The organism is Pseudomonas sp. NY15354 (genome assembly GCF_048068075.1).
Lineage (GTDB): Bacteria > Pseudomonadota > Gammaproteobacteria > Pseudomonadales > Pseudomonadaceae > Aquipseudomonas > Aquipseudomonas guariconensis_C.
Genome location: NZ_JBLUPV010000008.1, coordinates 1 through 90,000 on the forward strand (window position 1 = coordinate 1; position 90,000 = coordinate 90,000).

The window sequence follows — 90,000 nt, forward strand, 5'->3', positions numbered from 1 at the left end:
GTTGGTGAATCCACTACCGCATTCGCGGGTGAACCCGCTCCCACAGGACTGTGCAGTCTTTGGGTAACTCTGCTCTTGCAGAAGGCTGCGCCGTGCAGCGCCACAAAGCCTGCCCAGCGTTCACGGTGAATTTTTTTACGTTCCGCTGTATCTGATGCCTTAGAACATGCATCTGCGACAGGGACTGGCCATGAAATCACGGAAAAAGACCGTCAAGCCGATCGGCTTGCAGGACATCACCATCGTTGACGACGCCAAGATGCGCAAGGCGATCACCGCCGCGGCGCTGGGCAATGCCATGGAGTGGTTCGACTTCGGGGTCTATGGGTTCGTTGCCTATGCACTGGGCAAGGTGTTCTTTCCCAACGCGAGCCCCGGGGTGCAGATGATCGCGGCGCTGGCCACGTTCTCGGTGCCGTTCCTGATCCGTCCGCTGGGTGGGCTGTTCTTCGGCGCGTTGGGTGATCGCTACGGGCGCCAGAAGGTCCTGGCGGCGACCATCGTGATCATGTCGTTGAGCACGTTCGCCATCGGCCTGATCCCATCCTATGCCTCCATCGGCATCTGGGCGCCGATCCTGTTGCTGCTGGCCAAGATGGCCCAAGGGTTTTCGGTGGGCGGGGAGTACACCGGGGCGTCGATCTTCGTGGCTGAATACGCGCCAGACCGCAAGCGGGGTTTTCTCGGCAGTTGGCTGGACTTCGGCTCGATCGCAGGGTTCGTGCTCGGCGCGGGCCTGGTGGTGCTCATCTCCACGGCCCTGGGCGAGGAAGCATTCCTCGAATGGGGCTGGCGTCTGCCGTTCTTCCTGGCCTTGCCGCTGGGCTTGATCGGCCTCTACCTGCGCCACGCCCTGGAAGAGACCCCGGCGTTCCAGCAGCATGTCGACAAGCTGGAGCAGGGGGATCGCGAGGGCCTGGCTTCAGGCCCGAAGGTGTCGTTCAAGGAGGTCGCCACCCAGCACTGGCGCAGCCTGGTGACCTGCATCGGTGTGGTGATCGCCACCAACGTCACCTACTACATGCTGCTCACCTACATGCCCAGCTACCTGTCCCACAACCTGCACTACAGCGAAGACCATGGGGTGCTGATCATCATCGCGATCATGGTCGGCATGTTGTTCGTGCAGCCGATCATCGGCCTGTTGAGCGACAAGTTCGGGCGTCGGCCCTTCATCATTTGCGGCAGCGTGGGGCTGTTCGTGCTGTCCATCCCGGCCTTCATGCTGATCAACAGCGGCGTGCTCGGCGTGATCTTCGCAGGCTTGCTGATCCTGGCCGTGTTGCTCAACTTCTTCATCGGTGTGATGGCGTCCACCTTGCCGGCGATGTTCCCCACCCACATCCGCTACAGCGCCTTGGCCAGCGCCTTCAACATTTCGGTGCTGATCGCCGGGCTGACCCCGACGATCGCGGCCTGGCTGGTGGAAAGCACGGAGGATCTGTACATGCCGGCCTACTACCTGATGGTGATCGCGCTGGTCGGACTGGCCACGGGCCTGTCGATGAAGGAGACAGCCAACCAACCCCTGCATGGCGCCGCACCCGCAGCCTCGGACATCGAAGAAGCGCGGGAGCTGTTGCAAGAACACCATGACACCCTGGAGCAGAAGATCGAAGACATCGACGCGAAAATTGCCGAGCTGCAAGCCCAGCGCACGCGGCTGGCCCAACAGCATCCCCATATTGATTGAACGCCGTTGAATACCGTTGGGTTATTACAGTGCAACTGCAAACTATTCGCTGGGAGATAAATTTGACGCCATAAAATAATTGACACTTCACCGTTGCCGAGCGCTTGCAAAGTTAATTGTTGGCACCTTTACTTGTTACTGGATGTGAAGGGGCGTTTCATGCGTGAGACTCCGCTTTCATATCAATGGGTTAAGTGATGCGATTGACATTTCGCCTTGATATTCCGGCCTATTAGTCAGATCTATAAAGAATGCTAATACATTCTTGATAGTTTGGCGTTTCTGACAGGCCCTGCTCAATGGGGAGGACTGTTCATGGAAAGTGAGGTATCGGCATTCAGTCAATTGGACTCCCATCATCGTCGGCATTGGACCTTGGCCGCCTATAAATACATCGCGCGAAAACGGCTGGCCCGTCAGGTCGATATCAGTCTGAAAAGCATCGCGGAAAAAAGCTGGGACATCGCCCCCGGTTGCCTGTCGTTTTCCCCGCCGGCCATCGCGCTGCCCGGTCAGCTGGAGCGTGTCACTGGCTGGGAGGAAAAACGTTTCTATCCGTATGAACATCCCGCCCGCACCATGGCGGGGCTGGGCGAAGTGGTACAGGGCCCGACCCGTGGCTATCTGCTCAAGAATGTCTGGTTGATCGATGGCGTGCTGTACAAAGGCCGCGCCAATTTCTGGCTTTCCCAGCGGCCGCGTGCGTTTCCTCGGGTGGTGGTGGAGCATGAGATCGACCGTGGGGCCATCTACTGCTCGGTCAATGGCAACACCTGGTTCGGCAATTGGATGGTCGAAGACTGCGTGACCTATCCGCTGGCCGCCGACGAGGGCGTGCCGGTCACCGTTGGGCCGTCGGCGCGTTTTCCGATCTACACTCAGGCGCCGCCCTACGAAGACTGGCTCGGCATGAAGCCCAGTCGCTTGAGCGGCGCGTTTTTCCATGAGCTGGTGCTGTTCGATGACTTCTGCAACAACCGCAACAAGTACCTGCGTTTTCGTGCCTTGGGCGACAAGCTGCTGTCGCGGGTGAACTACCAGGCGCATCCCGGCGTGTTCCTGCTGCGTGGCGGCGACGGCGACCTGCGCTTGCTGCGTAACGAACTCGAGCTGGCCGAGCACTTGCGGCGGACCCGGGGCTTTCATGTGGTCGACCCGCTCAAAAGCGACGTGCCGTCCATTGTCGCCGCCTGCGCCGGGGCGCAGGTGGTCATCGGGGTCGAGGGCAGCCAGTTGGTGCATGGCGTCAACGTCCTGCAGCCGGGCGGCGCATTGCTCGCCCTGCAGCCGCCCAATCGCTTCGTCAGCTACTACAAGTACCACACCGACCGCGACAGCCAGCACTTCGCCTATGTGGTCGGCACCCCCGAGGGCGATGGTTTCAGGATCGACATCGAGGAAGTGGAGCGCACGTTGGACCTGATTCCACCGCCGTGAGCCGTGACCCAGAGTATGCTCAGGACGTGGCCAGGGCCAGGAGCAGGTTCGCGGCCCGCACCATCTGAATCCACTCCTGCTCGGTCACCAGCCCTTCCTGCCTGAGCAGCTGGGCCTCCAGGATGGCCACGTCGTATTCGGACTCGGTGAATCCCTGCAAATGCACGTGCCTGGACGACCACAAGACGAACTGAGGCGATTGGATGTCGTTCATCGGCATAGACCCTTCCGTGGTTAGATCTTGAAATTCCCTACCAGGCCGTTGAGTTCGATCGCCAGCTGGGACAGCGCCTGGCTGGCGGCGCTGGTCTGGTTCGCACCTGCAGAGGTCTGCATCGACAGGTCGCGGATATTGACCAGGTTGCGATCGACTTCCCGGGCGACCTGAGCCTGTTCTTCGGAGGCGCTGGCAATCACCAGGTTGCGGCCGTTGATGGTGGACATCGACTGGGAAATCACCGTCAGGGCTTGGCCCGCCGCCTGGGCGATCTCCAGCGTGCTGTTGGCACGGCTCTCACTGGCGCGCATGGCATCGACCGCCTGCACGGTGCCGGTGCGGATGCCGCTGATCATCTGCTCGATTTCGCCGGTGGACTGCTGGGTGCGGTGGGCGAGGGCGCGTACTTCGTCGGCCACCACCGCGAAGCCGCGCCCGGCTTCTCCTGCCCGCGCCGCTTCGATGGCGGCGTTCAGGGCCAGCAGGTTGGTCTGCTCGGCGATCTCGCCGATCACCACGAGTACGCGGTTGATCTCGTTGGCGCGGTGCGCCAGTTGGGCGATCTCGGCGGAGGTGGAGCTGACATCGCCCACCAGTTGCTGGAGCGAACCCAATGCCTGCTCGACCTTCTCGCGACCCTGGCGCGTGGTGCTGTCGGCGTCTTCGGACGCTTGGGCGGTGTTGACCGCGTTGTTGGCCACTTCCTCGACGGCCGCGGTCATTTCGTTGACGGCGGTTGCGGCTTGCTCGATTTCGGCGCTCTGCTGGTGCAGCCCGCGGTTGGTGTCTTCGGTCACTGCGTGCAGTTCCTCGGCGGCGGATGCGAGCTGGTCCGAGGATTGGGCAATGTGCTGCAGGGTTTGGCGCAGGCTGTCCTGCATGTGCTTGAGCGTTACCAGCAATTGGCCCGGCTCGTCGCGTTCCTTGACGTGGATGTCCTGGGTCAGGTCGTTGCCGGAAATCCGCTGGGCGACCGCAATGGCATCGGCCAGGGGGCGCACGATGCTGCGGGTCAGCAGGAACGAGCAGACCAGCATCATGAACAGGATGACCACCAAGGCCACGACGATGGTGGAAAATGCCTCGTAGTAGGCGTTCTCACTGGCTTCGGCGGCGCGGTCGGCGTTGTTTGAATTGAACTGCCTCAATGCATTGAGGGCGGCCATCATGCTATCGGCCCGGGGCGACAGCTCATGCTTGATGATGTTCATGGTCGCAGCTTTGTCGCCCTGACCGTCGAGGACTGTATCGAGGACCGACAGGTAGCCTGAGTATTCACGGTGGAAGGTGTTGAAGAGCGTGCGGTCCTCGTCGCTGTGCAGCGTCTTTTCGTAGTTGGCCAAGGCACTGGAAACATCGTGCTTGAGCGTTTCGATCTTGCGCATGTCTTCAGGGTCGCGCTCGATGAAGTTGCGCAGCGTCAGCGAACGGATGCGCCCCAGGTGGTTGCTGATATCACCGGTGGCCATGACCCCGGGTAGCCAGTGTTGGCGAACTTGATCGGTCGAGGCGTTCATGGATCGGGTCTGCAGGATGGCCGTCAGGCCGATCGCCAGCGTCAACAGGGCAATGAGCGAGAAAATAAGCGCGCAGCGGCTTCCGATAGTGAGGGATCGTAAGTTCATGGGGTTGGCTCCACAGCAAGAGGAAGTCGCACTTCGGACACAGGTGCCGCGGATTATCAGGCCATTGTGCAGACGTGGCTTTTGCCCGGCGGTCTACGTCTTTCGCTGGCGGGGAATATTTATCGTCGAGTGTGTGGTCTCGGAATATCAGCGGTTGAAGCGCGCAAAAGTGGCATGCGATAAAACCGGTGCGCAGACCTGCGTGTGTGGGCCTGGGGTTTACCTGAAGCGTTTGCCGTGCCTGTACCCGGCCGGTAGAGGAGGGAGTTTCATAGAGACGCTAAATCTGGCGCCAGACGTCCTCCAAGGGCAACGTATCCTGGTGGTCGATGATGTCGACAATGAACGGATGTTGCTCGCTGACTATTTGCAACAGCAAGGTTGCCGTGTGTATCTGGCACGTAATGGTCAGGATGCGTTCAAGAAGGTTCAGCTGATCAATCCGGACATCGTGCTGATGGATGTCATGATGCCGGTTTGCGATGGCCTGACCTGTTGTCGAATGATGCAAGCCTCGGCATTGACCCGGCAGATCCCCGTGATCTTCCTGACGGGCGCAGGCATGCCTGACCAGCGTGTACAAGGCCTGCTCTGCGGCGCGGTCGACTATATCGTCAAACCGTTCAGGCTGGAGGAGATTCGCCTGCGGCTGGTGATCCACCTACGGCGCAAGCAGGACAGCACCCCCGTGAGCGAGGCTCCGACCACACCGGTGCGCAACCTCGACAACATTCTTTTCCAGACCGCGCGCAACGTGTTGGTGAACGCGTTGAGCACGACCCCAGACCTGCACGAGCTGGCTGCGCAGGTGGGCACCAACAGCAAGCGCCTGAACGAAGCCTTTCGCCAGTGTGCCGGGGTGACGGTGTTCGAGTTCCTGCGGGAAGAGCGCATGAAAGAGGCGTGCCGCCTGTTGTCCAACACCGGCCTTGCCTCCCAGGCCATCGCCCTGGAGGTAGGGTTTACCAGTGGCGCCAGCTTCTCGACGGCGTTCCGCGACCGTTACGGGCTCTCGCCCAATCAGTTTCGCCAGGCGCGTGGCAGCATGGGGCCAGGCGATGACGACTGACGCCCGCAGCGCGTGCACGATCTTTTTCGGCGCCTTGCTGCTATTGCTGGCGTTCGGCTCGGTGGCGGTGTTCGATCAACGCAGCCTCCAGGCGCCTTATCAGGCGCTGACCGGTAACGTCCAGGTGTTCGAAGAGGTACCTGGGCATGCACTCCAGGCACAGCAGGCCTTGCGGGATACACGTTGGCGTCCAGCCAGCAGAGCCCTTCTGAGCGCACCGCGGCGTCATTCCACGCTCTGGCTGAGGGTCAAGGTCCAGGCGCCGGATCAGCAGATGAGCGCGCGCTGGCTGGAAGTTGCGCCCTGGCGAGTCGGAGATATCGATCTCTACCAGCTCGATGCCCGTACCGGCGAGGTGATCGACCATCAGCGCACCGGCCCTTCGCTGCCCATCGACGCGCGCACGATCCGTAGCCAGCGGAATCTGCTGCCCATCACCTTTGTCGGCGGGGCGCCGAGCGATCTGTTGATACGGGTTCAGAGTGAAAACCGGCCCACGCTGTCGCTCAGGTTGTGGGAAGCGGATGCGGTGCAGGCCCAGGACCGGTTCGAGCAGTTGCAGCACGCGGTACTGTTCGGTTGCGTGCTGGCGCTGGTGGCGATCCTGCTGCTGCGGCTGAAGCTGGTTTTCATGACGCTCGCCCTGTGGCTGCTGGCGACCTTCGCGATGCAGGCCGAGCAGGAGGGGTATCTGACCTTCCAGCTGTTCAGTGGGCTGCAGCACATGGGCCTGGCCCTGCGCATGACGTTCTGGCAGATCGCCTTGGTCAGCTTCCTGACCTCGGCGCTGCTGTTGCTTGACCTTCGCCAGCGCCGAGCGTGGCGGTACTTCTATTGGCCGAGCGTGGTGCTCAGCGCTGCCCTCGTCCTGAGCCAGGCGCTGTGGGACGACAATACGTTGCGTATTCTCAGTATCTGCCTGAGCCTGACGGTGTTGCTGGCATGGCCGTTGTCATTATCGCGCACCGCCTTGCGGGGCAACCCCTATCGCCAGGTCTTGTTGGTGCTTTTTCTGTTCAGCTGGCTGGAAAGCCTGTGGTTCACCTTCAACTACACCTTTGTCATCAACTACGACGGGCTGTTCAGTATCCCGGCCATGCTCGTCAGGTTGGGCATCATCGTCGGCATCATCGGCTTGTTCACCCTCGAGCAACAGGTCAAACGCAAGCAGATCGAGCAGGCGCTGCTGCACAGCGAGCGCCAGCAAAAACACCAGCTGGAAAAGGCCGTGGTCCAGCGTACGCGGGCGCTTCAGGCCGCTGTGGCCGAGGCCAATGATGCGAGCCAGGCCAGGATCGAGTTTCTCGGTCGGGTCAGCCACGACCTGCGCTCACCGCTGACCTCGATCATCGGCTACGCGCAGCTTCTGCAGGCCGAAGGGGGCGCGACCACGCGCAAGGCGGGGGTCATCTTCAAGAGCGCCAACCACATGCTGGCGCTGGTCAGCGACCTGATCGACTACGCCAAGGGCACCTCGGGACAAACTTTGCTCGTTGCGCCGGTGTACTTTCATGGCGTGCTGGACTCGGTGGTCATGGAGGCGCAGGTCCTGGCCCAGCGACGCAACAACAAATTCTCGTTCGACATGCTCGGGGCCATCCCGCCCGTGGTGGAGGTCGATGCCAAGCGCCTGCGCCAGGTGTTGATCAACCTGCTGGACAACGCCGCCAAGTTCACGCGTGACGGCATGATCGGCCTGAAAGTGCGTGCCACGGACACACCGGGCAACAGTGACTGCGTGAACCTGCATTTCTGCGTGCACGACACAGGCATTGGGATCGACCGGGAAGACTTGCCGAATCTGTTTGCGCCGTTTTTTCGCTGCCACTCCCACGAGGTGGAGGGCAGTGGCCTCGGCTTGGCCATCGTCGAACATTGGCTAGGGCTGATGGGCGGCAAGATAGAAATCGACAGCGCCGTCGGAGAGGGGACCCGCATCGGGTTTTGCCTGACGTTCAAGGTCGCTTCCGAAAGCCAGATCGCCGAACCCCAATGGCTGGACTTCTCGATTGCCGTGCCGCCGGTATTGGGGGAGGGGCGCACGGTGTGGGTGGTCGAAGACAACGAAGACATCCGCAATTTGTTGGTGGCTGAGCTGCGCAATTGTCAGTTCGATGTCCAGGCGGCCGTGGATGGCGAGGATTGCCTGGCACGGCTCGCTGCGCAAGCAGCGCAGCCGCCGGCATTGGTCCTGACCGACTACCTGATGCCCAAGCTCAACGGTGCCCAGTTGCTACGTGCACTGCGCGAGCGTTGGCCTGCACTGCCTGTCGTGTTGGTTTCCGCAACGCAGCACACCCAGCATTTGCCCAGCCCGCCGCACACCGCGTTCGATGCTTCGCTGATAAAGCCGGTCAACCTGGCGACGCTGCGTCAGACGCTGGCGCAGTTGCTGGGGTTGGGATATCGCGTGGAGGACAGGGTGGATGAAATCCAGTGCGACCACGCGAGGGTGATTCACCAGTTGGGCAGCCTGGAGGATCATCGCCTGCGGGAGTTGAGAGCGATGCTCGAAGCAGGGGCGGTCACGGACCTGTTTGAATGGGTGCAAGGCCTACCGCAGGAGCTCGATGCGCTGGCGGCGCATATGTGTGCCTTGGCCGAAGCCTGTGACCTGGATGCGGTGAGTGCGCTGCTGGACGCTGTGCCTGCGGCAAAGCCGTGAGGCGGTGCACGCTTCGCGGGTAAATCGGAGCGCCGAACCGCCGCACCCACAGGGATTGCGCAAGTATTGAAAGCGGGCGCAATCCCGGTGGGCGGCGGTTCGGCGCTTCCCGCGAAGCGGAAGCCGTTGCTCGGACATCCGCGCCTACCGAGGGGTTACTTCCTCAGTGCCTGGAAGGACTTGACCATGTCCTGCGCCCAGCCATCGAGCACGGCCTTGGCATCTTTGGCCTGCATGACCTGGGAGGAGTTCTCGAGCTCCGTGCCGGCGCCTTTGCGCACCACTTCGGCCACCAGCTGGTTGTTGCTGCCATCGATGAAGGCGGCCTCGGTGGCGATGCTGGTGTCCTGGTCGCGAATGCCGGTGGCGGTGCTGATGCCTGCGGCGATCAGGGCGATCGGGATCACTTCATACGGGCGCAGGCTCTTGGTGGAGGCGCTGACCGCGGTGATCGCCGGACGCACGACCAGCACGCCCGGGCCTGGGCTGGTGGCCAGCGGCAGGACTTTGGAGAACTGCGATTTCAGTGCCTGGTCGTAGTACTGGGTGATGCCTTGGAGGGTGGACTGCGGGACCTTCTCGGTCGGTTGCGGACGTGGGTAGAGCTGGCTGGGCTCGATGTAGACGCTGCGGAAGGCGTTGGCATTGACGCCAGGTTTGATCCAGCGCATCACCGGCGCCCCGGAGGGGGATTTTTCTTCCTTGAGGATGCTGTAGTCCTTCAGAAAGCCAGAATACTGATCGGACTCCACGTACTTGCTCGCGCAACCGGAGAGCAGTAACGAGGACAGGCACACGGTAGTAGCGAACGACTTCAAGTTCATGCAGTTTCTCCTTGGGACATTGGGCATTGCTCCGCGGGCAGGGTGCCGAGGTACGCGTAGTGAACTCCTAGAAGCGCCAGGTCGCGCCCCCTCCAATGATATGTAGCGCACTGTTGTCGAAACTGCCGGACAAAGTGTTGCCCGACCGGGATTTTGTTTGTTCCACGTCCATGTCGCCCAGCCATATCAGGGTGTAGGCCAAGTGCACGTCGAGCCCTTCATCGATCATGTAGTTGACGCCCGTCGCCAGGCGCCAGGTCTCGCCCATGGGGTTGTCCACCGTGCGGTCTTCGTCGTCCACCGCCGAGCTGTCGTAACCCAGCCCCATGCTCCAGCGCAGGTGGGGCGTAGCCTGGTATTGGGCACCGAGCGAGGCGTGCCAGGTGTCCTTGTACTTGCGATCAACCGTGCGGCTGACGCCACCGTTGTTGGCGTCGACCTCCACACCCACATCGCCGAAGTCGCTCCAGTCCTGCCAGCCGAGGCTGCCCAGCAGCGTCCATTGCTCGTCCAGCTCGTGGGCCAGGCTGAAGGTGGCGGTTTGCGGGACGTTCAGGTCCAGCTCCAGGGTATCCACATCAAGCCTGCGCAAACCGGCGTTGAGGATCGGGTTGCTGATGTTGCGCACGTGGGGGCTGTCTTCGAACTCCAGCTTGATCTTGCTGGTGTAGGCAAAGCCGAGCCTGGTGCGTGGGTTGAGCTGGTAGAGCACCCCCAGGTTGACGCCGGTGCCGACGTCGGTGTCCTTGTATTCCAGCTGGCCATCGGGGCGGTCGCGCAGGCCCAGCAGGTTGTTGTTGTTGATGGCCATTTCGGTGCGGTAATAGCCATACATGATGCGCGGGCCGATGCCCACGGAGAGGTCATCGGTGAACTTGTACGCCAGCGTCGGCTGGAAGGAGACGCCGATGATCGCCGCCTCCTGGGTGAAATAGCGCCCGGCCCAATCGTCGTCGTAATCCAGTGCCAGGCCGAAGTTGCCATACATGCCAAATCCGATCGCAGCGCGATCATCGAGCTGGTGGCTGATGAACAGGCTGGCGCCGGGCAGGTATTGCAGGGCGTTGCCGCCTTCGTTGCCGTCGAACGGGTTGTTACTATCGCGGGAAAAGCGCACGTCGCCCAGGATCACCTGGGCATTGGCGCTGACCTGGGTACCCTGCAACTGCGTCAGGCCCGCGGGGTTGCTCATCAGTACGCTGGAGTCCTTGGCCAGCGCCGCGGCGCCGGCATTGGCCAGGCCGTTGCCTTCCTGGCCGGCTTCATAGATCAGGATGCCGCCGGCATTCGCACAGGTGCTGCCCAGCAGCAACGCATAGGTAATCGCAGGAGCGACCAGCGTTGGGAGGCGTATGGCCTTGAAGCACCGTGCTTTGTCGTGTTCTGTCGAAACTCGATGAGTCATCATGTCGCGTCAGTCCGCACGTAGTTGTCATGAAGAGGCGCGATCCAGCGTTTCAATCAACAAACTGCAGATGCGCTCCCAGAAAGATCTGCCAACGCAGTGGGCAGATAAATGCTTTTGCCTAACGGGTAGAACGCAAATGGCTGAAAGGCTGCGACATCGGCGCGCTCAACCGTTTCGAAGAAACAGATCGAGTGTTCAATGGTTGAGCAATCACGTGCATTACAAACTCCTTTTGATGTGACGTAATGAACCATTGCGCACAGGCCAGTCATTTTCTCGTTTGCCTGGATAGCATAGCGACGCGATATCAACTCTCTTGGGGGGGCGGTATTCCTTTTGCGACACCCAAGGTAAATAGAAGCCAGTATTTCCGAGTTCAAAAAACTCTAGGTGATTGTCTTGTTTTTTCCAGCATTCCTTTGGCTCGGATGGGCGCTTGGAACCGTTCTGGTACGGCAGGTCTTGCCCTGTTCAAGGCTTTGCAATGGACCGCCAATGTGCTGCTGTCAGGCTTGCTGTGGTGTGAGGATCCATTTCGATGCAACTGTCGTCAGATGTGAACAGGCACATGAACACGCGTGGTTTCTGCCCGGAGGGTCTTGCCGTTGTTCAATTGCTGGCGATGCTCCAGGGGCGTGCAGCCGTACCAGCGGGCGTGCGCGCGGCAGAACGAGGCCGTGCGCAGGTAGCCCAGCTCCTGGGCAATCTGGGCGACACTGAGCCAGGTGCTTTGCAGCAACTGCCTTGCTTGTTGGCAACGCACCTGCTCGACCAACTGCTCGAACTCGACACCCTCGCTCGCCAAGCGGCGTTGCAAGGTGCGCGGGTGCAGGCCCAGCACCCGCGAGGTCTGCTCTAAGCTGCAGCGGCGCTTGGGCAGCAGCAACAGGATCTGCTGGCGGACGTTGTCCTGCAGGTCGATGTGTTCGGCGCACTGGCCTTCCAGGTACAGCCGCATGATGTCGTGCAGTGTGGGGTCGTATCGAACGCTGGGCTTTTGCAGGTCTTCCGGGTTCAGGGCCAGGGCGTTGTGGTCTTGCCCGAACAGCACGGGGCAGTCGAAGTAGCGCCGGTAGAGCGCCATGCTGGCCTGGGGAGGATGACGAAAGAGCACGGCCTTGGGTGTGAACGCGATGCCGAGCAGTTCGCTGACCAACAGGCTGCCATGCAGGATGGATTTCTCCACGATCTGCGGCATTGGCTGGCTGCTCGGCAGGGTGTTGTCGAAGTACAGCAGGGCCCGGCCTGGGCGGCGCTCCAGACTGAAATGTATCGCCGGGCTGTAGACCCGCATGTAGCGCAGCACGGCCACCAGCGCCTCGCCCACGGTGGGGGCGGAGCGTGCCAGGTGCTGCAGCGGGCCGAGCAGGGTCAGGCCCTGGCGGGTCGCAAGCTCCAGGCCCAGCTGTGGCAGTTGCAAGGCGCGGGCGCTGCCTTCGAAGATTTGCACCAGGCTTTGGTAGGCAAAGCGTTTTTCATAGTTGCCGACCACATCCAGGGTGATGCGGTGGGGCGACAGGTAGTCGCGCATGCAAGCGCCGTGGCTGGCGAGCAGCTCACCGAACTGCAAGAAGGCGGTACCGCGAATGCTGTCCATATCCGGGCCTTGTGTTTAGCGCGTTGACAGTGAGTATGGCCGTAGAAGCTTAGGCTGCCCGCCTGACATGCTAGAATCCGCCGCTTCGAATCAGGAGGTAGACGCGTGCGCAAACTGGCAGTGGTAATGGCAGTGCTGGCCCTGGCGGGCTGTGAGAACGAGGTCGAGGGTGTCCACAAACAGGTGGCCGAGCACCTGCACAACCCCAAGACAGCCAAGTTCGCCAACGTGCGGATCGACACCCAGGGCTCGATCTGCGGCCAGGTGCGTGGCAAGGACGACGCCGGGCAGTACGAGGCGTACCGCAGCTATGTGGCGATCAAGCACGATGGCCAGTACGAAATCCTCGTCGATGACTCGGGCAACAACCTGCGGATCCGTGAGGTTTGCGGTGGCGCCGAACTGCAACGGCGCGCCGATGCCCTGGCTGACCAGCCGGCCCCGGAAGGCTGGGATGTCGAGGTGATCCAGGGCGCCAACATGGGTGCCTTGACCGACATGACCGCGCGCCTGATCGAAAAAGGCATCCCGTCGTCGGTCGAGTACCGCAATGGCAAGCCGGTCGTGCTGATGGGGCCGTTCCCTACCAAGGCCGAGGCCGAGGCGCGCAAGGCCGATGTCATGGCACGCCTGGGAACGGACTCGATCGTTATCCAGCACGGCGCGCAGCGCTGAGGGCCAGGGGCTGCACAGCGGCCCCGGGCAGCCAAAAATGCATGCCCAGGGCGTGGGCGGCTATGCTTGCTGTGAAGCAGGTGGTTGAGAGGGAAGGCCTCATGTCTACGCTGGAACGGGCCATTGCCGTCGCTGCCAGGGCGCATGAAGGGCAATATGACAAGGGTGGGGCAGCCTACATCCTGCACCCGTTGCGGGTGATGATGCGGGTCTGCACGCTGGAGCAGCGGATCGTCGCGGTGCTCCACGACGTGTTGGAAGACACCCCGCTGACCTTGTCGGACCTTGCGCGCGAAGGCTTCCCGCTGAAGATCCTCGCTGCCGTGCAGGCCCTGAGCCGGCGCGATGGTGAGAGCTACGAGGCGTTCGTCGTGCGCCTGGGGGGCGACCCGCTGGCGCGACAGGTCAAACTGGCCGATCTGGCCGACAACAGTGACCTGTCACGCATCCCTTGCCCGGGCCCTGCGGATCTCGCCCGGCTCTGCCGCTACCAGCAGGCCAGCGCCTACCTGCAAACCCTCAACTGATCAGCCACAGGCGTGCAGGTTCACCGGCCCGACGAAGTCGTTGCCGTGCCCCATGACACACGCCACCTGCTGGTTGCGCTGCAACTCCCAGGTTTGCGGCGGGTAGGTCTTGTTCCAGGCTTCGAACAACTGCCGGTCCTGCTTGGACAGGCGCAGGTTGTATTGCTTGCTCATATAGAAGTAGGTGCGCGCGATCATCCCGCGGATCGATGGGCGCGGCATCACCTTCTTGGCCTTGAAGTCCACCTGGGTCAGGCAACTGCCGTACTGGCCTTGCTGCTGGGGCAGCCAGCCAAAGCTGTAGTTGCTGCGATCGCCATTGACCTCGCCGATGCTCGGCACCAGGTTGTGCAGGTCGGCCTCGGCGCGTTTGTACACGTCATCGTGGCGCGAGCAGTTCTTGCGCCCCCCGTTTTGCCAGCATTGGCGCTGGTGGCCGATCTGCCAGGCCGGCACGATGTGTTCCCACTCGATGCGCGAGGCACGTTGGGCATTCTTGCGCGGGGTGTAGCCGCAGGAGGCCAGGTCCACTTTGTTGCCTTTGTATTTGCAGCCACAGTAGAACTCGGTGGATTGCGGTGCATACAGCCGCCAGGCGACTTTCTTGGCTTCCTGGAAGGTGCGCGGGGCATCGGCGTGGGCAGTGACAGCGGTGAACAGCAGGCACAGGCCTGCGAAAAGCGAAACTCTCATGCGCGGTCAGTCTTCCTTGGGCACGGTCCAGAAGATCTGCACGCCGCCATCGTCGCGGTGGGCGAGGGTGACGTTGTCGTTTTCGGCGATCTCCTCGAGCAGGGTTTCCCAGTCGTCAGGCGACTCGTGCTCCAGGCGGAAGATCAATGCCGCGCGGCTGCGCTGGGCGATGGGGCTGTTGATGATCTTCTGGATGCGCAGACCCAGTTGCTCATAGGTGCTAGGCGTTGCTGCGGAGGTACTGGCCACGGGGCTTTTCCTTGTTTTGCTGTATGCGCATACAGTATTTCACTGTAGGCTATTTCGCAACAGCATGTAAGGCGAAAAGCGTTTATGACCGCGCGGATGGAATTGGTTCACTCACCCAGTGAATGCAGACGCGGGTAAACCCGCTCCTCTCTTGGCCTCGCTGGACCTGTAGGAGCGGGTTTACCCGCGAATGGGCCGGCTCAGACACCGCGCCGGCCCGACTTCAGGGCAACGAATCAATATTCCCAGAAGATCCGCTGCAGTTCCTTGCTGTCCTGGGTCTTGGTCATCGCGACCATGGCCAGGATCCGCGCTTTTTGTGGGTTCAGGTCATGGGCCACGACCCAGTCGTTCTTGTCGTCAGGCTGTTCGGCGTTGCGCAGCACGAAACCACCCTGATTGACGTGGGACGAACGAATGATCTGAACACCGTTCTTGCGCAGCTCTTGCAGCGCTGGCACCACCCGCGACGATACCGAACCATTGCCGGTACCCGCATGGATCAAAGCCTTGGCACCATTTTGCGCCAGGGCCTTGTAGGCGGTGTCGGTCACGTTGCCGTAGCCGTAGGCGATGTCCACCTGGGGCAGGGCGCTGATCTGCTTGATGTCGAATTCCGACTGGGTGGTGTGGCGCTTGGCCGGCAGGCGGAACCAGTACGATTTGCCTTCCACCACCATGCCCATCGGGCCCCAGGCGCTCTTGAACGCTTCGGTCTTGATGTTGACCGATTTGCTCACGTCACGGCCGGACTGGATCTCGTCGTTCATGGTCACCAGCACGCCTTTGCCGCGGGATTGCTTGTCGCTGGCCACCGCGACGGCGTTGTACAGGTTGAGCATGCCGTCGGCGGACATGGCGGTGCCTGGGCGCATGGAGCCGACGACCACGATTGGCTTGTCGGTCTTCTCCACCAGGTTGAGGAAGTAGGCGGTTTCTTCGAGGGTGTCGGTACCGTGGGTAATGACGATGCCGTCGACGTCCTTGCTGTCGGCCAGCTCCGCGACGCGTTTGCCAAGCTTGAGCAGGTCGTCGTTGCTGATGCTCTCGGAGGCGATCTGCATCACCTGCTCGCCACGCACGTTGGCCAGGGTGGCCAGTTCCGGCACGCCGGCGATGAGTTTGTCGACGCCCAGCTTGGCGGCCTGGTAGGTAGCGCTATTGGCCGCGCTGGCACCGGCACCGGCGATGGTGCCGCCGGTGGCGAGAATGACTACGTTGGCCAGTTTCTGCTGTTGCTCGGCTTCCTTGGCGCTAAGGCCGGTCGGCAGGATCAGCAACAGGGCGAGGGCGCTTGGGGCGAAGGTTTTCACTGCAGCGTTCATGTTTTTATTTTCTCTCTTCCAAATGAGACGGTTGGCTGTGTCGCGCCGTTGAGCAGGCAGGTTTCGTACCAGCGGGGCATGCAGCTCCCGTCGTGGCGGCGCCAGCCCGTGCCTTGGGGCGCTTGCGACGTTTCCTGTGAGACCGAGAAAGGCTGCAGGGCGGCCTTTATGTTCGGGATCCCGAATGAGAGTAGGAAAAGGTGTTCGGTTTTTCGGAAATTTTCCGGATAATCCCGACATACGCGGCCAGGCAAAAACCGCGTGATGGATTTGACAAAAACACATCTTGTTTCCATAGTTAGGCAACGCAAACGTTTGCGATCCGATAAAAACACAAGATTCGGAGTCAATTCCATGAAACTGCCGTTCTCCGGCCGCTTGCTGGCCCTGGCTGTCTTCTCCACGCTTGCCCTCACGCTCCCCTTGTCCGCCGCCCAGGCCCAGGACAAACCCAAGGTCGCCCTGGTCATGAAGTCCCTGGCCAACGAGTTCTTCCTGACGATGGAAGACGGCGCCAAGACCTATCAAAAAGCCCACACAAATGATTTCGACCTTGTGGCCAATGGCATCAAGGACGAGTCCGATACCGGCAACCAGATCCGCATCGTCGAGCAGATGATCGTCTCCGGCGTCAACGCCCTGGTCATCGCCCCGGCCGACTCCAAGGCCCTGGTACCGGTGATCAAGAAGGCCATGGATGCTGGTATCACCGTGGTCAACATCGACAACCGCCTCGACCCCGAAGTGCTCAAGAGCAAAGGCCTGAGCGTGCCCTTCGTCGGCCCCGACAATCGCAAGGGCGCACGCCTGGTCGGCGACTACCTCGCCCAGCAGAAACTCAAGGCCGGTGATCAGGTCGGCATCATCGAAGGCGTGCCCACCACCACCAACGCCCAGCAGCGCACTGCAGGCTTCAAGGATGCCATGGACGCCGCGCAGATGAAGGTGGTGTCGGTGCAGTCGGGTAACTGGGAAATCGACAAAGGCAATGCCGTCGCCGCTGCCATGCTCAACGAATACCCCGAACTCAAGGCCCTGCTGGCCGGCAACGACAGCATGGCCCAGGGCGCTGTGTCGGCGGTGCGTGCGGCGGGCAAGACCGGCCAGGTGCAGGTGGTTGGCTACGACAATATCCGCGCCATCAAACCCATGCTCAAGGACGGCCGCGTGCTCGCTACCCTCGAGCAGCATGGCGCCGACCAGGCCGTGTTCGGCATCCAGGCCGCCTTGCAGATGCTCAAGGGCGAAAAGCCTGCGGTGGATGCCGACAACGTCATCCAGACCCCGGTCGAACTGGTTACCGAATGATGACTTGGCGCGGCGCCTGTTTCGTGGGTAAACCCGGCCACACTGGTACAGCGGGGTTCTCGAGGCCTGCGCAAGGCCTGTGGAAGCGGGTTCACCCGCGAATGGGCCGGCATAGCCAACGCAAGACCGCTGCGTTCCCTGGGGTGGGGTATCTGCGATGAGAGAAACCAACGAGGTCACCCTCGCCGTCAGTGGCCTGGGCAAGACCTATACCCAGCCAGTGCTCGGCGACGTAACGTTGGAGCTGCGCGCCGGCGAAGTGCTGGCGCTCACTGGCGAGAACGGCGCGGGCAAGAGCACCCTGTCCAAGCTCATCAGTGGCCTGGAGACGCCCACCACCGGCCAGATGCACTACCGCGGTCAGCCCTATGCGCCCGGCAGTCGCAGCGAGGCCGAGCGCCTGGGCGTGCGCATGGTGATGCAGGAACTCAACCTGCTGCCGACCCTGACCGTGGCCGAGAACCTGTTCCTCGACAACCTGCCCAGCCGCGCCGGCTGGATCAGCCAGAAACGCCTGCGCCAACTGGCCACCGCGGCCATGGCCCAGGTCGGCCTGGACGCCATCGACCCAGATACTCCGGTCGGCGAGTTGGGCATCGGCCATCAGCAGATGGTGGAGATCGCCCGCAACCTCATCGGCGATTGCCATGTGCTGATCTTCGATGAGCCCACGGCCATGCTCACCGCTCGCGAGGTGGAGCTGCTGTTCACCCAGATCGAGCGCCTGCGCCAGCGCGGCGTGGCCATCGTCTATATCTCCCATCGCCTGGAAGAGCTGCAGCGCGTGGCCCAGCGCATCGCTGTGCTGCGTGATGGCAAGCTGGTGTGCGTCGAGCCGATCCAGCGCTACAGCAGCGCCGAGCTGGTCAACCTCATGGTCGGTCGCGAACTGGGCGAGCACATCGACCTTGGCCACCGCGAGATCGGCCAGCCGCTACTCAAGGTCCACAAACTCAGCCGTGGCGACAAGGTACGCGAGGTGTCGTTCGAGGTCAGGGCAGGGGAGATCTTCGGCATCTCCGGCCTGATCGGTGCCGGGCGCACCGAGCTGTTGCGCCTGATCTACGGCGCCGACCGCGCCGACAGCGGGCAGGTCGAACTTGGCCAGCCGTTGCGGCCGGTCACCCTCGACTCACCCAAGGCGGCGGTGCGCGCCGGCATTGCCTTGATCACCGAGGACCGCAAAGGTGAAGGCCTGCTGCTGTCCCAGTCGATCAGCGCCAACATCGCCCTGGGCAACCTGGGGGCGGTGTCCCGCGCGGGCATACTCGACGCCGAGGCCGAGCGCGCCCTGGCCGAACGCCAGATCAACGCCATGCGCATCCGCAGCGCCAGCCCGGCCCAGGCCGTGGGCGAGCTCTCCGGCGGCAACCAGCAGAAGGTGGTGATCGGCCGTTGGCTGGAGCGCGACTGCCAGGTGTTGCTGTTCGACGAGCCGACCCGCGGTATCGACGTCGGCGCCAAATTCGATATCTACGGCCTGCTGGCCGAACTGGCGCGCCAGGGCAAGGCCCTGGTGGTGGTGTCCAGCGACTTGCGCGAGCTGATGCTGATCTGCGATCGCATTGCCGTGCTCTCGGCGGGCCGGCTGATCGACACCTTCGAGCGCGACCGCTGGAGCCAGGATCAACTGCTCGCCGCCGCCTTCGCCGGCTATCAGAAACGTGACGCACTGCTGCATGAAGCAGCGCCCAGGATGGACCCATGAAAACCACACCCCTCGACACCCCGGGCCGCGCCCCCGTGCGCCGCTGCGCCAGTTACTTCGGCTTGGGCACTTACCTGGGCCTGGCCGGCGCCTTGCTGGCGATGATCGTGCTGTTCTCGTTCTTGAGCAGCCACTTCTTGTCCTACGCCACCTTCAGCACCCTGGCCAACCAGATCCCGGACCTGATGGTGCTGGCGGTGGGGATGACCTTCGTGCTGATCATCGGCGGCATCGACCTGTCGGTGGGCTCGGTGCTGGCCCTGGCCGCCTCGGCGGTCAGCGTGGCGATCCTGGGCTGGGGCTGGAGCCCGTTGCCTGCCGCGCTGCTGGGCATGGCCGTGGCGGCATTGGCAGGGAGCGTCACTGGCGGCATCACCGTGGCCTGGCGCATCCCGTCGTTCATCGTCTCACTGGGCGTGCTGGAGATGGCCCGGGGGCTGGCGTACCAATTCACCGACTCGCGCACCGCCTACATCGGCGACGCCTTCGCCTGGTTCTCCAACCCCATCGCCTTTGGTATTTCGCCGGCCTTCATCATTGCCTTGCTGGTCATCGTCATCGCCCAACTGGTGCTGACCCGCACGGTGTTCGGCCGTTACCTGATCGGCATCGGCACCAACGAGGAGGCCGTGCGCCTGGCCGGCATCGACCCGCGCCCCTACAAGGTGCTGGTGTTCGCCTTGATGGGCCTGCTCGCCGGCCTGGCCGCGCTGTTCCAGATCTCTCGCCTGGAGGCCGCCGACCCCAATGCCGGCGCAGGCCTCGAGCTGCAGGTGATCGCCGCCGTGGTGATCGGCGGTACCAGCCTGATGGGCGGGCGCGGCTCGGTCATCAGCACGTTCTTCGGCGTGCTGATCATCTCCGTGCTGGCCGCGGGGCTGGCGCAGATCGGCGCTTCTGAACCCACCAAACGCATCATCACCGGGGCGGTCATCGTCATCGCCGTGGTGCTCGACACTTACCGGAGCCGGCGCACAGGCCGGCGGAACTGAACCCATGGCTACCATCAAAGACGTCGCGGCGTTGGCAGGTATTTCCTACACCACCGTGTCCCATGTACTGAACAAGACCCGCCCGGTCAGCGAGCACGTGCGCCTGAAGGTCGAGGCGGCCATCGCCGAACTCGACTACGTGCCCAGCGCCGTGGCCCGTTCGCTCAAGGCCCGCAGCACCGCCACCATCGGCCTGCTGGTGCCCAACAGCGTCAACCCGTATTTCGCTGAACTGGCCCGGGGCATCGAGGATGGCTGCGAGCGCAACGGCTATTGCGTGATCCTCTGCAACTCCGACGACAACCCGCAAAAGCAGCGCAGCTATCTGCGAGTGCTGCTGGAAAAGCGCATCGATGGCCTGATCGTCGCCTCGGTCGGCCAGGACAGCGATCTGTTGGAGAGCCTGGCCAGCGTGCGCACGCCGATGGTCATCGTCGACCGCGCACTGGATGGCATCGACGCCGACCTGGTGCGCATCGACCACGAACAGGGCGGCTACCTCGCCACCCGCCACCTGCTGGACCTCGGCCATCGCGACATCGCCTGCATCGGCGGGCCTGCCGACTCGGGGCCTGCCCAGTTGCGCCTGGCGGGCTACCGTCGTGCCATGGCCGAGCAGGGCGTGGCAGAGGGCGAAAACCGCATTCTGCATTGTGATTTCAGCAGCCCCGGTGGTTATGACGCTGCCGTGCGCCTGCTCGATGGCGCGCGGCCCACGGCGATCTTCGCCGGTAACGACATGATCGGCTTCGGCGTGCTGCGTGCGGCCGCCGAGCGCAACATCCACGTGCCGGGCGAGCTGTCGGTGGTCGGCTTCGATGACATCGAGCTCAGCCGCTATGTGTACCCGCCGCTGACCACCGTTGGCCAGTCGATCCGCGAGCTGGGCGAAAGCGCCGCGCAGTTGCTGCTCTCGCGCATCAGCACGCCCCGCAGCGGCGTGGCCCAGCAGCGCATCGTCGCCCCGCGCATCGTGCTGCGCGAATCCACCGGGCCGCGCCCGGACCTGTTCAATGATTACCGCTAAGGAGTGACCATGAGCGCCAAGGTCGTGGTGGTCGGCAGCCTCAACATGGACCTGGTGGCCCGCACCCAGCGTTTGCCCCACCCCGGCGAGACGCTGGCCGGCGACAGCTTCTTCACCGTGCCCGGCGGCAAGGGCGCCAACCAGGCGGTGGCCGTGGCCCGGCTCGGGGCGAGCGTGGCCATGGTCGGCAACGTGGGCGACGACGCCTATGGCCAACAATTGCGTCAGGCCCTGCAACACGAAGGCATCGATTGCCAGGGTGTGGGCGTGTGCCAGGGTGTTTCCAGCGGTGTGGCGCTGATCCTGGTCGATGCCGCCAGCCAGAACGCCATCGTCATCATCCCTGGCGGCAATGGTGAGCTGACGCCTGCTTCGGTGCAGCGTTTCGACGCCTTGCTGCAAAGCGCCGAGGTGATCATTTGCCAGCTGGAAGTGCCGATGGCCACGGTGGCCTGGACGCTTGCCCGGGGGCGTGAGCTGGGCAAGACCGTGATCCTCAACCCGGCACCCGCCACTGGCCCGCTGCCGTCGGAGTGGTTTGCCCACATCGATTACCTCACGCCCAACGAGAGTGAGGCCCAAGCCCTGACCGGCCAGCCCGTGACCGATATCGACAGTGCGCGCCGAGCGGGTGAGCGCTTGCTGCGGTTGGGCGCGGGCAAGGTGATCGTCACGCTGGGAGCACAGGGCGCATTGTTCGTCAGCCCTGGCGGTAGCCGGCATTTTCCCGCGCCGGTGGTCCAGCCTGTGGACACCACGGCGGCGGGGGATACTTTTATCGGCGGCTTCGCCGCAGGCTTGGTGCGCGGCATGGAGGAGGGGGAGGCCATCGCCTTCGGCCAGCGCGCCGCGGCCTTGTCGGTGACCCGCATGGGCGCCCAGCCCTCGATCCCGTACCTGGCGGAGCTTGCGCCATGAAGAAGACTGGGCTGTTGAACATCGCGTTGTCCCGGGTGATCGCCGGGCTGGGCCATGGCGACATCCTGGTGATCGGCGATGCCGGGCTGCCGGTGCCGCCGGGTGTGGAATTGATCGATCTGGCTGTGACGCCCGGTGTACCGGATTTCGCCAGTGTGTTGCGGGTGGTGCTGGAAGAGATGCAGGTGGAGCGGCATGTGCTGGCCGAGCAAATGCTCGAGGTCGCGCCGCCTGGGCTTGAGCAAGTGATGCAGTCGCAGGGGCAGTTGGGCTCGCGGGAGCTGCTGCCACACCTGGCATTCAAGGAGCTGTGCCGTCAGGCCAAGGCAATTGTGCGCACGGGAGAGTGCAGGCCGTACAGCAACATCGCGCTAGTGGCGGGTGTGACGTTCTGAAATCCAGTCCGGCCCCGCCAGCCCTGCGCCGAACCCTGTGGGTTTACCCGCGAAGGGCCGCAACGCGGCCCCACGACCCAAGGCAACAAGGAGTGCCTCCATGCTCAAACACCTCCTCAAAGGAGCCATCCTCATGTCAGCCGTGGCCACCACCACCCTCCAGGCCGCTCCCCGGGACCTGATCATCGACACCGACCCCGGTGCCGACGATGTCGTCGCGCTGCTGCTCGCCATGGCCTCGCCCGAGGACCTGAACATCCGCGCCATCACCACCGTGGCTGGCAACGTGCGCCTGGACAAGACCTCGCGCAACGCCCGCCTGGCGCGTGAATGGGGTGGGCGCGAAGACATCCCGGTATACGCCGGGGCAGGGCGCCCGTTGGTGCGCAAACCGATCTACGCCGACGATATCCATGGCCAGGAGGGCCTGGAAGGGGTGAAGGTCCATGCGCCCAAACAAGGCCTGGCTCAAGGCAATGCGGTGCAGTATCTGGTCGACACCCTGTCCAGTGCCGAGCCCCATAGCATCACTGTCGCCATGCTCGGCCCACAGACCAACCTGGCCCTGGCGCTGATCCAGAAGCCCGAGATCGTCAAAGGCATCAAGGAAGTGGTGGTGATGGGCGGCGCTCACTTCAATGGCGGCAACATCACCCCGGTGGCCGAGTTCAACCTCTACGCCGACCCTCATGCCGCAGAGGTGGTGCTGGCCAGCGGCGTCAAACTCACCTACGTGCCTTTGGACCTGACCCACAAGGTCATCACCAGCGATGCGCGCTTCAAGCAACTGGCCGCCATCGATAATCAGGCCAGCCGGCGTGTGGTGGACATCCTCGACGCCTACGTCAAGCACGACATGGACCTGTACGGCATGCCCGGCGGCCCGGTGCACGACGCCAGTGTCATTGCCTACCTGATCAAGCCCGAGCTGTTCGGCGGGCGGCGGGTCCATATGGAAGTCGACAGCCGGGAGGGCCCGACTTTCGGCCAGACCATCGTCGACTGGTACGCAGTGCTCAAGCGTCCGGCCAACGTGCTGTGGCTGAACGAGGGCGATGCCCAGGGCTTTTTCGACCTGCTCAGCGAGCGCCTGGCTCGATTGCCATAGCGGTGTGCGGTGCGTAGCGCTCGAACACTTGCTCGATGAAGCTGCGCGCCGCCTCGCTGCCGCGATCGCGTACCAAAAGGTCGATGGCGATCAGTAGCAGTTCTTCGGGAGTGCCGGGGCTGTAGGCGCTTTGGCCCTCGGCCCATTTGACCTTGATGTCGGCGTCGATGCTGTGGCTGCTCATGGAAGGCTCTCGTGGCAAGCCTGGGCTAAGGGTCGAACACCGGACCCTGGCGTTCGAAGGGAGGCGTGCTGCGCTCCGGTTGTTGCAGTAAATCATGCCTTTGCGATCGCCGCACGACCACTTGCGAATAAACCGCCAGACGTACGACGCAAAATCCAGTCACGATTACCTTTCGCCATGAGGGGCCTGTTCAGGCAGACTTGCTCGGTTTTGCAACAAAAGTTGAGCGGAGCTGTCGCATAAGGCAGTTCCCATGATGATTAGGAGGATTCATGTTCCGTACCCGTGCTTACCTGGCGACCTTGCTGGCGGCTGCAGTCCTGGCAGGTTGCAGCACAGGCGGTTCTTCGAGCGGCAGCGACAGCGCCTCGTCGGCCCCGGCCGACAACGGCGGTCGCTGCGAGGCCAGCGGCGCCGACTTCACCATCGGCAAGCAGGCCACCCCGGCGCTGCTGGAGCAAGCGCGCAAGGCCAGCGGTTCGCAACTGGCACGTATCCTCAAGCCTCACGACGTGATCACCCTGGAGTACCGCTCGGAGCGGCTGAACCTGAACGTCGATGAAAAAGGTGTGGTAACCCGCGTCAACTGCGGTTGAGGATTCACCCGCGAATACGGCGGTGCTTTTGCTATCGCATTCGCGGGTAAACCCCACAGGTTCTGCGGTGCGTTCGATGATCTGTAGGGGCAGGCGCTGCGATGATGTCATCACACCGCAGTCTTTGTGGGAGCGGGTTCACCCGCGAATAGGCCGGTGCAGGTATCCCAAGACAGTGGCTCCCCCACTTGCCGAACAGCCCCAGCCCTCAAACGACGCCCACAAAAAACCCGCCACGAAGGCGGGTTTTTTGTATTCGTATCCGAATTACTCCGGACGAACCTGCGCAGCCTGCATGCCCTTCTGACCGCGTTCGGCAACGAAGGAAACGGACTGGCCTTCTTTCAGGCTCTTGAAGCCGTCGGTTTCGATGGCCTTGAAGTGTACGAACAGGTCGTCGCCGCCGCCTGCTGGGGTGATGAAGCCGTAGCCTTTTTCATCATTGAACCATTTGACGGTGCCGTTTTGGCGATTGGACATGGGGTGAATCTCCAGAAACATGGTTTTTTTTTCGAGGTGCGATGTTGCCGAGGCTACGCAGCACCGGCGACATCATAGTCTAATTCTGCGTATCTAGCGCCTGTTACCTTCGCAGGATACTGATCCACGGCAAATAATGCGTGGATTACCTCCGCGAAACGGCTCAGCTCTTCGGTGCGCAGGCCTGGCGTACCACGGTCTGCGCCCGCTGCATCAGCTTGGCGTCGACACCGTCCTTGCTGTCCAGGTCTTCGATTTCTGCCTTGGTGAAGTTCTTCTCGATCGCGTCAGCGCCGCACTTGCAGTGCTGGTCCGCCATTTTCGCATCGACGCCTTGGGCGGACGCCACCTGAACGCACTGTTGCATGTAGGCGCCTTTCTTGCCGGCAGGCCACTCGGCATGTGCCGCCAGGGGCAGCAGCAGGGCGCTGGCGGCGGTCAGGGCCAGAAGAGACTGAAGTCGCATAACCACACACTCCTTGGGTTGGATCTCATCAAGAGTAGGATGCTTCAGAAACTCTGAGGTGGATTTTTCCGAACAAGTTCACCCAAACGGCGTAATTTCCAAATATTTCTGCCTGCCGCCCAAGCCGCGTGCTAGCATGCTCGGCTTACAGCTGCTCCCTTGCGGCTGTTTTCTATTTTCTTTCCAGTCACTCTGGTTCGTCCCTGGTTGGCCGAAAGGCTTCTGCCACTGTGAGGCAGGCTTTCCCGCGGGAAAGGCAGGGCGGATCTTGTACTGGCTCATCCCAACCCATGTGACCTTTGGTAGGGGTCACCACTAGGAGAGGAGGCGCCATGCCCGTAATTACTCTTCCCGATGGCAGTCAACGTACGTTCGACAAGGCCGTCACCGTTGCCGAAGTCGCCGCCTCCATTGGCGCTGGCCTCGCCAAGGCCACCCTGGCCGGCAAGGTCGATGGCAAGCTGGTCGACGCCTGCGACCTGATCGAGAACGACGCCACCCTGCAGATCATCACCCCTAAAGATGAAGAGGGACTGGAGATCATCCGTCACTCGTGCGCCCACTTGGTCGGCCATGCGGTGAAACAGCTGTACCCGACCGCCAAGATGGTGATCGGTCCGGTGATCGACGAAGGTTTCTACTACGACATCGCCTACGAGCGCCCCTTCACCCCAGAAGACATGGCCGCCATCGAACAGCGCATGCAACAGCTGATCGACAAGGACTACGACGTCGTCAAGAAGATGACCCCGCGCGCCGAAGTCATCGACGTGTTCAAGAGCCGTGGCGAAGACTACAAGCTGCGCCTGGTCGAGGACATGCCGGACGAACAGGCCATGGGCCTGTACTACCACGAAGAATACGTCGACATGTGCCGTGGCCCGCACGTGCCGAACACCCGCTTCCTCAAGGCGTTCAAGCTGACCAAGCTCTCCGGCGCCTACTGGCGCGGCGATGCCAAGAACGAGCAGCTGCAGCGCGTGTACGGCACTGCCTGGGCTGACAAGAAGCAGCTGGCAGCCTACATCCAGCGCATCGAAGAAGCCGAAAAGCGCGACCACCGCAAGATCGGCAAACAGTTGGATCTCTTCCACCTGCAGGAAGAAGCCCCGGGCATGGTCTTCTGGCACCCGGCCGGCTGGACCGTCTATCAGGTGCTCGAGCAGTACATGCGTGGCGTCCAGCGCGAAAACGGCTACTTGGAGATCAAGACGCCACAAGTCGTCGACCGCATCCTCTGGGAGCGTTCCGGCCACTGGTCCAACTACGCCGAGAACATGTTCACCACTTCGTCGGAAAGTCGCGATTTCGCGGTAAAACCGATGAACTGCCCGTGCCACGTGCAGGTATTCAACCAGGGCCTGAAGTCCTACCGTGACCTGCCGCTGCGCTTGGCCGAGTTCGGTGCCTGCCACCGTAACGAGCCGTCCGGCGCCCTGCATGGCATCATGCGCGTGCGTGGCTTCACCCAGGACGACGCCCACATCTTCTGCACCGAAGATCAGGTCAAGAAAGAAGCGGCCGACTTCATCAAGCTGACCCTGGACGTCTACAAAGACTTCGGTTTCACCGACATCGCCATGAAGCTCTCGACCCGTCCCGCCAAGCGCGTGGGCTCCGAAGAACTGTGGGATCGCGCCGAAGGCGCCCTGGCCGATGCGCTGAACGAGTCGGGCCTGGAGTGGGAATACCAGCCGGGCGAGGGCGCATTCTACGGTCCGAAGATCGAATTCACCCTGCGCGACTGCCTCGGCCGTAACTGGCAGTGCGGCACCCTGCAGTACGATCCGAACCTGCCGGAGCGTCTGGATGCCAGCTATATCGCCGAAGATAACAACCGTAAGCGCCCGGTCATGCTGCACCGTGCGATCCTCGGTTCCTTCGAGCGCTTCATCGGCATGCTGATCGAACACTACGCGGGCGTGTTCCCGGCGTGGCTGGCCCCGACCCAGGCGGTGATCATGAACATCACCGACAAGCAGGCCGATTTCGCACTCGAAGTGGAAAAATCCCTCAATGGGGCTGGTTTCCGTGCCAAGTCCGACTTGAGAAATGAGAAGATCGGCTTTAAAATCCGCGAGCATACTTTGCTCAAGGTCCCATACCTTCTGGTTATAGGGGACCGCGAAGTCGAAACGCAGACCGTTGCAGTACGTACCCGTGATGGCAAAGACCTGGGCTCCATGCCCGTCTCCCAATTCACCCAACTGCTCGCTGACGCCGTGGCTCAGCGCGGTCGCCTAGAATCGGAGTAATGACTATTAAGCGTGAAATGAGAAACGATAAACGAACTGCACCGAAAGCCCCGATCAACGAGAATATCTCGGCACGCGAGGTTCGGTTAATTGGCGCTGACGGCGAGCAGATTGGCATCGTCTCGATTGATGAAGCGCTGCGTATCGCTGATGAAGCGAAGCTGGATCTGGTGGAGATCTCTGCAGACGCGCAACCGCCTGTCTGCAAGGTCATGGACTACGGCAAGCACCTCTTCGAGAAGAAGAAGCAGGCCAACGAAGCCAAGAAAAACCAGAAGCAGATCCAGATCAAAGAAATCAAGTTTCGTCCAGGGACGGAAGAAGGGGATTACCAGGTAAAACTACGCAACCTGGTACGTTTCCTTAGCGATGGGGACAAGGCCAAGATCTCTCTGAGATTCCGCGGCCGTGAGATGGCCCACCAGGAGCTGGGCATGGAGCTGTTGAAGCGGGTCGAAGCCGACCTCGCCGAATACGGCACCGTTGAGCAGCATCCGAAGATGGAAGGACGCCAGCTTATGATGGTCATCGCCCCCAAAAAGAAGAAGTAATCTCCCGGGCACGGCAGGCCTGATGATTATTGTGTAATTTTATCGAATGCGGAGTTCCAACATGCCAAAGATGAAAACCAAGAGCGGTGCTGCGAAGCGTTTCCTGAAAACCGCTTCCGGCTTCAAGCACAAGCACGCTTTCAAGAGCCACATCCTGACCAAAATGTCGACCAAGCGTAAGCGTCAACTGCGCGGTGCCAGCCTGCTGCACCCGTCTGACGTTGCAAAAGTCGAGCGCATGCTGCGCGTACGTTAATTTCGGTCAAAGATAGAGGAAGTTACTCATGGCTCGTGTAAAGCGTGGCGTCATCGCTCGTAAGCGTCACAAGAAAATTCTGAAACTGGCTAAGGGCTACTACGGTGCACGCTCGCGCGTATTCCGCGTTGCCAAGCAGGCTGTCATCAAGGCTGGTCAATACGCCTACCGTGACCGTCGCCAGAAGAAGCGTCAGTTCCGCGCTCTGTGGATCGCTCGTATCAACGCCGGTGCCCGCACCAACGGTCTGTCCTACAGCCGTCTGATCGCTGGCCTGAAAAAAGCGTCGATCGAAATCGACCGCAAGGTTCTGGCCGACCTGGCAGTGAACGAAAAAGCGGCGTTTGCTGCGATTGTCGAGAAAGCTAAAGCCGTCCTGGCTTAAGTACCCACGACAATCATCCGGCGGCGCCCTGCGCCGTCGGGTGTAAAACGTCATCGATAGGGGAAGAGCCTTCAAAAGCTCTTCCCCTATTTTCGTATCTGGAGTCTGTACATGGAAAACCTGGACGCGCTGGTTGCCCAAGCCCTCGAGGCCGTGGAACGCGCTGAAGACATCACTACCCTGGAACAGATCCGGGTCCAATACCTCGGCAAGAAAGGCGAACTGACCCAGGTGATGAAGACCCTGGGCAACCTGCCAGCCGAAGAGCGCCCGAAAGTCGGCGCGCTGATCAACGACGCCAAAGAGCGCGTCACCGACGTGCTCAACGCACGCAAGGCAGCCTTCGAAGAAGCCGAGCTCAACGCTCGCCTGGCCGCCGAATGCATCGACGTGACCCTGCCAGGCCGTGGCCAGACCACCGGCGGGCTGCACCCGATCACCCGTACCCTCGAGCGCATCGAGCAGTTCTTCACCCACATCGGCTACGGCATCGCCGAAGGCCCTGAGGTCGAAGACGACTACCACAACTTCGAAGCGCTCAACATCCCTGGCCACCACCCGGCCCGCGCGATGCACGACACCTTCTACTTCAATGCCAACATGCTGCTGCGCACCCACACCTCGCCTGTGCAGGTGCGGACCATGGAGTCCAGCCAGCCGCCGATCCGCATTGTCTGCCCGGGGCGCGTCTATCGCTGCGACTCGGACATTACCCACTCGCCGATGTTCCACCAGGTCGAAGGCCTGCTGGTCGATCGCGGCATCAATTTTGCCGACCTCAAGGGCACCATCGAAGAGTTCCTGCGCGTGTTCTTCGAAAAAGAGCTGGCGGTACGCTTCCGTCCGTCGTTCTTCCCCTTCACCGAGCCTTCGGCTGAAGTCGACATCCAGTGCGTGATGTGCTCCGGCAATGGCTGCCGCGTGTGCAAGCAAACCGGCTGGCTCGAAGTCATGGGTTGCGGCATGGTCCACCCGAACGTGCTGCGCATGTCCGGCATCGACCCGGAAGAGTTCCAGGGCTTCGCCTTCGGCATGGGCGCCGAGCGTCTGGCCATGCTGCGCTATGGCGTCAACGATTTGCGTCTGTTCTTCGACAACGACCTGCGGTTCCTCGCCCAATTCCGCTAGGCCCAATCGACGCACTTTCTAGGAGAACAGCATGAAATTCAGTGAACAGTGGCTGCGCGGTTGGGTTAACCCGCAAGTCTCCCGTGACGAACTGGTCGCCCGCCTGTCCATGGCCGGCCTTGAAGTCGACAGCGTGACCCCCGCTGCCGGCCAGTTCAGCGGCATCGTGGTGGGCGAGATCCTTGCCACCGAACAACACCCGGACGCCGACAAGCTGCGTGTGTGCCAGGTGAGCAACGGCCAGGAAACCTTCCAGGTCGTCTGCGGCGCCCCGAACGCGCGCCCCGGCATCAAGATCCCGTTCGCCATGATCGGCGCCGAACTGCCGGGCGACTTCAAGATCAAGAAGGCCAAGCTGCGCGGCGTCGAGTCCTTCGGCATGCTGTGCTCGGCCGCCGAGCTGCAGATCAGCGAAGAGAACGACGGCCTGCTGGAACTGGCGGCTGACGCCCCGGTCGGCGAAGACATTCGCCAGTACCTGAACCTGGACGACGCCAGCATCGAGATCGGCCTGACCCCGAACCGCGGCGACTGCCTGTCCATCGCAGGCTTGGCCCGCGACGTCAGCGCCCTGTACGACGTGCCGGTCACCCGTCCTCAAGTGCCTGCCGTTGCCCCGGCCCACGACGAAGTGCGCCCGGTCGAAGTCTCCGCGCCGGCGGCCTGCCCGCGCTACCTGGGCCGCGTCATCCGCAACGTCGACCTGAGCAAGCCAACCCCGCTGTGGATGGTCGAGCGCCTGCGTCGCAGCGACGTGCGCAGCATCGACGCCGCCGTCGACATCACCAACTACGTGATGCTCGAGCTCGGCCAGCCGATGCACGCCTTCGACCTCGCCGAAATCAACGGCGGCATCCGCGTGCGCATGGCAGAGGAGGGCGAGAAGCTCGTCCTGCTGGACGGCCAGGAAGTCGCCCTGCGTGCCGACACCCTGGTCATCGCCGACCACACCCGCGCCCTGGCCATCGCCGGCGTCATGGGTGGCGAACACAGCGGCGTGAACACCGAGAAGACCCGCGATCTGTTCCTGGAGAGCGCGTTCTTCGAGCCGATTTCCGTCGCCGGCAAAGCCCGTTCCTACGGCCTGCACACCGATGCCTCGCACCGCTACGAGCGCGGTGTCGATTCGCAACTGGCCCGTGAAGCCATGGAGCGCGCCACCGCCCTGGTCCTCGAAATCGTCGGCGGCGAAGCCGGCCCCATCGTCGAGGCCGTGAGCGAGCAGCACCTGCCGAAGGTCGCGCCGGTCACCCTGCGCGCCGATCGCATCAACCAGATGCTTGGCATGGACATGGCTGCCGCCCAGGTCGAGCAACTGCTCAACGCCCTGGAGCTGAAAACCAGCGCTGATGGGCGCTCTGGCAGTGAGGCGCAGTGGACTGTCGAAGTCCCAAGCCACCGCTTCGACATCAGCCTCGAAGTCGACCTGATCGAAGAGCTGGCCCGCCTGTACGGCTACAACAACCTGCCAGTGCGCTACCCGCAAGCCCGCCTGGCCCCGCAGGCCCGCCCGGAAGCCCGTGGCGAGCTGCCGACCCTGCGCCGCCTGCTGGTCGCCCGCGGCTACCAGGAAGCCATTACCTACAGCTTCATCGATCCGAAACTGTTCGAGCTGTTCACCCCTGGCGTCGAGCCGCTGCTGCTGGCCAACCCCATCTCCAGCGACATGGCTGCCATGCGCGCGTCGCTGTGGCCGGGCCTGGTCAAGGCGCTGCAGCACAACCTCAACCGCCAGCAGGACCGCGTACGCCTGTTCGAAAGCGGCCTGCGTTTCGTCGGCCAACTGGGCGACCTCAAGCAGCAGCCGATGATCGCCGGCGTCGCCACGGGCAGCCGCCTGCCGGAAGGCTGGGCGAACGGTCGTGACAGCCTCGACTTCTTCGACGTGAAAGCCGACGTGGAAGCCCTGCTGGGCTACTCGGGCGCCCTGGACGACTTCACGTTCGTCGCCGGCAAGCACCCAGCCCTGCACCCTGGCCAGGCCGCCCGCATCGAGCGCGACGGCAAGGAAGTCGGCTACATCGGCGCCATCCACCCAGAGCTTGCCAAGACCCTGGGCCTGGAGCGTCCGGTGTTCGTCTTCGAGCTGGTACTGGGCGATGTGGTCGAAGGCCGCCTGCCGAAATTCAGCGAACTGTCCAAGTTCCCAGAAACCAGGCGTGACCTGGCTTTGATCGCAGGACGTGATGTTGCTTCTAGCTCCGTGCTTGAAGTAATTCGTGACAATGCGGGCGAATGGCTCACAGACCTCAGGCTGTTTGACGTCTACCAGGGTAAAGGCATTGATCCTGATAGAAAAAGCCTGGCCGTCGGCTTGACCTGGCAGCATCCATCGCGCACTCTTAACGACGATGAGGTGAACACTACCCTGCAAAACATCCTCACCTCGCTCGAACAAAGGTTGAACACCACGTTAAGGAAATAGCGTATGGGTGCTCTGACGAAAGCTGAGATGGCCGAAAGGCTGTACGAGGAGCTGGGGCTCAACAAGCGAGAGGCCAAGGAGCTGGTCGAGCTGTTTTTCGAAGAAATTCGGCACGCACTTGAAGAGAACGAGCAGGTCAAGCTGTCCGGGTTCGGCAACTTCGACCTTCGCGACAAACGCCAGCGGCCGGGCCGCAACCCCAAGACAGGGGAAGAGATCCCGATCACCGCTCGCCGCGTCGTCACCTTTCGTCCAGGGCAGAAACTGAAAGCCCGGGTTGAGGCCTATGCTGGAACCAAGCCATAACGACGAGCTGCCCCCCATTCCGGGCAAGCGCTACTTCACCATCGGTGAGGTCAGTGAGCTCTGTGCGGTAAAGCCACACGTGCTGCGTTATTGGGAACAGGAGTTCCCGCAACTCAACCCGGTCAAGCGCCGCGGCAACCGACGGTATTACCAGCGCCAAGACGTGCTGATGATCCGTCAGATCCGCGCGTTGCTGTACGACCAAGGCTTCACCATCGGCGGGGCGCGACTGCGCCTCTCCAGTGATGAGGCCAAGGATGACACCACCCAGTACAAGCAGCTGATCCGGCAGATGATTGCCGAGTTGGAGGATGTGTTGGTGGTGTTGAAGAAGTGAACCGAACCCGATGAATGGAAAGTTTTTTGAAAAAAAGCTTCCATTATTCAAAAGGTTAGGGTAGATTCTTCACCGTTCTCAGCAGTATCGAGAATGATGTCGGGGCGTAGCGCAGCCCGGTAGCGCACTTGCATGGGGTGCAAGGGGTCGAGTGTTCGAATCACTCCGTCCCGACCAAAAATCCCTAAAAAATCCAGTCACTGTGAGGTGACTGGATTTTTTTTGTCTGGTGGTTTTTGAGTGCCTCGGGAGACTGGGCGGCACGGCGAGTGGTGGTCAGCGCGGATTAGTAGTAATCGCCCGTAGAGAACTTAGTCAGGGGCTTCGGGGGCTTACTGGCATTCTTACTTGCTTCGTAGGAGGCAAATTCGCCACTCAGGTAAAGGAGGGCATCAGCGCTCCAGGAGCCTCTAATTCGAACCTTCTATCGGTTTGAAGGGCGTGTGCCTTATCTCTTTCCGATCTGCCGGGTGGTGGCACAGGAATGCGTTGGATAGCTTGTGTTGGGCCGGGGTAATCTGAACAGATAACGCAACATATTGATTTTCAAGCACTATATCGGTTTAGTTTTTTTGCTGGAATGCCATTTGGAATGCCGATAGGATTTCCTTGGTACCTTGGGGCGTCCTGATGGGTGCTATTGCTATACCGTTCCTTTACCACTTGCCTGGAGATCGGACTGGCTGATACGTGTAATGAGTGGGAAAAGACCAGGTCACTGATTCTCCAGTGTGTTCATCCGTCACAAAACAGACAGGCCGAACGGCTGGCTACAGGACTACGATGATCGCGCTGCGTCTGATGCTGTTCACCTTTGTTCGCACCGTAGAGCTCCGCAAGGCGGAGTGGAGCGAATTCGATCTGGATCGGGCCAAATGGTGAACTCCGGCTGAGCGTATGAAGATACGAGAGCCACACATCGTCCCCCTGTCCAGGCAGGTGGCCGAGTTGCTGCGTGAACTGAGCCCCTATACAGGTGGTCGTCAGCTGCTTTTTCCAAACTATCGCAAGCCAAACGAATGACCGTCACCACACTTAACCGGGCATTTGAGCGTATGAGGATTAATGGCAAACAGAGCATCGGCTTCTCGGCTCATGGATTTCGTGTAACGGCATTTGGCAATGCTGAATGGAATGGAGCGTCGAGCAGATGTTATCGAGCGTCAGTTGGCGCATGCAGAGAGGAATAAAGTGCGAGCAAGCTATAATCAGGCTGAGTATATGCAGGAACGTCGCCAGATGATGAAGGCTTGGGCTAATTATATTGGTGCTAATCTTTCAAGCTCCATGTGGTTATAAATTTGTTCTGCTGTCTAGAATTGTATCCTGTTATTATTGCTAGAGAGTCTTTGAATAATTCAGTTTTTCGAGCATGAGCTACTCTGCAGTACTTGATTTATCAGGGTGGATGGGGTTCTGAATAAAACAGTACCCCCTAGTGTTTTGAGTGATTAATTGACTTGTCTACTGATATTACCTCGTCCCTAATAATATAGGTAGCATTGAGGTTGACGGATTAAATATTCGGTTCTAGGGATGCGATAATTAATTCTGTTGTTTTCACTTGGAATGCTTTGCAAGCCTTGATTTACAAGGGGCGGGCTTTCAGGTTTTCGATTTGATAAGCGGTTCCTTAAGCTTGATGGCTTGATCGCCGATAAAGCATTCGATGCAAACTGATTGATAGCTGATTTAAACCAGTGGGGCTCAAAGATTTTTATTTACAAAATGCCTCAGCGCAGATTCCTTTGAGCATAGATCTACACGTTTATAAATGGTGGCACTCGATCTAGAGCTTTTACTGCAAACTCAAAGGGCTCAAGCGTGTCGCGATGCGCAGTGATACGCTAGGTACGAGCTTTTGTGTCATGATAAATATCGTCTCAGTATTATCAATTTGCGCTGAATCTTAATAGCTATAGTGTTGTTGGCTATCGAGTGGATAAATATATTTTTATTTTTACTGTTTTTTAATTGGTCATTGAAGTTGCTTCATTCTACTGTTGATTGTGATTTATTGGCCTTATCATTTTTTTGTATTTTCTTATGTCTTCGGCGTCAAAGATGGAGTTTGTGCTTAGTGCTATTATTTTTAATTCTTTAAAGCGCTTTTCTAGCTCTTCTTGTGAAGGGTCTGAAAAAAATTCATTGTCGAGATTTAGAGATTCAAGCTGAAGCTGTAACTTGCAAAGCTCCGTGAGGGTTGCGCTAAATTTTGAAGCTAGCAGGCTTGCCGCGTTTCGCTCGGCTTGTAGCCTTTTAATGTATTCTTCATTTTGGGTTTTTGCTTGGGCTTCGTATTGATCATTTATTTCAGATGTGCTCTGAATTAGCCATTCCAAGGTCTCGGTTATGTTGGTTTTTCTTGAGGAGGCCAATGTTTTAAGTTTTCGCTTTGCAGAAACTGAAATTATGAAATTGCTCGCTTTTCGCCCATCTTGACGTTCGCGGAGCTTTTTCTGACGCCAAGCACCGTTCATCTTTTTTAAAAGTTCGCGTGTTTCAGCACTTTCACTCCAGCTCTGGGCTGCCTTAATTATTTCGTAATCCCAAGTGCGTGCTTGGATCGATATTCCTTTATTTAATAAATATCGCATGGCCCATTTCTTCATTTCTGGATTGTTTTTTTCAATCCATGAAAGGTCCTGGTTTGTTTTTTTCAAAGCCGCCTCGCTAATTTTTTTAGTTGGTCTAATTGTCACTAGCTATATTCGTCACGTAGAAGCGTTACTAAGTGACGTTACGTAGTAGCATAGGCGGTAATGATCCCTATTGAAACAGGGTGTATTTTTGCGATTTAATGCCTGCTTTCTTTTTGGCTGTGGAGCGAGGATGCACTGTGTTCTGTTAGGCCTTGAATTGGCTGGTCTCACCCCAGAGGCAAAGTTTGTCCTCGTTCGGCTCCTGCAGCTCTACGGGCTCGGTGGGGCAATCACGATCGGGGTTAAGGAATTAGCTAAGGTTACAGGTGCGACCGATCATGTGGTGTCCAGTGCTCTCTCTGAGTTGATCAAAGAGGATCTTTTGATCTGCACTCCTATCGTCATCGGGCGGGGGCGCCCCAGGAGCGAGTATCAAGCTTCGAGTAAGCTAGCCAAATTGCTGACAAACCGAGAGGCAGCTTTCAATGAAATAAATCGATCGAAAATTGACTATGTACTGCATGCTGCTACCGAAAAGTGTAAGAGCAGCTTAAGTATTTGTAATCGGCTGTTGCTATCCACATTGCTCCTGTACGCCGATCAATTTGGGGTTGTACGAGGAATCGGAGTATCTCAGGTTTCTCGGGTGACAGGTCTGAACCGAGAGCGAATAAAGACGCAGGTGCATAAACTGATTGCTCTGAGGATCATGAGAGGGGTAATCCCTGGGAGAACAACGTCTACTTTGTTAGGCGTTTCAACGTCAGTTTACTTTCTTAATTTTCACCATGATGTGTTTCAAGAGGGCGGCTCGGGCGTAGTCGTACTGACTGTCACCTCAAACACCCATGGAGATTCTGGGGAGATGAGTGAGCTCGGAGCTATTATTGATGCTGTTAAATTTAGCAAGGGGCTTAAGTTTGAGATGCATAAAAGATTTTCCGGTCTGCTGCCGGAAAACGACAAATTTAACGGGCTGGCGGAAGTGTTCTTTCGTTTGGCCAAAGATCAGGGCTCGTTGAGGGGGCTTCAGGTTAAGTTGGAGGAATACGCGTCGGAGCTACTGTCCAAAAATTGGACGGCATTGGAGCTTGGCCTGTTCAGGTCTGATAGCAAGTTGCTCGTGCGTATAAAGGAATATTTCGGCAGGGCAGTGAAACTTGGACGAGGCTTGGGAGGTGATGGAGAGAGAGAGGCACTATTTTTCGAGTTCATGTATGAAGTCGTCGTTCTGATGGCTCACCGTGTGCAGAGTATGGTGCGAAAGGCTAACGACTTTCCATATGAAATTTCTTGCATACAGATCCTGCCTAGTTTTAGCCCCGGAGGCTACTTTGGGTCGTTTTCTGTTGGTCGCTCGTTGTTGATCGTTCCGCGTAATGAGTTTCGAGCAGGTGAGTGCTATGTCATGAGCAAAAATAGTAAAGGCGACCCTGTATGTAAGAAGTTTTCAAGTGAGCGGGATATTCCAGAAACAGATCTATATCGATTTGGTCTCCTTCTTCAGGTGCATACTCCTAAGCGCTATCAGTATCGGAGCTAACACGCTCTGCGGGACGGCGATGAACAGTAACTCTTTACCGGCTTCCCAGATCATCTGTACGAATCTGAGGAGCTGGTCATGCGTATACTTCGGTTGAAAACGGTTGTTGAAATTACAGGTTTGGCACGATCGACGGTGTATAAGTACATTGCTGAAGGGATATTTCCGAAGCCATTTTCGTTAGGCGGGCGCTCTGTTGGTTGGTTGGAATCTGAGGTTCATGGCTGGATTCAGGCTAGGGTAACAGAGCGAAATTAGTCGATGAGCATCATGTCCGGTTAATCACCGGACATGATGCTTTTTTTGCCGGACCTGGCTAATTAGCATTTGGTGCTTAGGTTGTAGTGGGATTGTTTGGGGTTTACTTGGTTTTCTGTTGTTGTGTTTTTCGGTGCGGGTAGTATGCTTTAGGTATTATTCCATTAATGCCCTTTGCTTGTACTTAATTTCCTCTATCTGTCTTTTATGCTGAATATGCTGTCTATCCTGATAGCAGGATGTTAGGAAGGTAATCTCAAGGTGTTGTGATGACTGTCATCTTTAATTCATGTGTGAGTTCGTTGGTGGTTTGGATTAATGGACTGTGCTGTACGTGTAAATAACTACCGGGCTTAGTGAAGATATGAACTTCTCTAGAGTAAGTGGTAATCATGCTTCGTTTATCAATGAACCGTAATCTTCACCTGCATACAGCAGCTACGTTTCAAGACCTGCCGGTCATGGTTGATAAAGGCCCTTTTATACTTGAGTACCTGGAAGCACTGAGTCGCACCATTAACCTTGCCCTTGATCAGTATCCCAGGGTCTTTGCATTCAGGGTGGACCTGCGTCTACCGCGTTTTGTGGGTATTCCGGATGACGCTTTGTCAAATCGTGTGATTAGTCGATTCATTGAGTCGTTCAAGGCAAAAATTGAGCATGACCGTGAGAAAGCACGTGAGCAGAACAAGTACGCCCATGACTCCAGGGTGCGCTATGTCTGGGCGAGAGAAGTGGGCTGGGGAGGGCGACCGCATTACCACCTGGTGATCCTGCTTAACAGAGACGCCTACTACACAGTTGGGCGGTTGCAATCACAGAGGTCTAATATGATCAGCCGCATGCAAGAGGCTTGGGCCAGTGCGTTGGAGTGCGAGGTTGGTCAAGTACGGGGCTTGGTGGAGATCCCGAAGAACGCGGAATACCGAGTAGATCGGAATGTCCGGTCAGGGAATATGGATGAGTTGCCTGAACTGTTTCGACGCGCGAGCTACCTCTGCAAAGCTGCGACAAAGCGTTATGGCGGTGGTTCCCATGGCTTCGGATGCAGCCGAGGATAGGTGAGGACCTGACCGCGTTCTGCGTGATTAGTGTTGTGAGGTTGGTGGCGCGTTGGATTAGCGGATTGAATTGAATTATCTCGGCAGTTGAACACACCGATGCCAAAGAGTTGGCGAAGAGAGTGATTCTCCGATCAAGTCAGCATAGGCCGCCCGACCTGTGCTGAAATGATCCTTCGTTCAGCCAGCCCAAGCAAGCCTTGCCCATGAGTCAGATGAGCTTCTCCGATTTTGAATACGCCGGTAAGCGCAAGCAGACCCGCCGTGAGCGTTTCCTGGCAGAGATGGAGCAGGTCGTGCCGTGGAGCGGATTAGTTGAAGTGATAGAGCCTCACTGTCCAAAGGCCGGCGGCGGTCGTAAGCCTTATCCATTGGAAACGATGCTGCGCATTCACTTGCTGCAGAGCTGGTTTTCGCTGAGCAATCCGGCGATAGAAGAAGCGTTGTACGAGATCACCTCGATGCGCCAGTTTGCACGACTGACGCTCAGCGCGCCGATTCCCGAAGACACGACGATCATGAATTTCCGACACCTCCTGGAGAAGCATCAGCTCGCGGCAGGGATTCTGGAAACCATCAACAACCTGCAAGATAAGGGCCTGTCGGTGCACCAAGGCACCATTGTCGATGCCACGATCATCCATGCGCCCAGGTCGACCAAGAACAAGGAAGGCAAGCGCTATCCAGAGATGCATCAAACAAAGGCAGCCAGTACTTCTTCGGCATGAAAGCGCATATCGGTGCTGATACTGAGTCAGGGCTGGTGCATCACGTTCACGGCACTGCTGCGAACGTGGCCGACGTGACGCAAGTTGCGCATCTGCTGCATGGCGCAGAGAACGTCGTCTGTGCAGATGCGGGCTATACCGGCCTTGAGAAACGACCCGAACATCAGGGGCGGCCAGTCAGTCCCTTCAACTGGACACTCTGATTGCCAAGCATTGTCGTCATTCAGTCTTCGAGCACCTGATTGGCTACATCTACTCAGTGGAGCAGGGGGATCGTAATGACGGGAGGGGCTACCACATTCACGCCGCGTACTTTTTCAATGGCAACGTGGTGTGCAGAGATGTGTGGAAGGCCATTGAGATCGGCGGGCTGTGGGAAGAGCTCACGCGTGGGTATGGCTACGTGCACAGCTGTAACCACGACAAGTAGCGTTATGGTGACAAGTGCGGCATCGGCCTGGCGTAGCTGATGCCTGCTCGGAAGACTTGCACCAGCCCAGGCTGTACTGCCTTGATGATCAGCCGGCTGTCACCAGTCGGGTAGGGCAGTTGGCAGAGGAGGCCATTGGAATATTTGGCCTCGTTGGGGTTTCATCCTCGTGCGCGGGCTTACCAGCGCCAGCCTGCAGAGTGAGCCTTGCATGGGTAGAAAATTATTTTACAGTAAAACTATTTACAGTATTCTTTCTCTCGGGCAGTATCGGATTCGAATCCTGATCAGGCCTAGCGGATGCTCAATCTCAAACACGAAGTCCTTCTCCGTCTGCGCGCCATTGAGCTGATCGCCTTCTGGGAGGGGCGTCTGATCACTACTCAGTTAGTCGAGTGGTTTGGTATTACTCGGCAGCAGGCTTCCTCGGACATCAATCGGTACAACACGGAGTTCAACGAAGGGGCGCTCATTCATAACCCCGCAGTCAAAGGCTATGTCCCAGCTGCAGGCTTTCAGCCAGTGCTTACGGCTGGGCACGTCAATGAATATCTGGAAATGCTCGTGAGTCAGGGCGGACAGCCGATGGCTCAGGTGCTTGAGTCTCATCCTGGGGTTGCCACTGTCCAATTGCCCGACCGCGCAATTCGACCGGAGGTCGTGCGTGAGGTAGTCCGGGCTTGCCGTGCGGGAACCAGCCTCAGAATTCTCTATGCCTCAATGAGCAATCCAGCGCCACACGAACGAGTCATTTCTCCCCACACCCTGGTTTACACGGGCTTTCGTTGGCATGTGCGAGCCTGGTGCCATAAGCGGGAGGACTTCCGTGATTTTCTTCTGTCGCGCATTGACCGCACGCCCAAGCCTTGTGATGAAGAGGCGCCCGAGGCGGAGAGCGACTGTCTTTGGCAAGAGAAGATTTCTCTAACGCTGATCCCCAATCTGCTGCTCAGCGACTCCCAGAAAGCCTTGGTCGAGCGCGATTTCGCTATGCCTGAAGGGCGCTTACAGCTGACCGTACGCAAGGCTCTGGCCCACTACACCCTGCAGCGCTTTCAGGCAGCAATTACCGAGGACAATGCTTCCCGTGTTCGGGAGCATCCGCTGCAACTGTTACCAACGGATCGCAGAAGGCTTGAACCTCTCCTCTTTGGTGGAGGCCAGGGGTGAGCGATCAGACTTTCAGTTATGACTCCGATCTGATCGGCGGTTCGTTGCAAGTTCGAGAGTCTCGCATTGTGGCCGAACTGCTGTTGCAGAACGCCAGCGCCGAGCACTGGTACGAGGTCATCCAGCAAGAGAACCGGCTGCAGAAACGCACTTCAGCTTCGGCCAAGCGCGTTGCTCAGGCCCTGCGCAAGCGCTTGGAGCGGTTGGACGCCGCCTTTTGGCGGGCCATTCGCGATGGCGACGATGAACTCGCCACTCAGGTGGTGTTCTGCTCAGCCCTGGAGCGCAATCTTCTCCTCGTCGAATTCATCGAAACCGTCGTCCGGGATGCTTTTGTTACCCGCGCTGGGGTGCTTGAGCCCTACCACTGGAGCGAATTCCTGGATGAGCGCAGTCATCGAGATCCAGCCATCACGACCTGGACTGAATCCAGTCGCAAGAAGATGGCTCAAGTCGTCTACCGCATGCTGGCTGAAGTCGGTCTGCTGGAAAGTACGCGCAGCATGAGATTGCAAAACCTAAAGATCCGGCCAGAGGCCCGCGCGTTGCTGGACGACAGCTACCGACAACGAATCAAAGCCTGCCTGGAAGTATCCAGCGCCGCTGCGCAGTAGGCGCGGAATCAAGGAGTAAGTGATGAATCAGCAGCTACAGGATCGGCTGAATCAGATCCCGGAAAAAATCCTCACAGAGGAATTTCTCAAAAGCCAGGGCCTCGGCAACGAGATCGGCTTCTGGATCTTCGACTATGACCCCGAGGACGAGCTACAGGTGCGTGAGTACCTGTGCTTTCTAGAAGGGCTCCTGGCCAAGAAGCACAGCCATCTCAAAGTTGCCCATATCAATCTGCTGCAGGCCATGCGCGAATATCTGGATCAGCGCAGCTTCACCGACAAGGCCATCCTGATGCAGCAGACCAAGGGCGACCATGCGTTGCTCAAGGCGCTTTCCGGGCCTCTGCACATGGATAAGTTTGCTCCCTTCCTGATGGAGCACAGCGGCGCTGCCGAGCGCGATGTAGTCCTGATTTCAGGCGTGGGCTCTGTTTGGCCCGTCCTGCGAGCCCACAACCTACTCAACAAGTTGCACGCGTTGCTCGGTCACAAACCTTTGGTGCTGTTCTACCCCGGCCATTACTCAGGGCAGTCGCTGTCTCTGTTCAACCGTATCCCCAGCAACAACTACTACCGTGCGTTCAAGCTGGTGCCCTGATCAATAAGGACGATTGCCGTGAGCATTAAAGACATCTTCTTCAAGGAACTCGACCGCCCTATCAATGGCGTGGTCAAAGCGGACCAGTCTGACGACGCCACCGTGTTCCAAGAGCTCGACGAGTATGTGGTTACCAACGAGCTGGAAAAACACTTCCGCAGCTTCTTTGAGTCCTATGGCACCGACCTGAGCGACCCCTCCATTGCCAACCGCGTAGGCGTCTGGATCAGCGGCTTCTTCGGGTCGGGTAAGTCGCACTTCCTGAAAACCCTGTCCTACCTGCTGGCCAACATTCAGGCTCGGGACCCCCAGGGTAATACCCATAACGCCGTTTCCTTCTTCGATGCCAGCAAGGTGCGCGATGCGATGATTCGCGCAGATATCGACAAGGCCGTCGCCAATAGCGCTGATGTCATCTTGTTCAACATCGATAGCAAGGCGAGCTCCAACGACGCCGGCAACCCGATCCTCAATGTCTTCCTGCGCGTGTTCAACGAACACCAGGGATTCAGCGGCGACCATCCACACATCGCTCACATGGAGCGCCACCTGACCCAGCGTGGCGTTTATGAACGCTTTGTTGAGGCTTTCAACGAATCTACCGGTCTAGTCTGGGCCGAGGAGCGCGACGGCTATCAGTTCTATCAGGACGATATTGAGCAAGCCCTGGCACAGGTATTGGCTCTGTCTGCCGAGGCAGCGCACAAGTGGTTCGAGGAGTCCGAGCAGACTTTCAGTGTCTCAGTCGAGAACTTCTGCCATTGGGTGCGCGAGTACCTCGATGCCAAGCCGGCCAAGCACCGTGTCCTGTTCCTGGTGGACGAAGTCGGCCAGTTCATCGGCAGCGATACCCGCCTGATGCTGACGCTGCAGACTATCACCGAAAACCTCGGCACCATCTGCAAGGGCCGCGCCTGGATCATTGTCACCTCCCAGGCCGACATGGATGCGGTGCTCGGTGAGCTCTCGGCCTCCAAGGCCAACGATTTCTCCAAGATTGCCGGACGCTTCAAAACACGCCTGTCGCTGTCCAGCTCCAACACCGACGAAGTGATCCAGAAGCGTCTGCTGCGCAAAACAGCGGAGGCCGAAACCGAGCTGCGCGCTGTTTGGGGGCAGAAGGGCGACATTCTGCGCAACCAGATCACATTCGACCGCTCCGGTCCGACGCTGCGTAATTACGACGGCCCGGAGAGCTTCATCGCCAACTATCCCTTTGCGCCATACCACTTCCAACTGGTGCAGAAGGTCTTCGAAGAAATCCGCAAGGTCGGCGCCACTGGCGCGCATCTGGCCTACGGTGAGCGCTCCATGCTCGATGCCTTCCAGATGGCCGCCCAGTCGATTGCCAACAAAGACATTGGTGCCTTGGTACCCCTGCACAGCTTCTACCGTGCGGTGGAAGGCTTCCTCGACACAGCCGTCAAGCGCACCATCGACCAGGCCGGCGAAAACGCCGTGCTCGATACCTTCGATGTACAGATCCTGCGCACCCTGTTCATGATTCGCTATGTCGATCTGATCAAGGGCACGCTGGACAATCTTGTCACCCTGTCCATCGAGCAGGTCGACGAAGACAAGCTCGCCCTGCGTCGCCGCATCGAAGAAACCCTGCAGCGCCTGGAGAAAGAGAGCCTGATCACCCGCAACGGCGAAGAGTTTGTCTTCCTCACCAACGAGGAGCGCGATATCACTCGCAAGATCAAGGCCACCGAGATTGCCTCGTCCGATGAGAACAAGGCTCTCGCCGACCTGATCTACAAGGACCTGCTCAAGGACAAGAACAAGTTCCGCTATGGCGTCAACAAGACCGACTACAGCATTGGCCGCTATCTCGATGGCCACAGCTTGGAAGGCCGTTATGAGCATGATCTGCGCGTCGAGGTGATCTCGCCGCTGGATCTAGATTACGCCCTTCACGGTGAAGCTGGCTGCATCAACAAGAGCAACGAAGCGCCCACTGGCATGGCTCTGTTCAAGCTGCCGGACAACAAGGAGTTCTTCACCGAGCTACGCACCTGGCTGAAGACCAACAAGTTCATCCGTCTCAATGACGATGGCAGCCAGCCCGAGTTGAGTAAAATCCTCGCCGACCGTGGCCGGGAGAACCAGGAGCGCAAGAAGCGCCTGCGCCTGATGCTCGAAGAGCTGATCGAGCGTGCCGAAGCGTACGCACTGGGCCAGCACCTCAAACTGTCCGGCAACAACATCCAGAGCAAGTTCGACGAGGCCTGCCAATACCTGCTGGAGAACACCTACACCAAGCTGGGTTACCTGAAGGTGCTGCAGCAGGAGCCCGAGCGCGAGCTCCATGCCATTCTGAACGCCGACGACATTGGTCAACTGAGCCTGACCCTCGACGGCGAAGAAGGTAATCCGCAGGCGATCAAGGAAGTCGAGCAGTTCATCACCCTGCGCGCCTCCGGCAATGACCGCTTGTTGGTGGCGGACATCATCGAGCGCTTCAGCAAGCGGCCCTATGGCTGGCCGGATGGCGAGATCCTGCTGATCCTCGGTCGCCTGGCCGCGACCAGTCGTATCTCCTTTCATTCTGCCGGCCCCAGCCTGCCGCTGCCGGATGCCTTCGACTACTTGAGCAACAGCCGCAAGCGCCGGGAAATCTCGGTGCAGAAAAAGCGCCTGACCGATGAAGTCCTACTCAAGCAGGTGCGCAATCTCAGTCAGGACTTGTTTAACGCCCTCGGCCCTGCCGGCGAAAAGGAGTTGTTCGAGTATTACCGTGGCCATTTCGAGACCTGGCTGGGCAACCTCAAGAGCTACAAGAGCAAGACCGATGTTGGTCGCTTTCCCGGCAAGGAAGTGATCGAGAAGGCTCTGCTCAGTTTGCAGCGCCTCTTGAGCAACACCGACAGCGTCGACTTCTTCAAGTCCATGGTCGACAACAAGGACGACTACCTGGATCTGGAGGAGGACTACCGCGACCTCCATGAGTTCTTCACCAATCAGCTGCATACCTGGCAGCAGCTGCAGCAAGCCCTGCGTCGCTTCGATAAGAACAAGCCCGCCTTGGAAAAGGACGGCAAGGCCCGCACGGCCCTCCTTGAGCTGCAAGCCATCGAGCAGAACGCCGTACCCTACAACCAGCTGCATAAAGTGGCTGGCCTGGTGGAAGCGGTGGAGGCGATTAATGCTGCGATCCTCACCGAGAAGCGCGAGCATGCCCTGGCCCGTGTCGACGAGAAGATTGCCCAGCTGCAGGCTGAAATCGCCAAGAGCGGTATCGAAACTGCAGAGTTGAGCAACCGTCTGCTGCGCCCGCTTCAGTTGGTCAAGGCGGATCTGGAGACCGAAACCAGCATCGCCAATATCTACCTGCTGCAAACCCAGACTGCCGACGAGCGCCTGCACGACGGAGTGTTCGAACTGGAGCGCGCCATCCAGACCGAAGCTGAACGCCAGCAAAAACTCCAACAGGAGCAGGCCAAGGCCGCACAGGTCGCCAATGCGGCCGGCGGCGTCAAGGAAGACAGAGCGCCTTCCCTGACGCCCGCACCTAAACCGGTAGCACCGCCCAAACCGGTGGTCGAGGTGGCCGCCACCAGCGTATTCAACAAGCTCAGCAATGGCCTGTATCTGGAAAGCCAGAGCGATATCGACCGCTTTATCGACGCCCTCAAAGCCGAGCTGGAAAACGCCATCAAGCAAGACAAGCGAATTCGTATCCGCTGACTCGGCGCAGCCTGGAGGGGGAGGCCACCTCCAGGCTGCAGCTCTGCGCCAAGACAGGCTCAAGAAAAATTAGGGAAAGCCAGCATGAACACCAGCAACGTCAAACGCTACGCCCCCAAGGCACGCACCGCCTTTATCGCCGCGATGACCAAGCGCGCTGCGCTGTTTGGCATCCGCGAGTCTAGTATCCCCAGCATGGGTATTGTGCCAGTGGAGCAGAAGGGCGATCTGGCCTTGATTGGCGACCGGCCTTTCCCGGCCAGCATCATCCGCCCGCGTGCGGCCTTGGTGAAAAAAGTCGAGCAAATCGGTTTTGCCCAGGCCATGGAGCAGGCAGCCTACAGTTGGTTCAACCGCCTCTGCGCGCTGCGCTTTATGGAAATCAAAGGCTACCTGGATCATGGTCGCCGCGTGCTCAGTGCCGCCGATGGCGGCGCCGGCATGCCGCAGATCCTCGAAGACTGCCTGGACATCGAACTCGAAGGCCTCGACAAGGCCCGCATCACCGAGCTCAAGCTTGATGGCAACAAGGATGAAGAGCTGTACCGCGAGCTGCTCCTCACCCAGTGCCATGCCCTGCACCAGGCCATACCCTTCCTCTTCGAAGCTGTGGACGATGCCCTCGAACTATTGCTGCCGGACAACCTGACCAAAACCGACTCACTAATTCGCGAGATGGTGGCCGCCATTCCCGAGGAGGACTGGCACAACGTCGAAATCATTGGCTGGCTCTACCAGTTCTACATCAGCGAAAAGAAGGATCAGATCATCGGCAAGGTGGTCAAAAGCGAAGACATCCCCGCTGCCACCCAGCTGTTCACCCCCAACTGGATTGTCCAGTATCTGGTGCAGAACAGTCTTGGCCGTCAGTGGCTGCAGACCTACCCGGACTCGCCGCTGAACAGCAAAGAGAGGATGCCCTACTACGTCGCCCCCGGCGAACAGCCGCCCGAGGTACAGGCACAACTGGCGACTAGCATCCCGGAGAGCATTGACCCGCTGACGCTCAAGGTACTCGACCCGGCCTGCGGCTCCGGCCACATCCTCATTGAGGCCTACAAGCTGCTCAGGGATATCTACACCGAACGCGGCTTCCGCAGTCGCGACATTCCCCAGCTGATTCTGGAGCACAACCTGTTCGGCCTGGATATCGACGACCGTGCCGGCCAGCTCGCCGGCTTCGCCCTAATGATGCTCGCCCGCGAGGACGACCGGCGGATATTCAGCCGCGAGCTCAAGCTCAACGTGCTGGCCCTGCAGGAAAGCCGCCACCTGGATCTCGTCAGCCTCTGGCGGGCGCTGAACCTGACCAGCGACTGGCAGCGCGGTCAGTCACAGGGCCTGTTCGAAAGCGAACAGAGCAACCTTGCCGCCGCCCAGGCCGACAACCGCTACCAGTTGCTAAGGAGCACGCTGCAGCGCTTTACCCAGGCCAAGACTTTCGGATCGCTGATCGAGGTCCCCGAAGAGGACGCAGCCCCCCTCGCCGAGCTGCTGGCACAACTGCGCGAACTGACCAGTGCCGGCGACTCCATGCAAAAGCCGGCCGCCGAAGCGCTGCTGCCCTACGTACAGCAGGCCTGGATACTCGCCCAGCGCTACGATGCGGTGGTCGCCAACCCGCCCTATATGGGCAGCAAGGGCATGAATACCGACCTCAAGGACTTCGCCAAGAAGACCTATCCCAATAGCAAGTCGGACCTCTTTGCGATCTTCATGGAGCGCGCCTTCGCCTTGCTCAAGCCACAGGGCTTCAACGCCCAGATCAACATGCAATCGTGGATGTTCCTATCCAGCTACGAACAACTGCGCGAGTGGCTGCTGAAGCACACCACTATCATCACCATGGCCCACCTGGGCGCGCGGGCCTTCGATAGCATCAGCGGCGAAGTGGTCTCGACGACCGCCTTCGTCATTAAGAATGCTGCCTACCTCAATTATGCCGGCGCCTACATCCGACTGGTGGATGGCAAGTCGGAGGCGGAGAAGAGCAGGATGCTGCTTGAGACCATTCACTGATGGCCACGCTATGGCCCCCGGCCTCGCGTGGCGCATTGCCTATACACAATCAGATACGTCAGCGGATGAAACTCAGTTAGTCAGGGGGACCAAAGATGCCTAGCAAAGAAACCAAGCAGCTCAATACGCTCAAAACTAGAGATGATCATAGGCCTATTGAGTTCACCGTTGACGGTGACAAGTTCAAGCTTCAGGCAGGTATGGAATCCTCCTGGCTGAACACCGAAGATTTTGGCCACAAGGAGCTGCGTAGCCGCATCGAACCCTGGCTGACGTCACTGTTCCAGTCGGAGCACCTTTCGCTGCTGGCCGGCTCGGGCTTGACCCACGCGGTGCATTACATGGCCGCCGAGAAAAGCGCCGCCGGCATGGGCTCCCTGACGCTGAGCAACCATCAGTCCGAAATCGATCAAGCCGCAGGGAACGCTGCGGCATCGGCTGGGCGCAAGAAGGGCAATCTGGAAGATCAGCTACGCGTTGCCAATGAATTGCTACGCGGCCTGGAGATTCTGCAGAAGGACAGCGAGGCCGAAGCCTTACGCGAAGAACTTCAAAGCGGCATGCAGGCCTTCGCGCAGTCAATTCTGAACAGCGAAGCGGGCATTGCCACGGCCGAAGAAGGTAAGCGCGAGCAAGCGTTCAATACCCTGGTCACTTTCCTCATGAGCTTTGCCAGCCGCACTGGGGTGCGCGACCGACTGAACATCTTCACCACCAACTATGACCGGCTGATTGAGGCCGGGGCGGAGCTCGCCGGGCTGCATCTGCTGGATCGATTCTTGGGCAACCTGATGCCGATCTTCCGTTCCTCGCGGCTGGATCTGGACATGCACTACAACCCTCCCGGTATACGTGGCGAACCACGTTACTTGGAGGGAGTGGCGCGCTACACCAAGCTGCATGGTTCGGTGGACTGGGTGCAGACCGGCAAGGACATCCGCCGCATCGGCCTGCCGTTTGGGGCTGAAAGCGTCGAACCCTATTTGAAGGCGCCGGGCCTTGGCGGGTCCACAGCCCATCAGCTGATGATCTACCCCAACGCCGCCAAGGACAGGGAAACCGCCGACTACCCCTACGTGGAGCTGTTTCGCGATCTTGCGGCAGCCGTATGCCGTCCGAACAGCACGCTGGTGACGTACGGCTACAGCTTTGGCGACGAGCATATCAACCGCGTGATCCGCGACATGCTCACTATCCCCTCAACGCATCTGGTCGTGATCTCGTATGACGATCCGCTTGGCCGCATCATGCAGACCTACCGGGAGATGGGCAGACCGTCGCAGATCAGCTTGCTGATTGGTCCCGCATTGGCCGATCTGCCCACACTGACCGAGAATTACCTGCCCAAGGCCGCCATAGACAAGACGACCTTCCGCATGAGTGAACTGCTCAAACAGCGTTGGGGCGCGGGTCAAGCCCCTGCGGATCGCCCTGCCACTGAAGTCGGTATTGTCGACGTGAGCAATCTGGTATGAGCATGTCACCGCTGGCTTATGCCGACTCCCTGCGCATCGGCACTATTGATTTCGTCTCCCCTGACGAAATCAAGGTGCTGATCGACATCGAGGCCCCCGACGGCGTGGCGCTTAATACCGGTACGCCGCGCCCGTTCCCTCGCATTAACGGTTATGTGCTGATTCCCAGTGACGAGGGTCATCTGGTTGCTCAGGTCGAGTGGATCACCATCGAGCGCTCGCAATACCCAAAACGCAAGGGCATGCAGGACTTTGGCCTGGTGGACTTGCCCTATCCCCTGCGCAAGATGAGCCTGAATCCCCTGGGTTGCCTGGTGTATGAAGGAAGCGGTACAGGCGACAAGGAAATCTACCGTTTTCGGCGCGGCGTGGAGAGCTACCCTACCGTCGGCGATGCGGTGCTACTACCCACGCAAAATCAGCTGCGCGCCATCGTGGAGTCGGGAGACAACCGCCGCGTGCTGATCGGCAGCAGCCCCCTGGCCGCCAATGCCAAGGTGATGATTGATCCCGACCGACTTTTTGGTCGCCATTTGGCCGTACTGGGCAACACCGGCAGCGGCAAGTCCTGTTCCGTCGCAGGCCTGATCCGCTGGTCGATGGAGGAAGCTCGCAAAGCCCGCTGCGGAGCAGATCCAAATGCCCGCTTTATTTTGCTCGACCCCAACGGCGAGTATGCCAATACCTTCCGTGACATGAGCAAGGTGCGGGTGTATGCCGTTGAACCCAGCGAAGGCGTCGAACAACTGCAAGTGCCTCTGTGGTTCTGGAACAGCGCGGAGTGGAGTGCGTTCACCCAAGCCAGCGCCAAGGCCCAGAGGCCAACGCTGATACAGGCTCTGAGATCCGTCCGTGACAGCGTTTTCGCCGCAGCTGTCACGCCCTGCCACGAGATGCGCCGCTTTCTGCGCACGCTCGTGTCTGCCATTCAGGTTGAAAGAAATTCAGGCAATCCTTGGAAGGGGGCTGGGCCAGCGAAGGGCTTCCGTGATCGACTGATCAAGTGGAAAGAAGGCTTAGTGGATGACGCCACCTTCAGCCCGACGGAAAGTACGGCAATTGGTGACTTGATCCTGCACATCACTCAGCTTTTAGGGGCACATCAAGGCGATTGGCCCGCAATATTCACCCCGCAAGAAGTCGGTTCACTACTCGGAGAGTTGAGCCAGACGCATTCTGTGTTTGGGGGCAGCGACACCGATATCCTGCCTATCGATGCCGATGTGCCGCGTCAATTCACGGGCGATCAACTGCTGAGAAGCCTCGAAGCCACGGCTGAACTACTCGGGGTTTCCGAGTACGTCGAGACCATGCAGATGCGCATTCGCACCATCCTGTCGGACAATCGCATGAAGGTCGTTTCAGGTGATGCCAAGGACCTGACGCTGGATGATTGGTTGTGTAACTACATTGGCGACAGCCAAGCCTCCAACGGCACCGTCACCGTCATCGACCTCTCGCTGGTGCCTGCCGAAGTCGTGCATATCATCACGGCAGTGATCGCGCGCATGACGCTGGAAGCCCTGCAGCGCTATCGCAAGCTGCACCATGGCAAAACCCTGCCCACCGTGCTGGTGATGGAAGAGGCGCACACCTTTATCAAACGCTACAAAGACGACACGGAAAACCAAAGCTCGGCCGCCATCTGCTGCCAAGTGTTTGAGAAGATCGCCCGCGAAGGGCGCAAGTTCGGGCTGGGCCTGGTGCTGTCCTCGCAGCGCCCTAGTGAGTTGTCGCCCACCGTGCTTTCCCAGTGCAACAGCTACCTGTTGCACCGCATTAGCAACGACCGTGACCAGGAGCTAGTGCACAAGCTAGTACCCGATAACCTGCGTGGCCTGCTGCGGGATTTGCCCTCGCTCCCCTCCCGCCACGCCATCCTGCTCGGCTGGGCATCTGAGCTGCCGGTATTGGTGCAGATGAATGCGCTGCCCGAGCATCACCGACCAAAATCGGACGACCCGGATTTCTGGGCGGTATGGTCAGGAGAAGGCCTGGAAGAAGACATTATCTTTGGCGGTTTGGAGGAAAGAACCGTCGACTGGCAGAAAATCGCTGATGACTGGCAGCAGGTCTCTTCTTTGACAGACAGCGCTGAACACAGTGAGCCGGAGGCAGATCCTGATGGGCTCTAGCTCTAACTACAGCGACAGCTGCATCCGCGCGGCCTACAAGGATCGCTGGAAGCACGACCTGCTGCGCGTCAAGGGCGGTAACCACGACTACTGCATCACCAGCGAGGGCGAGATCGACGTGCAGGCCCTGCGCCAGTTCCAGTCCAGCTATCGCCCGCCGGACAAAGACTTCAAACCCGTTCAGGGCGGGCTCAAACAAGGTATGGCGCACGCGCGCAGAGCATTATCCAAAGGGGAACAGGCATGAGCCAGGAACAGAACAAGGATATGAACCAGTACTTCTACCGGGCTTCGGCGGCGGAATTTATAAAGATTCCGGGCGTAACTATCGCGTACTGGCTAAGCGAGCGCAAACGGAAACTTTTCGAGATGCCAAAAATCTCTTGCTTTGCAAAAGTCGGCGTTGGAATGCAAACAGGAGAGAATGCCAAATACATTCGCTACTGGTTTGAAGTAAGCCTAGATAAAAGCAGCCTGCAGATTGGTAGTGAAAAGCGTGAAAAGTGGATCCCCTGTAACAAGGGCGGCGACTATAGGAAGTGGTTTGGCAACACTATCGATGTAATAAACTGGGAAAGAGATGGATGGGACATAAAAAATCTTGCGGCAGGAGCATATATTAGAAACGAAGAAGAATATTTCAAGCCAGCAGTTACATGGTCACGAATCACAAGTGGCTCACTATCATTTAGAGCTGTGAATGCAAACTGCATTCACAACGACGCCAGTTGCTTTATGACAGGCGAACCTGCACACCTAAACAATCTTATAGAGTATTTAAACTCAAAAATTGCTGCTGCCGTCATTGAGGATATGAATCCCACATTAAACCTATTGCCCGGCCAATTAAATTCAACCCCTTACCTCTCAATTACTAATGGCGGCGGAAAAAGGTGCATTGAAATTGCGAGAGAGGACTGGAATCTTTTTGAGGTCTCATGGGAATTTTCTGATAATTTCTTAGCTAAAGGAAAATCACAAAAAATAGAAGAAACTTGGCTAGCATGGCTAGCACGCTGCTGGCAGGCAACACAAGAACTGCAGGCCCTGGAAGAGAAAAATAATGATTTACTAATTAATACTTTCGGCCTTCAAGATGAACTAACTAAAGACATACCGTTAAGAGAAATCACCCTCACCTGCAACCCCCATTACCGCTATGGCGGCAACCGCAGCGAGGAAGAGCTGGAAACCCTGCTGCAGTGCGACACTCTCCGCGAATTGGTGTCCTACGCCCTCGGCTGCATGATGGGCCGCTACTCGCTTGACAAGCCCGGCCTAATCCTCGCCAGCCAGGGTGAAACCCTGCAGGACTACCTGCGCCAGATACCTACGCCGCGCTTTACTCCGGACGATGACGCCATCCTGCCGCTCACCGACCAGGAGTGGTTCACCGACGACGCCACCAACCGTTTCCGCGAATTTATCCGCTTGGTCTGGGGCGAAGAGCATCTGCAGCAAAATCTCGATTTCGTCGCCGAGAGTCTGTGCCTGCACGCCATCAAGCCCAAGAAGGGTGAGGCCAGCCTTGACACCATCCGACGCTACCTTAGTACCCAGTTCTTCAAAGACCACCTGCGCACCTACAAAAAGCGCCCGATCTACTGGCTGTTCAGCTCCGGCAAGCACAAGGCCTTCGAGTGCCTGGTCTACCTGCACCGCTATAACGAAGGCACCCTGGCGCGGATGCGCACCGAATACGTCATCCCCCTTACCGCCAAGCTCAGCACCTACGCCGCCAAGCTTGAAAAAGACGTCGAGGCTAGTACCAGCACCGCCGAGAAAAAACGCCTGGAAAAAGAACTCACCACCCTGCATCACCAGCAAGCGGAACTCGCCGCCTTCGACGAAACCCTCCGCCACTACGCCGACCAGCGCATCAGTCTCGATCTGGATGAGGGCGTGAAGGTGAACTATGGCAAATTTGGTGATTTGTTGGCTGAAGTGAAGGCGGTAACGGGGGGCGCTGCAGATGATTGAGATCACTCCGGCGCTCAGAGAACAAGTTGGCTGCAAAGGACTCGGTGTCTCGCTTTTTTCTGCGTTTGAACAGCAAGGAGTTGAGCAAGTGCATGGCTACCTGGCCAATGTGCTTGAAGATTGCAGAGTAGAGCCTTGCATTAACTCAACTTCTTCGAGAGTCATTCGGTCTATCAATAACGCACTGAGCTCACTGGTTCGGGGCAATAGTCTGGATGCATGGAGCGATTCCGAGCTAAGAGCAGCCTGCGAAGCTCATCCCGAGCTTATCTTCGGCCATCCAGAGCGAAGCAAAAGGTTGGCAAGCCAAGCCTCGAAGGTCGTTGAAGTTGAAGCCTTTGGCCATTTGGCAAATTCGTTTCACGGATGCTCAGTTACTCACATTCGTGAGCGCGGAGGCCGTGGCGGTAAGACGCCGGATTTTAAGATCGGAAATGATATTTATATTGAGGTTTATTGCCCTGATGAACACAATCCAGAAAGAGATCGAGTAGGAAACGAGCTCGACGCTCAGCACGGATGTGTGAAGATGGTGATCTCTCGCCCGGTGACCGGATCGGCATCTTTGCCGAAGAAATATGCCACTAACCAAACCATTGCTCGCGTTGTTGGTGCTAAGAGGGATAATGACCAGACTGTCCTTGGGTGTAAAAACATTCTTTGGCTTGATGTGAAGCACAAGCTTCAACTCATGACCTGCGACACGGCTCCTATCCAGTCGGTCACCCATGGAGGAAATGCGTACATTGGCTGCTTTGGTCTTTGGCATGCCTTCTATGGAAAGACCGGAGAGAGCATTCTTCCAAAAGAACGCTACAGCCTCAAATATGATGGTTGCCTAGATCAAGACACATACCTACAGAAAGACAAAGACGGACTTTTTAGAGAGCGCCCGTACATGTCTGCTGCCGTCATTTCCTGTGTGGACCGCAACGTCATGTTTTTGAATCCGTGGTGTGAAACTCCCCTTAGTCGAAACGATATCCTCGCATTGCTCCGGCTATACCACTTAAGGCCTGAATACTCTTTCATTTGTCCAGAAACGCTTTTACAAGAAATTTCAGCGCAGGAAGAAAAAATCAAGCTCCTGCTGGATCCTCAGCGAATATGCGCCTCTTATGACACTGCCGACTAGGGATTAATTTGATGGATACGCAACAACTAACCCAAGGCCTGCGGCAGGCTTTTTTCGCGGAAAATCACCGCATCGTCTTCTGGTACGACCCTGAGCAGAGTTTTGTGAGCGAGCTGGGGCAACTCGATCTGCCTGATGTTCAGGTGCTGAATATGCAGGGCGAGTCCACCTTCGGCATCAAGCTCAAGCTGGAGCTTGAGGACGCCACGGGGAAGTACCTACTGTACTTCCCCTGTGCCGAGCCGGATGCCGATGATGACTGGCTGTTGGATATCAAGCTGTACTCGCGCAGCTTTTATGCGGACAAGGTCTCGCTGATCTTCAACGACCTGGGGCTGCAACAACAGAGCTTGCGCGAGCATCTGGCTTCCCGGGAGCGCTTCCTCAGTAACAAGAATCGCCTGGCCAGCCTGAAACGATTGATCCAGCCAAGCGACACTGAACAGGCGCTGGATCTGGCGATGATAGCCGTGGTGTTGGGGGGTAACGCCAGTGACATCATGGCGCTGCTCTGCACCATGGCTGGGGCAGTAGTAAGTGATGACCTGGGCCTGGAACAGAATCCCCCGGTTATCGATGAGCTGTATAAATTCGGCCTGATGCCGGCGTTGCTCTTGGCACTGCGGGATGAAGTTGGCTACCCGGCCAGTGTTGAGGAAATCAATGGCGAAAAGCCGTTCAGCTTCGGACATTTCCTGATTCGTTTGCTGGCCACCGGCTTCTGCGAAAGCATCGGCGACATCCCAAGCTGGGCTTCTGCGATTGCCATCCCGTCTGCCAATGCCCGAGCGACTTCTCGGGCGCTGCTTTCGCGCTGGAGAGATAGCTCGCGTTACTACAAGGCTTACGACGAAATCTCCAGCTGGGTCGCCGAGGCTCTGCATATAGGGCAGAAGATCGGTGAAATTCCGTTAGAAACGCTGGCCAATGTAGCCACCTTCGAGGCCGTCGAGCGGCAGATCATCGTCGATCTGAGTAAGGCCATCCCGGAGTCGGATCCGCGCGACCTCGGCCTATTCTCCAAGATCATTTCCGAGCGCTTGGATAACTACTGGGCCTCGCGTCACAAGGACGACGAGATCCGCCGTAAGTACCGCCTGCTCTACTCCGCACTGTCAGCGGCGATTGATCTGTTCAGCCTGCGTCAGCAGTATGCCGCTGGATTCCACTTTGCCAGTACCGAAGTAATCTACAAGGCCTATGAAAGCGAACTGTATCGTTTTGACAGGGCTTACCGCCACTATTTTGCTGCTTCCCAGCGCGCGCATGTAGAGCTGCTGAAGAAGCTCGATGAAGCCGTCGAGCAATGTTACGCCTACTGGTACCTCGACCAACTGGGCCGAAGCTGGGGCGACAAGGTAGAGGCCGAGCAACGGCTGGAGCACTGGAAGATCGCCGGAGTACCCAACCAGCAGAACTTCTTCGATCATTGGGTGCAGCCACAATTTGGGAAGAACCGCAGTAAGCGCCTGGTGGTGATCATCAGCGACGCCTTCCGCTACGAGGCTGCGGTTGAACTGCGTGACCGCATCAATGAGAAACGCTACAGCGAGGCAAGCCTCGCCAGTCAGCTTGGCGTGCTACCCAGCTACACCACATTGGGCATGGCCTCGCTACTGCCGCACAACACCCTGGAGTATCGGGAAGGTGCTGTCGATACGGTGTTCGCAGATGGGCAATCCACCGCCGGCACAGTGCAGCGCGACAAGATCCTTGCTCAGCACAATGGCATGGCAGTGACAGCCGACCAGGTCAAAGCCTGGTCACGAGATGAAGGCCGAGAAGCACTGAAAGATCAGCAACTGATCTACGTCTATCACAACGTCATCGACGACCGTAGCGACAGTGGCGGCCCGTCCGAGTCGGACACGTTCCACCATGTGGAGGTGGCCATTGAGGAACTGACTGAGCTGACTCGCAAGGTCCTCATGCACTTCAACACCAGCACGGTGCTGATTACCGCCGACCATGGTTTTCTGTTCCAGCAGAGCAAGCTGGAAGTCGCTGACCGCACCTCGCTTGCGGAGAAGCCCGAGAACGCTATCAAGAGCAAGAAACGTTACGTCATCGGGCACACCCTGCCTGCGGCCAAGGATGTATGGCAGGGCTCCACCAGGCAGACAGCAGGTACAATCTCGGATACCCAATTCTGGATTCCAAAGGGCGCTAACCGTTTCCACTTTGTTGGCGGTGCGCGTTTTGTACATGGCGGTGCTATGCCCCAGGAGATTGTTGTGCCGGTGCTGACGGTCAACCAACTGCGCGGCGAGAAGGCCGAGAAGCGCACCAAGCGCAAGGTGGGCGTGATTTCACCGAAGTCAGTGCTGAAGATGGTGACCAATATCCAGCGCTTCGACCTGATCCAGACCGAGTCGGTAAGCGAACAGGTACTGCCAGTCACCGTGGCGGTCGCCATTTTCGAGGGCGAGCAGCCGATATCTAGTGAGGAGGTCGTGACCTTCGATTGCGCCACTGACTCGATGAGCGAACGCATGAAGCAGGTGCGGCTGTCTCTGCTCGGCAGTGACTTCGACCGCAAGAAGGACTACTTCCTGGTCATCCGTGACAAAGACCTCCATACAGAGCTGGAGCGCTACAGGGTCACCATCGATTTGGCCTTCACCGACGACTTTTTTTGAGAGCATGACACGCAATGGACACCTATCAGGACAAAGACCTGGATAAGCTTCTCAATGAACACTTTGCCGGGCGCGTGGTGCGAAAGGACCTGACCAAACTGATCAAGGAGGGCGCTAACGTCCCCGTCTATGTGCTCGAATACCTGCTGGGGATGTACTGCGCATCGGATGATGCTGAGGTCATCGAGCAGGGCCTGAAGAACGTCAAGACTGTGCTGGCCGAAAACTATGTGCGCCCTGACGAGGCCGAGAAGGTTAAATCTCTTGTGCGCGAGCGCGGCACCTACAAGGTGATCGACCGGGTAACCGTGCGGCTCAATGAGCGCAAGGACCGTTACGAGGCCTCTTTCAGCAACTTGGGCATCAAGGATGCTGAGATATCTGCCGGCATCGTCAAGGAATACGAGAAGCTGCTGGTCGGCGGGATCTGGGTAATTGCCACCTTGAGCTACTACCACGAGGAAGGCCAGAACGGCTCTCCCTTCGGAGTGACGCTGCTCAAGCCGATCCAGATGCCGAACATGAACATGCAGGAGCTTTTCTCGGGCCGTGCGGCACTGACTACTGAGCAATGGCGTGAGGCTCTGATTCGCTCCATCGGCATGGAGCCCTCGACTCTGGATGAGTCTGTGCAATGGCACTTGCTGGCCCGTATGGTTCCCTTCGTCGAGAACAACTACAACGTCTGCGAGTTGGGGCCGCGTGGCACCGGCAAGAGTCATATTTACAAGGAGTGCTCACCTAACAGCATGCTGGTGTCCGGTGGCCAGACCACGGTGGCCAACCTATTCTACAACATGAGCAGCCGGCGCATTGGCTTGGTCGGTCTGTGGGATGTTGTTGCCTTCGATGAAGTGGCCGGTATCAACTTCAAGGACAAAGATGGCGTCCAGATCATGAAGGACTTCATGGCCTCAGGATCCTTTGGGCGGGGGCGTGAACAAATGGAAGCTTCGGCCTCGATGGTGTTCGTTGGCAACATCAACCAGAGCGTCGAGTCCCTGGTGAAGACCAGCCACCTGCTGGCTCCCTTCCCAGAGCAGATGATCGACTCGGCCTTCTTCGACCGCTTCCATGCCTACATTCCGGGCTGGGAGATCCCTAAGATGCGTCCCGAGTACTTCACCAACAGGTACGGCCTGATCGTCGACTATCTGGCAGAGTTTTTCCGCGAAATGCGCAAGCGCAGCTTCGCCGATGCCATCGATAAGTACTTCAAGCTTGGCAACAATCTCAACCAGCGCGATGTGATCGCGGTGCGCAAGACCGTTTCCGGGCTGCTCAAGTTGCTGTATCCCCATGACCAGTTCACCAAGGAAGACGTGCAGCTGTGCCTAGAGTATGCCTTGCAGGTGCGTCGCCGGGTCAAAGAGCAGTTGAAGAAAATCGGCGGCATGGAGTTCTACGATGTCCACTTCAGCTACATCGACAATGAAACCCTGGAAGAGCACTTCGTAACGGTGAAGGAGCAGGGGGGCGGGGCGCTGATCCCTGAAGGCCAGAGCAAGCCTGGTTTCATTCACACCATCGGCTTGAGCGGCAAGGGTATGCCTGGGCTGTACCGCCTTGAGCTTCAGGTCACCAAAGGCTCTGGGAAGCTTGCCACCTCTGGCCTCTGGAATTCCAGCATTGCCAAAGAGCAGGTGAAGATTGCCTTTGACTACTTCAAGGCAAACGCCTCGCGCATCAGCGCCTCAGCCAGGGTTCTAGAACATGATTTCCACCTGCATGTTGTGGAATTGCAGAGCACTGGCCCGCTGACGCACATGGCGCTCGCTAGCCTGGTGGCTTTCGCCTCCGGCTTGCTGGGACGCCCTGCCCAGGGGCAGATGGTCGTACTGGGCGATATGAGCCTGGGTGGCAACATTGCTCCCGTGGAAAGCATCGCTGAATGCCTGCAGGTAGCCTTCGACGCAGGCGGTAAGCGGGTAGCGTTGCCTATGAGCAGCGCCGTGGATCTGCCAACCATTCCCCCGGAGCTGTTTACCAAGTTTCAGACGAGTTTTTACGCGGATCCCGTCGATGCGGTGATCAAGGCTTTAGGTGTGGATTGAGCCGATCACAGCAGCTTAAAGGTATGCTGAATAACCCTCGATATAGATACGTACCTGTGGGTGTTACATCAACTCAGTAACCTCATGGAACTGATGGAAACGATCAGAAAGTAGCTGGTTTCAGTTGAAGTAGTGGCTTATGCATAATGATCATAGAGGATGAGGTCAACGGTTATCATCAGACCCCAAACCTGCATGTCAACGCCAACCCAAAACTGACCGGTTGAGGCACTTTGCTAATACGGTCATCCGCTCGCTTATTCGATCATGACAAAAAATAAGCAAAGGAATCGTACCCGAGACCGCCCTGGCATAAGCCAAGGGCAGTCCATCGGATAGGGGTTACAGGTGACCTCGTTCGGCCAACGAGACGCAACCTTCATACCCCACGACAACATGATCCAATATCCGGGTGCCGATCATATTGAGGGCGTCCTTGAGGGTGGTGGTCAGTGTGCGATCAGCGTGGCTGGGCTCTGGATCGCCGGAGGGATGGTTGTGAACCATAATGATGGCCGCTGCGTTGTGCTCCAGGGCGATCTTGACCACTTCCCGTGGGTACACGCTGGCTCCATCCAATGTGCCTCGGAATAGCTCCCTGAAGGCAATCACCCGATGCTTGGTATCAAGCAGCAGCAAAGCAAAGACTTCGTGCTCATGATATTGCAGCAATGTTCGCAGGTGACTGAAGACCTGCTTCGGATCGGTCAATTCCCGGCCTTTGGACAATCGGCTCATCGCCAGTTGTTGGGCCATCTGCAGGATATCGGCCTCGGTGACCGGTGAATCAATGACGTAGGTGCCGGTCGTTTCACCTGCCTTGAGCTTATGATATTTCATACGAGTAGTCCTGTGTGAATACGTGAGAGCGTAGGAAGTCGAGAGGGCGTTACTGGATTGAGGGTCTAGCGCTGTGCCCGATAGCCTGAGCCTCCAGCTTTTGAGCCAGTGAGGACTTTGAAGGCTCTGTCGGTTGGGACTCTGCGTTGCTGGATGAGGCATCAGCAGTGCGAAAGAACTCCTCGACAATGGCGCCGGTGTCCTCCTCACTGTCTTCAAAAGCACCATTGTTAAAACCCTGCCGGGCTGCGTGATCCAAGGCGCTTTGGTCAAAGCCAGAGGCTTGCCGCGTTTCCTCCAGTTGCTTGGCTGCCAATAGGGCGTCTTCTAAACTCAGTTGACTGCGTAATGTGATATCGACGTAGAAGATCGGTGTGCCGTGGCTCTGACGAGTGGATTTACCACGCAGACGCAGCTCCAGTGGCAGGCAGGCCAGGCGATTGCCGGAGATGGCTTGCAGGTAGTGCAGGCGCGCGGCCAGGGTGCGGATGCTGTTGAATCCAGTGGTTCGGAAGACAAAACTGCCCAGTGGGTCGTCATCGCCAATCACTACGTTCAGCCGACCATATGGCTTGCAGGCATTGCCATGGGCCAGGGGGCAGCCATCGGGTGAAGGGCAGGGCAGCGACTGGATGCCGTCCTTGGTAAAACGCTTACACGTTTCACCGTTGCCGACGCACAATGGTCTGCCGGTGGTACGGTCGAACAGGCTGTAGTCCGCGCGAAAGTTGAGGTCCGGTTCGTTGAACAGCAATCGGATCGGAATGCTGCGCAGCTTGCCATCCTGGCCATTGCGCAGTTCCTCATTGAGTGGATGCAGTAACCAGCCGTCACGGCTCTGGACTTGCGAGGTGATGGTGAACTGATCATCTTTCTCGGGCAGACGCTTGCCGTTTTTCTCGACGACCTTACCGATGGAAATGCGCCCGAGTACCGGCGGAGTGATGGCTAAACCTTTGAGCATGGTGGTGCTCCTTGATCTGAAAATAAAAAAGCCACCGGGACGTTAGCGATCCGGGTGGCTAGGGTGAACAGACGGTTTCAACCGATCAGGAAGCGACGGCTGCCTGCTTTGGTCTTGGGGTAGCGAGCTTGCAGGTACGGTTTGTCTTTGAGCATCTGGTCGACATCCAGACCAATACTGTCCTTGGACCTCTTCCAGCTGATGTAACCCTCGGCAAACTCTGCACGGGTGGCTTCCCCCATGGCCTGCTGCAGAACCTGCTTGAGCTGCGCCTCACGCGTTTCCTGCTGAGCAATGCTCTGACGAACAGACTTGAGTTCCAGGAAGGTGCTGGTCAGTTCCGTGTGCTGGCTGAAGTCCAGGGTCTGACCGTTATCCTCGGGGTAGAGGCAGCGCAATGCCGCTTCCGCAGAAGCTGTGCCATCGGCTGGTGGCGGGGTGTCACTGACTACGTAATCCCAGAACAGTCGTTCCAGGTCAATCAGCCGCGCGATCAGCGCCTCGTCGCGTGTGATGCGATGGATTTCCAGATGCTGGCCACCGAGCAGCACGGCTACATCAGCGGCCTGCTTGCCAGTGACCGCGAGCTGGTGCATGACCTGCAATTGCACATATTCGGGCACGCCCTCTTTCCAGAGGCGCACCCCGTTTATGCCGGCAGTTTTGCATTCGAGGATTTGCACCTCTGGAGCACCGATTACCTCGCGGTCGATATTGGCTAGCATCCAGGGCAGCGCCGGATCGGGATGCTGTAGTACAGCGTTGATCCGTCGAACCTTGTGCTGGCTGCGCTTGCTGTAGTGCCAAGCCACGATGGGCTCCAGCACATTGCCCCAGTACAGTGGGCTTTCCTCATCCTGTGGATCGATCTTGGGCATGCCGACATCGCGGCCGGTCTTCTCCAGCCACAGCTCCAGCTGCGACTTGTAGGGGTTCAGACCCACCGCAGCGGCAGCGTCCGAGCTGCCGATGCCTTGCTTACGGATTTGCAACCAGTCCTCGCGGGGAAGCTCCTTCGTGCTAATCAGGCGCAGGGCAGGGCGTTGCTTGCGGGTGCTGCTGTTCAATGACGTTGCTTTCATCGTATTTACCTGCAGTCATAAAAACGCCCGACCAGCACAAGGCTGACCGGGCGCAAGGGTTGATGTGAGTTAGAGTTAGGCGGCGAGTTGCAGAGCGGCATCCAGAGCGCGTTGCTTGATTTGCGCCCCTTGGCCGAACCAGGCTGAGTCCAGGCGGTACTCGTTGCTGCGCGCACGGCGTTCGTGGTCGACATATTCGGTCACGGCGTTGAGCAGACCCCAGGCGGTGCCGCGTGCCGAGTCAATCTGGCTACCCCGGCCACGCCCTTCGTACAGTTCCTGAACCTTGCGCAGGGCACGCTCATTGGGCAGCGCCTCCGGCAGAGCACCGGTCGGAGTGGTTTCACAAAGCACGCCCATAAAGAATCCCAAAGCCTCATGCCACTGCACCTTGCGCTCGGCCAGTGCGCGCATGCGGTACATAAACTCGTCCCAGCCAGAGACGGCGATGCCTAGCTGCTTTTTCACCGTCGCCGGGTCAAAGCGAGTGTTGTGTGGCACCTTGATGGCGCGGCTGCTGCCATCCAAGGCGATGGCCAGGGTGTTGTTGCACACCACCCGCACCGTGGTCGGTGTGACGGTAGTGGCCAGGGTGCCGTCGCAGGAGGTAGCGAGCAGTAGGTAGCCGTTGACCTGATCATCGCCCTTGAGCGCTGCACCTTGTCCGGTACGCGCCAGCGCCCAGAACTTGCGCCCACCCTTGAGCACGCCGGCCGTTTCCAACTCGTAACCGGAGGCCTCGGTGAGGTCGCGATAAAACTCCAGCACTTCACGCGGCTGCACCGTGTGGTAGCGTTGCGAGACCACCGACAGCGGTGCTTTGGTGTCGGAGCGGTAGAGGACTTTCTGTTCGGGGAAGGAGTGAATAGTGCCAAGGTGACCGACAGTATCCGACTTGAAGTGCACCGTACTTTCCTGGATTTGCCAGTCCATGCCGGCTTCACGTTGCCAGACCTCGATAGGCTGTTCACGGGGGAGTTGATTGCCCAGACCATGCCAGGGAGTAGCGCCGGCGTAGGCCATGGTTTCAATGAGATGAGCCATAGGAATGATTCCTTGCGAATGAGTTGGAGTGAGCGTCGATTCAGCAACCGCCGACGCGTGTTAACGACGGCTTAGTGGTTGACGCTGAAGCTGTAACCGCACTCCTGGCACTGGTAGTTGTGAAGCACCTTGTCATCGATCTGCTCACCCAGCGTGGCACCGGCTATCCCGCCTGCGACTCCGCCAAACAGTCCACCGAGAAGAGCCCCAGCAATACCACCAATGGCGATTCCTACCGGCCCACCGACAACACCAAGCACCGCACCGACTTCAGCACCCGATAGGGCGCCAGCGGCTCCACTGGCCGCACCACCTGCGGCACCAATCAAGCCGCCCGCTTGCTTACCGATATTTTTAGTGATGACGCGTCCAGAGTTACAGCTTGGGCAAGGGGTATACATGTGCAGATCCTCTCAAGTGATGAGCGTGCCGAGGTAGAAGCTGGCACGCCAAATCCCCCTGCAGCAGTCAATACTGCGGGGCGTTCATTGAGGTGATATAGGTTTGAAATATTTTTGGATCCAATTTCGATTAATCTAGCGCTGTAGATGTAACCGGATATTGGTCCCTCAGGCTTTGAGGAGGGCGAGTGTTGAAAATGAAATTCTGAAGAAGGGGGACGCTGGAGCTCCTGAGCCAAAACTGATCCAGGTGAACCACAGCAAATGGGGCTGCGGATCAGTTTTGAGCAGGTAAGCATAGGTTGCTTAGCATGGAAATGATGGGCAGGAGGCGCTCCTTGTTTGTGCGTAATCATCCGGTTAACCCGAAAGGTCAGCCTTAGCAGGAGCACGGCTTTGTGCGCTGTGCCCCAATCCCCGCTACTTGCACGGCATAATGGTAAAACGCCACTTTCGCTCTGCTCCACCTATAAAGTAATCCACAATACCGTCGATACGCTTTCGACAAACTCCGTGCGCAAGGCATGTACGGACCCCTGCGCACACTGTGATGAACAACAACGAGACTCTTCCATGTCTTCAAAGGATTACCTGCTCGGCCGTATTCGACCGCATCTGAAGGAAGGCCTCGAGACTGAAGCTCTCCCCGCGCCGCAGCCCGTGCTGCAAGCGGTGGCCGCGCGCTATACATTGGATGACGTGGTGCTGGGCCCCTCTATTCGGCAGCAGTTGAACGAGGCGCTGGCCAAGATCAACTATTTTCAGACCATCTACATGGACTGGGGTTTCGCTGCAGTCGACCCGGCCGGCAAGGGCGTGGTACTGAACTTTTTCGGACCGCCCGGCACCGGCAAGACCCTGACCGCTGAAGCCCTGGCAGGTAGCTTGAGCAAGCCTTTGATGTTCATGAGCATCGCCGACCTTGAAAGCAAGTTCATGGGCGACACCTCGAAGAACATTGCCCAGGTGTTCAAGACGGCCACCGCAGAGGGGGCTGTGCTGTTTTTCGATGAGGCCGACACGTTGCTGGGCAAGCGCCTTTCCTCCGTGACCCAAGGTATCGACAACGAGGTGAACGCCATGCGTTCGACCTTGTTGATCGAGCTGGAGAAGCACGAAGGCGTGGTGATCTTCGCCACCAACTTTGCCAAGAACTATGACTCGGCGTTTGTCAGCCGTATTTCACAGCATATTCAGTTCGCCCTGCCCGGTGCGCTTGAGCGTCATGCGATCTGGTCGCGGATGCTGGTGACGGGCATCCCTATTGCGCAAGACCGCGAGACGCTGTTGTCGACGCTCACCGAGCTGTCGGAGGGGTTCTCTGGACGCGAGATTCGCAGCTGCCTGCGCCTGGCGCTGCCCAAGCCGCTGCTGGAGCCGGGCCAGCCGGTGTTGCTACTGCGGCATCTGGAAGAAGCAATCAGCCAAATGCGAACTACTCACGCTGCCTTGGCTACAGAGCAACGTGCAAACGCAAACAACAATTTGGACGCGGCAAGAAAGCTGCTGGGCGTCAACTAAGGAGCTTGTAATGGGATGGTTCAGTTCGATTGTCAACAAGGTTGTTTCGGTTGCTTCGGCAGTAGTGAAAAAGGGCAAGGAGATCGCTGCCAAGGCGATTGGCTGGCTTGCTGACGAGGCAGAGACTTTTGTAGGCGATGTGCAGAAGGTCTGGCGCACGGTGCAACCATACATCAGCAAGGCTCGAGCGGGGTTGCTGGCGGTGGCGGGTGCCGTGCCGTGGCCGTGGGTCCGGGGTTTGGCCATTGGCCTGGAGCGTGTACTCGCTTTCATTGAGCAATTGGACAAACACCCCATTGCCGAGAATCTGCAGAAGGCGATGGACTGGGTCATCAAGATGGCCCGTGACCTGAAGGCCAAGATGCTCGATGAAGCCGAGATTGCCACTGCTGAAGCTAACGCCAAGCACTTTGCCGAAGCCATGAAACTGGTGCCCGAGGCAGAGAAGGACGCGCTTAAAGTCAGCGAGCTGGTAAACAACTACCTGCTGGTAAAAGCCAAGGTTTCCCGTGCCGTGGCCCAAGACTCGGTGCAGAACTTCGAACACTTCCTACGTATTCGCGCCGCGCAAAAGCTATTGGGCGGCTACCAGCAGATGATGGAAGATCTGAAGTCTATTGAGAACGTTGACCCGGACCTGTTCTTCATCATTGAAGCGGCGAACGGCCTGATTTCCGACAACCCCCAACTCAGTCAGGAACAAACGCAGCGCCTGGATGTGGTGACCGTCAAGTTGTTCGGCAAGCCGCTGGTGCCATTCGTGTTCGAGGAGATGATCATTGCCTGGGCGCTGGATGTGGAAGCAATCGAGCAGCAATGGGCGGTGCTCAACAAGGAGCTGGCCAAGGACAAGGTACTGCGCCGTCGCCTGGAACTGACCAAGGACATCGAGCCGCTGAGCGCCGAAGAACAAGTGCTGTTGAGCAACCTAGTGGTTAGCACTGACCGCGATACCGCGACGTTGCAGGCTTTGGATACCGCTGGCCGCGAGAAGCGCAATTACGTATACGCCTCCGAAGGTTTCCTGCAGTTACTGGAAAAGGACGAGGCCACCCTGATCGAGGAAGACCGCGAATACCTGGCCGAAGAAGGTGGCGAGGTTGGCATGCTGTTGATAGCCTGCGCCCAGCATGGCCGCCCGTGGGCTTCGCTGAGCGCCGATGAGCGCGCGTTAATCACTGACTTCGCGAACATCTTCAAGGCCGACTGCAAGGCTCGCGGCGCTGCGTTCAAGGAAGTCGAGGTGACGGTGTGATCAAGGATATCGTCGAGTTCCTGACGCCTGCTCAGGAACCTATTCAGATCGTGTTCTTCACGGTCATTGCTCTGGGGGTGGTGCTGTCAGTGCTGCTGGTCAGCCTGAGGGCCAATCCCGTGTCCTGGCAGCGCAAGTGGGAGGGCGAGGATTTTGATGCTACTCCCTCCGGGCTCGAAGTCGAGCATGGATCGATCAGCGAGTTGAGTCAGGCGGTGGCAACACCCGCCGAGAAACTGGCCGGCATGATGCCGGGCCTGCTGTTGATCGTCGGCTTGCTTGGTACTTTTCTGGGGCTGGGGCTGGCGCTGGACAAAGCGTCTTCGATTTTGCAAAGCAGTGGTTCATCCGTCGGCGCGATGGATGACTCGATGCAGAACCTTATGGCCATGATGCAGGGCCTTGGCACCAAGTTCAAAACCTCGACCTGGGGCATCATCGCATTCATTCTGTTGAAGGTATGGGAGTCCTGGAGTGGTTTTGAAGAGCGTCGCTTGAAGTGGTGCATCAACAAGATGAAGGGCGAGCTCGGCCAGGCGCGCGAGATGCGCGAGCGGGAAAAACTAGAAAGTGAAGAAAGGCAGCATCAGTCACTGATGGGCTCTTCGCAACTGATTGTCGACGCGCTGGCTGTGCAGACAGACGCGATGAAAGTGGCGATGGAGCAACAGAACCTGCAGGCGCGGCAGATTCACAAGGTCTGGGGGCAAAAGTTTGAGGCCGTTGAGACCGGGTTGGGGGCGTTGCAGGCCGGCAATAAAGTGCTGGTCAGCCAGGCGGTGAAGTTGAATGAAGCTCAGGTCGAGTCGCTGAAGGAACGCTTTGCAGAGCTTCAGGCGCTGCAACAGCAATTGGCATCGGAGGCTGATGCTCGGCATGCCGAGCATAACGCTGAGCATATCAAAGCGATGAAGGAGTCCTTCGCTGAACTACTGACGGACTGTCACTCTCTTGCCCACCAGGCTGAACAGCGCGACAACGCGCACCTTGAGGCCATGACAGTTGCATTTGCCGGGTTGCAGGACAGCCATCAGGCTGCCGCCGACCTGGCGAATGAACAGCAGAAATCGAACACCAAAGCCTTGGCGCATGGTTTCACCAGCCTCGAGGCGCTGCATCAGCAATTGGCATCGAACGCTGATGGGCAGCACACCGCGCGAAACGCAGCGCATATCGCAGCCATGAAGCAGGCCTTCGCTGAACTGCTGACGGACTACCACACCCTTGCCCATCAGGCTGAGCAGCGCGACAACGCACACCTTGAGGCGATGATCGCTGCCTTTGCCGGGTTGCAGGACAGCCATCAGACTGCCGCCAATCGGGCGAGCGAGCAGCAGGAACTGCATACCGAATCCCTGGTGCAAGGCTTGGCTAGCCTTGTGGCGGGCAACAAGCAGCTCGCGCAGGAGGCCGCCGCACACAGTGCCACGTTACTTCAAGCTGTGGAGCCGATCGCTGCTATCGAGTCGGCCACTCGAAGCACAAACGAATTGCTTGCCGGTTTTACCGAGAAAAGCCGTGAGAACCAGGAGGCGATGCAAAAAGCCGGTGAAACAATGGGCGAGGCCGCAGCTCAGGTGGGTAGCGCTGCCGGCGGTCTGGCAGCGGTGGTCGACGACTTGAACCGTGAAATGGGCGAGGTGCTGCAAAGCGTCAAGACTGACCTGAACGGCGTTCTAGCGAACATGAATCAGGACTTTACGCAGAACCTGAAAGCGATGGCTGAGCAGATGGGCGGGGCTACCCATAAGCTTTCGGAAATCATGGAGTCGGTGAAGCATGATCTGGGCGGGACTATCCAGGTGATGAGCGAGGGCTTCAAGGACAGCATGGTCGGCATGGCCAGTGATCTGCGTTCAGCAACTGACAACATATCGACCTCCATCAACGGGATGTCGGATAACGTCAATTCCGCCATGCAGGAAGTTGCCAAGAATATGGAGCATGCCTCGGTGGTCCAGAAGGCTACCAGCGTGCAGTTCTCCGCCATGAGCAGCGCCCTGAGCGAGAACGTCACGGTCATGAGCAACAACATGGATGCGATCGGCAATAGCGTCAGTGGTGGGCTGGAATCGGTATCCAGCAGTAACCAGCGCATCGGCAAGTTGGCCAGTAACTTCGAGAAGATAGCAACATCCCTTCAGGAGCTTCCACAAAACCTGGAACTGGTTGTAAAAGCGCTGGGTAACAGCTCGAATGATGTTTCCTCGCAACTTGAGGGCATTCACAGCACCCTGACACAAAGTACTCGCTATGCCAACGCCGCCGATGCCATTATGAAGGTTCCCGCCTCCATCAATGAGCTCTCCACCCAACTGCTGAAGCCAAAAGACGAGATCCTGAAGGTCCAACAATCGTTGGCCCAGTTGCTGGAAGTGGCCACTGGTATCAACGACAACATCCATGCCCTCAAACCAGTTGAGGTCTTGCAGGAAGCATGAAAGAGAAACCAAATGAATGGGTATCTATTTCTGACTTGATGGCCGGGGTGATGGCCGTTGTCATGCTGCTGCTGGTGCTCTCGGTGCTGCAGAACAAGTTTGCCGCACTCAAGCGCGAGCAGGAGAAAGCTCAAGGCGCGCAGACTGAGCAGCAGCGTGTGGTGGACATGCTCAAGTCGATGCGCAGCACCATGGACGACGAAGGCGAGTCTGGGCTGGTATCTTTTGATCTGACTGGCTCGAAAATCACCTTGCGCGACCGCGTTTTTGCTCGCGGCAGTGCATGTGTAACTGATGAAGCACGTCACGCCCTTTCTAGCCTGGGGCCAAAAATAGCCGAGTTTGTGAATGGTTCGGCGCAAGCCCAGGTATTTGTGGAGGGGCATACGGACAACGTCCAAGTGTCTCGTCCGGTGACGGACTACAGCAAGTTCTGCACGGTGTATGACGACAACTTCACACTGTCGGCAGCCCGGGCTCGCGAGGCTCGCAAACTGCTGATTGCACTGCTCGACGAACAGCAAGCCAAGCGGGTTATTGTTGCCGGCTTTGGCGACTCTCAGCCTTTGCCGGGACTTGAGCCAGGCGACGAGAAAAATCGTCGGGTGGAGGTCCAGTTTCTTACCCGTCCTGCGCCACGCACCTGATTGGAAAACAGCCCACGACGTTGGCAATGCTTGCCAGCGTCGTGATCGGAGGCTGGTATTGCCCATTCGGGTACGTTACTCAATTTACTTCTCGTCCTCCGCATGCCCCCAATACTTGCGCAATACCGTGGCTAATGGCAACACTGGACACGGTTGCGCCAGGTTGCCGGCACTCCTGAACGATCTGGCCTTTGAACGGTTTCGGACAAGAACTTCATTGGCGCATGGGAATCCCAGCGATAGGGTGATCGCGTCCGCTTAAAAAACGCGGGTACCATCGCCCTCAATGCTGGCGTTCGAAAGGTGAGTTCGCCGGATTCTTACGTTTGTGTCTCCAGAGGAGCACCTTATCGACAGTTTTTCAGACTTGCAGGGGAGTCTAGGACGCGTCGCCCGGCTCATTCACGGGGTCGATGTTCTGTACTGTGTATCCCGGTTTCCAGGTAACTGGCAGGTCAAGAGACGCAGGCAACGCATCAATATCGTCCTGCATGAAAACCGCCTTGATCTCGCCAATGATGAGACCTTCAGCATCGGCAACCCTATGAGGTAGCGTCACGTCCGTTGCCCGCTTTTGGCAAGGATCTGTAGTTGGGTCAACGTATCGGGACGACTTTTTTATCTTGATTTTCTCTGATAGCTGACACCGACAGGTTGCCTGTAGCAGCTTCCTGAATGTGGTCGCTCCACCACGCCATCAGAGGGCGTCTGCGTTCTATGTAATCTGCTCGGTTGTACGCGCTACGTACCTCGTCTTTATCGACGTGGGCAAGCGCAACCTCGATCAATTCAGGATCCCAGCCGTGCTCGTTGAGGATGGTGCTCGCCATAGAGCGCATCCCATGGCTTACCAAGCGCCCTTCGAAACCCATGCGCTTTAGCGCCATGTTGGCGGTTTGGCTATTGCAGTGGGTACGAGGGTTTCGGTCTGCGGGGAACACAAATTCCCGATGTCCACTGTAGGGCTTGATCGCTTCTAGGAGTGTAAGAGCCTGCTCCGTGAGCGGGACAATGTGCGCGCGGCGCTTCTTCATGCGCTCCGCAGGAATCGTCCAGATCTTCTTCTCGATGTCGATATCTGCCCAGCGGGTGGTTGCTGCCTCGACTGGCCGGGTCATGGTGTGGAGCTGCCATTCGATCAGGCAGCGGGTTGTTCTTTTTATGCTGGCATTGGCGATTGCCACCATGAGCTCTTTCAGCTCATCGGGGGGTAGTGCTGCCATGTTTTTCTTTTTCGGTTTCTTGAAGACGGAGCGGATACCGCTGAGCGGGTTCGCGTGAATTAGTCCCGAGTTGACCCCGTAGGTCATGATCTCGTTGAGCCGCTGCGTCAGCCGCTTCACGGTTTCAAGGCTGCCCTTGGTTTCGAGTGGCCGGAGCAGGCTGATGACTTGCGGTGCGCTGATGGCTGAGATCGGTGTGGAGCCCAAGTCTGGGAATATGTGCAATGCTAGCGAGCGCCAGATGTCCTCAGCGTAGGCCGGCGTCACAGCATCCTTCTTCAGTTCATACCAGGACGTCGCCACATTCTGGAATGTGTGCTCAGTCGCAGCTTGTTTAGCTTGCAGCACAGCATCCCGTTTCTCTTTAGGGTCGATACCGTGGGCAAGTGTTTCCCTCGCTTCAACGGAGCCCTTGCGTGCTTGCGCTAACGAGACTTCGGGGAAGGTTCCCAGTCCCATGTTGATCCGCTTCTTCGTCACTGGGTGCCGGTAGTTGAAGTTCCATAGCTTAGAGCCATTGCTTCTCACTCTCATTTGAAGTCCGCCGCCATCAAATAGGACGTAGTCCTTTTCAGCAGGCTTTGCAGATTTGACTTTGAGTTCAGAGAGGCGGGTAGCTTGTGCGCACATTGGCATTCCATACTTGATTTTGGCATTCCAAAAATTAGCACCTACGGGCTTGGAATGCCATTTGGAATGCCAAAAGGTATAGCTGCTCATGGACGTCCGTGGACGCCGATGGCGTTGAAAGCCGCGTATTTTCTGGCTTTCAGGCACAAAAAAAGACGTCCGTGGACGTCTTTAGATGTAAATTTGGTGGAGCCGGGGGGAGTTGAACCCGCATCTGGCAATGCTACTTCGTGTTGAGCTAATTAGATCGAACACGGTTTGAATCAGACTTGCCTACTTCCATGTAGTCCATTTCCCAAACATACTCCTGCAGCCTTTCAGGCCGTTGCCGTGGCTCCATCAGCGCTCTAGTCTCGCCAGGTCGTTGCAAATCCAACGATCGGTTTTGACAGACCGTTGCTGATGAAGACTGCACGTGCTCGCTTATGGCGGCTGTACGTGGGGCACCTCGTGTGCGCCGAGCTCCTTCATCCTCGGTCTGTCAACCCGCGTATAGCTGCCACCTTCTGTTTGACAGCGGTAGTTGGGAGCTTCACTTGATGAAGGATGTCACTATGCTCAAAACTGTCCCCGACCCACCCATACCATCCGAATCCCTCACCACCCTCGAAGAGATCCTCATCCAGATCTCCGAATACCTGGTCTGCGCCCTGACCGTTTCCCAACACAGCGTCCAGCTTCACGCCAAGCCGCCCGGTCAGGTCCTGGCCTTGGCAGCCATGCACGAAATCGAGCGAGCCCACGCCTTGGCGGAGATGGCGCTGAGTCGTGTGCAGGCGCAGCACTGATCACCTGTAGTCTGTTTCCGAAATGGTGCGAGTTCCCTCGTAAGCCTGTCCAGATGGTCTAGCCTCGCAGTGTTCGTCGTTCTTCATCGATGGCGGTAGACCAGGCTACGGGCAGAGATCTGCGTAGGGTTGCGCAGGTCGGTTTGGTTGCTCTGTTGATGTTGAGCGGCGAGCACTTGGATTGATAAGCGCCTCTGGTTAATGCCGGGGGCGCTTTTTTTCGCGGTGGGCGGGTGAAAGACTGGGGCCGCTTTTGCGGCCCATCGCGGCGCAAGGTCGCTCCTACATGGAGGCGTGTGATCAGCGGGCAGCAATCGTGTTGAAGCGAAACGCCAGCGCTGGGAGGCTAGGGCGGTCTGGTTCGTTTTCTGGCAGGTACAAGGGTTGGCCTTCCAGCGAAACGTATTCGCTCTGCTTCAACGCGTCGGCAATGCCAATGCGCATATCGCTTGGGTTGACCCACAACAGCCCTAAGTCGAACAGGGTATGCACGTCAGCCCTCAGCAACAGCCCATTGGCAACCACGTTGGTTTCATCGCCGAGGTAGGGGTGGATATGGGCTGCCTCCAACACCTGCTGCAACGTGCAGCCTGTCATGGCGCAGCGGCCTTTGTAGGCCTTGAGCAATTGCTTTCGGAATTGAGGTTGGCCGCGTCGCCGAACGATCGACGCCAGGGTGCGCGTGCGCGCGTCGCTCAGGTCATCGGGATTGAAGGCGCCTTGGGTGTCTAGTGCTTGCTCGATCGTTACCGGAAGATTTTCTCCAACTGCGTCCGATACGCGCCTCAATACGAACGATGTCGGGCCGCTGCCTTCATGGTCTTCACACGTGAAAACACCTTCGTAACGAAAACCCGCGCCAGGATATTCGTACTTCGCCTTGCGATAGAAAACCAGCAGCTCCAGGCCTCGTTCGCGGTGCTCCAGAATGAGGGCATCGGTTCGCCCCCTGGTTTGTCCTTGCATGCGAAGGATGTCGCCTTCCAAGGCGTCTTCGTATTGGGTTCTGTCGGAGGTCTTGTGCTCGGTGATGAACAGCCAAACAGAGTCATACCCCTTTGGGCGGAAGATCCCGGTGTTGAGTGTGGCGTCGTGAATGTCGAAGCGTGCCTTGAGGTCCGCTCGGCTGTAAACGCTGCCTGGTTCCAACTGCTGCGATGTGAATACGCTGGGTGAGATTCCGTTAGGTGGAAGAGTGGAGGGCATCGTCACGAGGGCATCCTTGCAAGCGAGGGCAGGGGCCTACATTTCGCCGCTGCCAGGGATGCCCGATACCTTACTTCCTTCAGAATTAATCAGGAAGCATGTAGGAGAATTCTCTAGTTACAGAGGGCAGGGGTGGGGATTGATAGGCGCCTCTGGTGGCTGTCAGAAGCGCTTTTTTGTGCCCGTGGCGCAAATCAAGCACCGAGCAGCCCATCACTGACACAAGCCCGCTCCCGAACGTAAAGCGTTTACCTTTGGCGTTGAATGTCAGGCTGCCGCCCTCACGCAGGCGGCCTGACATACACAACCTGGTCACGCCCATTCTGCTTGGCGGCATAGAGCCCTTTGTCGGCGCGCTCCAGTGCGTCATCGATTTTTTCACCCGGGGCGAAGAGGGTGCAGCCGATGCTCAGGCTAACCTTCAACTCAGCGCTGGGCAGTTGCATCGGGTTGCTACCGATCTGTTCACGAACGCGCTCGGCAATCCGCTTCAGTTCTTCGCTGTCATTGACCTGCAAAATAGCGACGAATTCTTCTCCGCCGTGGCGCACGAGCAGGTCGTCGGGGCGAAGGGCGGCTCGCAGGCGGCGGGCGCATTCACAGAGCACTTTGTCTCCGCTTGCATGGCCGTACGTGTCGTTGATGGATTTGAAATGATCGAGGTCTGCGTAAATGGCTGCCAGTCGTAAGCCACTGGCAGCGGCCATCCGCCGGTGGTGGTCTTCAAACGCGGTCAACGCACCGCGGTTCCACAGTTGGGTCAAAGGGTCGAGCAGCGCTTTACGATGCTCTCGATCCATTTCAAGGCGTAGGTCGCGGTTGGCCTGGGCCAAGGCACGCAGTTGCAAATAGCCTTCTGCGAGGGTGGCCAGGTCCTTGAAGTTCGCTTTTTGGGCGTCGCTGAGCACGCGGGGGCGGGGGTCGAACATGCACAGGGTGCCGATGGCCTTGCCGTTGCCAGCGCGTAGCGGGTGGCCGGCATAAAAGCGGATATGGGGCGCGTTGAGCACCAGCGGATTATCAACGAAGCGCTCATCGTACCTGGCATCGGGGACCATCAAGGTATCGTCACCGAGAATGGCGTAGCCGCAGAAGGAAATACTCCGTGTCGTCTCGCTTACCTCAAGCCCGATTCGGGCTTTGAACCACTGCCTGTCCTGGTCGATGAGGCTGATAAGCACCGTGTCCACCTGGGCCAGATCCTGGGTGAGCCGTACCAAGGTATCGAGGTAGTGCTCGGCTGGGGTATCGACCAGGTTCATGTCATCGAGGGCGCGCTGGCGAAGCGCTTCGTCAACGGGCAAAGGGCAAGCTGGCATGTTCAATCTCCCATTCCTTGGTTCACGGTTTCCGGAGTTGGCAAGGTGCAGTTTCTGTTCATCGTCAAACCGAGCACAGCATAGGTTATGGGCATCAAGACTACGACAGTACGGACACGCCTGAACGCCCCGTCATCCATTTCTTCGCGAACATGTGATTTCTCCCACTCGATTGTCGTCAAGAATGCCACCCCTCGCTGTCGTCTGGGGGACTGATGACTGGGCCTTCCATGCAAACGCTGTTGAACGAAATTCTCGACGAAGTGCGTCCCTTGATCGGCAAGGGCAAAGTGGCTGATTACATTCCTGCGCTGGCCGATGTGCCCGCGAACCAGTTGGGCATCGCGGTCTATGGCAACGATGGCAGCTATTACTGCGCAGGCGACGCGCGGGTGCCGTTCTCGGTGCAAAGTATTTCCAAGGTGTTCAGCCTGGTCCAGGCGATCGAGCACTCGGGTGAGGCGATTTGGGAGCGGCTGGGTCATGAGCCTTCGGGCCAGCCGTTCAATTCCCTGGTGCAGCTGGAGTTCGAGCGCGGGCGTCCGCGTAACCCGTTCATCAATGCCGGGGCACTGGTGATCTGCGATATCAACCAGTCGCGCTTCGCAGCGCCCACGTTGTCGATGCGCGATTTCGTGCGACGGTTGTCGGGCAATCCGCACATTGCGATCGATACCCGGGTCGCTGACTCGGAGTATCAGTTCCGCGCGCGCAACGCGGCCATGGCTTATCTGATGCAGTCATTCGGCAACTTCCATAACGAGGTCGAGACGGTGCTGCGCAGTTATTTCAGCTACTGCGCGCTGCAAATGAACTGCCTGGACTTGGCCAAGGCGTTCTGTTTCCTGGCCAACGATGGGTTCTGCAAGCACAGCGGCAACCAGATTCTGACCCAGCGCCAGACCCAGCAGGTGAACTCGATCATGGCCACCAGCGGGCTGTATGACGAAGCCGGAAACTTCGCCTACCGCGTGGGCTTGCCCGGCAAGAGTGGCGTAGGCGGCGGGATCGTTGCGATCGTGCCGGGGCAGTTCACGGTCTGCGTGTGGTCGCCGGAGTTGAACGCTGCGGGCAATTCGCTTGCCGGGATGGCGGCGCTCGAGTTACTCAGCTCAAGGATCGGCTGGTCGGTGTTCTGATCGGCACTCGGCCGCAACATCTTTACAGCACGACAGCTTGAGGGGTGTCGTGCTGTAAAACCTCGCCACGCAGCCTACCGCCAGTAGTACCCTGAACACTCATGTTGAAGCGCCCCCGGGAATTCCCAGTTTCGAATCAGGTACTGCTCCGCACCCGGCAGCGCGCAGTCGATATGGCGGCGATTGAGCGCCGGTTTGTGCGCTGCAATCAACACCGACTCCACGGCGCGGATTGCTTGCGCGGTGAGCTGTTGCCCCTTTTCAAGGGTGCCCAGGGAGACCGAGAGATTGGCGTGATACCAAAAGCGGCCCTTTAGATGTTCCCCCAGCCGCGCCCGAAAAGACCGGCCAGTGGCGGACATTTTCGTCTCGCCAATGTACAGAAGTACATCCGGTCCATAGACCGGATGACGCCCATAGAGGCAGTAGAACCCGGTGCGCTGAAAGTCGTCTGCCTCTGGAAGCCCATGCACCTGGATGTTGGCGTCATAGTGGATCTTGATCCGATCGGACCAGGAAATATCGACAACGGTGAATTCGGTCATGGGGTTCTCTGGGCAGAGATCGAGCAGGCGTGTTGGCGTGTCATCTGCGTTCTGGTTGGCGATAGCGATGCAGGGCATGAAGGGACAAGGCCAGGACCACGGGGATGTGCAAGGCCATGGAAATCGCGCCGATGTCGTACCAGACGTGCGCAACCGTATTGAGATAGAAGAACAGCGCAAACAGCCCGATGATCGACTGCAGCAGCAACTGCGGTTTGTCTTTTTTCAAGTGGCTGCGGGTTCTGTCGAAGGCAATGCCGCTGAACACGATGCTCAACAGGAACCCTACGATAGGGACGAGCAGGAGTGAATGTGCAGTGCCGGCGTAGGCCAGCTGGCGAGCAATGAAGGTATATGCGCCAGCCAGGAGGATCAGGGAGGAGGTCAATACAAAGGCGAACAGGTAGAAGTATCCATTCAAGATGCGCTCGAGCAGAGGCTTTTCCTGGCGTTCTTCCTCCTGCCTGTTTCTCGGTATGCTCACCGCGGCCGTCAGCAGTCCCCCGCCCAGGCCTCCGAGTGTCATGGCGGTGAACGTCGTCAGCAGGCCAGCCAACTCGATCTTGCCGAGCAGCCACTCGCGTTCGTTCTTCAATGAGGCGGCATTCTTGGGCGGTGTAGTTGCCTGAGCAGGCGTGCGCTTCTCATCCACGGGGGCCGGCGCTTTGAGCTCTGAGAGTTGCGCCTCCACCTCGATCAGTTGTTTCTTGGCGCTGAGGTTACCCGCGGCGATATCCGCGGTGATGACCAGCGCCCCGCAGATGGCGAAGGTAAACCCCAGCATCAGGCCACGTGCGGTGCTCAACTTCAGCGGGATGATCGCGGCGACGAAGGTCACGATGCCCCAGACGACGAGCATGTCGAAGAACGGGGTTTGTATCAGCTCGTTCCAGTTATCGAGCTTGGAGAAGTATTCCTGCTGCAGGTTGCTCAAGAGCGGTTGGATACTCGACTGCACGTTTTTGTCCGAAGGTTGCGAGAAGAATCAAGGGTTCCCCTGCTAGATCGCCCACCGTTCGGAGAACTTGAGCCTTTTCGGTGCGCTGTAGAACGTTGGCCATGGCGGCATCAACGGCCGCGCCGCAACCCCGCCGCCAACGCCACGGTCAACACCACCGCCAGCACCACGGCCAAGGTAAACGTCGCCGCAATCCCCAACGTCTCCAGTAGCCCCGCCACCACCAGATAAAACGCGATCACCCCCACCGCGCCAATGGCATTGCCCCGCACCATCGCCGCCATCCCCGCGCGCCCACCCTGCACATGAGCAAACACCACCAACGGCCAGGCGATCACCGGAATCGGCGCCAGCATCCCGCTCGCCGCCGGGCCCAGCCAGCTGGCAAAGCCGGTGGTGACCATCAGCAAGGTGGTGGCGGCCACCATGCGCAGGGGGATTTCCCAGTAGCGATGACGGGGCTTGGCCAGCAGGTCGGGCTTGGGTTCACGGTCGGTGGCGCGGATCAGCCAGGTGATAAGCGCCAGGGTGACGGCAATCGACAGGTACAGGCTGCCGCCGTGGGTGAAGGTGTAGGCGGTCACGGCATAGAGCACCAACGCCAGCAGGGCGGCCCAACCGATGCCAATGCGCCGGGTCGCGTAGAGGTAGCAGACGTAGGTGGCCTGCACCGCCGCCAGGCCGCCCAGGGCACCGGGCACTGCGCGCAGGCTGAAGGCGGTGCCTTGTTCCAGGCACAGGAAGGTCATTACCAGCGCGGAGGTAATGGGCAAGCCGGACAGCAACCCACCCAGCAGGCCGCCCCAGCGTCGGGAGGCGAGGGAGACGGCCCACATTAGCAATGGGGTGACGATGAGCTTGAGGTAGAAGAGGGTCATGGCCGCCGGCTCGTCCGCGTCGATTGTGCCGGGGAGCCAGAGGGCGTGGGGATGGCACGGTCTTCCGGCTTCATGCAATCGGTCCTTGAGCACAGACGGGTGTGACCGAGCATGCGGTGCTCCAGTGTTGATGGTCAACCCTTGTGCGCGCCGTTGCTGAGGCGGCTTTTCGGGGCCGGCGAAAAAGCCTCGAAGGGGCGGGCAGGGAGATGACGAGGTTCTTCGGAAGGCACCGACATACAGGCCATCAGGGGCTCCGTACGCTGCGGGTTTTGCACGTGGCGGCTGGTTTTGCGCCATGTCGGTTCTTCAGACAGGATGCTTGATGAGACTTACACGCTTGGACGAACTCGGAGCACGCCCCTCGACCTACCTCGCGCGGATGCGCGTTGAGCAACTGATAGATCTGCCTCGGCTGTTCGCGGTGATCGATGCAGACCCGGCGCTGGTCGGGGCGGGGGTGGTTTATATCGATGCGCAGTACAACATCGTCAACCTGCGTAGGTTTCAGGCGATGTGCAGTGTGGTACCGAAGCGGGTGGTGATTCAGGAGCTGAGGCGGCATGTTACGCCGCAGCAGTATGTGGAGCAGGTTCAGCGAGGTTCGCGAGAGTCCCGGCTGTTTGCGGAGGTGGCAAACGCAGGCTTGGCGTGTGCTGGCGCTATTCTGAGTGGAGTTATCATGATAGGGGGTGGCGGTTTCTCGGCAGTTTCAGCCGGCCTCGCGTTGCCGCTCTTCTATCTGGGCGCAGCTGGAACGGTGGCGGCTGCCGGACAGTGCCTCATAGGTGGTATCCGGAGTTACCATGAGTACCACGATCGTGATCGAGTGGATGCTCTAGATAGTCAAGAGTGGTATAGGATCGTTTCCCAGTTATTGGATGCAATATCGCTGCTGGGTGTGACGGGATGGTCTGTCAATACAATTAGATTGCTGCAAATCCGTAAAGCTAAAACCGGACTTAGTTGGTTGCGGCTTTTGCAGCCATTGAGTCGACAGCAACGTAAAGCACTTACTTATGAGTTGATGCGGCTCAAGCATCCGAGTCTCACAAAAAAACAGTTTAAACTCGCTCAGCGTGCGGGTGAAGTGAAGAAGCGCTTGGTGCCGGCAGAGGTGAATCGAGCCACCTCTGTGCTCATACAAGAATTTTTTACGAGTTTACTAACTGTGGTCGGAAGCTCGCGTGTTCAGGTGATCGCCATAAGTTTCATGGAGTTTGAACAAAGATGATGCCTGGTGAAGCATTGCCTTGGGGGGTTAGACAGTATCTTCCGATATTCGCGATTATCTATGTTTTTACATTGATGGCAGGTGCTGCTGCATTGTCGGGAATTGCTCAGGCACTTCCGCTTCGTCTCGATACGGTAGGTGAGGAATATGTTGCCGGGATAGGCTTGGCATTCTTCATATCTATTCAAAGTTTTTTTGTATTGCGAGCTCATCCTCAGGCGCTAAGAATACTCATCATTTTACTTCTAGTGTTTTTTGGATGCGCTTTTTTGACCTACAATATGTCAATTAAGCCCATGCTCGCTCTTATGGCTTGGCTTCCCTCATTGATTGCCTTATGGCTGCTGAACACCCGTCGCTTCCGAGGCCTTTGGAAACGCCTCTGCGTCATGCGCAGACGCCGCACTTGCCAGCGGCGCCTGATCAGGCAGCTCAAACGAATGCGCAGGCGTTAAATTTTTGATCCTTTGATAACGACGTCGTCTTTGCGGCCGTATTTGCGGGTAAACCGGAGCGCCGAATAGACTAGTACAGAAAAATAAGGTGGTTTTAGAAGTGGACCGATCTCGGGTTCAGTCCATTGTAATAACTCTCATCGAGTCTGGTTCAAAATGATATTATCCGGAAACCTTCCGGCTTGGATCAGGCCTTATATCTTAATCTTCTTGATTAGCATGGTCCTCACTGTACTTTCCAGTGGGGCTTCAGTGGTTATAGCCGCTCAGTGGATTACTTTCGGCTTTCCAAAAGAGCTAGAAATGTTTGTTGCAGCGAGCGCGTTGAGTTTGTTTGTCTGGATACAGACCTTCTTAGTGCTCAGAGCCCATCCACGAGCGGTCAAAACGCTCGTGGTAATACTACTGGTGTGTCTCGTGAGCATTCTGGCAGGTTACAAGGCGACGCCAAATCCTAAGATTGTCATCATGTTCGCTATTCTGCCTTTGACAGCGTTATGGCTAATGAACACCCGACGCTACCGGGGTCTTTGGAAGCGCCTATGCGTCATGCGCAGGCGCCGCACCCGCCAGCGGCGCCTGCTCAGGCAGCTCAAGCGAACGCGCAGGCGTTAGACTTTTGATCCTTTTAATAACGATGTCGTCTTTGCGGACGTATTCGGGTAAACCGGAGCGCCGAACCGCCGGGCTCACAGGGACAGCGGTGTTCTTCATCGCACCGGAGAACTTGTTTGGGTTTATCCGCGAATAGGTCAGTGCAATAACATGAGGAGTTTTTGTGGAAGGTATTCAAACGATCGCCGCAAGCGTCATGGAACTTGATCCAGAATGATGCATGCAGAAAAAATACCTGCTGGGTTTAGGCCCTACCTGCCGATATTTTTGGCAATTTATTTTCTTACTTTTGCATCCGCCGCTGCTGCGTTGTTTGGCGTAGTCGAAACGCTAGGTGTGCGGAATGTTGGTGTCTTGCATTTTGCGTTAATGGTTTGCGGTACGTATGTAGTTGTTCAGAACTTTTTTGTAATGCGAGCTCATCCTCGGGCGCTTAGTTCGCTGGTAATGTCACTTCTGATATTTTTTATCTGCACACTTCTGACTCTGGGGTTCTCTCCGAAGACCGATTTCTCACTGGTGACTGGGCTTCCCTCATTGATTGCCCTATGGCTGCTTAATACTCGTCGCTTCAGAGGACTCTGGAAACGCCTATGCGTCATGCGCAGGCGCCGCACCCGCCAGCGGCGCCTGCTCAGGCAGCTCAAACGAATGCGCAGACGTTAGATTCTTAATCCTTTTGATAGCGGCGTCGTCTCGTAATGAAGTATGTAAGAAAAGAACTTTCAACCTGGATCAAGCCTTATTTCGCGATTTTTGCCGCCGTCTTTCTTCTCTCTGTGGCAGCAAGTGTCCTCGGGGCGACGAGTGTCGCGGAAATGTTCCTCACTGGCCCTATGAGGGAACGTACTTTGGATGCTATGGCTGGCTCCATTAGTTTGGTTGTATTGGTTCAGATTCTTTTGGTTTTGAGAGCCCATGTACGAGCACTCAAAAGTTTAGTGGTATTGCTGTTGATTGCCCTGATCAGCATCCTCGCAACTTATACGGCCTCATCCAATCCTCAAATGAATTTTGTTCCCGCCATTTTTCCGTTGGCAGCCTTATGGCTGCTGAACACCCGTCGCTTCCGAGGCCTCTGGAAACGCCTGTGCGTCATGCGCAGACGCCGCACCCGCCAGCGGCGCCTGATCAGGCAGTTGAAGCGCACGCGCAGGCGTTAGCGTGTTGATCGTCCTGATTACGGCGTCGTCTTCGAGGACGCCTTCGCGGGTAAACCCACACAGGTTCCGCGGCGCTATCAAGAACACCGCTGTACTTGTGGTGGCAAACCTACAGGCTTGAGTCGTTCGCACAAGTCGATACCTGCAGGTCCCTGTGGGAGATTCTATGGTGCCGGACAAGCTCGAATCGTCTTCGGTTGGTATTCCTTGACACGGCTCAGCCGTGCAAATACCCCCCAGGCTTCGTCGGTTTCCACCGGAATTGCACTGCTCTCAAGACTTGCGCAATCCCTGTGGGAGCGGGTTTACCCGCGAAGAAGGCACCACAGAACAAGGCCAAGCGTTGACCTGACAATCGGCGCAAACACGTGTAGGCACTGGCGAAGCCTGCGATGCGCTGCAACGCAGCCCCATGCCGCCACATCCTGGGGCCGCTGCACGGCCCTTTCGCGGCAGCCCCGTGGGATTTCAGGTCGGCAGCACGCCTCGGGCGCGGGAGAGGTCTTCGATCATGTCTTCCTGGCCGCCTACGGTGCCTCGGCGGCCTAGCTCGACCAACAGCTCGCGGGCAGAGATGCCGTACCTGAGCTCGGCGCGTTTGGCGAACAACAGGAACGGCTTGCGCAGCGGGGGTGAGTTGGGCTTTCAGGTTGTGTGAATATCCGGTTTGGTGGTGGCGCCACTGGCGCTTTTCGCCTTTACGGCGACCTACTTTTGCTCTTGGGCAAAAGTAGGCAAAAACCGCTGGCTCCCACATCAGCCCCGCCCGTGGCGGGGTTCCCTCTTCATTGCCTTGCGGGGCTTCGCGGCCTCCGGCTGGCTGCGCCAGCCTCCATCTCGCGACTTCGGCTCTCGCCGAAGTGCGCTACGCGCCTGCCCCTCCAGACACCTCCACTCGGCCTCCTGAGGTCGCGATTGGTGGTGCCTGGTCCATCGCGCATCAACGGCAAATAAGCTAATTATTTGTTGACAGTTCCGGCCTATTCGCGGGTAAACCCGCAGGTCAGCGCCGGGGCTCAGCCGTGCAAATACCAGCCCTGGCGCAGGCGCAGCGGTGTTATTGAGAGCACCGGAGACCCTGTGGGCTTTAGCCGCGAAGCAGGCGACGCGGTGTCTGGCACCGGCTGCGCCGGTGTTCGCGGGTGAACCCGCTCCCACAGGGGGCAGCGCAAACCCTGTGGGCGTGGATTTTACCTGCGACCGTTCGCTCCCCAAGGGCTTACTTGAGCAGCACGCGACGCTTGGTCAGCTCCCCGTCATCTCCGCCCGGCCAGTGCAGTTCGACCAGGACCTCGGTCTGGGTGCCGTCCTGTGATGGGCGTACCTGGAGCATGGCGAAGTTCTTCGAGCCGGCCATGGCGTACCAGCGTTCGCAGACGATGTCCTTGACGCCGGGCATGCTCCCGCCCGCGCTGATCGCGAGCTTAAGCACGCCGGGTGCCGGCATGCGGGAGATGGCACTTGAGGTGACCTGGAACACCTTGGCAGCCGGATACCGCTTGTGCAGCAAGCGGAACACCGCCGCACAGTGCACGTCGCCGCTGAGAAACACCACGGGCTTGGCGCTGTTGCCCAAGGCATCGAACACCAGATCCAGCAGGCGTTTGCGTTCGGCCTGGTTGCTCTCGTGGTCCCATTCGTCCATGCAATCGTCCTTGAACGATCCGATGTCGGCGTAATTGGTCACGGCGTTGCGCCAGTGCATGACCGGCACCGGCGACACCACGAACACCGCCTCGGCGTTCTGCACCGGCGCGCTCTTGAGCCAGGCGGCAAAACGCGCCATCTGCTCGCTGCCAAGCAACTTGCAGGGGTCTTTGGCCTCGATGTCGTGATGACCGCGCATGTCCAGCACGTAGAACGCCGAATTGCCCTGCTCGAAGGCATAGTCCCACTGGCAGGCATCGGGGTTGTCCAGGTCGATCGGTGTGGGCGGGTTGTGGCTGTGCTCGTACTCGTAGTACACCCGGCAGGCAGCGCGCCACATGAGGTCCACCAGCATCTGGTTGGTCGTGGTGTTGTTGCTGCGCTCGAACAACAGGGAAATGCGCTTGCGCCGCTCGACTTTGGTCAGTGAGCCCCAGCCGTCCATGATCTCGTGGTCGTCCCAGATCATGTACTGGGGCAGGCGCTCATAGATCTCCCGCTGGGCCGGTACGTTCCAGTAGACCCGGTAGAACCAGCGGTAGAGGTTGCACAGGTAGCGCTCGATCCCTGCTTTGTCGTAGCCCTTGCCTTTGCCTTTGCTGTAGGCCTGCAGCAGCTCGTCCTTGTTGTCCTTGAGCCACTCCCAGATATCCAGAAAACCGTTCTTCTTGTTGGTGTCCACGTACACCTGGTCGCCACCGCCGATGACGAAAGTGGCGCGTTGGTCGGCCAACTGCTGATGCATCAACGGCCAGGCACCGGCACTGCCGTCGGCACTGATCGGGTCGTGACAGCTGTAGAAGCCGAAGGTGAGGGTGCTGGAGGCCTTGGGCGGGGTCACGAAGAAGCGCGGCCGATCGCCTCCGATCTCGGTGCGCCGACCCACCTTGCCGGCATCGGTTTCGTCGCTGATCAGCGCGTAGTAATAGGTGGTGGCAGGCTTCAAACCTGTGACGTCGAAGACGCCCGTGACATCGGTGTCGAAGTCCAGCGTCTTGGCCTGCAGGTACACAGGCTTGATGCCTTGGCCTTGGAAGTATTGGGTGACGGGCAGCTCACCGAGGCGGACCATGTCGCCGCGCATCGGCTCGGTGGTGACCGCCAGGTACCAGGTGCCTGGCCGATAGAGGCGCACCCACAGACGAGTGCTGTTGGGCGTGGTGGCGCCAATCACGGCGGCGCTGGAGAGTTTGGTGTATTTGCTTTCGTTGGAGGTAGGGTCGAGCAGTGGCATGGGGTCATCCTTGGTGCGTCCCGGTGATATCGGCCAGTAAAGACTGGGTTTAGCCGTTTCGCTTGCTCAGATGTCCCATGCCCTCCAGGGATTCATCAGCCCAGCACTTCTCGCACTCGGTACCACAGCATCCCCAGTGCCAGCAGCGGCGAGCGCAGGGCTTTGCCGCCAGGGAAGGTCAGGTGCGGCACGGCGCTGAACACGTCCAGCCCCTGGCTGTGTCCCACCGCGATGGATTCGGCCAGCAATTTGGCAGTCCAGTGGGTGACGTTCAGGCCATGGCCTGAATATCCCTGGGCGTAGTAGACGTTCGGGTGCTGGCTTAACCGGCCGACCTGGGGGAAGCGGTTGGCAGTGATGCCGATCATGCCGCCCCACTGGTAGTCGATGCGCACATCGCCCAGTTGCGGGAACACCTTGAGAACTTTAGGCCGCATGTAGGCGGCGATGTCCTTGGGATCGCGCCCGGAATAGTGGCAGGCGCCGCCGAACAACAGGCGGCGGTCTGCCGTGAGGCGGTAGTAGTCCAGGCCGACCTTCTGGTCGCACAGGGCCATGTTCTGCGGGATCAGCGCCTTGGCGACGTGCTCAGGCAGGGGCTCGGTGGCCACGACATAGCTGCCGGCCGGCAGTACCTTGCCGCTCAGCCGCGGTTCCAGTTCATCCAGATGGGCGTTGCAGCCGAGCACCAGGCTCTTGGCGCGGACCTTGCCGCGCGCGCAGTGCAGGATCACGGTGGGGCCGTGCTCGATGCGTTGCACCGGGCTCTGCTCGAAAATCTGCACACCCAGCTGCTGCGCCGCGCGGGCTTCGCCCTGGACCAGATCGAGCGGGTGCAGATGGCCCGAGCCCATGTCCACCAGGCCGCCGGCGTACTGGTCGCTGGCGACCACATCGCGAATCCGCTCGGGGCCGACCAGGCGGGTTTCGTGGCGGTAGCCCAGCGCGGCCAGATCGTCCTGCTCATCCTCGAAGGCGGCGAACTGCGCAGGGGTGTTGGCCAGTTCGCAGAAGCCCCAGCGCAGGTCGCACTCGATGCCGTAGCGGGCGATACGCTCGGCCACCAGCGCCACCGAGTCGATGCCGGCCTGCTTGAGGTAGCGCACGCCATCCTGGCCAACGTAGCGGGCGAAGCCGCTGACGTCATGGCCGATGCCGCGGATCAATTGCCCGCCGTTGCGCCCGCTGGCACCCCAGCCGATGCGCCGGGCTTCGAGCAGAATCACCGACAGGCCGCGCTCGGCGAGTTCCAGTGCGGTATTGACCCCGGTCAGGCCGCCGCCGACCACACAGACATCGGCGGTCAGCTCGCCTTCCAGCGAGGGGTAGGGCGTCGAACTGCGCGCCGTGGCGGCGTAGTAGGACGCGGTGTGTTGGGTAATAGACATGGCTCGTGCTCGGCTCAGCGGTTGGACTTGATCTTGCTCCAGGAGCGGGTCATGACGCGCATGATCTTCGGGCTCGGGGTGTTGGAGACATACAGCTTGTCCAGCACCGCCTGGGACGGATAGATCTCGGGGTTGTGCACCAGGGATTGGTCCATGTAGGCCTTGGCGTCCGGGTTGGCGTTGGCGTAGCCGACGGTGGCGCTGACCTTGGCGATCACCTGTGGGTCGAGCAGGTAGTTGATGAAAGCCAGGGCCTGCTCCGGGTTGCTGCTGTCCTTGGGAATGGCGAGCAGGTCGAACCACAGGTTGCTGCCTTCCTTGGGGATGCTGTAGGCGATCTTCACGCCGTTGTTGGCTTCCACCGCACGGTTGGCGGCCTGGAACACGTCGCCCGAGTAGCCGAAGGCCACGCAGACATCGCCGTTGGCCAGGTCCGACACGTACTTGGAGGAGTGGAAGTAGGTGACATAGGGGCGCAGCTCCATCAGGCGTGCCTCGGCCTTGGCATAGTCGGCGGCGCTTTCGCTGCGTGGGTCCATCCCCAGGTAGTTGAGCACGGCCGGGAACAGCTCGTCAGGCGAATCCATGAAGGCCACGCCGCACTGCTTGAGCTTCTTGAGGTTCTCCGGCTCGAACAGCACCGCCCAGGAGTCGACCTTGTCGATGCCCAGCACCGCCTTGACCTTCTCGACGTTGTAGCCGATGCCGTTGGTGCCCCACAGGTACGGCACCGCATACCGGTTCCCGGGATCGTTTTGCTCCAGTTGCTTGAGCAGCACCGGGTCCAGGTGCTTCCAGTTCGGCAGTTTGTCCCGGTCCAGCGGCATGAAGGCGCCGGCCTGGGCCTGGCGTGCCAGGAAGTGGTTGGACGGCACCACCACGTCATAGCCGGTGCGTCCGGCCAACAGCTTGCCTTCCAGGGTTTCGTTGGAGTCGAACACGTCATAGACCACCTTGATCCCACTGCTGGCCTGGAAGTCGGCCAGGGTGGTGTCACCGATGTAGTCGGTCCAGTTGTACACGCTGACGCTCGGCTGGGCCTGGGCGGCGGCGCCGAACAACAGGGTGAATGCAGCGGGAATCAGGGTTTGCAAATGACGCATGTCGACACCTCGTTGGTCTTGTTCTTCGAGTTCGGTGTAACAAAGGTTGCACTGGCTCATGAGCAGCGCGTAGCCCTGTGGAAGCGGGTTCACCCGCTCCCACAGGCGTCTCGGGGATCAGACGCTCAGCAGCAGGAACTCACGCTCCCAGGAACTGATCACGCGCTTGAAGTTCTCGTGCTCGGCGCGCTTGACCGCCACGTAGCCCTGGACGAACTGGCGGCCCAGGTATTCATGCAGGGTCTGGCAGTCTTCCATGTGCTGCAGGGCGTCTTCGATGGTGATCGGCAGGCGCAGGTTGCGGCGCTCGTAGGCGCGGCCCTGGACCGGCGCACTCGGCTCGATCTTCTCGACCATGCCCAGGTAGCCGCACAGCAGGCTCGCAGCGATCGCCAGGTATGGGTTGGCGTCGGCGCCCGGCAGGCGGTTTTCCACGCGCATGGCCTCGGGGCTGGAGGTCGGTACGCGCAGGCCCGCGGTGCGGTTCTCCTCACCCCATTCGACGTTCACCGGCGCCGAGGTGTCCGGCAGGAAACGACGGAACGAGTTGACGTTCGGTGCGAACATCGGCAGCACTTTGGGGATGTACTTCTGCAGGCCACCGATGTGGTGCAGGAACAGTTCGCTCATGCTGCCGTCTTCGTTGGCGAAGATCGGCTTGCCGGTGGCGATGTCGACCACGCTCTGGTGCAGGTGCATGGCACTGCCTGGCTCGTCGGTGATCGGCTTGGCCATGAAGGTGGCGGTGACGTTGTGCTTGAGCGCGGCCTCACGCATGGTGCGCTTGAACACGGTGATCTGGTCCGCCAGATCCAGGGCATCGCCGTGACGGAAGTTGATTTCCATCTGCGCCGGGCCGTCTTCGTGGATCAGCGTGTCCAGGTCCAGGCCCTGGACTTCGCACCAGTCGTAGACGTCTTCGAACAACGGGTCGAATTCGTTGGCCGCATCGATGGAGAACGACTGACGGCCGCTTTCGGCACGGCCCGAACGCCCCAGCGGGACTTGCAGCGGCAGGTCCGGGTCTTCGCAGCGCTGGGTCAGGTAGAACTCCATCTCAGGCGCCACGATCGGCTGCCAGCCTTTGTCGGCATACAGCTTGAGGACCTTCTTGAGCACGTTGCGCGGCGACAGCTCGATCGGATTGCCGTGCTTGTCGAAGGTATCGTGGATGACGATGGCGGTAGGTTCGATGGCCCATGGAATCTGGTACACCGCCGCAGGGTCAGGGCGGCAGACCATGTCGATGTCGGCCGCATCGAGCAGATCGTAGTAGATGTCGTCGTCGACGTAGTCGCCAGTGACCGTCTGCAGCAGCACGCTCTCCGGCAGGCGCATGCCGCGCTCGTGGAGGAACTTGGCAGTCGGCGCGATCTTGCCGCGGGCGATGCCGGTCAGGTCGCTGATCACACATTCGACTTCGGTGATCCGGTGTTCTTTCAGCCAGGTGGACAGCTGATCGAAGGGGGCGTTCATACAGACCTCTTAGTTGGGTTTTATGGGCGAGTCCGCGTTGGAATCTTCCCAGGCGACGCGCTGAGGACTATCTTGGTCGCAGCCCCCCGGGGCGATCTATCCATTTTCTTCGGCAACAAATGCACCAAAAGAGTGCATAAGGGACTCGAGCGTGACAACGCCCAACGCCTTGCAGGTCCAGGCTTTCCACACCACCGACGTGACCGAACAGGTGCGCGCCACCCCTGGCTGGCAGCAGCAATACCGGCAAATGTCCCCTGGGCATTTCAATGGTCATCTGCGCTGCCTGGGGCTCGATGGCGTGGAGGTCTACGAAGAACGGCTCAATACCCGGGTGGAGCAGTTCTTCCGCGCACCGAGCGGGTCGCTGGCATTCTGTTTCGACCGCAGCGAGAACAGCCTGTACTTGCTCAACGAGGACAGCCGCAACATCTGGATTACGCCGGAGAACTACCAGGAAGTGGCCGTGGTGTTCGACCAGGCGTTCATGGCCCGTCACGGCCTGGACGTGACGCGTCTGGAAGGGCTGTTCATGGTGCCGCTGGGCAGCGGCCAGAACGCGCTGTTCGGCAGTTGGCTGAGCGCCACCCTCACACGGCTGGCCGATGCCGATAGCCCGCTCGAAGGCCAGGCCCTGGCCGAGCAACTGCTCGAAGACTGCCTGTTCATCCTCGACAATGCTTGCCAACGCCTGCAAGGCGATGCCTTGGGTCGGCGTGACGAGGAGCGTGCGATCATGCGCCGGGTCAGCGAATGGGCCGCCGACTGCCCGGAAGAAACCCTCAACCTGATGGAGCTGGCTGAAGTGGCCGGGGTGTCCCTGCGCCAACTGCAGCAGGCCTTCAAGGCGTTTACCGATATGCCGCCAGGGCAGTGGCTGCGCCTGCGCAGGCTCAATGGCGCGCGGCGCGACCTGCTGCGCCATGGGGCAGGGGGCGTCACCGTGGCCGAGGTGGCGATGCGCTGGTCGTTCTGGCACCTGGGGCGGTTTTCCGAAAGCTATCGGCAGCTGTTCAAGGAGTTGCCGAGCGAGACCCTCAAGCGCGGGCGCGGGTAGTTTCCGTCAGTCGCCATTCTTTGCCGTGGCAGGCGTCTGCAGCCGGCGGGTTTCCTCTTCGATGAAGCTCAGCAATGCGGTGACTTCGGTGTCGCCCAGGCGCAGGTTGGGCATCGCCAGACCTTTGTATTGTGTGTACAGCAGCATGGCCAGCGGGTCTTTCTCGGCCAGCATCTGATCGGGCTCCTTCAACCAGCGCACCAGCCAGCGAGGGTCGCGTTGGCGGGTCACGCCCAGCAGGTCCGGGCCGATTCCACCCGCGCCGTTGGGGCCGGCATCGCCAAGGCTGTGGCAGGAAGAGCAGCGGGTCCTGAAGATCTGCTCGCCACTGCTGGGCGTGCGGATGTCGGCGGCTTCGGCGACGGCAGGTGTGTCGGCCTGCTTCCAGTTGTGCAGGCTCTTGCCCAGGCGGTCGGCGAGGATGTACGGGCTTTCGAAGGGGGAGGCCTTCATCCAGCGGCCGGTGGCCTGGTTGCCAATGATCAGGCTTAGGTTGTGGTCCTTGGAGCGGCCGTTTTCCAGGCCTTCGATGAACAATCCGAGGCTGCGGCGCAGCAGTTCGATGTCGTCGGGCTCGCCGGTCAGCAGGGTCCAGCCTGGGCCGATGCCGAACTTGTCGGCGTAGCGCTTGAGGGTGGCCGGCGTGTCGTTGTAGGGGTCGATGCTGATCGAGTAGAAGAAAATGTCCTTGCCGACCCGGTCGCCGAGCAGTTTCTGCACTTGCCGAAGCCGCGCGGTTTCCAGGGG

At 58.8% G+C, this 90,000-nt stretch carries 76 protein-coding genes, 1 tRNA gene and 3 pseudogenes (1 of these 80 only partly in view); 50 read left to right on the plus strand and 30 right to left on the minus strand.

All coding sequences use genetic code 11. The annotated features are described in order from the left end of the window. Positions 1 to 190 precede the first annotated feature (190 nt). Both proP and ACNFCH_RS10340 read left to right on the plus strand, forming a co-directional pair. The gene (proP, locus tag ACNFCH_RS10335; RefSeq protein ID WP_416742714.1) at positions 191 to 1,693 is read left to right on the plus strand and encodes a glycine betaine/L-proline transporter ProP; all 1,503 of its coding nucleotides are present in this window, start codon (positions 191 to 193) and stop codon (positions 1,691 to 1,693) included. A gap of 315 nt (positions 1,694 to 2,008) precedes the next feature. After that, positions 2,009 to 3,130, plus strand: a complete 1,122-nt coding sequence (locus ACNFCH_RS10340) for a glycosyltransferase 61 family protein (protein WP_337159020.1) — start codon at positions 2,009 to 2,011, stop codon at positions 3,128 to 3,130. Between the two features lie 19 nt (positions 3,131 to 3,149). Here ACNFCH_RS10340 and ACNFCH_RS10345 read toward each other — a convergent pair whose 3' ends face one another. The 3 genes and pseudogenes from ACNFCH_RS10345 to ACNFCH_RS10355 all read right to left on the minus strand — a co-directional run. Then, a complete protein-coding gene (locus ACNFCH_RS10345) occupies positions 3,150 to 3,344 on the minus strand; it encodes a hypothetical protein (protein ID WP_337159019.1) in 195 nt (64 codons plus the stop codon). A 20-nt stretch (positions 3,345 to 3,364) separates the two neighbouring features. Then, on the minus strand, positions 3,365 to 4,387 hold the full coding sequence (locus ACNFCH_RS10350) for a methyl-accepting chemotaxis protein (RefSeq protein ID WP_416742785.1): 1,023 nt from the start codon (positions 4,385 to 4,387) through the stop codon (positions 3,365 to 3,367). Between the two features lie 60 nt (positions 4,388 to 4,447). Further along, positions 4,448 to 4,972, minus strand: a pseudogene (locus ACNFCH_RS10355) (MCP four helix bundle domain-containing protein); the annotation flags it as partial. 322 nt (positions 4,973 to 5,294) lie between these two features. Between ACNFCH_RS10355 and ACNFCH_RS10360 the strand changes: the two are divergent. Next, on the plus strand, positions 5,295 to 6,041 hold the full coding sequence (locus ACNFCH_RS10360) for a DNA-binding response regulator (RefSeq protein WP_416742715.1): 747 nt from the start codon (positions 5,295 to 5,297) through the stop codon (positions 6,039 to 6,041). Further along, a complete protein-coding gene (locus tag ACNFCH_RS10365; RefSeq protein ID WP_416742716.1) occupies positions 6,031 to 8,706 on the plus strand; it encodes an ATP-binding protein in 2,676 nt (891 codons plus the stop codon). Before ACNFCH_RS10360 ends, ACNFCH_RS10365 begins: the two co-directional genes overlap by 11 nt. A gap of 155 nt (positions 8,707 to 8,861) precedes the next feature. Here the strand turns inward: ACNFCH_RS10365 and ACNFCH_RS10370 are convergent, their stop codons facing one another. The 3 genes from ACNFCH_RS10370 to ACNFCH_RS10380 all read right to left on the minus strand — a co-directional run bounded on the left by ACNFCH_RS10370 (position 8,862) and on the right by ACNFCH_RS10380 (position 12,535). Continuing rightward, a complete protein-coding gene (locus ACNFCH_RS10370) occupies positions 8,862 to 9,530 on the minus strand; it encodes a DUF3313 domain-containing protein (protein ID WP_196163394.1) in 669 nt (222 codons plus the stop codon). Between the two features lie 67 nt (positions 9,531 to 9,597). Further along, complete coding sequence (locus ACNFCH_RS10375) at positions 9,598 to 10,938, minus strand: OmpP1/FadL family transporter (protein WP_416742717.1); 1,341 nt, start codon at positions 10,936 to 10,938, stop codon at positions 9,598 to 9,600. Between the two features lie 550 nt (positions 10,939 to 11,488). Further along, complete coding sequence (locus tag ACNFCH_RS10380; protein ID WP_416742718.1) at positions 11,489 to 12,535, minus strand: AraC family transcriptional regulator; 1,047 nt, start codon at positions 12,533 to 12,535, stop codon at positions 11,489 to 11,491. A gap of 105 nt (positions 12,536 to 12,640) precedes the next feature. Between ACNFCH_RS10380 and ACNFCH_RS10385 the strand changes: the two genes are divergently transcribed. After that, positions 12,641 to 13,210: an SPOR domain-containing protein gene (locus ACNFCH_RS10385; RefSeq protein ID WP_337159011.1), complete on the plus strand. Its 570-nt coding sequence runs from the start codon at positions 12,641 to 12,643 to the stop codon at positions 13,208 to 13,210. A gap of 101 nt (positions 13,211 to 13,311) precedes the next feature. Further along, complete coding sequence (locus tag ACNFCH_RS10390; protein WP_070091799.1) at positions 13,312 to 13,737, plus strand: HD domain-containing protein; 426 nt, start codon at positions 13,312 to 13,314, stop codon at positions 13,735 to 13,737. Here ACNFCH_RS10390 and ACNFCH_RS10395 read toward each other — a convergent pair whose 3' ends face one another. The 3 genes from ACNFCH_RS10395 to ACNFCH_RS10405 all read right to left on the minus strand — a co-directional run bounded on the left by ACNFCH_RS10395 (position 13,738) and on the right by ACNFCH_RS10405 (position 16,004). Then, positions 13,738 to 14,430, minus strand: coding sequence for an endonuclease (locus ACNFCH_RS10395; protein ID WP_196163399.1), 693 nt, complete (start codon positions 14,428 to 14,430; stop codon positions 13,738 to 13,740). Positions 14,431 to 14,436: 6 nt separating this feature from the next. After that, positions 14,437 to 14,679, minus strand: a complete 243-nt coding sequence (locus tag ACNFCH_RS10400; protein WP_070091797.1) for a DUF1654 domain-containing protein — start codon at positions 14,677 to 14,679, stop codon at positions 14,437 to 14,439. Positions 14,680 to 14,915: 236 nt separating this feature from the next. After that, positions 14,916 to 16,004: an asparaginase gene (locus ACNFCH_RS10405; RefSeq protein ID WP_196163400.1), complete on the minus strand. Its 1,089-nt coding sequence runs from the start codon at positions 16,002 to 16,004 to the stop codon at positions 14,916 to 14,918. A 354-nt stretch (positions 16,005 to 16,358) separates the two neighbouring features. Here ACNFCH_RS10405 and ACNFCH_RS10410 point away from each other — a divergent pair, with 354 nt between their 5' ends. From ACNFCH_RS10410 to ACNFCH_RS10440, 7 genes are all read left to right on the plus strand, one after another. Next, the gene (locus tag ACNFCH_RS10410; RefSeq protein WP_416742719.1) at positions 16,359 to 17,312 is read left to right on the plus strand and encodes a sugar ABC transporter substrate-binding protein; all 954 of its coding nucleotides are present in this window, start codon (positions 16,359 to 16,361) and stop codon (positions 17,310 to 17,312) included. 157 nt (positions 17,313 to 17,469) lie between these two features. Then, entirely contained in the window at positions 17,470 to 19,020 is a 1,551-nt protein-coding gene (locus tag ACNFCH_RS10415) for a sugar ABC transporter ATP-binding protein (protein WP_416742720.1), read from the plus strand. Beyond that, positions 19,017 to 20,012 carry an ABC transporter permease gene (locus tag ACNFCH_RS10420; RefSeq protein WP_416742721.1) on the plus strand — a complete coding sequence of 332 codons (996 nt, stop codon included), beginning with the start codon at positions 19,017 to 19,019 and terminating at the stop codon, positions 20,010 to 20,012. Before ACNFCH_RS10415 ends, ACNFCH_RS10420 begins: the two co-directional genes overlap by 4 nt. Before the next feature lie 4 nt (positions 20,013 to 20,016). Beyond that, on the plus strand, positions 20,017 to 21,039 hold the full coding sequence (locus tag ACNFCH_RS10425; protein WP_337160235.1) for a LacI family DNA-binding transcriptional regulator: 1,023 nt from the start codon (positions 20,017 to 20,019) through the stop codon (positions 21,037 to 21,039). 9 nt (positions 21,040 to 21,048) lie between these two features. Beyond that, complete coding sequence (gene rbsK, locus ACNFCH_RS10430; protein WP_337160236.1) at positions 21,049 to 21,957, plus strand: ribokinase; 909 nt, start codon at positions 21,049 to 21,051, stop codon at positions 21,955 to 21,957. Further along, complete coding sequence (gene rbsD / locus ACNFCH_RS10435; protein ID WP_337160237.1) at positions 21,954 to 22,352, plus strand: D-ribose pyranase; 399 nt, start codon at positions 21,954 to 21,956, stop codon at positions 22,350 to 22,352. Before rbsK ends, rbsD begins: the two co-directional genes overlap by 4 nt. 100 nt (positions 22,353 to 22,452) lie before the next feature. Then, positions 22,453 to 23,460: a nucleoside hydrolase gene (locus ACNFCH_RS10440; RefSeq protein WP_416742722.1), complete on the plus strand. Its 1,008-nt coding sequence runs from the start codon at positions 22,453 to 22,455 to the stop codon at positions 23,458 to 23,460. Here the strand turns inward: ACNFCH_RS10440 and ACNFCH_RS10445 are convergent. Next, on the minus strand, positions 23,432 to 23,644 hold the full coding sequence (locus tag ACNFCH_RS10445) for a hypothetical protein (RefSeq protein WP_070091788.1): 213 nt from the start codon (positions 23,642 to 23,644) through the stop codon (positions 23,432 to 23,434). The genes ACNFCH_RS10440 and ACNFCH_RS10445 overlap by 29 nt on opposite strands. A 272-nt stretch (positions 23,645 to 23,916) precedes the next feature. Between ACNFCH_RS10445 and ACNFCH_RS10450 the strand changes: the two genes are divergently transcribed. After that, positions 23,917 to 24,240, plus strand: a complete 324-nt coding sequence (locus ACNFCH_RS10450) for an I78 family peptidase inhibitor (RefSeq protein ID WP_337160239.1) — start codon at positions 23,917 to 23,919, stop codon at positions 24,238 to 24,240. 267 nt (positions 24,241 to 24,507) lie between these two features. Here the strand turns inward: ACNFCH_RS10450 and ACNFCH_RS10455 are convergent, their stop codons facing one another. Both ACNFCH_RS10455 and ACNFCH_RS10460 read right to left on the minus strand, forming a co-directional pair. After that, positions 24,508 to 24,720: a cold-shock protein gene (locus ACNFCH_RS10455; protein WP_070091905.1), complete on the minus strand. Its 213-nt coding sequence runs from the start codon at positions 24,718 to 24,720 to the stop codon at positions 24,508 to 24,510. A gap of 163 nt (positions 24,721 to 24,883) precedes the next feature. Continuing rightward, complete coding sequence (locus ACNFCH_RS10460; RefSeq protein ID WP_070091786.1) at positions 24,884 to 25,186, minus strand: hypothetical protein; 303 nt, start codon at positions 25,184 to 25,186, stop codon at positions 24,884 to 24,886. A 332-nt stretch (positions 25,187 to 25,518) separates the two neighbouring features. On the opposite strand from ACNFCH_RS10460, the gene thrS reads away from it, so the two are divergent. The 9 genes from thrS to ACNFCH_RS10505 all read left to right on the plus strand — a co-directional run bounded on the left by thrS (position 25,519) and on the right by ACNFCH_RS10505 (position 33,006). Next, positions 25,519 to 27,441, plus strand: coding sequence for a threonine--tRNA ligase (gene thrS / locus ACNFCH_RS10465; protein WP_070091785.1), 1,923 nt, complete (start codon positions 25,519 to 25,521; stop codon positions 27,439 to 27,441). Then, positions 27,441 to 27,992: a translation initiation factor IF-3 gene (infC, locus tag ACNFCH_RS10470; protein ID WP_170831750.1), complete on the plus strand. Its 552-nt coding sequence runs from the start codon at positions 27,441 to 27,443 to the stop codon at positions 27,990 to 27,992. Before thrS ends, infC begins: the two co-directional genes overlap by 1 nt. A 61-nt stretch (positions 27,993 to 28,053) precedes the next feature. Next, the gene (rpmI, locus tag ACNFCH_RS10475) at positions 28,054 to 28,248 is read left to right on the plus strand and encodes a 50S ribosomal protein L35 (protein ID WP_003250667.1); all 195 of its coding nucleotides are present in this window, start codon (positions 28,054 to 28,056) and stop codon (positions 28,246 to 28,248) included. Between the two features lie 28 nt (positions 28,249 to 28,276). After that, the gene (gene rplT, locus ACNFCH_RS10480) at positions 28,277 to 28,633 is read left to right on the plus strand and encodes a 50S ribosomal protein L20 (protein WP_003250671.1); all 357 of its coding nucleotides are present in this window, start codon (positions 28,277 to 28,279) and stop codon (positions 28,631 to 28,633) included. A gap of 111 nt (positions 28,634 to 28,744) precedes the next feature. Further along, positions 28,745 to 29,761, plus strand: a complete 1,017-nt coding sequence (gene pheS / locus ACNFCH_RS10485) for a phenylalanine--tRNA ligase subunit alpha (RefSeq protein WP_043215859.1) — start codon at positions 28,745 to 28,747, stop codon at positions 29,759 to 29,761. A 31-nt stretch (positions 29,762 to 29,792) separates the two neighbouring features. After that, complete coding sequence (gene pheT / locus ACNFCH_RS10490) at positions 29,793 to 32,186, plus strand: phenylalanine--tRNA ligase subunit beta (protein ID WP_416742723.1); 2,394 nt, start codon at positions 29,793 to 29,795, stop codon at positions 32,184 to 32,186. 3 nt (positions 32,187 to 32,189) lie between these two features. Beyond that, entirely contained in the window at positions 32,190 to 32,492 is a 303-nt protein-coding gene (gene ihfA / locus ACNFCH_RS10495) for an integration host factor subunit alpha (RefSeq protein ID WP_003250679.1), read from the plus strand. Continuing rightward, complete coding sequence (locus ACNFCH_RS10500) at positions 32,473 to 32,829, plus strand: MerR family transcriptional regulator (protein WP_043213594.1); 357 nt, start codon at positions 32,473 to 32,475, stop codon at positions 32,827 to 32,829. The genes ihfA and ACNFCH_RS10500 overlap by 20 nt, the downstream gene beginning before the upstream one ends. Positions 32,830 to 32,929: 100 nt before the next feature. Beyond that, a tRNA-Pro gene (locus tag ACNFCH_RS10505) sits at positions 32,930 to 33,006 on the plus strand. A gap of 1,820 nt (positions 33,007 to 34,826) precedes the next feature. Here the strand turns inward: ACNFCH_RS10505 and ACNFCH_RS10510 are convergent. Next, positions 34,827 to 35,531 (minus strand): hypothetical protein, encoded by a 705-nt coding sequence (locus ACNFCH_RS10510; RefSeq protein WP_416742724.1) that lies wholly within the window; start codon positions 35,529 to 35,531, stop codon positions 34,827 to 34,829. A 130-nt stretch (positions 35,532 to 35,661) separates the two neighbouring features. On the opposite strand from ACNFCH_RS10510, the gene ACNFCH_RS10515 reads away from it, so the two are divergent. The 17 genes and pseudogenes from ACNFCH_RS10515 to brxL all read left to right on the plus strand — a co-directional run bounded on the left by ACNFCH_RS10515 (position 35,662) and on the right by brxL (position 59,000). Next, on the plus strand, positions 35,662 to 37,014 hold the full coding sequence (locus ACNFCH_RS10515) for a hypothetical protein (RefSeq protein ID WP_416742725.1): 1,353 nt from the start codon (positions 35,662 to 35,664) through the stop codon (positions 37,012 to 37,014). A gap of 78 nt (positions 37,015 to 37,092) precedes the next feature. After that, positions 37,093 to 37,272, plus strand: a complete 180-nt coding sequence (locus ACNFCH_RS10520; protein WP_416742727.1) for a helix-turn-helix transcriptional regulator — start codon at positions 37,093 to 37,095, stop codon at positions 37,270 to 37,272. Between the two features lie 392 nt (positions 37,273 to 37,664). Then, on the plus strand, positions 37,665 to 38,333 hold the full coding sequence (locus tag ACNFCH_RS10525; RefSeq protein ID WP_416742728.1) for an inovirus Gp2 family protein: 669 nt from the start codon (positions 37,665 to 37,667) through the stop codon (positions 38,331 to 38,333). 284 nt (positions 38,334 to 38,617) lie between these two features. Continuing rightward, positions 38,618 to 39,061: an IS5 family transposase gene (locus ACNFCH_RS10530; RefSeq protein WP_416742786.1), complete on the plus strand. Its 444-nt coding sequence runs from the start codon at positions 38,618 to 38,620 to the stop codon at positions 39,059 to 39,061. Further along, positions 39,025 to 39,264, plus strand: a pseudogene (locus tag ACNFCH_RS10535) (transposase); the annotation flags it as partial. The gene ACNFCH_RS10530 and the pseudogene ACNFCH_RS10535, both read left to right, overlap by 37 nt. A gap of 527 nt (positions 39,265 to 39,791) precedes the next feature. Further along, positions 39,792 to 40,661 carry a helix-turn-helix transcriptional regulator gene (locus ACNFCH_RS10540; RefSeq protein ID WP_416742729.1) on the plus strand — a complete coding sequence of 290 codons (870 nt, stop codon included), beginning with the start codon at positions 39,792 to 39,794 and terminating at the stop codon, positions 40,659 to 40,661. Further along, a complete protein-coding gene (locus ACNFCH_RS10545) occupies positions 40,658 to 41,275 on the plus strand; it encodes a DUF1819 family protein (protein WP_416742730.1) in 618 nt (205 codons plus the stop codon). Before ACNFCH_RS10540 ends, ACNFCH_RS10545 begins: the two co-directional genes overlap by 4 nt. A gap of 22 nt (positions 41,276 to 41,297) precedes the next feature. Continuing rightward, complete coding sequence (locus tag ACNFCH_RS10550) at positions 41,298 to 41,873, plus strand: DUF1788 domain-containing protein (protein ID WP_053526946.1); 576 nt, start codon at positions 41,298 to 41,300, stop codon at positions 41,871 to 41,873. An 18-nt stretch (positions 41,874 to 41,891) separates the two neighbouring features. After that, entirely contained in the window at positions 41,892 to 45,563 is a 3,672-nt protein-coding gene (gene brxC / locus ACNFCH_RS10555; protein ID WP_416742731.1) for a BREX system P-loop protein BrxC, read from the plus strand. Between the two features lie 84 nt (positions 45,564 to 45,647). Next, the gene (gene pglX, locus ACNFCH_RS10560) at positions 45,648 to 47,582 is read left to right on the plus strand and encodes a BREX-1 system adenine-specific DNA-methyltransferase PglX (protein WP_416742732.1); all 1,935 of its coding nucleotides are present in this window, start codon (positions 45,648 to 45,650) and stop codon (positions 47,580 to 47,582) included. A 95-nt stretch (positions 47,583 to 47,677) separates the two neighbouring features. Beyond that, entirely contained in the window at positions 47,678 to 49,057 is a 1,380-nt protein-coding gene (locus ACNFCH_RS10565; protein ID WP_416742733.1) for an SIR2 family protein, read from the plus strand. Next, the gene (locus ACNFCH_RS10570; protein WP_416742734.1) at positions 49,054 to 51,192 is read left to right on the plus strand and encodes an ATP-binding protein; all 2,139 of its coding nucleotides are present in this window, start codon (positions 49,054 to 49,056) and stop codon (positions 51,190 to 51,192) included. Before ACNFCH_RS10565 ends, ACNFCH_RS10570 begins: the two co-directional genes overlap by 4 nt. Then, positions 51,182 to 51,439 carry a hypothetical protein gene (locus tag ACNFCH_RS10575; protein WP_416742735.1) on the plus strand — a complete coding sequence of 86 codons (258 nt, stop codon included), beginning with the start codon at positions 51,182 to 51,184 and terminating at the stop codon, positions 51,437 to 51,439. The genes ACNFCH_RS10570 and ACNFCH_RS10575 overlap by 11 nt, the downstream gene beginning before the upstream one ends. Next, positions 51,436 to 53,172 carry a BREX-1 system adenine-specific DNA-methyltransferase PglX gene (gene pglX / locus ACNFCH_RS10580; RefSeq protein ID WP_416742736.1) on the plus strand — a complete coding sequence of 579 codons (1,737 nt, stop codon included), beginning with the start codon at positions 51,436 to 51,438 and terminating at the stop codon, positions 53,170 to 53,172. The genes ACNFCH_RS10575 and pglX (ACNFCH_RS10580) overlap by 4 nt, the downstream gene beginning before the upstream one ends. Beyond that, positions 53,165 to 54,307 carry a hypothetical protein gene (locus ACNFCH_RS10585; RefSeq protein ID WP_416742737.1) on the plus strand — a complete coding sequence of 381 codons (1,143 nt, stop codon included), beginning with the start codon at positions 53,165 to 53,167 and terminating at the stop codon, positions 54,305 to 54,307. The genes pglX (ACNFCH_RS10580) and ACNFCH_RS10585 overlap by 8 nt, the downstream gene beginning before the upstream one ends. Before the next feature lie 11 nt (positions 54,308 to 54,318). Then, a complete protein-coding gene (pglZ, locus tag ACNFCH_RS10590; protein ID WP_416742738.1) occupies positions 54,319 to 56,946 on the plus strand; it encodes a BREX-1 system phosphatase PglZ type A in 2,628 nt (875 codons plus the stop codon). Positions 56,947 to 56,960: 14 nt separating this feature from the next. After that, complete coding sequence (gene brxL, locus ACNFCH_RS10595; protein WP_416742739.1) at positions 56,961 to 59,000, plus strand: protease Lon-related BREX system protein BrxL; 2,040 nt, start codon at positions 56,961 to 56,963, stop codon at positions 58,998 to 59,000. A gap of 342 nt (positions 59,001 to 59,342) precedes the next feature. Here brxL and radC read toward each other — a convergent pair whose 3' ends face one another. From radC to ACNFCH_RS10620, 5 genes are all read right to left on the minus strand, one after another. Next, positions 59,343 to 59,840: a RadC family protein gene (radC, locus tag ACNFCH_RS10600; protein WP_416742740.1), complete on the minus strand. Its 498-nt coding sequence runs from the start codon at positions 59,838 to 59,840 to the stop codon at positions 59,343 to 59,345. 49 nt (positions 59,841 to 59,889) lie between these two features. Further along, positions 59,890 to 60,804, minus strand: a complete 915-nt coding sequence (locus tag ACNFCH_RS10605) for a hydrolase or metal-binding protein (protein ID WP_416742741.1) — start codon at positions 60,802 to 60,804, stop codon at positions 59,890 to 59,892. 77 nt (positions 60,805 to 60,881) lie between these two features. Then, positions 60,882 to 61,886: a YqaJ viral recombinase family protein gene (locus ACNFCH_RS10610; protein WP_416742742.1), complete on the minus strand. Its 1,005-nt coding sequence runs from the start codon at positions 61,884 to 61,886 to the stop codon at positions 60,882 to 60,884. Between the two features lie 75 nt (positions 61,887 to 61,961). Then, on the minus strand, positions 61,962 to 62,930 hold the full coding sequence (locus ACNFCH_RS10615) for a DUF932 domain-containing protein (RefSeq protein WP_416742743.1): 969 nt from the start codon (positions 62,928 to 62,930) through the stop codon (positions 61,962 to 61,964). Positions 62,931 to 63,001: 71 nt separating this feature from the next. Continuing rightward, positions 63,002 to 63,331 (minus strand): hypothetical protein, encoded by a 330-nt coding sequence (locus tag ACNFCH_RS10620; protein WP_143110175.1) that lies wholly within the window; start codon positions 63,329 to 63,331, stop codon positions 63,002 to 63,004. A 573-nt stretch (positions 63,332 to 63,904) separates the two neighbouring features. On the opposite strand from ACNFCH_RS10620, the gene ACNFCH_RS10625 reads away from it, so the two are divergent. Genes ACNFCH_RS10625 through ACNFCH_RS10640 form a run of 4 tightly spaced genes read left to right on the plus strand, consistent with a single transcriptional unit; the run spans position 63,905 to position 69,195 of the window. Next, positions 63,905 to 64,852: an ATP-binding protein gene (locus ACNFCH_RS10625; protein ID WP_187738622.1), complete on the plus strand. Its 948-nt coding sequence runs from the start codon at positions 63,905 to 63,907 to the stop codon at positions 64,850 to 64,852. Continuing rightward, the gene (locus ACNFCH_RS10630; protein WP_416742744.1) at positions 64,797 to 66,107 is read left to right on the plus strand and encodes a hypothetical protein; all 1,311 of its coding nucleotides are present in this window, start codon (positions 64,797 to 64,799) and stop codon (positions 66,105 to 66,107) included. Before ACNFCH_RS10625 ends, ACNFCH_RS10630 begins: the two co-directional genes overlap by 56 nt. Continuing rightward, complete coding sequence (locus tag ACNFCH_RS10635; RefSeq protein WP_416742745.1) at positions 66,104 to 68,548, plus strand: hypothetical protein; 2,445 nt, start codon at positions 66,104 to 66,106, stop codon at positions 68,546 to 68,548. Before ACNFCH_RS10630 ends, ACNFCH_RS10635 begins: the two co-directional genes overlap by 4 nt. Continuing rightward, positions 68,545 to 69,195: an OmpA/MotB family protein gene (locus tag ACNFCH_RS10640; RefSeq protein ID WP_187738625.1), complete on the plus strand. Its 651-nt coding sequence runs from the start codon at positions 68,545 to 68,547 to the stop codon at positions 69,193 to 69,195. The genes ACNFCH_RS10635 and ACNFCH_RS10640 overlap by 4 nt, the downstream gene beginning before the upstream one ends. Positions 69,196 to 69,791: 596 nt before the next feature. Here ACNFCH_RS10640 and ACNFCH_RS10645 read toward each other — a convergent pair. Beyond that, complete coding sequence (locus ACNFCH_RS10645) at positions 69,792 to 71,048, minus strand: integrase domain-containing protein (protein ID WP_416742787.1); 1,257 nt, start codon at positions 71,046 to 71,048, stop codon at positions 69,792 to 69,794. A gap of 554 nt (positions 71,049 to 71,602) precedes the next feature. Here ACNFCH_RS10645 and ACNFCH_RS10650 point away from each other — a divergent pair. Beyond that, the gene (locus ACNFCH_RS10650; protein ID WP_416742746.1) at positions 71,603 to 71,836 is read left to right on the plus strand and encodes a hypothetical protein; all 234 of its coding nucleotides are present in this window, start codon (positions 71,603 to 71,605) and stop codon (positions 71,834 to 71,836) included. A gap of 300 nt (positions 71,837 to 72,136) precedes the next feature. On the opposite strand, the gene ACNFCH_RS10655 is transcribed toward ACNFCH_RS10650, so the two are convergent. Next, the gene (locus ACNFCH_RS10655) at positions 72,137 to 73,042 is read right to left on the minus strand and encodes an HNH endonuclease (protein ID WP_416742788.1); all 906 of its coding nucleotides are present in this window, start codon (positions 73,040 to 73,042) and stop codon (positions 72,137 to 72,139) included. A gap of 281 nt (positions 73,043 to 73,323) precedes the next feature. After that, entirely contained in the window at positions 73,324 to 74,361 is a 1,038-nt protein-coding gene (locus ACNFCH_RS10660; RefSeq protein ID WP_416742789.1) for a diguanylate cyclase, read from the minus strand. A gap of 230 nt (positions 74,362 to 74,591) precedes the next feature. On the opposite strand from ACNFCH_RS10660, the gene glsB reads away from it, so the two are divergent. Beyond that, complete coding sequence (glsB, locus tag ACNFCH_RS10665; protein ID WP_070094453.1) at positions 74,592 to 75,500, plus strand: glutaminase B; 909 nt, start codon at positions 74,592 to 74,594, stop codon at positions 75,498 to 75,500. A 74-nt stretch (positions 75,501 to 75,574) separates the two neighbouring features. On the opposite strand, the gene ACNFCH_RS10670 is transcribed toward glsB, so the two are convergent. The 3 genes from ACNFCH_RS10670 to ACNFCH_RS10680 all read right to left on the minus strand — a co-directional run bounded on the left by ACNFCH_RS10670 (position 75,575) and on the right by ACNFCH_RS10680 (position 77,881). Continuing rightward, the gene (locus ACNFCH_RS10670) at positions 75,575 to 76,045 is read right to left on the minus strand and encodes a hypothetical protein (protein ID WP_043213602.1); all 471 of its coding nucleotides are present in this window, start codon (positions 76,043 to 76,045) and stop codon (positions 75,575 to 75,577) included. Positions 76,046 to 76,085: 40 nt separating this feature from the next. Further along, positions 76,086 to 76,979 (minus strand): hypothetical protein, encoded by an 894-nt coding sequence (locus tag ACNFCH_RS10675; protein WP_416742747.1) that lies wholly within the window; start codon positions 76,977 to 76,979, stop codon positions 76,086 to 76,088. Positions 76,980 to 77,113: 134 nt separating this feature from the next. Next, the gene (locus ACNFCH_RS10680; RefSeq protein WP_416742748.1) at positions 77,114 to 77,881 is read right to left on the minus strand and encodes a hypothetical protein; all 768 of its coding nucleotides are present in this window, start codon (positions 77,879 to 77,881) and stop codon (positions 77,114 to 77,116) included. 325 nt (positions 77,882 to 78,206) lie between these two features. Between ACNFCH_RS10680 and ACNFCH_RS10685 the strand changes: the two genes are divergently transcribed. The 3 genes from ACNFCH_RS10685 to ACNFCH_RS10695 all read left to right on the plus strand — a co-directional run bounded on the left by ACNFCH_RS10685 (position 78,207) and on the right by ACNFCH_RS10695 (position 81,348). Then, positions 78,207 to 79,115, plus strand: a complete 909-nt coding sequence (locus ACNFCH_RS10685) for an NAD synthetase (RefSeq protein WP_416742749.1) — start codon at positions 78,207 to 78,209, stop codon at positions 79,113 to 79,115. After that, positions 79,112 to 79,570, plus strand: coding sequence for a hypothetical protein (locus ACNFCH_RS10690; RefSeq protein WP_196163483.1), 459 nt, complete (start codon positions 79,112 to 79,114; stop codon positions 79,568 to 79,570). The genes ACNFCH_RS10685 and ACNFCH_RS10690 overlap by 4 nt, the downstream gene beginning before the upstream one ends. 1,316 nt (positions 79,571 to 80,886) lie before the next feature. After that, positions 80,887 to 81,348 carry a hypothetical protein gene (locus tag ACNFCH_RS10695; RefSeq protein WP_337160414.1) on the plus strand — a complete coding sequence of 154 codons (462 nt, stop codon included), beginning with the start codon at positions 80,887 to 80,889 and terminating at the stop codon, positions 81,346 to 81,348. Positions 81,349 to 81,816: 468 nt separating this feature from the next. Here the strand turns inward: ACNFCH_RS10695 and ACNFCH_RS10700 are convergent. The 5 genes and pseudogenes from ACNFCH_RS10700 to ACNFCH_RS10720 form a co-directional block, all read right to left on the minus strand. Continuing rightward, positions 81,817 to 81,963, minus strand: a pseudogene (locus tag ACNFCH_RS10700) (4-hydroxy-2-oxovalerate aldolase); the annotation flags it as partial. 604 nt (positions 81,964 to 82,567) lie between these two features. Further along, positions 82,568 to 84,229, minus strand: coding sequence for an alkaline phosphatase D family protein (locus tag ACNFCH_RS10705; protein ID WP_337157176.1), 1,662 nt, complete (start codon positions 84,227 to 84,229; stop codon positions 82,568 to 82,570). 95 nt (positions 84,230 to 84,324) lie between these two features. Beyond that, the gene (locus tag ACNFCH_RS10710) at positions 84,325 to 85,617 is read right to left on the minus strand and encodes an FAD-binding oxidoreductase (protein ID WP_337157177.1); all 1,293 of its coding nucleotides are present in this window, start codon (positions 85,615 to 85,617) and stop codon (positions 84,325 to 84,327) included. Between the two features lie 14 nt (positions 85,618 to 85,631). Beyond that, positions 85,632 to 86,720, minus strand: a complete 1,089-nt coding sequence (locus ACNFCH_RS10715; RefSeq protein WP_196164820.1) for a polyamine ABC transporter substrate-binding protein — start codon at positions 86,718 to 86,720, stop codon at positions 85,632 to 85,634. Between the two features lie 117 nt (positions 86,721 to 86,837). Continuing rightward, positions 86,838 to 88,196 carry a glutamine synthetase family protein gene (locus ACNFCH_RS10720; protein WP_070092964.1) on the minus strand — a complete coding sequence of 453 codons (1,359 nt, stop codon included), beginning with the start codon at positions 88,194 to 88,196 and terminating at the stop codon, positions 86,838 to 86,840. 151 nt (positions 88,197 to 88,347) lie between these two features. Between ACNFCH_RS10720 and ACNFCH_RS10725 the strand changes: the two genes are divergently transcribed. Then, a complete protein-coding gene (locus ACNFCH_RS10725) occupies positions 88,348 to 89,253 on the plus strand; it encodes a helix-turn-helix domain-containing protein (RefSeq protein ID WP_416742750.1) in 906 nt (301 codons plus the stop codon). A gap of 6 nt (positions 89,254 to 89,259) precedes the next feature. On the opposite strand, the gene ACNFCH_RS10730 is transcribed toward ACNFCH_RS10725, so the two are convergent. Beyond that, on the minus strand, positions 89,260 to 90,000 hold the 3' portion of the coding sequence (locus ACNFCH_RS10730) for an SCO family protein (RefSeq protein ID WP_416742751.1). The gene runs 240 nt beyond the window's last position; the window shows 741 of its 981 coding nt (coding positions 241–981); its start codon lies off the right edge, out of view; the stop codon is at positions 89,260 to 89,262.

Coding starts and splice junctions, on each gene's coding strand:
- proP (WP_416742714.1), top strand. CDS start 191: ATGAAATCACGGAAAAAGACCGTCAAGCCGATCGGCTTGCAGGACATC.
- ACNFCH_RS10340 (WP_337159020.1), top strand. CDS start 2,009: ATGGAAAGTGAGGTATCGGCATTCAGTCAATTGGACTCCCATCATCGT.
- ACNFCH_RS10345 (WP_337159019.1), bottom strand. CDS start 3,344: ATGAACGACATCCAATCGCCTCAGTTCGTCTTGTGGTCGTCCAGGCAC.
- ACNFCH_RS10350 (WP_416742785.1), bottom strand. CDS start 4,387: ATGATGCTGGTCTGCTCGTTCCTGCTGACCCGCAGCATCGTGCGCCCC.
- ACNFCH_RS10365 (WP_416742716.1), top strand. CDS start 6,031: ATGACGACTGACGCCCGCAGCGCGTGCACGATCTTTTTCGGCGCCTTG.
- ACNFCH_RS10370 (WP_196163394.1), bottom strand. CDS start 9,530: ATGAACTTGAAGTCGTTCGCTACTACCGTGTGCCTGTCCTCGTTACTG.
- ACNFCH_RS10375 (WP_416742717.1), bottom strand. CDS start 10,938: ATGATGACTCATCGAGTTTCGACAGAACACGACAAAGCACGGTGCTTC.
- ACNFCH_RS10380 (WP_416742718.1), bottom strand. CDS start 12,535: ATGGACAGCATTCGCGGTACCGCCTTCTTGCAGTTCGGTGAGCTGCTC.
- ACNFCH_RS10390 (WP_070091799.1), top strand. CDS start 13,312: ATGTCTACGCTGGAACGGGCCATTGCCGTCGCTGCCAGGGCGCATGAA.
- ACNFCH_RS10395 (WP_196163399.1), bottom strand. CDS start 14,430: ATGAGAGTTTCGCTTTTCGCAGGCCTGTGCCTGCTGTTCACCGCTGTC.
- ACNFCH_RS10405 (WP_196163400.1), bottom strand. CDS start 16,004: ATGAACGCTGCAGTGAAAACCTTCGCCCCAAGCGCCCTCGCCCTGTTG.
- ACNFCH_RS10410 (WP_416742719.1), top strand. CDS start 16,359: ATGAAACTGCCGTTCTCCGGCCGCTTGCTGGCCCTGGCTGTCTTCTCC.
- ACNFCH_RS10415 (WP_416742720.1), top strand. CDS start 17,470: ATGAGAGAAACCAACGAGGTCACCCTCGCCGTCAGTGGCCTGGGCAAG.
- ACNFCH_RS10420 (WP_416742721.1), top strand. CDS start 19,017: ATGAAAACCACACCCCTCGACACCCCGGGCCGCGCCCCCGTGCGCCGC.
- ACNFCH_RS10425 (WP_337160235.1), top strand. CDS start 20,017: ATGGCTACCATCAAAGACGTCGCGGCGTTGGCAGGTATTTCCTACACC.
- rbsK (WP_337160236.1), top strand. CDS start 21,049: ATGAGCGCCAAGGTCGTGGTGGTCGGCAGCCTCAACATGGACCTGGTG.
- rbsD (WP_337160237.1), top strand. CDS start 21,954: ATGAAGAAGACTGGGCTGTTGAACATCGCGTTGTCCCGGGTGATCGCC.
- ACNFCH_RS10440 (WP_416742722.1), top strand. CDS start 22,453: ATGCTCAAACACCTCCTCAAAGGAGCCATCCTCATGTCAGCCGTGGCC.
- ACNFCH_RS10445 (WP_070091788.1), bottom strand. CDS start 23,644: ATGAGCAGCCACAGCATCGACGCCGACATCAAGGTCAAATGGGCCGAG.
- ACNFCH_RS10450 (WP_337160239.1), top strand. CDS start 23,917: ATGTTCCGTACCCGTGCTTACCTGGCGACCTTGCTGGCGGCTGCAGTC.
- ACNFCH_RS10455 (WP_070091905.1), bottom strand. CDS start 24,720: ATGTCCAATCGCCAAAACGGCACCGTCAAATGGTTCAATGATGAAAAA.
- ACNFCH_RS10460 (WP_070091786.1), bottom strand. CDS start 25,186: ATGCGACTTCAGTCTCTTCTGGCCCTGACCGCCGCCAGCGCCCTGCTG.
- thrS (WP_070091785.1), top strand. CDS start 25,519: ATGCCCGTAATTACTCTTCCCGATGGCAGTCAACGTACGTTCGACAAG.
- infC (WP_170831750.1), top strand. CDS start 27,441: ATGACTATTAAGCGTGAAATGAGAAACGATAAACGAACTGCACCGAAA.
- rpmI (WP_003250667.1), top strand. CDS start 28,054: ATGCCAAAGATGAAAACCAAGAGCGGTGCTGCGAAGCGTTTCCTGAAA.
- rplT (WP_003250671.1), top strand. CDS start 28,277: ATGGCTCGTGTAAAGCGTGGCGTCATCGCTCGTAAGCGTCACAAGAAA.
- pheS (WP_043215859.1), top strand. CDS start 28,745: ATGGAAAACCTGGACGCGCTGGTTGCCCAAGCCCTCGAGGCCGTGGAA.
- pheT (WP_416742723.1), top strand. CDS start 29,793: ATGAAATTCAGTGAACAGTGGCTGCGCGGTTGGGTTAACCCGCAAGTC.
- ihfA (WP_003250679.1), top strand. CDS start 32,190: ATGGGTGCTCTGACGAAAGCTGAGATGGCCGAAAGGCTGTACGAGGAG.
- ACNFCH_RS10500 (WP_043213594.1), top strand. CDS start 32,473: ATGCTGGAACCAAGCCATAACGACGAGCTGCCCCCCATTCCGGGCAAG.
- ACNFCH_RS10515 (WP_416742725.1), top strand. CDS start 35,662: ATGCACTGTGTTCTGTTAGGCCTTGAATTGGCTGGTCTCACCCCAGAG.
- ACNFCH_RS10520 (WP_416742727.1), top strand. CDS start 37,093: ATGCGTATACTTCGGTTGAAAACGGTTGTTGAAATTACAGGTTTGGCA.
- ACNFCH_RS10525 (WP_416742728.1), top strand. CDS start 37,665: ATGCTTCGTTTATCAATGAACCGTAATCTTCACCTGCATACAGCAGCT.
- ACNFCH_RS10530 (WP_416742786.1), top strand. CDS start 38,618: ATGGAGCAGGTCGTGCCGTGGAGCGGATTAGTTGAAGTGATAGAGCCT.
- ACNFCH_RS10540 (WP_416742729.1), top strand. CDS start 39,792: ATGCTCAATCTCAAACACGAAGTCCTTCTCCGTCTGCGCGCCATTGAG.
- ACNFCH_RS10550 (WP_053526946.1), top strand. CDS start 41,298: ATGAATCAGCAGCTACAGGATCGGCTGAATCAGATCCCGGAAAAAATC.
- pglX (WP_416742732.1), top strand. CDS start 45,648: ATGAACACCAGCAACGTCAAACGCTACGCCCCCAAGGCACGCACCGCC.
- ACNFCH_RS10565 (WP_416742733.1), top strand. CDS start 47,678: ATGCCTAGCAAAGAAACCAAGCAGCTCAATACGCTCAAAACTAGAGAT.
- ACNFCH_RS10570 (WP_416742734.1), top strand. CDS start 49,054: ATGAGCATGTCACCGCTGGCTTATGCCGACTCCCTGCGCATCGGCACT.
- ACNFCH_RS10575 (WP_416742735.1), top strand. CDS start 51,182: ATGGGCTCTAGCTCTAACTACAGCGACAGCTGCATCCGCGCGGCCTAC.
- pglX (WP_416742736.1), top strand. CDS start 51,436: ATGAGCCAGGAACAGAACAAGGATATGAACCAGTACTTCTACCGGGCT.
- ACNFCH_RS10585 (WP_416742737.1), top strand. CDS start 53,165: ATGATTGAGATCACTCCGGCGCTCAGAGAACAAGTTGGCTGCAAAGGA.
- pglZ (WP_416742738.1), top strand. CDS start 54,319: ATGGATACGCAACAACTAACCCAAGGCCTGCGGCAGGCTTTTTTCGCG.
- brxL (WP_416742739.1), top strand. CDS start 56,961: ATGGACACCTATCAGGACAAAGACCTGGATAAGCTTCTCAATGAACAC.
- radC (WP_416742740.1), bottom strand. CDS start 59,840: ATGAAATATCATAAGCTCAAGGCAGGTGAAACGACCGGCACCTACGTC.
- ACNFCH_RS10605 (WP_416742741.1), bottom strand. CDS start 60,804: ATGCTCAAAGGTTTAGCCATCACTCCGCCGGTACTCGGGCGCATTTCC.
- ACNFCH_RS10610 (WP_416742742.1), bottom strand. CDS start 61,886: ATGAAAGCAACGTCATTGAACAGCAGCACCCGCAAGCAACGCCCTGCC.
- ACNFCH_RS10615 (WP_416742743.1), bottom strand. CDS start 62,930: ATGGCTCATCTCATTGAAACCATGGCCTACGCCGGCGCTACTCCCTGG.
- ACNFCH_RS10620 (WP_143110175.1), bottom strand. CDS start 63,331: ATGTATACCCCTTGCCCAAGCTGTAACTCTGGACGCGTCATCACTAAA.
- ACNFCH_RS10625 (WP_187738622.1), top strand. CDS start 63,905: ATGTCTTCAAAGGATTACCTGCTCGGCCGTATTCGACCGCATCTGAAG.
- ACNFCH_RS10640 (WP_187738625.1), top strand. CDS start 68,545: ATGAAAGAGAAACCAAATGAATGGGTATCTATTTCTGACTTGATGGCC.
- ACNFCH_RS10645 (WP_416742787.1), bottom strand. CDS start 71,048: ATGTGCGCACAAGCTACCCGCCTCTCTGAACTCAAAGTCAAATCTGCA.
- ACNFCH_RS10650 (WP_416742746.1), top strand. CDS start 71,603: ATGCTCAAAACTGTCCCCGACCCACCCATACCATCCGAATCCCTCACC.
- ACNFCH_RS10655 (WP_416742788.1), bottom strand. CDS start 73,042: ATGCCCTCCACTCTTCCACCTAACGGAATCTCACCCAGCGTATTCACA.
- ACNFCH_RS10660 (WP_416742789.1), bottom strand. CDS start 74,361: ATGCCAGCTTGCCCTTTGCCCGTTGACGAAGCGCTTCGCCAGCGCGCC.
- glsB (WP_070094453.1), top strand. CDS start 74,592: ATGCAAACGCTGTTGAACGAAATTCTCGACGAAGTGCGTCCCTTGATC.
- ACNFCH_RS10670 (WP_043213602.1), bottom strand. CDS start 76,045: ATGACCGAATTCACCGTTGTCGATATTTCCTGGTCCGATCGGATCAAG.
- ACNFCH_RS10680 (WP_416742748.1), bottom strand. CDS start 77,881: ATGACCCTCTTCTACCTCAAGCTCATCGTCACCCCATTGCTAATGTGG.
- ACNFCH_RS10685 (WP_416742749.1), top strand. CDS start 78,207: ATGAGACTTACACGCTTGGACGAACTCGGAGCACGCCCCTCGACCTAC.
- ACNFCH_RS10690 (WP_196163483.1), top strand. CDS start 79,112: ATGATGCCTGGTGAAGCATTGCCTTGGGGGGTTAGACAGTATCTTCCG.
- ACNFCH_RS10695 (WP_337160414.1), top strand. CDS start 80,887: ATGAAGTATGTAAGAAAAGAACTTTCAACCTGGATCAAGCCTTATTTC.
- ACNFCH_RS10705 (WP_337157176.1), bottom strand. CDS start 84,229: ATGCCACTGCTCGACCCTACCTCCAACGAAAGCAAATACACCAAACTC.
- ACNFCH_RS10710 (WP_337157177.1), bottom strand. CDS start 85,617: ATGTCTATTACCCAACACACCGCGTCCTACTACGCCGCCACGGCGCGC.
- ACNFCH_RS10715 (WP_196164820.1), bottom strand. CDS start 86,720: ATGCGTCATTTGCAAACCCTGATTCCCGCTGCATTCACCCTGTTGTTC.
- ACNFCH_RS10720 (WP_070092964.1), bottom strand. CDS start 88,196: ATGAACGCCCCCTTCGATCAGCTGTCCACCTGGCTGAAAGAACACCGG.